Origin of the sequence: Paraburkholderia ultramafica (genome assembly GCF_902859915.1) — a bacterium.
GTDB classification, from domain to species: Bacteria; Pseudomonadota; Gammaproteobacteria; order Burkholderiales; family Burkholderiaceae; genus Paraburkholderia; species Paraburkholderia ultramafica.
This window is the reverse complement of sequence record NZ_CADIKK010000001.1, coordinates 227,833-341,266: the sequence shown is the minus strand read 5'-3', so window position 1 is coordinate 341,266 and position 113,434 is coordinate 227,833. Positions and strand designations below refer to the sequence as shown.

Genomic DNA, 113,434 nt, shown 5'->3' with positions numbered 1-113,434 from the left:
TCTTCAACGCGGGCGCGTTAGGCGCGGTGGATCATCGGCTGGCAACCGCCGACGCCAGCTTTGCGGGGGCCGCGTGCCTACGCGCGCAGTGGACCAGCGGCGCGCTGAACGGCAGCGTCGACGCGATCCGTGTGAATGCGAACCTGCATGGCAAGCCCACGATCATCGTGCAGGGCCGGGCCGATGCGCTGGTGCCGATCAACCACGCGTCGCGGCCGTATCTCGGGATGAATCAGCTGGCCGAGGGCAGCGCGAGCAAGCTGTCGTTTTACGAAGTGACGAATGCTCAGCACTTCGACGCGTTTCTCGGCGTGGCCGGTTTCGATACGCGCTTCGTGCCGCTGCACTACTACAACCTGCAGGCGCTCAATCTGATGTGGAGTCATCTTAAGAGCGGCACGCCGCTGCCGCCGTCGCAGGTGATTCGCACGATACCGCGCGGCGGCTTGCCTGGCTCCGCGCCGGTCCTGACCACGGCCAATTTGCCGGCGATCGCGGCGAGCCCGGGCGTCAACGCGATTACGGCGGCCAATGGTGCGGTGAACGTGCCGAATTGAATCGACACATGGAGGACAGACCGTGGCGAGGCTTCGGATTGCGACGTTCAACATCAACGGCATCCGCTCGCGACTGCCGGCACTGCTGCAATGGCTGGAGCGCGAAGCGCCGGACATCGTGTGTTTGCAGGAACTCAAGGCGGTGGATAGCGCCTTTCCCGTCGAGCCATTGCGCGACGCGGGTTACGCCGCTGTCTGGCAAGGCCAGAGCGCATGGAACGGCGTGGCGATTCTATCGAAGGCTGACGCACCGATAGAAACCCGCCGCGGCCTGCCCGGCTTCGAGGACGACACGCACAGCCGTTATCTGGAGGCCGCAGTCGGCGGCGTGCTGGTAGCGTGTCTCTATCTGCCCAACGGCAATCCGCAGCCGGGTCCGAAATTCGACTACAAGCTAGCGTGGTTCGATCATCTGATCGCGCACGCGGCGAGGCTCTTCAAGAGCGGCCATCCCGTGGTGCTGGCGGGCGACTTCAACGTCGTTCCCACCGACGAAGATATCTATAACCCTCGTTCGTGGCTAAAGGACGCACTGTTGCAACCCGCGAGCCGCGAGCGCTATCAGCGCCTGCTGGCACAAGGCTGGACGGACGCGCTGCGAACGCATTTCGGCGACGAACGGGTCTATACCTTCTGGGACTATTTCCGTCGTCATTGGGACACGAATTCGGGCTTGCGGATCGACCACTTGCTGTTGAGTGCCGACCTGGCACCGCGTTTGCGCGATGCGGGCGTCGACCGCTGGGTGCGTGGCGAACCGCATGCGAGCGATCACGCGCCGGCATGGGTGGAACTGGATATGGGCGCGGGACGCCGAAAGAAAAGCGGCACGTAGCGAGGAGGCTGAACGGCGACCCGCTGCAGCCTCGCTCGTCATGCAAATGTCGTCGAGCCATGCGTGCGAAGAAACCGACACGGCCTGATGCCAACCGGGCGATCGTCGGTCAGCCAATCGCCCGTTACTCAGGCCCGCTACTCAGGCCGGTTACTCAGCCATACCAAAGCAGGGCGCATGTGCACGATTCTATACACACGCCCTGCGCTTTGCAGCGCTGTGGAGAAGCAGGCTCGCCGTAATGCCATCCAACCCGGCGCCGACGAACCAATGCTACGGCGTGCCATGCGACCCGCTCACCGGCTGTAACCGACGCCTGCGCGTGATGCGTGGCCAGTTCCTCATCCATCAGGTCCTGTACTTCGAGCACGTTCACGTTGCCGATGAAAAACAGGACATTCACCAACTGGTTTACCGAGCGCCTGTCGCGACCCGTTATGATCGCGATTCGGAGGTGATTGTCGGCGCTGGGCTATCGTTCGATGAACGCTCGCGCGCCAGATGTTCCGCTTTGTCGTGCCAGTAGAAGCAGTCTCTGGAGCCGCCAGTCAAGACTCGCCAAAAACGGAGAAGCGCATGAAAGCCAGCACCATCGCCGAACGGGAGGCCCGTGGCCGTGCCGCCCGTGAGCATTCGAAACGTTCGAGCCATCGCGCGGTGGGCGAATTGCAGCGCAATCCGGTCGAACTTCTGAAGCAAAGCAGCGAAGGCCGGGTCGAGAATCTGGTGCCGTTGCGCTATGGACGCATGGCTGCATCGCCCTTCACATTTTTTCGCGGTACCGCGATCCTGCAAGCTCACGATCTCAGCAAGGTTCACGACAGCGGCTTGACGATGCCAATCTGTGGCGACGGCCATCTGATGAATTTCGGCGGTTTCGCCACACCCGAGCGGCAACTCGTCTTCGACCTGAGCGACTTCGACGAAGTGTCGGTCGGTCCATTCGAATGGGATCTGAAACGCCTGACCGCGAGCCTCGTGGTTGCCGCCCGCCATATGCGCCTGAGCCGTGGCACAGCCGAGAGCCTGGTGATGACCGCCGTCGGCTCATACCGTGACCGGATGGCCCAGTACGCGCAATGCGGCGCGCTCGAACTCTGGTACGACCGCATCACGTTCGACCGGATGGCCGAAACCGCGTTGACGCCCGAGCGCCGGCGCACCGTGCGGCGCGCGATGGAAAAGGCGGCGAGCCGGACTCAAGAAAGCCTGCTCGAAAAAATGGCCACGCACGACGGCGACCACTGGACGATTCGCGACGCGCGGCCGGCGCTCTTTCACGTGCTCGGCGCGAACACGCTGTTCACGCCGGAAGAAACCGAAATGTTCAGAGGCGCCAACTGGCGCAAGATGCTCGAACGCATGTGGGGCGAGTACCTGAAGACAATGTCGCACGACCGGCGCGAACTGCTCGATCATTTCACCGTGCAGGACATCGTGTTCAAGGTGGTGGGCGTCGGCAGCGTCGGCACGCGCTGCATGGTCCTGCTGCTGGTCGATCACATGGGCAAGCCGCTGTTCCTGCAGTTCAAGGAGGCTCGGCCGTCGGTGATTGCACAGTTCCACAAGTCGCCGGCCATCCAGCACGAGGGCGAACGCGTCGTGCAAGGACAGCGCATGTTGCAGGCCGCGAGCGATATGTTTCTCGGCTGGGCGACGGGCCCGTTTGGGCGGCATTTCTACTTGCGCCAACTGCGCGACATGAAGCTGTCGGCGAACCTCGAACTGTTCGACAACGATCTGCTGGACGGCTACGCGCGGCTATGCGGCTGGATCATGGCGCGTGCGCATGCGAAGGCGAGCGGCCAGGCGATCGAAGTCAGCGCGTATATCGGCCGTGGCGAGCAGTTCGCGGAAGCGCTGACCGCTTATGCGACGACCTACGCGGACCAGGTGGAGCGCGACTACGACGTGTTCCTGAAGGCATGCCGCAGCGGCGAGCTGGAAGCGCGCACGGACGAAGACATGGCGGCGGATTTTCGGGTGTAGAAGCAGCGGCGGTGGAGCGAACGCGGCTCGCGATTCACGATTCACGGCTCCCGACCCGCGGATCAGATCAATGGCTGAACCGTATTTACCGCGCGCTTGCCTCACGCATCAACACGCGCCTCACGCAGCGTAACGAAGCGCAACTGCTGCTTGCGGGCCGCGTCGATCACGCACGGCAGCACCGCGAGGATCAGCGGCTTGCCGTCGACCGTGAGCGCGGCATTGCCGTCGTGCAGGAGCAGAATGTCGCGCGCCGCGAGGCCGTCGAGCAGCCTTCGCGTCACCACCTGAGGATCGCGCTCGCGAGTGTCGTAGCCGCGCCGCGTCCACGCCGCGAGCCGCAAGTCGAGCTTGCGCAGCACAGGTTCGAGAAAGATATTGCGCAAGCCCGCAGGCGCACGGAAGAACATCGGCCGCTCGCCGCTCACTTGCTCGAGCGTGCGTTGCGCGGTGTCGATCTCACGTGTGAGCGCGGCCGGAAACGTCACGGAAAACGTGTGGACGTGAACCTGCGAATGATTTTCGAGCGCATGGCCTCGCGCGATGATCTCGCGTGCGAGCGCCGGATAGCGCTGCACGTTCGCGCCAATGCAGAAGAAGGTGGCGCGCACGTCGAAGGCGTCGAGCAGATCGAGCACTTGCGGCGTGACAACGGGATCGGGTCCATCGTCGATGGTCAGCGCGATGGCGTCCGCGTTGCGCGTGCCGGCGGGCAGACGCGTCCAGTTCGGACCGAGCAGCGACGTGCGCGGCAACAGGCCGGTCACCGTGAAAATGGCGTGGTTCACGAAGATCGCGGCCAGCCACCAGGGCCACGCGGCGGGCGCCAGCAGCCAGCCGGCCAGCACGAACACGTGCCATGCGGCGGTGGCGGTGAGCATCGCGGGGTAGCCGGTTTGCGGCCAGCGGCGCGGCGGCGCGGACCGGGCGCCATGCGGCGTCGTGGAGAATTCGTTCATCAAGCGTGCTTCCTGTCTGCCTTCTTCCGTCCGGGAAGGCCATGAATCGTGCGCGTGACGCGCAGCCGCGAAAGATACCATTGATGCGCGGCTCGACGCGGGCGCAGTCAGGAATGGTTGCAAATGAAAGGGCGTTGAAAGATGGGTGGGGTTGCTGCCCGCGTCGTGGTAATGCGCGTTGGCGTTTGTGATCGGCAAACCACTGTTGTATGGTGCTAGGGCTGAAGAGGCGGGGGCGCGAGGTTAGCCGGTCAGGCCGGCATGATTGCGCGCAGCCATGATGGATGGGAAAGGAGAGAGCAGTGACAGGAACAGGAATCAAGAAGGTCGCGCTGGTAACAGGCGCAGGCAGCGGGATCGGCCGCGCATGCGCGCTCAAGATGCTGGAGCATGGCTATAGCGTCGTACTGGCCGGGCGTCGTCAGGCGCCGCTCGACGCGGTGGTGCATGAAGCGCAGCACCTGGGCGGCGACGCGCTCGCCGTCGCGTGCGACGTGACGGACGCCGCCAGCGTCGCGGCGCTGTTCGACACGATCCGCGAGCGGCGCGGCCGCCTCGACGTGCTGTTCAACAACGCGGGCCGTAACGGTTCGCCCGTCGATATCGACGAACTCGATATCGACGAATGGCGCTCGGTGGTCGACACCAATCTCACCGGCGTGTTCCTGTGCACGCGGGCGGCCTTCGGCCTGATGAAAACGCAGAGCCCGCGCGGCGGCCGCATCATTAACAACGGCTCGATCTCGGCGCATGCGCCGCGGCCGAACAGCATCGCCTACACGGCGACCAAGCACGCGATCACCGGTCTCACGAAAGCCGTGTCGCTCGACGGCCGCAAATACGACATCGTGTGCGGGCAGATCGACATCGGCAATGCGGAAACGGAAATGGCCGCGCGAATGGCGCGCGGCGTGCGGCAAGCCAACGGCGAAATCGCAATCGAGCCGCTGATGGACGTGCAGCACGTCGCCGACGCGGTGCTGCAGATGGCCGAACTGCCGCTGTCGGCGAACGTGCAGTTCATGACCATCATGGCGAGCAAGATGCCGTTCGTCGGCCGGGGTTGAGCGGCGGCGCGCCCGGGAGCGCGCCACGTGGGATCAATTTATACTGGGCGCTTCCCGCCTTTACGGAACGCGATTCGCCGTGCCCCGAGCCACACCCAGCGACGACCCGCAGCCGCAGCCGCCCGTGCAGCCCGATCTCGACGACTGTTGTCATAGCGGCTGCACTCCCTGTGTTTTCGATCTCTACGACGAAGCGCTCGAACGCTACCGGATCGCGCTCGCCGAGTGGCAAACGCGGCAGGCGCGGCACGCGGCGCACACGCGGCAAAGCAAGCCGCGCACGCGTCGTTGAACGGCGTTCGAGGTTTTACGTCCACGCCGCAGTCCTTCACCGTGCTCCGTCATGACCGACCTTCAGTCCGCGCCTGTCGAACCCCCGCTTGAGTCGCACACGCTGGACGACCTGCATCGCTTCGTGCAGCGCTATCCGCGTCTGTTCGTGCTGACCGGCGCGGGCATCAGCACCGACTCCGGCATCCCCGGCTATCGCGACGACAACGGCACATGGAAGCGCTCGCCGCCGATCACGCTGCAGGAGTTTCTCGGCACGCTCGCGATGCGCCAGCGTTATTGGGCGCGCAGCATGGTCGGCTGGCCGGTGGTCGCGCACGCGCAGCCGAACGCCGCGCATACCGCGCTGGCCCGGCTCGAAGCGGCCGGCCATGTGCCGACGCTGGTGACGCAGAACGTCGACGGTTTGCATCAGCGGGCCGGCAGCCGCGAGGTGATCGAGTTGCACGGGGGCATCGACGGGGTGACGTGTCTCGATTGCGGGATGCAGCATGCGCGTGCGTCGATCCAGCACACGCTGGAGGCGGACAATCCCGCGCTGCTGAACGTGACCGCCGAAACCGCCGCCGACGGCGACGCGCATCTCGAGTGGCACGATCTCGGCGGCTTCCGCATTCCGGCGTGTTCGAACTGCGGTGGACTGCTGAAGCCCGCTGTGGTGTTCTTCGGCGAAAGTGTGCCGAAGGAGCGCGTCGAAGCGGCGTCGGATGCGCTCGACGCGGCGGACGCGGTGCTGGTGGTCGGCTCGTCGCTGATGGTCTATTCCGGCTATCGTTTCTGCGTGTGGGCGCAAAAACAAGGCAAGCCGATTGTCGCGATCAATCTGGGGCGCACGCGCGCCGATCCACTGCTGTCGCTGAAGATTGCCGCGCCGTGCGCCCGCACGCTGAGCGCGCTGGCCGGCCGCCTGGCGCTCGATTGACGCCGGCCTTCACGTAGCGGCAGCCCGCGTCGTGATGCGCCGATAAGCCGGGTTCGCTTGCAGCGCGCCGTTCGAACAATACGCACCTCTAAGAAAGGAAGACCGATGTTGACGACGATCGAACAGCTCGAAGCCCTCTACAGTCAGCCGAACGAACGTGCGCTGCGCAAAGAGATTCCGTACGTCAACCAGGACTATCGCGCGTTCATCGAAGTCGCGCCGTTCGTCGTGCTGGCCACCGCCGGTTGCGTTCGAAACTGTGGGACCCGGCGCATCACGTCGAACGATCGCGGCTGCCGAGCACGGGCGCGATGCTACGGCGCGTCAGTGGCGCGGATTTCAACGCCGCCGCCTACGACCGTGAACTCCCCGAACGCGTGCGCGCGACCCTGTACTGACACACAAGCTGACCATGACTGATTCCCACCCGGCGTTGCGGCAACATTCGCCTTCCGCGGAACGCAACCGCGAACCGATTCTCGCCGTGCTGCGCGACACGCTGCCGGCCACCGGCCGCGTGCTCGAAATCGCGAGCGGCACCGGCCAGCACGCAATGTGCTTCGCCGGCGCGCTGCCCGGACTCGACTGGCAACCGAGCGATGCCGACGCCGACGCGCGTGCATCGATTGCCGCGTGGATCGTCCACGAAGGCCTGCCGAACGTGCGCGCTCCGCTTGCCGTCGACGTGCATCAGCCGGATTGGGGCGTCGACTCGCTCGACGCGGTGGTCTGTATCAACATGATTCACATCTCGCCGTGGAGCGCGGCCCAGGCGCTGTTCGCCGGTGCGAGCCGCCGTCTCGTCGATGGCGGTGTACTGTATCTGTACGGCCCGTACAAACGCGGCGGCGCGCATACGGCGCCGAGCAACGACGCGTTCGATCAGCAGTTGCGCAGCCGCGACCCCGAATGGGGCGTGCGTGACATGGAAGCCGTGATCGCGCTGGGCGCCTCGGCAGGACTCGTGTGCGACGAGCCGATCGCGATGCCGGCCAACAATTTCAGCCTCGTGTTCAGGAAACGCCCGGGCGCGGCGCAGGTTTGACAGACGCGGATCCGGCCAACGATTTTCCGCGGGCGAAAGCCGGCATCCTTGATGAACTACCGCCGCGTGCTCGCGGTGTGCCGCGCGTCATCGAGCAGCGCCGGCCCCGCCGCACGCAGTGGAACGCGCCGCCCGTTGCCCGTCAACGAGCGGCAAGCGTGCATTTCTTTTATCCTTTCACCCTCGACGTCCCGCCGACGTTCCTTCTGGCGCGACGTCACGACATTTTTTGGACTCTGGAGAATCCACATGGGCAAACAGGCAATCGGCGTGGTGGGGCTGGCGGTCATGGGCCGCAATCTGGCGCTCAACATCGAGAGCCGCGGCCACGCGGTCTCGGTGTACAACCGCAGCCGCACGAAAACTGACGAACTCATCGCCGAATATCCGGACAAGAAGCTGGTGCCGGCTTTCACGCTGGAAGAATTCGTGGAGTCGCTGGAAAAGCCGCGCCGCATTCTGCTGATGGTCAAGGCCGGCGAGCCGACCGATGCCACCATCGCTTCGCTCAAGCCGCTGCTGGACAAGGGCGACATTCTGATCGACGGCGGCAACACGCATTTCACCGACACGATCCGCCGCAATCAGGAACTGGCGAAGGCCGGCCTGCATTTCATCGGCACGGGCGTGTCCGGCGGCGAAGAGGGCGCGCTGAAAGGCCCGTCGATCATGCCTGGCGGCCAGCGCGACGCGTACGACCTCGTCGCCCCGATTCTCACCGAAATCGCCGCGAAGGCGCCGGATGGCGAGCCGTGCGTCGCGTACATGGGACCGGACGGCGCGGGCCACTTCGTGAAGATGGTGCACAACGGCATCGAATACGGCGACATGCAGCTGATCGCGGAAAGCTACGCGGTGCTCAAGCAGGTCGTCGGGCTGTCGAACGAAGAGCTGGGCAAGGTCTACACCGAGTGGAATCAGGGCGAGCTCGACAGCTATCTGATCGAAATCACGTCGAAGATTTTCAGCAAGAAAGACGAGGAAACCGGCAAGGATCTGGTCGACGTGATTCTCGACCGCGCCGCGCAGAAGGGCACCGGCAAGTGGACCAGCCAGAATGCGCTCGACCTCGGCGCGCCGCTGCCGCTGATTACGGAAGCCGTGTTCGCGCGCGTGCTGTCGTCGCTGAAGGATCAGCGCGTGGCCGCGAGCAAGGTGCTGGAAGGGCCGCAGGCCAGGCCGCTCGGCGTCGAGCGCGCCGCGTTCATCGAAGCGGTGCGCCGCGCGCTGTACTTCAGCAAGGTGATTTCGTACGCGCAAGGCTTCGCGCAACTGCGTGCCGCGTCGGAAGAATACAAGTGGGACCTGGATTACGGCACGATCGCGAAGATTTTCCGCGCCGGCTGTATCATCCGCGCGCGCTTCCTGCAGAAGATCACGGACGCCTATACGAAGGACAAGGCGATCGCGAACCTGCTGCTCGATCCGTACTTCCGCGACATTGCGAAGAATTATCAGTCGGCGTTGCGTGAGGTCGTGGTCGCCGCGATCAATGCGGGTGTTCCGGTGCCGGCTTTTGCGTCGGCGGTGGCATATTTCGACGCTTATCGCTCGGAACGCCTGCCGGCGAACCTGGTGCAGGCACAGCGCGACTTCTTCGGCGCGCATACGTTCGAACGCACCGACAAGCCGGGCAGCTTCCACGCAAACTGGAGTTGAGCGTTTGAACTGCGACCCGCCGCGCCCCTGGTATAAGGCGCGGCGGGCTGCATTACCGCTTGAAATCCGCGACGGGGAAATTGTTGCCGAAATTGGCGAACTGTTTTATATGACGGTGAGTCTTTTCGCAACTATTACAAAAATAGCAATAGAGTTTCGTCGTTTTAGGTGTTTACCCTCGGTCATGACACCCCTAAACTTGTATTCAAGCGCTGACGGAGAACAAGCCCAAAGCGCACTGCACAACAAGTTAAGGAGGTTTACATCATGAAGACCCTGATCTCTGCAGTTGTCGTCGCCGCCGCTCTGGTTGTTCCTGTCGCTTCGTTTGCCCAATCGAATCAGCCGGTTACGCGCGCTCAAGTTCGCGCTGAACTGGTCCAGCTCGAAAAGGCCGGCTACAACCCGGCAGGCGATCACGCTACGTATCCGGCGAACATCCAGGCAGCGCAAGCGCGCGTCGATGCTCAAGACGGCACCGCTCAAGCTGCGAACAGCGGCTACGGCGCACCGATCGCCGGCAGCTCGCAAGCTGGCCGTCCGATGAGCGGCAACGACCGTCACTCGATCTACTTCGGCAACTAAGCTGCGCCGAAGCTGACGAAGGCGCCGCCTGACTGACAAGGCGGCGAGCAATAAAAAAACGCCATCCGGTTTGCCGGATGGCGTTTTGTTGTGTGCGGCGCGGTTCAGTGGTGGGTTCGAGCGCGGCCGCTAATGCAGCGTGCGATGCCGGCGGCCTATTTCATCGAATAGCGCGCGGCTCGGTTCGAGGGCGAGCAGCCAGGATTCGTCGTATTCGCTCAGATTGTCCAGTGCTTCGCGCAGCCGCTCGATCGCGAGAGCGGGAATCTCGACGCTAGCCTCAACGCCGCTCGACAGCCCCGCGATGCTGGCCAGTTGCACCAGGGCGTCGGCGGCTTCGGCCACGTCGGCGGCGAAAACGAGGTGCGTGTTCAGCAACTCGACCAAACCGGGCGACGCCGCAACGTCGTCGACATTGAGTTGCACGGCCAGAAAGGTGGCTTTGTTCATCCCAATTCCTCGCAGGATCCGGACGTTCTCGTACGGTGTGTTCCGCGCAGCTTGACTGAGTATAGGCGAGGCCGCAGTGGTTTCAATAATCATACGAATCGGCCGTGCGGCCTTATTACGAAAGACGCGCGGACCGTCAGACCTATAATGGGGCCAGCCGGAGCGCCGGCCGCGACGGCCTGTGCGGTCCGGGTAGGTCCAGCGGAAAATGGCTCGGCGGCTCAGTCTTTTTAACTGCCCTTTGACCATGAAGATCATTCGCAGCAAGAGCTTTACCGCGACGCGCGCATGGGGCGCGCTCGATATCGCCAACATGAGCGGGATCACGACGCGTCTGCATTGGACCGATCAGCCGTACAAGTGGCACGTCAACGACGGCGAGGAGGTGTTCGCCGTGCTCGACGGCCGCGTCGAGATGCGCTATCGCGAAGACGGCGTCGAGCAGTCGGTGGTTCTTGAAACGGGCGATGTGTTCTACGCTTCGGTGGGCACCGAGCACGTGGCTCACCCGATCGGCGCGGCGCGCATTCTGGTGGTCGAAGCGCAGGGCAGCGTCTGAACCAGGACGTCAGGTTTGAGGCCATGCCCACACCGGCGCCCGCGCGCATGGCGGCATAATAGAGAGCCATTGCCGCGCCCGCGGGACGGGCGGCACGGCAAATGCTTGGGCATCGATTGAATCCGATTGAAACAAGTGTCGAGGAAAATCACATGACAAGACGATGGCAATTGGCGGGGACGCGCTGGTTGACAGCGGCCGCGCTCGGCGTGATGTTCAGTGGCTGTACGACGATGCCGTGGCAGAGCACGCCGTTCTACAGCAGTGCGCCGTCCGGCCCAACCACCCTCGGCACGGTCCCGGTTCCCGCCGGTTTCTACCGGGTCAATCCGGGCGATACGCTCGGCGGCATCGCGTCGGCGTATGGCCGCAGGCCGCAGGAAATCGCCGCGTGGAACGGTCTCGCGGTCAACTCGCCGGTCAGTCCCGGCCAGGTGTTGCGCGTGTCTCCGCCGATGGCCTCCGGCAGCGTGGTGACGCCGCCGGTCAACGTCGCCCCGAACGCGCCGGGTGCGGTGCCGGGTGCGCCGATGGCGGCCGCCGGCGCGCAGCAAGGGGTGCTGCAATGGCCGTTGCGCGGACCGGTGCTGAAAACCTTCGCGCCGGGCAAGTCGAACGGAATCGTGATCGGCGGGCGTCCCGGCGATCCGGTCAAGGCCGCCGCGACCGGCCGCGTGGTTTATGCGGGCACCGGTATCGAGGCGTATGGTCCGCTCATCATCATCAAGCACGACGACACGCTGATCACCGCGTACGGTCAGAACAGCACGCTGCTCGTCAAGGAAGGCGATGCGGTCGCGCAAGGGCAAACCATCGGCGAGGTCGGCGTGGATAGCCGCGGCGTCGCGTCGATCCAGTTCGAAGTCCGCCACAACGGTCAGCCGGTCGACCCGCTCGCATGGCTGCCGAAGACGGGTGGATGAGTCGTCCGCAGGCCTTCTCGCGGGTGCCGATTTTCGGCACGGCGTTAGTGAATGCACTGAATGCACTCAAGCGAAAAAGACGTCAGCTTGAAAGACTGAAGCTACCGGAGCCAGTAGCGAACCTCGACGCGACGCCGTCGTTCAAGCGGCAATCCATCGCGATTCGCACGAGTTAGCGCCGCGAATGGAAACAGGGCTCTCCCTGGTGACATCTAAGTCCATATCCACGATCGCATCGGATCTGGACTGCGTTGGCCAGCCAGCCGCGCGACGATAATCCGGGAGACAACTCATGAAGTGGCTCAACGTTACCCTGTTCGGGGCTCTCACTCTCGCCAGCTTCGCTGGCTACTCGCAGAGCGCCGGTCCCACCGATCCTCAAATCGCGGCGATCGTGGTGACCGCCAATCAGGTCGATATCGACGCTGGCAAGTTCGCGGACTCGAAGTCTCACTCGAAGGACGTCAAAGCGTTTGCGCAGCGAATGATCGCCGACCATAGCGGCGTCAACAAGGCGGCCGGCGACCTCGTGCACAAGCTGGGCGTGACACCCGAGGACAACCCGACGAGTCAGAGCCTCAAGCAAGGCGGCGATGCGAACCTCGCCAACCTGAAGACGCTCAGCGGCATGGCTTTCGATCGTGCGTATATCGATCATGAAGTGGTGTATCACGAGAGCGTTCTGGATGCGCTCGACAAGACCCTGATCCCGAGTGCCAAAAACGAAGAGCTGAAAGCGCTGCTCGTCAAGGTGCGGCCGGCCTTCGTCGCGCATCTCGACCATGCGAAGCATCTGCAGGCGGAACTGGGCAAGAGCGGTGGCTGAGATCGGGATCGGCGCTGCCGGAACGCAGCGGCGCAGGGCGCGAGCGGGCCGTTTCATGTTGACCGTCGCGCTGGGAGCGGCCTGCGGGTTGGCGCTGCCGGCCAGTGACGCTGCTGCGCCTGTCACGCACTACGTCGTCATCGAGCAGATGCGCTTCAATCCGCCGACGCTGACGGTGCAGCGCGGAGATCGCGTCGAGTGGGTGAACAAGGACCTGTTCGCTCATACGGCGAGTTCAACCGCGAAGGTGTTCGATTCGGGCGGCATCGCGCCGAACGCTTCATGGAGCTATGTCGCTGGCAAACCGGGAAGCTATCCTTATCTGTGTAACTTCCACCCGACGATGCGTGGCACACTGAATGTCCGGTGACACAAATGACGAGCGCTCTATGACGGACAGCGCGGTAACACGTTCGGCACCTCCAGAGGTCGATGACCTGTCGATCGTGCGCCGCGTCGTCGCCGGCGACCGGTCCGCGTTCGAACTACTGATGCGACGGCACAACCGGCGTCTGTATCGTCTGGCGCGCGCCACGCTCCATAACGACGCCGAGGCGGAGGATGCGCTGCAGGAAGCGTATCTGTCGGCCTACCGATCGATCGGCCAGTTTCGCGGCGACTCCGCGCTGCTCACGTGGCTGTCGCGGCTGGTGCTCAATGAATGCTTCGCCCGTTTGCGCCGCGAGACACGGCGTCAGAACGTGATTCCGATGGTGGACCCGGGTACTCATGCCGATCTCGACGTCATGAACGCAGACGATTCGAATTCTCCGGACAAGGCGGCCGCGCGCGCGGAACTGCGTGCGTTGCTCGAGCGTAAGCTGGACGAACTGCCCGATGTCTTTCGGGTCGTCTTCGTGCTGCGCTCGGTCGAGGAAATGAGCATCGAGGAGACCGCGCAGTGTCTCGCGATTCCAGAGGCCACCGTGCGCAGCCGCCATTTCCGCGCGAAGAATCTGCTGCGCGAATCGTTGACTCAGGAAGTGGATCTCGTCGAGCGGAACCTGTTCGAGTTCGGCGGAGCGCACTGCGACCGCGTGGTCGCCAACGTGCTGGCGCGGATAGCCGGCGAGCAGGGCGGCGGCGGCCGCGATTAGCCGGTCGATTCGCTGCGTGAATTGAAGGGAGGCACAGTGACTGGAGTGCCTGAGTGTCGGAATGAGAAGCCGGCTCGGCGCAGCGCAAGCATGCGCTGTGTAGCCGCCATGCTGGCCGTCTTCGTTCTGGCCGCAAGCTCGAAAGCGGAAGTCCGAACGATACAGATCGTCTCGGGCACCTATGGCCAGAACTGTGGAGCGCCACACGGCAACGTGACCCATGACGTGGCGCATCAATGCGACGGCCGGATGACCTGTGAGTACGCGCCGCGCGGAACGCACAAACGCCGGTTGGCGATGGCGTGCAGCAGCGACTTTGTTGCCGAATGGCGTTGCGACAGCGCTGACTTCCACACCGCCGCACTCAGCCCGGAAGCAAGGTCGGGTGACACACTCGTGCTGAGTTGCGTCATGGAGCGCGGCGCGGGCAAGTAGCCCCAACTGCGCAAACAGAAAGGTTGAGGCCGCATTCGGGCTCAACCTCGACCCGCCTTGCTGTTGTCAGCCGGTTTTGCGAACCGGCGCAAATCGCCGCTTGCCGAGCGACGGCGTCAAACGCCGGAAACGCTCCCGCTTGTGTTCTTCTTCGAAGTGGCTGAGCGACGGTTTGACCAGATCGCTGCGCGACACGATGCCAACGAGGCGCATGCTGTTGCGCTCGGCAACCACGGGCAATCGTTCGAGATTGTGCACGGCCAGTCTCGTCGCGACGAGTCGGCAGGTTTCGGATGGTAAAGCAAACGCCGCAGCCGTCTGGCCGAACACGTCGGCGAGATTCATCGCGTGTTTGGCTTCTGCGGCTTCTGTGTCGTCGCCGCCAAACCGTTCGAGCAAGGCCCGGTCGGCCACGCCGATCACCGCGCCGTCGCGGACGACGGGATAGGCGCGGCGCACCTGGTTGGCGCCGAAGAACCTTTGCAGCGTTTCGCCGACCGTCATGCCGGCATCGATCGATTCGACCGGCGCCGTCATCACCTCGTCGACATAGTGACGCTCGAGCGGGTCGACGCCGTACTCGCGATAGATGTGATAGCCACGGCGCGCGATCTTCTCGGTCATGATCGACCGGCGCATCACCACCGTCGAAAAGCCGTGCGCGATCAGCGTCGCCGTCAGAAGCGGCAGCAACGCGTTGCTGTCATGAGTCAGACCGAAAGCGAACACGATCGCCGTCAACGGTGCGCCGAGCGTCGCGCCGAGGGTGGCGGCCATGCAGACGAGCGGCCACAAGGCCGGCTGGTTGCCCGGCAGCCAGTGCGAGAGCACCGCGCCCAGCCCGGCGCCGGCCACCAGCAGCGTCTTGCGTTCCGCCGACGTGACCTTCACGCATTGCGCGATCAGCGAGCCGAGTGCGCCGCCGGTCATGATGATCGGGCCTTCCGCGCCGAACGGGCCGCCGCTGCCGATCACGATGCCGGACGACAGCGGCTTGAGCACCGCCACCTTCGGCGACATCTTGCTCTTGCCGAACAGGATCGCTTCGATCGCCTCGGGAATGCCGTGTCCGCGGATTTTTTCGGAACCGTACCGCGCCATCAGGCCGACGATCAGGCCGCCCAGCACCGGCACGCCGATCACCCAAAGACCGAGCGTGTGATTGGCGGGCGAACGTTCGGCAAACGACAGCGTGCCGAAGAAAAACAGATTGGTGAACAGATGAATCAGATTCAGCAAGACGAAGGCGGCAAGCGTGCTGACCACCCCGATGCACGCGGCCAACGCAAAAATACCGGGCAACCGGGCGTTGGCCGAAAAGTCACGCTTATGGGAATCCATGCTCATGATTAGTCGAAGTCGATCTGTGGAATCTGGAAAGCGCCCTCGAGCGATTTCAATTCGGCGCGGTGCAGTTCCGCCAGTCTCGCCAGCACGCGCTCGCCTGCTTTTTCAAGGTGGACTTCCACCTGACGGCGATCGGCTTCGCTGACCTGGCGGCGCACCAGACTGAGCGCTTCGCAGCGCGACACCAGCGCCACGACACCGTGATGCTGGGACTGAAGCCGCTCCGCCAGTTCGCCGACGGTCGCCCAGTCACGCTCCGGATAGCCCTTGATGTGCAGCAGCAACAAATACTGCAACGGTGTAATGCCTTCGCTCTGGGCCGCCTGTTCCGAGAACCGCTCGAAACGCCGCATCTGGTAGCGAAACTCCGACAGTTGCTCGAAGTCGGCTTTGGTCAGTCCGCGAGTCCGTACTTTCATGGGGTGCCCGTCAATGCAAATAATCGACAAATATATCACATAATGATGTATTTATCCGTGTCGCCGTGCGCCGGGCGGACGATTGCTGTGCCGCTATGCCACCTGTTGGGCTTTGAGCACGGTTTGCCGGTAGAGGCCCGAGATCAGGTCCACCTGCGTGATCATTCCGATCAGATGCCCGCCGGCGTCGAGCACCGGAATATGGTGGTGGCCGTGGTTGGCGAACATCGGCACGAGGTCGGTGATCGGCGCTGTTGCCTTGATGGTGCAGACCTCGGTACTCATCACGCTGCCGACGCTCGGCGTGCGGAGCGCGTCGCCACGAAGCCAGCCGTCGAAGCGGGCGGTGAGCGGCGAGAATTTGCTGAAAATCCGCTTATCGACGAGGTTGGCGCGCGTCACGATGCCGACCAGATTCTGGTCGGCATCGGTGACGGGCAGCGCCTTAACCTTGTTGCGCTTGAGCAGGGCCCATGCGGTCGTCGCACGCGTGGCCGCGGATACCGACACCACGTGGTGGGACATGATGTCTTCGCAAGTCAGTTCGTTGAAGCCGCGCGCGAAGGCCTGCAGCTGCGTTTCGCGCAGCAGCGACTCGAGGTCGTCAGGATCGATGTCCAGCATTTCACCGCGACGCTTCAGAACGGCTTCGAAATCCGCCCGTGTGAAGCCTCCGCGCGACGCGTCGTCGGCCGGGCTGCCGGCCGGGCCGCGAGCCTGGCGCCCCGCATGCGGGTAGCGGTGGCCGGTGGCGGCGTGATAGGCGATCGCCGCGGCGAGCAGCGCGACCGACTGGATCGCAATCGGCTCCAGCACGAACCGGTAGCCCAGCGCATGGATCGCAGGCCCGCCCAGCACCGCGGTCAATGCAACCGCGCCCGACGGCGGGTGCACGCAGCGAAGCGCGAACATCCCGCAGATCGACAGCGCAACCGCCAGCGCGGCCGCGAGGGTCGGATCGGCGATTGCGTGGGCGCAGGTCACGCCGATCGTCGCGGAGACGAGATTCCCGCCGATGATCGACCACGGTTGCGCGAGCGGGCTGGCGGGCACCGCAAACAGCAGGACCGCGGATGCGCCCATCGGCGCAACCAGCAGCGGAACGTTCGCCGCCGGCCCCAGCAGCAAATACATGGAGCCGCCAGTGAACGCGATGCCCAGCAGCGCGCCAAGACACGAGCGCGCGCGTTCCTGCCATTTCACGGAGACCGGTGCGGGGATGAAGCTGGCAAGCCAGCGAAGGGCAGTGGAACGGAACAAGATAGGGGGCAGGGAAGTAGTCGATTATCCGGGGACCGACATTACCGGGGAAACCCTGGTAACGCGAATACACTGTGGTCGTGATTATATTTCAACATGATATAAACCGCGGATTTGGCCTGTTGCGGTGCAGAACGGGCGGTGCGTCATTGCTTCCTGAAGAACGAGTCCGGCGACGCGCGGATCAGGCGCGGCTCAAGCGTGCGGACGTATGCGCCGTTTCATTCAATCACGGTGTGATATAAAATAATCATAGACGGACTGAAGCAGGTACGACGAAGCGTGAACCGTTTCGCTGGGCAATCCGCATAGGAATCCGATCGATGAAACGGTTGCCGCGTGCTCTTCAAAAGGGGGTCATCATGCTGATTACTTTTCAATCGACCGCATCACCGGATGTCGTCATGCTCCGGGATCTCGCTCAGTATCTGCTGGGTTTGATTGGCAAGCGTCTCGATGACCGCGGCGTCATCACGCACGCTGAACTACCCGGTGCAATTGGCCGGCTCGAAGCGGCAATCTCGGACGATGCAAAGACGGAAGCGACCGTCGAACCATTGCATTGTTCAGCCAGCAATCACAGCGAATCGCGTAACCGACTCTCGCAACGGGCATGGCCGTTTCTGGACATGATGCGCGAAGCGCGCAAGAGCGAAGCGGACATCATCTGGGGCCTCTAGCCATCCGGTTTGCCCGTTGAGATTTCGCGGCTCCCGGTTCGGTCAAGGATTGAACGATGAAACGACATCTGTTGCGGCGGCGCTGAAATTCATCGACGCCAGAATGCCGAATCCACTCGACCAGCAAGTCGTATCCAGTATCGAGAGCAGATGCGTTTCGACCTGCAACTGCCGCGCAAGCATCGCGCCGCAGCGTAGCGCCCGTTGTCCCTCAGGCGTGCCGTCGCGTCGTAGCACAGGAGAATGCGTGAAAACGGCGCCAGCATCGGTTCCTGCGTGATTGCGAAGCGATTTGCGCCAGCCGTTCCCGCGTGCTCAGGTGAACAGCGGTACGGCTTCGATCAAGGCGAAACCCGGAAGCGCGCCAGGCGTTGCCCCCACCAATCGCGGATGCAGATTTTTGAGGTGCAGCGAATCGAGCAGACCACCGATCAGAATGATGCCGAGCAGCGCAAAGGCAACCAGCAGATAGCTAATTTCGAAATCGTTATAGATGACCATTTGATCCTCCGATGCCGAAGCGCGATCGCGTCCGTCCGTCTGTTTGCTTCGTCGACCGCTTAACGATCAATATATATCACACTATGATCTAAAAGAGCGACACGAATCCACCGGCGCGTGGTGGTGTCTTGAAGCCGGGCTCGCTGGGGCGTTTTTTTGTTTGCCGCGCATTACATCACAGAATGATGCAATATGAAGAGGCGAAGAGAGGGCTGCGGCTGGCAGGCGGATCACGGCCATTGCCGCGGTTGTGGGCATTCTGAGTACGCTCGCGGCCGATTTTCTGCTCCATCTGATCCGCTTCTTCACAAAAGCATTCTTCTTTCAGACGATATCGGCCGGCGGACCGCTCGCCCGCCGGCCATACGCTCGGGCTGGCGGTTGTCGTGGTGCCCGTGATCGGCGGTTTGATCGTCGGCTTGATTGCGCGCTTCGGTTCGGAGCAGATTCGCGGGCACGGCATTCCCGAAGCAATCGAGGCGATTCTGTTCGGCAAGAGCAAGATGTCGCCCACTCTTCCTTATGGCGAACAGCGCCTTGCGCGGGTGGCCGAACGCCATCGCGGGCAACTCAAGCCATTCGGCGACGCGTGGCGCTTGCAGTTCGACGGGGCAGACCCTGACGCGCAACACAGCGCGGCCGCCCGAGCGCCGGCTGTCCATCGCGCGTTCCGTGTTCGTCAGCCGATTTGTAAAAAACTCGCCGGGCCGCGGAGTTGAGCGCTTTGTGCAGCGGCCGCTTGGGCCTTCGTGCGCCGAGCGATTTATATATCACAAGGTGATATACAATGAATGGGTGATGTGCCGGCTCGGCGGCAATCCAAAGCTGTCCCCGAGCGTGACGCATCTGCCCTTTTCCAGGTGGATTGTTGCGTTGCCGCGAAAGCAGAACACAAGGGGAAATGACATGCCGACCTTTAACCGCATTCTTCTCTGTTACGACGGAACTCGCGAAGGACAGCACGCGTTGAAGGACGGCGCTTCGCTGGCGCAGGAACTCAAGGCGGAAGTGCACGTGCTCTCCGTCCTTAATACTTCCGTGTGGGTGCAAGGGGCCGACATTACCTCCGCGATGCCGGTCGATCTCATTACCGAATCGGCCAAGAGTGTGCTCGAAGAAGGGTTGAAGAAGCTCACCGCGCGCGGAATCTGGGCGACCGGGCACTTCGTCGTCGGTGACCCATTGGATCAGATTGCGTCCTTTGCGAACGACCTGAAGGTCGATTTGATTGTCGTCGGACATCGTCATACCAGCCGTCTGGCGCGCTGGTGGGGTGGCAGAAATGATGGTCTGTTGCTGGACCGGGTCAGTTGCAGCGTGCTCGTGACCATGGGGCCGCAAACCAGTGCGGACGCAGTAGTCGCCGGGACGTCGGAGGTCGGCGAAAAGGCGCGCCCGGCCGAACATTTTTAGCCAGCGCCGATTGTCCCCGCCTGTCGGGCGATTCTTGAGATATGGCAGCGGTCCGACTTCAAGAGGTCTTGAATCAGGCGTTCTGAACGAACAAAAAACTACGTCTGCGCGCCGCTGCGTATGAATAAGTCATAGACATCATGGCGAGGCGCCCGTCGCCGGATTGCCTGCATCGGTGCAGTCGCGTCTCGCATGAGACGACGACATGCTCGTGTGGAGAAGGCCATCGAAGTCAACTAACTCGACGAGCGTCCCTTGTCCGGTGTTTCGGCGGTTGAACTCTGCGCATACATATATGCGCGATTGAACGGATATTCACATTGCCCGACGCCGAGGCGAGCAGTGGAATGATCGCGCGGTTCGGTCACGTCAGCGGGGCGCGACGCCAGAATCTGGAACAGCGACGTCCAGCCTCGCTCGAATCCCATAGCCGACCCCGCCAGGTAGAGGCGGTACGCGCGGATGACCTTTTCCGCATCGCGGCCGAGAATCCGGCGCGCCTCGTCGAGATGGGCCTCCAGGGCATCGGCCCAATGCCATAGCGTGCGCGCGTAATGCGGCCGAAGGCACTCGGCGTCCACCGGTTCCAGCTTGCCCCGGGTCATCGCATCCATCATGACGCTCACGTGCACCAACTGACCGCCGGGGAAGATGTATTTGTCGATGAAATCACCCATGCCGCCGTCGAGTTGCACCGTATCGGGATGGCCAGCAGTAATGCAGTGATTCATCAACATCCCGCCTGGCCGAAGCAGACGGTGCATCTTCGCGAAGTACAAGGGCAAGTTTGGGCGGCCGACGTGTTCGCACATGCCCACTGAAGCTATTTTGTCGAAGGGTCTGGACTCGTCGACGTCGCGGTAGTCCTGCAGCAGCATCCGGATGCGGCCCTGCAGCCCCTTCTGGTCGATAAGCCGGTTGACATAGGCGTGCTGGTTCTTCGACAGCGTGATGCCTGTCGCGGCGACGCCGTAGTGCTCGGCGGCCCACAACAGCAGCGCGCCCCAACCGGCGCCCACGTCGAGAAAGCGTTCGCCGGAACGCAGCATCAGCTTTTTGCAGATGTGATCGACCTTGGCTTGCTGGGCCTCTGCCAGCGACATGCCCGGCGCTGAAAAGTACGCGCACGAGTACACGAGCAACGGATCGAGCCAGAGGGCGTAGAAGTCATCGGAAACGTCGTAGTGATGCTGGATCTGCGCGGCGTCCACGGCCCGGCTATGGTGGCTGCGCTCCCAAACGGCGCGGCGGGCGCGATTGACGCGGCTCTGCAGCCATCCGTGCGCGTCCTGGGTCGGGTCATGACGGAGCAACGCGGGCGCGGTCGCCATCAGATCGTGCAGATCGCCTTCGATCTCGAGTCGGCCTTCCACATAGTCTTCCGCTAGTCGCCCGATCTCGCCCTGCGTCAGATGCAGGAGCGCCCGCATGTCGCGGATAACGAACGACACTCTTGGCTGCGCCGCTCCAATGCGCTCGCCATCCGGAAGCCTCAAGGAGCAGGGCAGCGGCAGGTTGGCGATCTGTTGTTCGGCCGGTTGCCGAAAAAGGCTGGATAGCGTCATGGCCGTTGTCTCCTTCAGGCAATGTCACAGTCCTTGGGTGTGGGCGACGACCGCGTTCGGGGCAGATTGTCTTTGCAAACTGCGCCTTTTTCCTTCACGCCGTTCGCGCGTTCGAACACACCTACCCATCACGATGATGCCACGACACTGTCACCGCCGCATCGTCCGTGACGGGTGCCAGTCGGTGGCAATCGCATTGCAGTCGTTTCCATTATGTATATCATGAAGTGATATATATTGATCTTATCCGCTTCGAATGTGAAGCAATGGAATAGCGCATGTCTTCGGAAGCAATAGGCGAAACGACGACGTTGCCGCTCAACGCTGGCCTCCATAGATCGCGCACGACATTTTTGATCAATTCCACGGCTGGAGATCAATATGGACGCCAATTTGTACCTGTTGCTTTTCTTCGTCGCAATGATCGTTCTCTCTCTGGTTGGACTGGGGCTGTCGTTCCTTATTCCAGGAGATGACGTTGCGGATCGACCATCCGTTGTCCGTCGCTCCGAGCCTGCTGCGACGGTCGTGGTCAGGGCGCCGTCCTGCCGATATCGCGTGCATGCCGGCCGGCGCGAGCATTTCCCCGATGCCGCGGGAGGTCAGAGGAGCAGGATGAACAAATCCTGAAAAAACAGAGCCTGTGAAACACAGCGACAACCAAAAAAGCAAAATGCCGCCACGTCATGACGGCCAGAACACGATTGACTCCACGATTGGCAACACGCCATTGGTTGAACTGGTTCGCCTGCCAGATGAGACAATTCGCGCGCAACAATGTCATCGTTGGCAAGCTTGAGGGCTCCAACCCCCGCGCGGTCCGTCAAGGATCGGGCCGCGCTGTCAATGATCAGGGGTGCAGAGCGTCGAGCTCAGATCAAGCCTGGTGACGTGTTGATCGTGGAGAATGCCACGATCGTATTCGTCATATGCGATCGCGGCGACCGTTACCTGTCAACCGGTGCGTTTCCCGTCTGACTTCAGCCGGCGGCGCGGGGCAGTGCGACCGCGACACGAGGTTGTTTGTTGATCGGCCTTCCCGAACGGAAGCGCGCCGCTCCACGCCGATATCATTCGCACCGGCAGCCGCCGACACCAGCACTGAAGCAGTAGCCAACCCGCTCGCGATGCTGCGCCGCAGCAATGACAAAACAAAAAGCAAAAAGCAAAATGCGTGGCTACACTACCGGCGCGGCATCCGTCCGTCGATGCACGGAGGGCGCGCCGACCGGCTGTCATAGGCTGTCATTCACAGACGCACAGGGACACACCATGATCGATTTGCGCAGCGATACCGTAACCCGTCCGACCCCGCCGATGCTCGCGGCGATGTCGGCCGCCGAAGTGGGCGACGACGTCTGGGGCGACGACCCCACCGTGCTGCGTCTGCAAGCCACGCTCGCCGAACGCGCCGGCAAGGAAGCCGGCCTGTTCTTCCCGAGCGGCACGCAAAGCAATCTGGCGGCACTGATGGCGCACTGCGCGCGCGGCGACGAATACATCGTCGGCCAGCTCGCGCACACGTACAAATACGAAGGCGGCGGCGCAGCGGTGCTCGGCAGCATCCAGCCACAGCCGCTCGAGAATGCCGCCGACGGCTCGATCCCGCTCGACAAGATCGCCGCCGCGATCAAGCCGATCGATAACCACTTCGCCCGCACACGGCTGCTGGCGCTGGAAAACACCATCGGCGGCAAGGTGCTGCCGGCGGGTTATGTCGCCGAGGCGGTGCAACTCGCGCGGCAGCGCGGCCTGTCGACCCACCTCGACGGCGCGCGCGTCTACAACGCGGCAGTCGCGTCGGGCAAGCCGGTCGCGGCTTTGTGCGAGCCGTTCGATTCCATTTCGATCTGTTTTTCGAAGGGGCTGGGCGCGCCGGTCGGCTCGGTGCTGGTCGGCAGCCAGGCGCTGATCGACGTGGCGCACCGCTGGCGCAAGGTGCTGGGCGGCGGCATGCGCCAGGCCGGCGTGCTGGCGGCGGCTTGCCTGTACGCGCTGGATCACAACGTCGAGCGCCTTGCCGATGACCACGCGAACGCAGCGCATCTGGCGGCGGGTCTGGAAGCCATCGAACAGGTGACAGTGCAGTCGATCGCCACCAACATGGTGTTCGCGCAGTTTCCGCAGCAGCATTGCGCGCCGCTCGAAGCATGGCTCAGGGAGCGCGGCATTCTCACGCAGATGCTGTACGCGTCGCGCTTCGTCACGCATAAAGACGTGTCGCGTGACGATATCGACACGTTTGTCGTCGCCGTGAAGGGGTATTTCGCGGCGCATTGAGCGGTGGTCGATTGACGAAGCGGGCGCGCTGTCATGACAGCGCGCCCGTTTTTATTTCATTTCGCCGACGCTTTCACATGCTCACCCGCGCGATGCGACGGCGCCAGCAGCCGCAGTCCGCTCGCGAGGCTCGCCGCGCCGGCGAAGAACGCGCCGGTGCTGAGCGCGAGCGTCGGACCATGCCGGCCGGCAATCCCGAAGCTCAACGCAACCAGCGCCGCGCCCGTGGTCTGCCCCAGCAGCCGCGAGGTCGCGACGATGCCGCTCGCGCCGCCGCTGCGCTCCGGCGGCGCGCTCGCCATCAGCGCCTTCAGGTTCGGCGACTGGAAGAAGCCGAAACCCGCCCCGCAAATCGCCATCCGGATGCCGATGTCGAGCACGTGCGGATGCACCGGCAACAGCGCCAGCGACGCCATCCCCGCCGACATCACCGCCAGACCGATCGCGCCCAGCAGGCCAGGCGGATAACGGTCCGACAGGCTGCCCGCCAGCGGCGCGGCCAATGCGACCACCACGGGCCAGGGCGTCATCAGAAAGCCGGTTTCGACCTGACTGCGATGCAGCACGTCCTCGAAGTAAAACGGCAACGATACGAACGCGAGACCCTGCGCGGCGAACGAGCACACGGCCGTCACCGCCGACAACGCGAACACCGGCCGCTTGAACAGGTCGACAGGCAGCATCGGCGCCGGGTGGCCCGCTTCACGGCGAATCAGCAGCAGCCCGAAGACCACCGCAATCGCCGCCGCGCTCAGCACCAGTTGCGCCGAGGCCCGCTGCGCCGCCTCGCCGAGCGCGAAGATCAACGCGGCGAAGGTGATCACATTGAGCAGCGCCGCAACCGGATCGAAATTGTGCTTGCCGCGCTCGGTGTGCGGTAATGCCGGCCATGCAAAACCCAATGCGAGCAGGCCGAGCGGCACGTTGACCGCGAACAGCCACGGCCACGCGGCAACGGACAGAATCAGCGACGCCACCGTCGGCCCGACCGCGAACGACACGCCGACGATCAGCGCGTTGGTGCCGAGGCCGCGTCCGAGCCGATGCGGCGGATACAGATAGCGGATCAGCGCGGTATTCACGCTCATGATCGCGCTCGCGCCGAGGCCTTGCAGCACGCGCGCTGCGGCCAGCAGTGGCAGCGTCGACGCCATCGAGCACGCGAGCGACGCCAGCGTGAACAGCGCAATGCCGCTGATATAAATCCGCCGATGCCCGACGATATCGCCGAGCGCGGCAAGCGGCAGCAGGGTCGCGACCATCGCGAGCTGATACGCGTTGATGATCCACACCGATGCGGCGGGCGCCGCGTGCAGATCCGCGGCGATCGCGGGCAGAGCGGTGTTGGCGATCGCGGTGTCGAGCGTGGCGAGGGCAACGGCGAGCATGATCGCGGCCATCGCGCGGCGGTTGGCGGCGGACATCGGGCCGTCCGCCGGGAAGGTCTGCGCGACGGTGGCGCTGAGTTTGTCGGACAAGGCGTGGCTCGTCGGGTTATGCGTGCCGATGCGGCGAGCGGTCGAAAAAACTCGGCGCGCGAGCGGCAGGGTTGTGTGGAGTGAGGCGCGCGTCGCCCGGTCCAGCGGTCGAGGCGGTGCGCGCGGTGAAATGTAGCGATTGTTGCAGAGACGTGGAAATTCTGCTGGGACGCGGGCAAGGCGGGACTTCCGTTTGGTTCGGCATAATGCAACTAACGGTCAAGCCCAACTGACCACTTTGAACTGGGCGGCGCGGCAGTCTGTCACACGCTATTCGGCACACTGTTCAGTAGACAAGGCGCCCGATTTGACCACGTACCGAAGCGATCGACCGATTCATCGGCACGTCACGCGGCAAAAAAATAATGATGCTGTGCGTCGAGCCAGATGCTTCTGGCCGTTCGCAACCGCTCGCCAGTTTTGTGCCGGCCGATGCACGCGCTCAGTGCCGCGCACACGCAACCTGCACCGCGTACGTGCGAAATGCCGCCACGCTGACGTGTACAAGCCTGTGCCAGCCCGCGCCGCCGGGCATGGCATGTGCGTGAGCCCCCGCTTATGCGCGCCGATGTGCGGTAGTCGTAGAATGTCCTACTCTGTTTGTTAACCCGCTTGACCGGCACGCGCCTCCCGTCCGTCATCTGTGCGGTTCGCGCATGCCGCGTCGCTTTTTCCCCGGAGGCTTCGATGACAGCCGTCGATCTGGAATTCGACCAGCTCAACAGTACCGTCGACGCGCTGCGGCGCTCAATTTCCAACCGCATGATGTACGGCGTCGGCAAGGACGCCGTCACCGCGCATCCGCATGACTGGCTGCATGCGGCGGCGCTGGCCGTGCGCGACCGGCTGGTCGCGCGCTGGATGAAAACCACCCGCCTGCAATACGAACAGGACGTGAAGCGCGTCTACTACCTGTCGATGGAATTCCTGATCGGCCGGACCTTTACGAACGCGTTACTCGCGCTCGGCATCCACGATCAGATGAAGGAAGCGCTCGCGAGCCTCGGCGTCGATATGGAGTCGCTGATCAACATCGAGCCCGACGCCGCGCTCGGCAACGGCGGCCTCGGGCGGCTCGCCGCCTGCTTTCTCGATTCGATGGCGACGCTCGGCATTCCGGGCTTCGGCTACGGCATCCGTTATGAATACGGCATGTTCCGTCAGGAGATCGTCGACGGCGAGCAGGTCGAAGCACCGGACTACTGGTTGCGCGCGGGCAATCCGTGGGAGTTTCCGCGACCCGAAATCAAGTATATGGTCCACTTCGGCGGCCGCACGGTCCAGCGCGGCGAACAGGTCGAATGGATCGACACCGAGCATGTGAACGCCACCGCCTACGACACCGTGATTCCAGGCTATGCGACCGACGCGACCAACACGCTGCGGCTGTGGTCGGCGCGCGCCACCGATGAACTCGATCTCGGCGCGTTCAATCGCGGCGACTACCGCAACGCGGTCGACGCGAAGAACATGTCGGAGAACGTCTCGCGTCTGCTGTATCCGGACGACTCGACGCTGGCCGGCCGCGAACTGCGGCTGCGCCAGGAATACTTTTTCGTGTCGGCGACCATGCAGGATCTGATTCGCCGCTATCAGCGCACGCACAGCACGTTCGGACGCTTCTCCGAAAAGGTCACGGTGCATCTGAACGATACGCACCCGGTACTGGCGATTCCCGAGTTGATGCGTTTGCTGGTGGACGTCCATCACCTCCCGTGGGACAAGGCATGGAAACACGTCACGCAGATCTTCTCGTACACGAACCACACGCTGATGCCCGAAGCGCTCGAAACGTGGGACGTCGAGATGCTCTCGCGCCTGTTGCCGCGGCATCTCGAGATCATCTTCGAGATCAACGCGCAGTTTCTCAAGCACGTCAGCGAGCACTCGGGCCATGACGTCGAGATGATCCGCCGCATTTCGCTGGTCGATGAATATGGGCAGCGGCGCGTGCGGATGGCGTATCTGGCGATCGTCGCGAGCCACAAGGTGAACGGCGTGTCGAAGCTGCATTCGCAACTGATGACCCGCGACATCTTCGCCGACTTCGCGCGTATCTATCCGGACCGCTTCACCAACGTGACCAACGGCATCACGCCGCGCCGCTGGCTCGCGCAGGCGAGTCCGTCGCTGTCGTCGCTGATCGATCAGCAGATCGGCCAGCACTGGCGCAGCAATCTGTTCGAACTGGAGCAGTTGCGCAACCTGCGCACCGACAGCGGCTTCATGGACGCCTTCCGCGAGGCGAAGCGGCAGAACAAATTGCGACTCGTGCAGCGGCTTGCGCAGCACACGAAACTGCACTTCAATCCGGACGCGCTGTTCGATCTGCAGGTCAAGCGCATCCACGAATACAAGCGGCAACTGCTGAACGTGCTGCACGTGATCGTGCGCTACAACCAGATTCGCGCGAACCCTGAACGCGAGTGGGTGCCGCGCGTCGTGATGTTCGCCGGCAAGGCCGCGTCCGCGTACCGGATGGCGAAGACGATCATCAAGCTGATCGGCGATGTCGGCGAGAAGGTCAATCACGATCCGCTGATCGGCGACCGCCTGAAGGTGGTGTTCGTGCCGAACTACGGCGTCAGCGTGGCCGAGCTGATCATTCCGGCGGCCGATCTGTCGGAGCAGATTTCGATGGCCGGCACCGAGGCGTCGGGCACCGGCAACATGAAGCTCGCGCTCAACGGCGCACTGACGATCGGCACGATGGACGGCGCGAACATCGAGATCTGCGATGCCGTGGGGCGCGAGAACATCTTCATCTTCGGCCATACCGCCGACGAAGTGGACGATCTGCGCGCGAGCGGCTACCGGCCGCGGCATGTCTACGAGGAGAATGCGGAACTGCGCAGGGCGCTCGACCAGATTCGCACCGGTTTCTTTTCGCCGGACGATCCGTTGCGCTTCTCGGACATCTTCCACACGCTGGTCGACTGGGGCGATCACTACATGGTGCTGGCCGACTTCGCCGCGTTCGTGAAAGCGCAGGAGGAGGTGGATGCGCGCTTCGTCGACAGGCGCGCATGGACCGAAAGCGCGATCGAGAATGTTGCGGGGATGGGGCAGTTTTCGTCGGACCGTACGATCGGCGAGTATGCGCGCAATATCTGGCGGGTGAATCCGCTCGATCTCGGGTGACGGCGGCGCGCTTTTCTGTTTCTGTTTCGCTTGATGGCTCGACACGTGACCAAGCCGTGCGGTTCATTGTTTGAACCGCACGGCCTTGTTTATTTTGAGCGGAACATCACGGCGCGAAGCTTTCGCTCGCCTTCGCCGCATACAGACCCAACTGGCCGCGCGGGAAATCGAACAGCACGTCGATGTTCTGCATCGCCATCAAACCGACCACGATGCGGTTCGTGTCCGGCTGCGCCTTGACGATCGTGACCTGCGCGCTCTCGTAGCGGTGCGCCCATGATCCCACGCCGATCGCCGCCTCATAGTTGCCTTGGTTGAGCACCTTGCCGACCTCGTCGTCGCCGGTCCAGTTCGGCGCCTTGTCCGTTTCGATGCGGATCATTCCTGAGCTGCCGGTGGCGAACACCAGCGGCGCGCAGAAGGTCATCTTGTCGGCGACGCGCACGCAGCCTTTCGGCCATTGTGTCGCGCCGTCTTTCGATGCGGCCATCGGCAGCATCGTGTAGTCCTTCGTGAGCGCGCTCGACGGACTCAGCACGAGGTAGGGCTTGGCGAAGTTCGAGTGCACCAGATACCGTTGACCGATGTTGCCCGGCAACGCGCGCAGCGGCTGCGTGCAGCAGCCATCGCTCCGCAGGTCCGCGCCGACGCCGGCAATCCCGGAGAACGCCCAGCCGAATTCGCCGGTGTAGCCGTCGATTGCGACGCAACGCTTCGCACTCGGCAGGCAGCGCACGACGTCGACCGCTTGCGCGGCGATCGGCACCGGCTTCGTGCCGGCCACGCTGAACGGCAACGTGACGGCTGCGCCCACCACTTGCGCGCCGTTCGCGAACGACAACGACGTCACGTCGCCGGCGCGCGTGTAGTTCGAACCCGGCAGCGTCGACTTCAGGATCCGCACGCCTTGCGTGCCCGTGTCCAACGCGACGTACAGCGGCTTGCCGTCGAGCTGGACCGGCAGGCCGAGACGCGCGTGATCCTCGTCGGCGCGCTCAACATGCAGTGGAATCAGCAGGCCGTCGTTGCCGCCGTTGATCAACGCGGCACTGGCGGCGGGCGGCGTGGGAATCGGGAAGGTGGCGGAGCAGCCGTTCAGCGCGACGAGCACGCCGCCTGCCAGCAGCGCCACGGCGGCGAGGTCACGCAGATGACGCCAATGAGCATGCAAACGGCCACGCCACTGCGGACGAACGTGCCGGCGCGCGGCATTGGGAGACGACAGGGACATAGATTACGCTTCGCAAAAAGGCGCGGTCCCTTGACGAGGCGCTGCATCGTGAGCTGCTGACGGACAGCGTTGGCGGCAATCTCACTGGAACGCTGCGGTGTGTGAGCGGGGAAGCCGGATGCTCGCGCAGGCCTGTGCGAGGGAACACGCGATAACAGAAGCGGCGACTCTACACGGTCACTCGAGTGCAATTGCAAAGATGTGTAAAGGAGTTGGTGCGTGGTGGGCGGCCTGCCTGTGCAAACGCTGATCGGCGTCAGTAGTTGCGTCAGTAGTCGCGTGGACGCCGGATCACGGTCGCCTGCGCGTGGCCCAGCGTGGCGCGATCGAGGGTGGTGGTCAGCAGGCTGATCACGTCGTCGAGGGTGCGCGAAGTCACTTCGACGCGGAAGGTCACGCGCTCGTGCTGGCGGTCGATGGTAACGATGTACAGACGCAGATCGTCCCCGAACGCGGCGTGCAACGCGCGCCGTCCGTCGGCCGACGAGGTGCCGGGCACGGTAACGTCGATGATGACGAGCGGCACGGCGAGATGCTTGGGACGGGCTAGGCGCGATGCGCGTGGGACGGAGGTTGCGGACGTTGCGACGGACGTGAGCATCATGGTTGCGCCGATCCGGCGAGGCGGCGCGCGTTGTTGATACCTGTCTACTCTAGCGAGGCGAGCCTCAAGGGCGTGCAAAAGCTGCTGTGTCGCGGATCAAATTTGTGTTAACGCGGGGCAGGCGCTGTGGGCGGCTGTGTCGCGGATGCGTGTTCGCGGGTGGCTGTGTCGGCGCGCGATGATATGCGTATGTCGCGCGCCGATGTGCAATTTGACGACCAGTAACTTCAGGCCTTTTGGACCGCCGCTGCTTTCGCTTCATGCACGGCCGCGCTCACACGCTCGACGAATTCGCGATCGATGCTCATGAGCGCCTCACGTTCACCATTGGTCGTCTGCACCATCAGACGATGCGTAATGTCCTGGGTCGCCCACGTGAGCCAGCCGACCACGACCAGCATGACGCCACACACGATGCCCGCCGGCGAGCCGAAGATTGCGCCGAGAATCAGGCCGATGAGACCGAGCAGCGAAATCGTCAGGGGTAGGGCTTTATTTTTCTGTACGGTGACGACCTGCACGCTGACGATGTCGCGCAATGGGAAGACCTGGCCGGCGGACGACAGTGCGTTGCGCGTGACCGATACGCCACGATCATTGAAAGGGGTTTCCATCGAGTTGAATGCAAAGGGGTGGTGAAGGGGGGAGGGTAGCAGATATTTTGGAGGGCGAAGTTGCGAAGGGGGGAACTGCGCCTCGCCATACCCGGTCTGCCGCAACACGTCGACGACTTACGGCCACGGGTGCGCACGGACGTCAATTACGTCGGGTTCGTCGTAGTCGCCGATCCACGTTACGACTTGCCCCCCGCCTGGCGAGACGATGTCGAGTGGTTGCCTGGTAAAGTCGGCCAGCATTTGCCCGTAAAGTTCGTGGTCCCACTCGCCAAAGATCCCGCCCGACATTCCGCCAAACGGTATTTGAGTAACGCTGGTGCGGCCGGGGCTGATGGCGGTGACGTACTTCGGAACCAGTTGCTGGGTTCGCGCCTTCATAAACACCTTGGCGCAAATTTCCTCAAACTGCAACGGATGGAGGTTGTGGCTAAAGAGCTTGGGAAAGATTTCCTCAGCAAGCCGTTCCTGGGCGCCACCGTCCGCAACACAAATAAGACCTACCGTATCGAGTCGGACGGCGATACACCCGTGCACAACGTCATCGCGATACATGAATCGATGTGCGGCAGAAGGATGCTGCTGAACAGGAAACACCAGAACGGATGCGTGGAATTTGGTCTCAAAGCTGTGAAATTCTATGGAGGTCCTCGCTGCCTGCATCGTGAAATGCAGGTGCCGGAAATTTTCGAGGACAATGCTCGGAAGGATTGGCCCTGCATGATGATTGGACTGGTCAGACGGCAAGAGAGCCTCAACGTACAAGGCGCCGAACATCAGCTTCGAAAGCCAAACGTACAAAACTTCGTGACCCAGAGCACGAACCGCCTCGGCACCCGACGGAAGCGCACTCGCGACTTTGTCTTTGATACGGGACAGCGATATTCCATTGCATTCAACGCATGCCGGCGCCGTGAAGCTTCGGTACTTTATCCTTGTCCCGTTTACCAGAGTCAGTTGGCGATTCCAAATATCAAACTTTCTCTGGAGCCACCGTGGGAATACGTGCTCCCGTGTAATTTGATCGATAGGAAACTTTTCCCCGCAGAGAAAGCAACGATCTTGGGCTGCGCCTTTTAACGCATGGTTTGATAGGTCAATCATTGGCAATTGCACTTTCGCGAGAATACGACCCTCGCATAATAGCTTCGTTGACTCTCGGATAGCCGACACCAAATGGGGCGAATGGTCGAAACGCGTCGAGTTTCAGCCCTATGTCACCGTCGAGCGACCGTCGCTTCATGGCCGTGGGCGCCGGTTGGACAGTGTTACACAAAGCGGTCGTTGGAGTGCGATTCGCCAGCCAGCGCAAACGGCGGCAATGGCCGATGATCTAACCTGGCTTCCGCAACCCTCAACGCCCACCTCGGATGCTGATCCCCATCTGCCCGTGCAAAAACCCATCCACAAAACCCCCGCCCAAATCCCGCCCCATCTCTCGATACCAAAATTGATATCAATAACACCCAAAATATAATTGGAAAGATATCAACCCGCTCCGTACACTTCAGCAGTCGCATAAATTGAGCAACAGCTTTCCGTGATCCGCATTTCAAAGCTTGGCGATGCCAGCGACAGTGCGAAACACGCTGTCGCCATCCGCTTAATCGTCGTATCGCCGGTCGCGTCGCGCCGGTTCGGTCAAACTGGCCGGTGCTGTGTCCCGGCACGTGCATCAAGGAAATAGGCATGTCGGAAAATAAGCGGAAATTGCGTTCGGCTGAATGGTTCGGCACAGCCGACAAGAACGGCTTCATGTATAGAAGCTGGATGAAAAACCAGGGCATCCCCGATCACGAGTTCGACGGTCGCCCCATCATCGGAATCTGCAACACCTGGTCGGAACTCACGCCGTGCAACGCGCACTTTCGCAAGCTCGCCGAGCATGTGAAACGCGGCGTCTACGAAGCCGGCGGTTTCCCGGTCGAGTTTCCCGTATTTTCGAACGGCGAATCGAATCTGCGTCCGACCGCGATGCTCACGCGCAATCTCGCGGCGATGGATGTCGAAGAGGCGATCCGCGGCAATCCGATCGACGCGGTCGTGCTCCTCACCGGTTGCGACAAGACGACCCCCGCGTTGCTGATGGGCGCGGCGAGCTGCGATGTGCCGGCGATCGTCGTCACCGGCGGCCCGATGCTGAACGGCAAACTGGACGGCAAGAACATCGGCTCGGGCACCGCGGTGTGGCAACTGCACGAATCGTTGAAGGCGGGCGAGATCAACCTGCATCAGTTCCTGTCGGCCGAGGCGGGCATGTCGCGCTCGGCGGGCACCTGCAACACGATGGGTACCGCATCGACGATGGCGTGCATGGCCGAAGCGCTCGGTACGTCGTTGCCGCACAACGCGGCGATCCCGGCGGTCGATTCGCGCCGCTATGTACTCGCGCATATGTCAGGAATCCGTATCGTCGAGATGGCCCACGAAGACCTCAAGCTGTCGAAGATCCTGACGCGCGAGGCTTTCATGAACGCCATTCGCGTCAACGCCGCGATCGGCGGCTCGACCAACGCGGTGATCCATCTGAAGGCGATCGCCGGCCGCATCGGCGTCGAGCTCGAGCTTGACGACTGGGTGCGCATCGGACGAGACACGCCGACGATCGTCGACCTGATGCCGTCGGGCCGCTTCCTGATGGAAGAGTTCTATTACGCGGGCGGTTTGCCGGCGGTGCTGCGCCGGCTCGGTGAAGCCGACCTGCTGCCGCATCCGGGCGCGTTGACCGTCAACGGCAAGTCGCTGCGGGACAACGTGAAGGAGGCGCCCGACACCAACGACGAAGTCATCCGGCAGCTCGACAATCCGCTCGTCGCCGATGGCGGCATCCGCGTGCTGCGCGGCAATCTCGCGCCGCGCGGCGCGGTGCTCAAGCCGTCAGCGGCCACGCCCGAACTGCTGAAGCATCGCGGACGCGCGGTGGTGTTCGAAAACCTCGAGCACTACAAGGCGCGCATCGTCGACGAGGCGCTCGACGTCGACGCCGACTCCGTACTGGTGATGAAGAACTGCGGCCCGAAGGGTTATCCGGGCATGGCTGAAGTCGGCAACATGGGACTGCCGCCCAAGCTGCTGCGTCAGGGCGTGAAGGACATGGTGCGGATTTCGGACGCGCGGATGAGCGGCACCGCCTACGGCACCGTGGTGCTGCACGTGACGCCGGAAGCCGCGGCAGGCGGCCCGCTGGCTGCCGTGCAGGACGGCGACTGGATCGAACTCGATTGCGACGCCGGCACGCTGCATCTGGACATCACCGACGCCGAACTGGAACGCCGGATGGCGCAACACGTGCCGCCGCAGCCACCGGATGGCGGCGGCTACCAGCGCCTGTACGTCGATCACGTGCTTCAGGCCGATCAAGGCTGCGACCTCGACTTCCTCGTCGGTTGCCGCGGCGCCGCTGTGCCGCGCCATTCTCACTGACTTGCTGACGCTGTCGATATGAGTTGGGCGAGTAACCGCCAGGCGGCGGTTACTCGCGGATCGATCAGGATCACTGAGTTTCACAAGCACCGAACGCACCACGCACAGAACGCGCACCGACAGAACGATCGCGATGCGCTCGCTCTTTCGCGCGCGATGCTGTCCGGCGCAAACGGACACGCAAGCCGACGGTAGAGGGCACGCCGCCGCGCCTCGCGCGTCGTAACGAATCGAAAGACAAAAAGCCCGCCTCTCAGTCGCTTATTCAAGCGAGCGGGCTCGAAAATTCTTAACGGATTTTTCCAATTCATTTAGCCAATACCGGCGCGCGATTTAAACGTGAATACGGCGTCGCCGGCTTAATCCAATACGCATACGCCGATACCGGAATCCGAATACTTCAATATCGAAACAGGGATTGGACGGCTCGAACGAAGCGACATTATTATTTTTTTATATTTTCATAATATCAAAGCAGACAGAGACAGCAGTTCCGGGACATAAGCCGAGGAGGCGCGGTGACGGGCATTCAGCTCAAGGGCGTGACAAAGCGGTATGGCGAGACGGAAGTGATCACGGGTCTCGATCTGCATATCCACGAAGGTGAATTCCTCGTCTTTTTAGGGCCGTCCGGTTGTGGTAAGTCGACGCTGCTGCGGATGATTGCCGGACTCGAAGGCGTCGGTGAAGGGCAGATCAGCATCGGCGGCCGCGAGGTCACCCATCTGCCGCCAGCGCGGCGCGACGTCGCGATGGTGTTCCAGCACTACGCGCTCTATCGCACATGACGGTCTACGACAACATGGCGTTCGGATTGCGCAACACGGGTGTCGTCGCGAGCGAGATCGAACGGCGCATCACCGATGCCGCCCGCATGCTCGAACTCGATGCGCTGCTCAAGCGTCGCCCCGCGCAACTGTCGGGTGGTCAGCGCCAGCGGGTTGCCATTGGCCGCGCGGTGGTCAAGGAGTCGCTAGACCCTCACACGCTAGCGCTAGCCTTTGCTCACGGACTCAGCGCATTACCCGATACAGGTCGCGTCGACCGCGTTGAGAACCAGCCCAAAGAACTCGTCGGCGGCGACCGGATTCAACCAGCGAACGATCACCGTCATCCGGCGCTCGGGCTCGATCCACGTAAACGAGCTGCCCGCGCCGACGCCGAAATAACTCGACGCCGGCACACTCGGGAAAATCTTGCGGTCGGTATTGAGCCACACCAGATAGCCGTAGAACGGCGCGATCGCGCACGGCGTACGCATCCGCGCGATCCACTCGCGGGACAGAATCCGCCGTCCGTTCACCACGCCGTCGTTCAGCAGCATCTGTGCGACCTTGAGCTGATCGTTCGCGCTGACCGACATCCCGCCGCCCCAGTGCGTGCCACCCGGAACGGACTGCATGCGCCGCCCGTCGATCTCGACCCACGCATGATCGTAGCCGACCCATTGCCAGTTTTCGCTCGCACCGGCCGGGCGCATGATCGCCTCGCGGAACACCTCGGGCAACGGCTGCCGGAACAGATAAAGCAGCGCCAGAGAAAGCTGGTTGATCCGCACGTCGTTGTATTCCCAGTACGTGCCGGGACGTTGCAGCGGACGCCGGTCGCCCTTCTTGCCGTCCGGCGGCGCGGCGAAGTTGACGGCCCGATAATGATCCGCCTGCTCGGACAAGCCGAAGCACGTGCCTTGCCATTCGCTTGTCTGTTGCAGCAGTTGCGCCCAGGTCACGGCGGCATTGTGTTCGTCGTCGAAGCCGATGCCGGGCACCCGCACGCGCACCGGCTCGTCGACGTCCGGCAACAATCCGCGATCGTGCGCGACGCCGGCGAGCAACGCGAGGTACATCTTCGCGACGCTGAAGGTCAGATCGGCGCGATCGGGTTCGCCCCAGGCGGTCAGCACGCGGCCGTCGAGCGCGATCGTGCCGGACACCGGGCCGCGATCATGGACCGGGCCGAGCAGCCGGTTCCACGGCGGCGGGTCGTTCACATGCACGCCCCACGCGCCATCGACATGGCGGTCCCAAAGCGATTCATGATCCACGGCAAACTGCACTGCCTGTTGCAAATCGTCTTGCATAGATAAAGTCCTGTCGGTTTAACAAAGCCAGTTGCTCTAGCGCGCATTCAGGCGCACACGGGCCCATATGATAGTGAAAAGGCTGATGACGGCCGCAAGCATCAGGTAGAGGCCGGGCGCGAGATTGTTGCCGGTTGCCGCGATCAGCGCAGCCACGGCGAGCGGCGTGAAGCCGCCGAAAACGGTGGTGCCGATGTTATAGCCGAACGCCATGCCGGTCGTGCGCGTGCGGGTCGGAAAGAGTTCGGACATCAACGCGGGAATCGGCGCGAAGTAGGTGGCCTTCAATACAGCGATCCATACGACCGCGGCCAGCAGCGTCGCCAGCGACGGGTGCGCGTTCATGAACATGAACGCCGGATAGACCGTCACAAAGAACAGCACGCCGGCGCCCAGCATGATGCGGACGCGGCCCACCTTGTCGGACCAGTGGCCGACGATCGGCGTCAGCACCATCATGACGAAACCGGCCAGCAGCGTCGCGATGAAGCCGGACGACGGCGCCAGACCGAGTTGCCGCGCCGCGTACGTCGGCATGTACAGCAGCATGTAGTTGGCCGTGGTCGTGAGCACGAGCGAGCCGATCGACACGAGCACGCGCTCCTTCTGCGTGGCCAGCAACTCCCGCACCGGTGATGCGGATTTCTCCGCGCGCTCGAACTCCGGCGTTTCGTCGATACGGCGGCGAATGTAGAGGCCGACCGGGCCGATCAGCATGCCGAACAGAAAAGGAATGCGCCAGCCCCAGCCGTCGAGTTGCGACTGGGTCAGCAGGCCGGTCAGCACCGCGCCGAACGCGGACGCGATCAACGTGCTCGCACCCTGGCTCGAGAACTGCCAGCTTGCCATGAAGCCTTTGCGGGCCGGCGCGTGCTCGATCAGAAACGCCGTCGAGCTGCCGAATTCGCCGCCGGCCGAAAAGCCCTGCAACAGCCGCGAAGCGAAGATGCCGATCGGCGCGAGGAGGCCGATCGTGGCATACGACGGCATCAGCGCGACCATGCCGGTGCCGAGCGTCATCAACGCAATGGAGAGCGTGAGCGACGCCTTGCGGCCCTTGCGGTCGCTGAACGAGCCGAGCACCAGCGCGCCGATCGGCCGCGCCAGATACGACAGCGCGAACGTGCCGAGCGTGAGCAGCAGCGACATGGTTTTGTCGTGGACCGGAAAGAAGGTCCGCGACAACGTGGTGGCGAAGTAGCCGTACACGATCAGGTCGTAGAACTCGAGCGCATTGCCGATCGACGTCGCGAGAATCAGACGCGATACGCCCGACTGCGACGCGGGTTTGGCGATCGTGCCGACCGCGGTGGCGGAATCAATGCTCATGACGGGATCCTTGGACGGCGTTGCGTGGGAAGGGCTGCTGCGCTATTGGGGGCGTCGGCATCCTGCACGCCGAGGTCCCAGAAGAGGCCTGACATGATGCGCAGTCCCTCGCGCACCACCGGACCGAGCAGATGCTCGTCCGGCGCGTGCTGCGAGCAACCGGGGTACGAGTGCGGCACCCACAGCGTCGGCATGCCGAGCACGTCGGCGAACACGTCGTTGGGCAAGGTGCCGCCCAGGTTCGGCAGCAGCACGGGCTGAACGCCGGTGGTCTGCCGCAGCGAGCGCAACGCCCACTGCACCCACGGATCGTCGGGATCGACGCGGGTCGCGGGCACACCGCGTTCGACGTCGATCCCGACCATGCCGAAACCATGTTCGTCGAGATGGCGGCGCACGATCTGTTCGAGGTTGAGCCAGTCGGTGCCGACCACGAAGCGGATCTGCATGTGCGCGAAGGCGTGCGGTGGAATCGCGTTGACCGGCTTCTCCGGATTGCCGGTGCGAAACGCGAGCACTTCGAGACTGTTCCAGCCGAACACGCGCTCGGCCGGCGTGAGGCCGGGTTCGCCGTAGTCCGCATTCACTTCCGGCTCGCCCGGATTGCCGCCGACCGCGAGACCGGCCAGCGCCCGGCGCACCGCATCGGGCATGGCGGGCGGGCGCAAGCCTTCGATCATCACGCGGCCATTGGCGTCGACCATCGACGCGATGGCGTTGGCGAGCACCACGCCCGGGTTGCGCAGCAAGCCACCCCAATTGCCGGAATGATGACCGCCGTCGCGCGGCTTCAGGTCCAGCCGGAAATTCACCAGGCCGCGCGAGCCGAGAAACACGGTGGGATGTTGCGCGCCCAGACGCGGGCCGTCGGAGGCGATCAGCACATCGGCGGCGAGTTCGTCGCGCAATTGCGCGCACAGCTCATGCAGTCCGGGCGAGCCCACTTCCTCGCCGGTTTCGAACAGCAGCTTCAGGTTGAAGCCGAGCCGGCCACCGCGCGCGTCGAGCACCGCTTTCAGCGCGGCCAGGTTGATGCTGTGCTGGCCTTTGTTGTCCGCCGTGCCGCGGCCGTACCAGCGCTCGCCATCGACGGTGACGCGCCACGGCGCGAGGCCCTCGCGCCACTGCGCGTCGTAGCCGCGCACCACGTCGCCGTGGCCGTACGAGAGCACGGTCGGCAGCGCGTCGTCCTCATGCCGGTGGGCGATCAGGAACGGCCCCGCACCCGCCACGGGATTCTCGACGATACGGCAGGTGAAGCCCCAGGCCGTCAGCGTCGGCGTGATTTCTTCGTCCAGATAGGCGCGCAGCCGCGCGCCGCTGTCGGCTTCCTGGCTCTCCGTGCGGAAAGCGACGCGGCGCTGGAGGTCTTCGAGAAATCGGCCGGAATCGTACTGATCGGTCGCATGTTGAATAGCCGAGTCACGAGTCAAGGTGGTTCTCCGGTGGGGCGCGCTGCGGACGCGAGCGCTGGATTCGAAACGATGTCGCGATCCTGCCGTGGACGATATTTGTGGACAATTACAATATTTGGCAGACATCGTTGCCGAAACGGCAAAGCGGAATAGCCATGAACCAGATGGACAACACCGCGCTGCGCTACTTTCTCGAAGTGGCGCGCAGCGGTTCGCTGAGCAAGGCGTCGGGGCGGCTGTACGTCGCCGTGTCGGCGCTGAGCAGGCAGATTGCAAAGCTGGAGGAGGAGGTTGGCGCGGCGCTTTTCGAGCGGCGGCCGCGCGGGATGGTGTTGAGCGATGCCGGGCGTTTGCTCGCCGAGCATGCGCGGCGCTGCCTGCTGGACGCGGAGCGCGTCACCGAGGAAATTCGCGGGCTTAGCAACGGCGGCCGCGCGACGATTCGCGTGGCGAGTTCGGAAGGCGTGGCGCCGCATTTTCTACCGCAGGTTTTTGCGCGCTTTCTGAAGACACACCCGGCTACGCATTTTCAGCTCGACGTGTCGGCGCCGTCGGTGGCGACGCAGCGCGTGCGCGACGGCACCGCCGATATCGCGGTGTGTTTCAGCCTTGCGCCGGAGCCGGACATCAATGTGGTGCACTCGCAGCGTGCGCCGATCTTCGCGCTTGTCCGGCGCGCTCATCCGCTTGCGGCGCGCGAGTCCGTCTCGCTCGCGGACCTGCTGCCGTGGCCGCTCGCGATCGACAACCAGGGCGTGACGATCCGCCAACTATTCGACATCTCGTGCAGCCTCGAAGGACTGGTATTCGATCCGGTGTTCGTCAGCAACTATCACGCGGCGCTGCAAAGCTTCGTGCTGCACACCGATGCCGTCACGGTGACGGGATTCCTGACCGTGCGTAGCCGGCTTGAAGTGGATGGGCTCGTCGTGGTGCCGATCAGTCATCCTGAACTACACCAGCGCACGCTGCAGATTCAGACGATGGCAGGCCGCACGCTGCCGCGTGCAGTGCAGGCGTTGATTGAATTGCTGACGGGGGCGATCGACAATCCAGCGCTTCTGGATTGAGTGCGGTGTGAATGGCGCTCACGCGAGACCACTCGGAGCATCTCACCTTATTCACGGGCACGTGTTGAGTTGCGGTGTTGGCCAACCCGCTCTGTTCATGATCACGTGCGCCAAAAGAAAAACGCCCCGCAGGGCGTTTTCCAGAACCTCGGAACGGCAAGAAGCGCGCGCTTCTCGCCGTCAAAGACCCGCTTAGAACTTGTGACGCATACCGACGCGGAATGCCAGTTGGTTGTCCGCGCCCACGCCCGACGTGTTGAAGTAGCTCGTGCTCGAACCGATCTGCGCTTGCAGATCCTGCGTGCCGTTGCGGCCCGACGCGATCTGGTAGATACCCAGTGCGTACACGTCCGTGCGCTTGCTGAGCGCGTAGTCGGCGCTCAGGTTCACCTGGTTCCAGTGACCCGTGTTCGCGTTGCTCAGGTGCATGTACGTGTAGCCCAGGCCTGCCGTAATTGCCGGCGTGAACGCGTACTTCGCGCCTGCTTCGTACGCGGCGAACGTCGTCGTCGAGCTGCCCGTGATCGATTGGAAGCGCGTGTTCGTGTACAACGCCCACAGCGTCGCTGCGGCGATCGAGTAACGGCCGCCGACGCCGAAGGTGCGCAGATCGCGCACGTTCGCCGCCGTGCCGCCCGGCTGCACGTTGGCCAAGGCCGTCGAGAATGCCGGCGTTGCCAGGCTCGGGTAGTGGATGTCCGTGTACGCCGCGCCGATGCCGAACGGACCGTTCGCGTAGTTCAGGCCGAAGCTGTAAGCGCGCGACGAACCCGTGGTCGTGCCGACGGTCGGTGCGCCGGCGAATGCGCCAGCCTGGTTCGAGAAGCCGTACATCGCGCCGAACGTCAGGCCCGAGAAGTTCGCGCTGCTGAACTTGACCGAGTTGTTGATACGGCTCGACGTCAACTGGTCGACGTCGTTGATGTGATAAGCGTAGTTACCCGCGACGGTCAGGCCGCCGGTCGAGTAGTTGCTGCCCAGGTAGTCGGTCGAAAACGAATACTGGCGACCGAACGTCAGCGAGCCAACGTTGTTCTGCGACAGACCGACGAATGCCTGACGGCCGAACATCGCGCCGCCCTGGCCGAGCGTGCCGTTGCCGCTGTTAAAGCCGTTTTCCAACACGAACAGCGCCTTCAGGCCGCCACCCAGGTCTTCCGTGCCGCGCAGGCCCCAACGGCTGCCTTGCGCCACGCCGTCGTCGTACTTGAAGAGGTGGTCGTGTCCGGTGGACGTCTTCGAGTTGTTCACGTAGCTGATACCGGCATCGATCAGGCCGTACAGCGTGACGCTGCTTTGAGCGTGTGCGGCGGTGGCGAAGACGGCGAGAGTAGCGGCGGTCAATACTTTCTTGTTCAAGACTTTCTCCGATTAAAAAAATAAGCGATCGCGACGCCGGGCTCTTTGGTCCGGTCGCGCGATGGGCCGAAATTTAAGGGAATGCAGAGTAAGGTATGTGACAGCAAACTTATTTTTTTAAATCTGTCGTGTTGGCGCGACAGCCGGGTGGCTTCGCAAGTTGAAATCGCACAAGGCGGTGCATGTATAAGCTTTGCCGCGAAGCGCGGAGATAAGCGTGTGAAAAACGATTGGTTTTAGGCGTCGCGACGGCGTGCGACGATGCCCGTTCGTCCAGCCTTTATCAATTCAATTCAATCGCTTACGGGGAACCGCATGCAGCGCCGGACACTCATTCAGAATCTATTCCGGCGTTTCGAGTGGGGGTTGATGAACGGGCTTGAGCATGCGGGCCATGCGGCCCTGAGTTGTCCAGTTACGGCAGCCGACGCGTAAACGCAGATCGCCCGCTATTTCAGCGGGCGATCTGTTTTGCTGCTCAAGGCTTCAGAGGCTGTTGCGGGCAGCCGCGCGTCAATTGCTCAACAACGAACCGCTCCGGAACGCCTTTGCGCCGGCAATCCGCGCGAACTCCAGCCCGGCCGTCGCAAAGCGCGTCGAATGCCGCGCGTACAGCACGCCGGCCACGCTGCTCTTCAGCGTGACGACGCGGTCCGTCAACGGGTCGACGATATCCGCGATCTCCCGGCCGACCTCCACCCACGCGCCGACCTCGCATCGATACACCAGCACGCCGCTGATCGGCGCGACGAGCGGCTCCGCGCCGGCGAGCGGCGTGGCGGCGAATTCGAGCGGTGGCAGCGGGGCGGCCGTGCCGTCGATCACGCCGCGCGTGGTCAGGTATTCGATGATCGCCTGTGCGTCGCGCTCGGCGTACTCGTACGACACTTCGCGCTGGCCGCGCAGTTCGACCGTGACCGAGATCGAGCCGTTCGGAATCGGGAAGCGCTCGCCGAAACGGCCGCGCAGATCCGACCAGCAGAAGCTGTGGATCTCGTCGAACGGGTTGCCCACCGAGTTGAGCGCGAGCAGCGATGCCTTGGCGTCGAGATAGCGCGCGAGCGGCTCGACTTCCGGCCACAGGTCCGGGTTCGTGTACAGGTGCATCGCGGCTTCCCAGTCGCAATGCAGATCGAGCACGACGTCGGCGTCGTACGAGAGCTTTTGCAGCGCCAGACGTTGCGAGTCGAGTTCGGTTGCCGGCTGTTGCGCGTCGAGCGCCTCACGCATCGCCGCGCGGATCGCCGTGCGGTTCGCGTCGATGTCGCCGGTCAGGCGCGCCTCGATGAGCGGCTGCACCAGCGCCGACAGGTCATGGAAATTGCGGTTGAAGTTCTGCGCGGTGTTGGCTTCGAAGCGTCCCGTCAGATGGCCGAGAAAGTGCTGGTTCAGGCCGATAGGATTGGCCACCGGCACGATCACGACTTCGCCGCGCAGCTTGCCGGCGTCTTCCAGCGCGGCCAGCTTGCGGCGCAGTTCCCACGACACCAGCATGCCGGGCAACTCGTCGGCGTGCAGCGACGACTGGATATAAATCTTCTGCCCGCCGCCAGGACCGTAGTGGAAACTCGTCAGGTTGCGGGCGGTGCCGAGCGCCGGGGCGATCAGTGGATGGGTTTGGGTTTGCATGGTTTTCGGATCCGCGGCCCAGGCGGGCGTGCCGCGCTATGTCGTTGATTACAGTAGGAAAGCGTGCTTCTCTGGGGGTGCTTCGAGTGCTGCGTGGTCAGGCTGGGGCGGGGCGGTTCGCCGCGCCGCGATCGCACGATCTTAGCCGATATGACGCGCGATGTGGTTTTATGCGGCGTCGCAAACGAAACGGGCCCCGCTATGCGGAGCCCGTTCCTGCAAGCCGGCAAGCGCGTCGTCAAACGCGCGTGGCGGGCTTAGCCGCCGTACACGTCGAAGTCGAAGTACTTCTTCTCGAGCTTCTTGTACGTACCGTCCTTGATGATGTCGGCGATCGCCTTGTCGACCTTCACCTTCAGATCGGCGTCTTCCTTGCGCATGCCGATGCCCGCGCCGTTGCCGAGGATCTTCGGATCGACGAGGTCCTTGCCGACGAACTCGAAGCCCGCGCCGCGCGGCGTTTTCAGGAAGCCGATCTCAGCTTGCACCGCGTCTTGCAGTGCTGCGTCCAAACGGCCCGACAACAGGTCGGCATAGACCTGGTCCTGGTTCTGATACGGCACGACCTTCGCGCCCTTCGGTTCCCAGTACGTCTTCGCGTAGGTTTCCTGGATCGTGCCCTGTTCGACGCCAATCGACTTGCCCTTCAGCGAATCGGCGGTCGGCAGGATGCCCGAACCCTTCTTCGCCACCAGACGCGTCGGCGTGTTGAACAGCTTCGACGAGAACGCGACCTGTTCGGCGCGTTGCGGCGTCATCGACATCGACGACAGCACGCCGTCGAACTTCTTCGCCTTCAGGGCCGGAATCATGCCGTCGAAGTCGTTCTCGACCCACACGCACTTGGCATCCAGGCGCTTGCAGATTTCATTGCCGAGGTCGATGTCGAAGCCAACGAGCTTGCCGTCCGAGCCCTTCGACTCAAACGGGGGGTAGCTGGCATCAACGCCAAAACGGATCGTCGACCAATCTTTAGCGTGTGCGCCAATCGAGACGGTGGCAAGCAGAGCAACCGTCAAAGCCGCTAGCAGTTTTTTCACTGTTTAACTCCTCGGTGTGGTTCAAATACTCCCGCGTGCGGTTGTGCCGCCGCGAGACACCCGGCGCGACTCGCGACCGGGCTTCGGTTCAAGCTGCGGGCCGGGGCGGCCAGCAGCGCGCGCCAAGCTTATCAGTTCAAAAAGATTGGGTAGCTAGTGAAACACCGGATGGCGCGAGAAGATAGCTTCTAATGCGCGAATGTCGTGGGGATCAGGCGCGGCGGCGATGGGTATTGCGGCGCCGCCTGGCGCGCCGCGTGCAGCGATTTGCGACAATTTACTACGGCTTGCTGCGTAATCATGCAGTAATAAAGTTGGCTAATTGCCTCGCACAGCCGTCACAGCGCGCTCCGGCGTCAACCACCGGCGGCGGGTTGGGCAAGTCATCGTTATCGGCATCGGCGGCGCCTGGTTGGCTGAGCTGTATTATCCGTTGCGATGCCAGTGTGAATTTCGAGCCGCGCTATTTAGCGCGCTTCATTACCAGGTCTTACCGCTATCGCTCGTTTAAATCGATACGCGGCCAGTTAAAGATTACGCATAAACTGCCGTTAAATGTGGGTGGAGCGGATTGGCTGGATTAGCTCTGACCAACTGTTTTTTTGATACCGGTCAGTTCAGGGGACAAAAAAATATTAGTTTAGCGCTATCATCGGTGCTCCTCGCGTTCGCGATTGATAGCGGCGTGAAGGGCGTATCTGTCTGGAGAAAGTCACCGAGCAGCACGTTCGCGGATAAAATGCCGCGCGTTTGCGCTCGTCCAACGGCCTTCTGCAAAACGGTGTTGTATATGCACATGATGTTAATGGCGGATGAAATGCGCTGTTCTAAACAGTCCTTTCAGCGGCGAATGGCAGCCGTTTCTGCCTCGGCACGCGCGCACTTACTGCACCACAGCGTTTTCCGCGGGGTTTTGACGCTTCTGCTCGGCGTGGTTTTCGGTTTTGGGTTCTGGTCGGCGGCGCCGGTCGAGGCCGGTGAGAAAATCCTGCGCGTGCTCGCCTGGCCCGGTTATGCGGATGCCGACGTCGTGAAGGCGTTCGAACAGCGCTATCAGGTGAAGGTGGAAGTCACGCTGGTCGATTCCGACGAGGCGCTCTGGGCCCAGATGCACGCGAAAGACGCCCAGTCTTTCGACGTGCTCGCCGCCAACACCGCTGAAATCCGCCGCTATACGCAGGCGAATCTGCTGGCTCCGCTCGATCTGGCCAGCCTGCCGAACACGAAAAAGCAGTTGCCGCGTTTTCAGGCACTGGACGCCATCGAAGGGTTGACCTCGGCGGGCAAGGTGTACGCGATTCCGTTCACGTATTCGTCGATGGGGCTCATCTACGATCGCAAGCAGATTCCGGTCGCGCCGCGCTCGATGCGCGAGTTGTGGAACCCCCAGTACCGCGGCAAGGTGCTCGACTTCAATAGCGCGCAGCACAACTTTTCGTTCACGGCGCTGGCGCTCGGCTATCCCCATCCGTTTGACCTCGACGCCGCGCAAATGCGCGCGATCGCCCACAAGCTCGTCGAGCTGCGCCGCAACCTGCTGACCTATTACACGTTGCCCGAGGAGGCGACCGCGTTCTTCATCCAGCACAAGGTGGCGTTGATGTTCGGCAACTACGGCACCCAGCAGGTCGAATTGCTGCGCCGCGCGGGCGCGGACGTCGGCTACGTGATCCCCGACGAAGGCGTGCTCGCGTGGCTCGATTGCTGGTCGATGACGCGTGCGGCGACCGACCGGCCGCTCGCGCTCGCGTGGATCAACTACATGCTCGAGCCGGGCGTGAGCGCATTGCTGACGCAACGCCAGGGGCTCGCCAACACGTTGACGGCGCCGGTGGAAAACCGCGGCGGCGCGCACATCGTCTGGATCGGCCCGGTGGAAGACACTCAACGGCGCGAGGAGTTGTGGGCCCGAATCGTGTCCGGAGACCGGTCGGAGCGGTTTTGATGATACGGCCCGGCTTGACCTTCAAGTTATCGGTGCTGCTTGCGTGCATCGGCGTGCTCGCGTCCGGCGCGACCGGCTATTACGCATATCGCGCCAACCGCACGATGCTGGTCAACCAAGCCGGGCACAGCCTGCTGACGTCGACGGAATTGCTGGGACAGCGCTTTGCCGCTTCGATCGACGATGTCGGCGCCGATGCGCTGGTGCTCGCGACCATGCCATTTTCGGCAAGCGTCGCGCAGACCGACGACGGTCATGGCGCGAACCCGGCGCGCGAATGGCTGGCGCAGGTGTATTCGAGCTTCATGGTGCATCACCCCGAATACCTCCAGATCCGGTTGATCACCCGTCAGCACTATGGGCTCGAACTGATCCGTTTCGATCGTGACGTGGACGGCCTCGTGCGCGTCGAAGGGCAAAAGCTGCAGGAAAAAGGCCAGTTCGCCTATGTGTTCGAGACGCTGGCGTTTGCGCCCGGCCGCATTTACACGTCGCCGATACTGGTCAATCACGAGTACGGCACCCATGGCGCCGAAGGCAAGCCGACGCTGCGGCTCGGCACGCCGGTGGGCGATGCCAATGGAACGGTGGTGGGCGTCGTCGTGATCGACATCGATCTGGCCGGGATGCTCAAGCGTTTGCAGAGCGATTTGCCGAGCGACTATCAGGTCTATCTCGCCAACGAATGGGGCGACTTCCTGGTCCATCCCGACGTGTCGAAGACGTTCGGCTTCGACAGGGGCCGGCGTGTGCTGATGCAGGACAGCTTCTCCGTGACGAAGCCGCTGTTCGAGCAGACCCAAAGCGAAGTGCTGGTGAACGGCCTCGCCGATCCGCGACAGGCGGCCGGCCAGGTGCTCGCTTTCGTGCGCAGACCGTTCGGCGGGTCCGAGGGCAATCGCTATATGGTGCTGGGTCTCGCCAAGCCGCTCGACGATGTGCTGTCGGGGGCGAATCTGCTCGGCAACCGGATCATCCGCATGGTGCTGGTCTTCAGCGGCCTCGCGGTGCTGCTGGCGATTTTGTTCGCGCGCGCGTTGACCAAGCCGCTGCACCTTCTCGCGTACGCGGCAACCCATCTGTTCGCCGAACACGCGATGAATACGCTGCCGCTCAAACGCACCGACGAGATCGGCGTCCTGGCGCGCTGCTTCGATCGTCTGCGCCGCGAGATCAAGGCGCAAATGGATGCGCTGCATGCCAAGCAGCGCGAGCTCGTGCATCTCGCCACCCACGACGTGCTGACCGGCTTGCCCAACCGCATGCTATTCATGCAGAAGCTCGAAAGCGCGATCGAGGAAGCGGCGCGGCGTGACGAACGGCTTGCCGTGCTGTTCGTCGACCTCGACCGCTTCAAGCAGATCAACGATCAGTTCGGCCACGCGGTCGGCGACAAGGTGCTGGTCGCGGTGGCGCGCCGCTTGAAGCAGGTGCTGTGTGCCGCGGATGTGGTGGCGCGCCTGGGCGGCGACGAGTTCATCGTGTTGATCGCGGGGGCGCGGGTCTCGGAGGCCGCGCCCGGCATCGCGTCGCGCATCATGGATGTGTTGAACGAAACGCTGCTGATGGACGGGCATAGCATGACGGTGGGCGCGAGCATCGGCATCAGCCAGTTCCCGGACGATAGCGGCACGGCCGAGGAACTGCTGCACAATGCCGACGCGGCGATGTACGCGGCGAAATCCGGCGGCCGTTGCGCATATCTGAGCTATCAGGAGGTGCTCGAAGCGCGTCGCCGCGAACAGGCCGAGGAGCTCGAGCGCGCCGCGTTCGCGGGAGCGCGGGCTGGCGAAGGCGCGACCGAAGGGCGTGAGGCCGAGCCGACGGCCTGATGCGCCGAGGCCGCTGCGCTCACCGCGATTCGACCGGTGCCACGCGAGTCCGGCGAGCAACGAAACCCCATCAAACGATCCGAGTCCCGTTGCGATACGTCGCACGCGGCACCGGCAGCGTGTCGAGCATCGTCACGCGCACGAAGTCCGCGCGCAGACCCGTTTCGATCGCGCCGCGGTCGTGCAGACCGGCGGTGCGCGCCGGTTCGGCGGAGACCGTCGCCATCGCGCGCGGCAACGTCCAGCCGGCTTTGTCGACCAGTTCGAACACGGCGGTCAGCAGGCTCGACGGCACGTAATCCGACGAGAGAATATCGAGCAGATCGGCTCGCGCCAGTTCGAGCGCCGCCACGTTGCCCGAATGCGAGCCGCCGCGCACGATATTCGGCGCGCCCATGATGGTCGAAATGCCGTGCTCGCGCGCGGTTTCGGCGGCAATGCGGGTGGTCGGGAATTCGGCGAGCACGATGCCTTCGGCCTTCGCCTGTTCGACGTGCTCGATCAGCGTGTCGTCGTGGCTCGCCACCGGAATGCCGAGCCGGTTGCAGCGCGCGACGATCTCGCGGCGGTGCGTATCGGCGTAACGTTCCTGTTCGACCGACAGTTCGGCCAGCGCGGTCGCCACGTGTTCGTCGCTCAGCTTGCCGTTGCGCTCCTGGAAGCGGCGCCATTGCTCGCGGTCGTGCCACTGACGCTGACCGGGCGTATGGTCCATCACCGACGCGAGCCGCAACAGCGGATGCGTGCACAGCGAGTCGAACACGTCGACCACGTCGGCGGTGGCGATCTCGCAGCGCAGATGCAGAAAGTGTTCGGCGCGCAGCAGCTTGCGCGCGGAAAAGCGCATCAGGGATTCGGCGCATTGCGTTTGCAGATCGCGGCCACGCAGTCCGACGTTCGAGCGTGAGCCGATCGCGAGCGCGTCGAACACGGTGGTGATGCCCGCGGCCGCCACCTGGGCGTCGTGGATCACGAACGCGGCATCGGTATTCCATTGCACGCCCGGACGCGGCGCGAGGTGCTTCTCGAGATTGTCCGTGTGCAGTTCGATCAGACCGGGCAGCAGATAGTCGCCGTCCCAATCCTGCGCTTCGCGCGCCGTGGTCGTGCCGCGCGCGACGTCGCGAATCACGCCGTCTTCGGCGCGTACCACGCCGGTGAATACTTCGTCTCGCGTCACGATGCGAGCGTTCCTGATCAACATCGACGTGCTCCGTTTCTGTCAGGCTTGGGTGTTGTTGCCATGTGTGGTTTAGTCTGGTGCCAGCGCTTCGCTGGTTCATTCTAGTGACGTTTCATGTCAATCGATCAGTGACGCCGCGGCGGCTGCAATTCCAGACGGCGCGTCGCGACCTTGTTGCGCGTCTCTTCGTCGTGAAAGATGCCGACGATCGCCGCGCCGCGCTCGCGCGCTTCGACGATCAGATCGGCGACCACGTCGCGATTCTCCGCGTCGAGCGAGGCCGTGGGTTCGTCGAGCAGCAGCAGCGGATGCCCGGCGATCAAGCCGCGCGCGATGTTCACGCGCTGCTGCTCGCCGCCCGAGAAGGTGGCGGGCGCCAGCGTCCACAGCCGCTCCGGCACGTTCAATCTTGCGAGCAGCGCGGCGGCGCGTGTGCGGGCTTCGTCTTCGGCCACCCCGCGCGACAGCAGCGGTTCGGCGACGAGTGTGAGCGTCGGCACGCGCGGAATCACGTGCAGAAACTGGCTCACGTAGCCGACCACGCCGCGGCGCAGACGCAACACGTCATGCGGTTCGGCGCCGGTGATCGACACCGGCTGGCCGTGATCCGCGGTATCGCGCATCTCGATCGAGCCAGTGCTCGCGAGATAGTTGCCGTACAGACACCGCAGCAGCGTGCTCTTGCCCGCGCCCGACGGCCCGACCAGCACCACGCACTCGCCGCGCTCGACTTCGAGCGACACGCCCGCGAGCGCTTCGATCCGCACGCCTCCCTGGCCATGCAGCGTGAAGGTCTTGCCGATGCCGACCGCGCGCAGCATCAGCGCCGCGTTGTCGGAGAATGCGCGCCCGCTGGCGCGCGCTTCCGTGACTGTTTCAATGGATTGCATTGTGAGCCTCAAACCGGCAGAACCGAGGAAACCAGCGTTTGCGTATAAGGGTGCTGCGGATCGTCGAGCACCTGATCGGTCAGACCCGCCTCGACGACCGCGCCGGCCTGCATGACCATCAGCCGGTGCGCGAGCAGGCGCGCCACGCCGATATCGTGCGTGACGATCAGCACCGACAGATGCAGCGTGGACGTCAGCGTGCGCAGCAGATCGAGCAGACGCGCCTGCACCGACACGTCGAGACCGGCGGTGGGTTCGTCCATGAACACGAGCCGCGGACTGGTCACGAGATTGCGCGCGATCTGCAAGCGCTGCTGCATGCCGCCGGAAAACGCGCTGGGAAATTCGTCGATGCGCGACGCGTCGAGTTCGACACGCTCCATCCATTGCGTGGCCGCGTGGCGGATCTCGCCGTAGTGGCGCGCGCCGACAGCCATCAACGGCTCGCCGATATTCGCGCCGGCCGAGACGCCGCTGCGCAGACCGTCGCGCGGATTCTGCTGGACGAAGCCCCACTCGGTGCGCATCAGCAAACGCCGGCGCGGTTCGGACAACGCGAGCAGATCGAGCCGGTCGCCATGCGTGGCGGTGTAGTGGAGCGAGCCGCCATCGGCTGCGGTTTTCAACGCGAGCGCATTCAGCAGCGTGGTCTTGCCCGAGCCCGATTCACCGACAATGCACAGCACTTCGCCCGGATACAGATCGAAGCTGACGTTCCTGCAGCCGTTGCGGCCGCCGTATTGTTTGGTGAGCGCGCGGGCGCTCAACAGCGGCGTCATGCGGGTTCTCCTTTGTGTGGGTTGGGCGTGAGCGGATCGAACTCGTGGTCGCCGCGGCGCTCGTGGCAGTAGTCGCTGTCCGAGCAGACGAACATCCGCTTGCCGGCATCGTCGACGATCATTTCGTCCAGGAAGCTCTGCGTCGATCCACACAGCGCGCATGCGTGCTGCCACTTCTGCACTTCGAACGGATGGTCGTCGAAGTCGAGACTGCGCACCGGCGTGTACGGCGGAATCGCATGAATGCGGCGTTCGCGGCCGGCGCCGAACAATTGCAGCGCGGGGTTCATGTGCATCTTCGGGTTGTCGAACTTCGGGATCGGCGACGGCGAACTCAGATAGCGGTTGTTGACGATCACCGGATAGTCGTACGTGGTCGCGATGCTGCCGTGATGGACGATGTCCTCATAGAGCTTCACGCTGATCAGGCCGTAGTCGGCGAGCGCGTGCAGCTTTTTGCATTCGGCGACGCGCGGTTCGAGCCGGTACAACGGTTCGGGCATCGGCACCTGATACACCAGAATCTGCTTGTCGGTGAGCGGCGTTTCGGGAATCCGGTGACGCGTCTGGATGATCGTCGCTTCGAGCGTGCGGCGCGTGGTCGTCACGCCGGTGGTACGCGCGAAGAAACGGCGAATGTTGACCGCGTTGGTGGTTTCGTCGGAGCCCTGATCGATGACCTTCAGCGTGTCCTTCCTGCCGATGATCGCCGCGGTAACCTGAATGCCGCCGGTGCCCCAGCCGAACGGCAACGGCATTTCACGCGATGCGAACGGCACCTGATAGCCCGGCACGGCCACTGCCTTGAGCAATGCGCGGCGCAGCATGCGCTTGGTCTGCTCGTCGAGATAGGCGAAGTTGTAGCCGTGCGCGGCGCTGTCGTACGAGGCGGTGGTTTGAAAAGTGTCGGGCGCGTTCATGCTGCCTGCTCCTCGTGATCGCTGTCTTTGTCCGCGCTTTGATCCGCGCGGTGATCCTGCTCTTGCGCGCCGTGCTGCGCCCGCAGACGCCGCACGAGTTCCAGCTCCGACTGAAAGTCGACGTAGTGGGGCAGCTTCAGATGCTGAACGAAGCCCGACGCCTCCACGTTATCGCTGTGCGAGAGCATGAATTCGATGTCCTGCGTCGGCGACGCGAGCGTTTCGCCGAGTTCCTCGGCGCGCAACGCGCGATCCACCAGCGCCATCGCCATCGCCTTTCGCTCGGAGTGGCCGAACGCGAGACCGTAGCCCTGCGTGAAGGCGGGCGGCACCGCGCCGCTGCCGGCGAACTGGTTGATCATCTGGCATTCGGTGATGTCGATGTCGCCGATATCGACCGCTTCGCCCAGTTCGTCCAGTTCCATTTCGACGGCGATCGTGCCGAAGCGGATCTCGCCGGCGAACGGATGCGAGTGCGCGTAGCCGCGTTGCGTCGCATAACCCATCGCGAGCAGAAAGCCTTCGTCGCCGCGTGCGAGATTCTGCAGGCGCGTCGCTCGGCTTGCTGGAAAGGCGAGCGGTTCACGCGAAAGATCGCCGGGCTCCTGCGCGTTCGGCGTGGGCCGTTCCTGTTCGATCAGCCCTTCCTTGTCGAGCAGCGTGACGACGCGTGGCACCGCTTGCGCTGCGGCCAGCGTGCCCCGACCCGGCACTGCGTCTGCCGCCGCTTCGGCTTCGTCGTGACCCTCGGCGAGCAACGCGAAATCCAGCAGACGCTGCGTGTAATCGTAAGTCGCACCGAGCAGTTGTCCGCCGGGAATGTCTTTGAAGGTCGCCGAAATGCGGCGTTCGACCTGCATCGCTTCGGTATCGATCGGCTGCGTGTAGCCGAAACGCGGCAACGTGGTGCGATACGCGCGCAGCAGGAAGATCGCTTCGACCAGATCGCCGGCGGCCTGCTTGATGGCGAGCGCGGCGAGTTCTTCGTCGCAGACCGAGCCTTCGGTCATCACCCGCGCAACCGCGAGGCGCAATTGCTCACGAATTTGCGCGACGCTCAGTTCGGCGCACCGCGTGTCGCCGCGGCGCGCCTTGTCGAGCAGACGCCATGACGCTTCGATCGCACGTTCTCCACCCTTGACGGCAACGTACATCAGTTCACCTTCGCTTGAGTTGTGCGCGGCAGGCCGATCAGGCGTGCGCCGCGGACGAGATAACAGTCGATACCGCACGGAAACAACGGCGCGAGCGCGGCGCGTTCGCGCCAGAAATGCCCGGGCAGACCGATCGGCGAAATCGTTTCGGTATCCAGAATGCCGGGGCCGCTGAGTACGACCGGCGCTCCACCGGTCAGCGCGTCGACGCGGATCAGCAGCGTGACCGATTGCTCGGGCGATTCCGCGGCGCCGAGCGCGAAGCTTTCCAGCGACGGCAGTGCGCTCGCATCATGGATATACGCGAAGGCGGCTTCGCCGGGTTCGTCAACGAGCGGCGCGCCGGCATGAAAGCGCAACGCCGAGCCGAGCGCGCTATCCGGTTGCGCGAGCCACACCGGCGTCGCGTAGTCGCACAGGGCCAGCAGCGCGGCGAACGCGGCGAGTTCGGCGCGCGTGGCCCGCACTTCGGGCAGTACGTTCTCGACGACGCCGATCGTGCCCGGTCGCGACAGCGCGTCGAGCAAGGTGCGGAAGACCGCCTGGGTATCGTGGACGGGGTCGGCGAAACCCGGCGTCAACGTGGACAAAACAATCTGCGAGTTTTCCATTATTCGCCCCGGACCATCGTGAAGAATTCGACGCGCGTGGCCGCGGCGTCCTGTTGCCGTTCGGCGCGCCGCGCAGCCTGTTGCGCGGCAAAAGGCTCGATCAGTTGCCGATGCAAGGCCGCGTGATGTTCGGGCAATTGCAGCAGCGCATCCGCCAGCGCGGCGAGTTCGGCGCGGCGGCGGTCGCGGCCCAGATGACACGCGACGCCGACAGCCGCATCCGCATCCGCATCCCCCGGCACGCGCAGCCGCAAGGTCGCGCGCGTGACCGTGGCCTCGCCGAGATTGAACGGGTCGCCACTGCCGCCGACGCGCCCGCGCACCATGACAAGGCCGATTTCGGGCGGCCGGAGCCAGTCGTAAGCCGGGGTGGGGAGGCCGTGCAGTGCGCGCTCCAGTGCGGCTTCGAGATCGGCGCGCGGCGTGCGGGCCAGCACGGCCATCCATGCGCGCCGGACCGACGGGGGCGGCGCGGAGCAAAGCGAAGCGGAAGTGACGCTCATCGGAATTCCTGTTGATCCAGCGAGTAGACATTTAACCATCTAATCATCTAAACGTCTAGACGTTTAAAGATATGCTTGTTGCACATCGTCACGTGTAACCGCCGTTTCACATTTCCATCACGGCTTGCGCACTACAATGCACGTCATGGCGATTATTTGAACCTGGGGGAATGACAGCACCATGACATCGAACGACAACGCGACGCCGGGCACGCTGCTCGAACGCGGCGCGGGCGTTGCCGTGTGGCGGCAGATCGAGCAGATTCTGGCGGCCGAGATCGCCGCCAGCGGTTTCGGCGAAGAAGGGCGCCTGCCGAGCGAGGGCGAACTGGCCAAGCGCTTCGACGTGAACCGGCACACCGTGCGCCGCGCAATGCTGGGCCTTGCCGCGTTGGGCCTCGTCAGCGTCGAGCAGGGGCGGGGCACTTTCGTGCAACCCGGTGCGATCGACTATACGATCGGCCGCCGCACGCGGTTTACCGAGAACTTACGGCAGCAGCATCACGCGGCGGCGGGCACGATGTTGTCGGCCGCGCGCGTGAAGGCCGAGCCGAGCGTCGCGAAGGCGCTGAGCCTGCGGGCCGGCGCGGCGGTCTACCGGATCGAATCGCTGCACGAGTCCGACGGCGTGCCGCTCACGTTCGCGCGCAACTGGTATCCCGCGGCGCGCTTCGCGGGGCTGCCCGAGGTGCTGGAGCGCACCGGCAGCATTACGAAGTCGATGGCCGAATTCGGCGTGAACGACTATCTGCGCAAGTGGAGCCGTATCGGCAGCGTGCTGCCCGAGCCGGAAGTGGCGCGGCGTTTGAACATCAACCGTCAGCAGCCGGTGCTGTGGGTCGAAAACGTCGACGTCGATCTGCAAGGCACGCCGGTCAAATACGGCTTCACGCATTTCGCAGCGGATCGCGTGCAGTTGCTGGTGGAGCATGAACTGTGAGCGGCGCCGCATGGGGCGCCGACGGCCGTTTCGCCGTGTATTACGCGCCGTCGCGTGAATCGGCATGGTGGCGGGCCGGCTCGGCGTGGCTCGGCCGCGATGCGCAAAGCGGCGAGCGCTGCGTGCCGCCGCAACCGCCAGGCTTGACGCGTGAGTTGGCGGAACTGACCGAAGCGCCGCGCCGCTATGGTTGGCACGGCACGCTGGTCGCGCCGTTCCGTCTCGCTGACGGCGTGACGCAAGACGACCTGCTGGCCGCGACGCGCGAATGGGCTCTGACGCAAAGCGCGTTTGCGTTGCCGGTGCAAGCCGCGACGCTCGGCGATTTCGTCGCGCTGCGTCCCGCGGATCAGCCAGGCGAAGCCGGCATTCGCGCGGTGGCGAGCAGCGCGTTGCAGACGCTCGACGCGTTGCGCGCACGGCCGTCGGCCGCCGATCTGGCGCGGCGGCTCGCCGCGCCGCTGAGTGAACGGCAACGCGCGCTGCTGGTCGAATGGGGTTATCCGTATGTGTTCGACGAATTCCGTTTCCACATGACGCTGTCCAGTTCGCTCGACGACGCCGATGAGCGCGCGACGCTAGTCGCCTGGTGGCGGCGGCAAACGCACGCACTCGGGCCGCTGAGCGTCGATCACGCCGCGCTGTTCGTCGAACCGGCGCCCGGCGAGCCGTTCGTGCTGTGGCAGCGTGTGCCGTTCCAGACTCGCGAGGTGAAGTGACAATGGCAGGTCGTTTGATTTATGTAATGGGGCCGTCCGGCGCGGGCAAGGACTCGTTGCTGGAGTTCGCGCGCAAGCGCCTGATGGGCGAGCCGATTCTGTTCGCGCATCGCTACATCACGCGGCCGAGCGGCCACGGCGAAGTGCATGTCGCGCTGAGCGTCGAAGAATTCGCCGCGCGTTCGGTGCTCGGCCTGTTCGCGCTCGAGTGGTCGAGTCACTCGCTGCGCTATGGCATCGGCGTTGAACTCGACGCATGGCTCGCGCGCGGTTGCACGGTGGTCGTCAACGGTTCGCGTCAGCATGTGCAGCACACGCTGGCGCTTTATCCGCACACGGAAATCGTGCACGTGGACGCCGCACCGCATGTTCGCGAAGCGCGTCTCGGCGCGCGGGCGCGCGAATCGGCGGAGCAGGTCGCGGCGCGGCTCGCACGGCGCGCGCCGTTCTCATTGCCGGAGAGCGTTCGCTGTACGACGATCGACAATTCCGGCCGCCTCGAAGACGCGGGGCACGCATTGGTCGAGATTCTCAAGGTGCGAGCCGACGTTCTCTGAGGTTCGCACAAACGTTCTATTCGATGGCCGCCATCCGTTCCCGGGTCGCCTGCTGCAAACACGACACGAACTGCTGCACGGCCGGCGTGGGCAACAGATCGCGCCGCGAAATGATGCTGAGGTCGTAGTTCGGCAGCGCCTCTTCGATCTGCGCGACGCGGATGCCGAGCGGCGCGACCATCTGCGCGAGCGGCCTCGTAAAGCAGCCGATCACATCGGTTTGCGACACCAGTCCGAGCGTCACCGCGAACGACGACGGCGCGCGCACCAGCCGCTTCGGCACCGGCAAGCCGTGCGCGTTGAACATCGCCATCATCACGCTGTGCGGAAAGTGATCGGCGCCGACGGTCACGATCCACTCCGCGTCGAGCAACTCGTGCAGCCGCGTGACGTTCGCGAGCGGATGCCCGGCGCGCATCGCGACGACAAACTGCGTCGAGTAGAGCGGCACTTGCACCAGATCGCTGTCGAGCGCCTGCACGTGATGGATCGCCGCGATATCGAGCGCGCCGTTGCGCAAACGCGCGACCGCGTCCGGAATCGTCACTTCTTCCAGATGCAGATTCACCAGCGGCATCTTGCGGCGAAAGCTGGCCACCGCATGCGGTAGCGCCGTGAGCGCGATCGACGGCATGGTCCCCACGCTGACCTTGCCGGCCAGTTCCCCCTTCACCTGCTCGACGGCCTCGACCGTGCGCCGCATATCGCCCAGCAACTGCTCGGCGCGCGGCAGCAGCGCGAGCCCGCACGCGGTCAACTCGATGCCGCGCACGCTGCGCACCATCAGTTCCGCCTTCAGCGCGCTCTCCAGCTCGCGAATCGTATGCGTGACGGCCGGTTGCGTCACGCCGAGTTCACGCGCGGCGGCCCGCAAACTGCGGTGGTGCGCGGCCGCGACGAAAGCCTGCAACTGCTGCGGTTTCATGAGGGTAATCCCGTATATAAGACTTGTTAATTGGGGTGAAAAAAATAGCATCTTATTCGAACAAAACGGCGTGGCTATAGTGCTGGGCTGTTTGCCGCGTGCCGCGCGGTGTCAACCCATGGAGCAATCGAGATGAACGAAGCCGCGCGCTTTACTGAAGTGTCCGACCTGGAACCCGCGGCGCAGAGCCTGCGCGAGATTCGCCATCACATTCATCACCATCCGGAACTGGCCTACGAGGAGTTGCGCACCGGCGCGCTGGTCGCGGAGAAGCTCGAACAATGGGGCTGGCAGGTCACGCGCGGGGTCGGTCAAACGGGCGTGGTGGGCACGCTGAAGGTGGGCGACGGCAAGCGCAACATCGGGATTCGCGCGGACATGGATGCGCTGCCGATTATCGAGCAAACCGGCCTGCCGTATGCGAGCGGCACGCACGGCAAGATGCACGCATGCGGCCATGACGGCCACACGACGATGCTGCTCGGCGCCGCGCAACATCTCGCGGCCACGCGCAATTTCTCGGGCACGGTGCATCTGTACTTCCAGCCGGCGGAAGAGAGCGGCATCGACAGCGGCGCGCTGAAAATGATCAACGACGGCCTGTTCGAGCGCTTTCCGTGCGACGCCGTGTTCGGCATGCACAACCATCCTGGCGAAGAACCGGGTGTGCTGCTGTTCCGCAAAGGGCCATTCATGTCGGCGGGCGACAAGGCGATCATCACGATCGAAGGCGTCGGCGGCCATGCGGCGCGCCCGCACCTGACGGTCGATCCGGTCGTGGTGGCGGCGAGCATCGTGATGGCGCTGCAGACGATCGTCGCGCGCAACGTCGATCCGTCGCAGCCGGCGGTGGTGACGGTCGGCTCGATGCACGCGGGCACTGCGAACAATGTGATTTCGGGCAGCGCGAAGCTGGAACTGAGCGTGCGTTCGTTCAGCCCCGAAGTGCGCGCACTGCTGAAGAAGCGCATTACCGAACTCGCCGAAACCCAGGCCGCGAGCTATGGCGGCAAGGCGGTGGTCGAGTACATCGAAGGCTATCCGGTCGTGGTTAATTCCGATGCCGAAACGGATTTCGCGGTGCAGGTGGCGCGCGAACTGGTCGGCGACGACAAGGTGGTCGCGCAGACCGGCATCCTGATGGGCAGCGAAGATTTCGCCTTCATGCTGCAAAAGCGGCCGGGCACCTTCCTGCGGATCGGCAACGGCGCGGGCGAGGACGGCTGCATGGTGCACAACCCGCACTACGATTTCAACGACCGCAATCTGCCGGTCGGCGCGGCGTTCTGGACGCGGCTGGTGGAGCGGTATCTGGGGCAATGAGCCGACGCTGAACGCGCGCCGCAGCCAGCGACCTGACGAAGCGGTCTCGATGCTCAGGGAGACCGCGAATAAACCGGATTGATTGAAGGAGCGATTGACCGCTCGATCGAGCCACCTTCACCCGCGCCGCGCGACCATCTCCGACACAGTCTGCGCGGCGTGCTGCAACGGCTCCAGAAACGCCTTCACCATCTGCTTCGCCGAATTGCGCTGCGCATTGCCGCTGATGTTCATCGCCGCGATCACGCGCCCCTGGCGATTGCGGATCGGCGCGGACAGCGAGATCAGCCCGCCTTCCAGTTCCTGATCGACGATCGCCCACCCCTGGCGGCGCACCTGGGCGATCAGCTTCTTCAACTCTTCCTTGTCGGTCACGGTGCGCGGCGTATGCGCGTAGAGCGGCGCCGAACTGAGCGTCGCGTCGAGCGTTTCGTCGTCGAGCGCGGCCAGCAGCACGCGGCCCATCGACGTGCAATACGCGGGCAGGCGGCTGCCGATCGACAGATTGATGGTCATGATCTTGTGGGTCGGCACGCGTAGCACGTAGACGATCTCGGTGCGGTCGAGCACGGCCGCCGAGCAGCTCTCGTGGACCTGCGCCGACAGTTCTTCCATCACCGGTTCGGCGAGATTCCAGAACGGCATCGACGTCAGGTACGCGAAACCGAGGTCGAGAATCTTCGGCGTGAGGCGGAACAGGCGGCCCTCGGCTTCCACATAGCCGAGCGTCTGCAGGGTCAGCAGGATGCGGCGCGCGCCGGCGCGCGTGAGGCCGGTCGCGGTGGCGACGTCGGTGAGCGTCTGTTCGGGGCGCGTCGCGTCGAACGCGCGGATGACCGCGAGGCCCCGCGCGAACGACTGCACATACGAGTCACCCGGTTTGTCCGGGGCCGGTTCGGCGCTGACGGGAACGGCGGCAGACGGCGGCAGGGCTTTGCTCATGGGCCTTCAAAGATGGGTTCGGGAAAGTGCGCACGACGGCCGCGCCGGTTCTCGTGGCGCGCTGCTGCGCAAAGGCGTGACGATAGCTTAAGCCTTCTGTTTCGCCAACTTAACGCGGATTTGGCCAAAAAATCCCAGGGTTTGCGCGGTTGCCGACCGCATCTAAAATTTGTATGATGACCAGATAACATGATCAATCGAGGCATCGATGTTCGATAAGATTCCTGCCCGGGCGCTGAGCGACACCGTCGCGCAGCAGCTTCTCAAGCAGATCGACAAAGGCACCTTCGAGCGCGGCGGCAAGCTGCCGACCGAGGCCGTGCTGGCGCAGCAGTTCGGCGTGAGCCGCACGGTGATCCGCGAGGCGATCTCGCGGCTGAAGAACGAGGGTGTGGTCGAGCCGCGCCAGGGCAGCGGCGTGTTCATCGCGGCGCACGGCGCGATCCGGCCGCTGCGGATCGACTACGCCGAAGCAGTCGAGCCCGGTTCGGTGGTGCAGATCCTCGCGCTGCGTCGGGCGATCGAGGCGGAAGTCGCGTCGGAAGCCGCGATGCGCCGCACCGATGCCGACATGGCGTCGATCGACGCGGCGCTCGCCAGGATCGAGCAGGCGGTGGCCGAAGGCGAAGACGGCGTCGCTGAAGACGTCGCGTTTCATCGCGCGATCGCGGCGGCCACCGGCAATCCGTATTTCCTCAAAACGCTCACGTTCCTGAATCAGTATCTGGAAGCCGGCACGGTCGTCACGCGCCGCAATGAAGCGCTGCGCGAGGACTTTTCACGTCAGGTGCGCGAAGAGCACGCGGCCATCGCCGCCGCGATTCGCGCGGGCGATCCGATGGCGGCGCGCAACGCGGCGCGAACCCATATGTACAACGCCGCGCGGCGGCTGGCGGAAGCAGGTATTTGCTGAGGTTCACTGCATAGCGCGGGGTCGGGCTCCGGCGAACGCACAGGCCCATCGGGCGCAGCAACGCATAACGAATTCTTGGAGGTCAAGCATGTCCAGAAATGTCGGTGTCATCGGTCTTGGTGCAATGGGCCTGGGTGTCGCGCGCTCGTTGATGCGCGGGGGTTTTCGGGTCCACGCCTGCGATCTGCGCAGCGAGGTGCTGCAGGCGTTCGTCGCCGAAGGCGGCGTGGGTTGCGCAACGCCAGCCGAACTCGGCGCGCAGTGCGAAGTGGTCGTCACGCTGGTCGTGAATGCCGCGCAGACCGAAGCCGTGCTGTTCGGCGAGCAGGGCGCGGTGGCAGCCATGAAGCAGGGCGGCGTGGTGATCGCGAGTGCGACGGTCGCGCCGGACTTCGCGATCGAACTCGGCAAGCGGGTCGAGGCGGCCGGGTTGCAGATGCTCGACGCGCCGGTTTCAGGCGGCGCGGCGCGCGCCGCTTCCGGCGAGATGACGATGATGACGTCCGGTACGGCCGCGGCCTACGCCGCGTGCGAGGACGTGCTGGCCGCGATGGCGGGCAAGGTGTATCGCCTCGGTTCGGCGCATGGCGCGGGGTCGAAAGTGAAAATCATCAATCAGTTGCTGGCCGGGGTGCATATTGCGGTGGCCGCCGAGGCGATGGCGCTCGGTTTGCGCGAAGGCGTCGATCCCGACGCGCTGTACGACGTGATCACGCACAGCGCGGGCAATTCGTGGATGTTCGAGAACCGCGTGCCGCACATTCTCGCGGGCGACTACACGCCGCTGTCGGCGGTCGATATCTTCGTCAAGGATCTGGGGCTCGTGCTCGATACCGCGCGTCGTTCGAAATTCCCGCTGCCGCTGTCGGCGGCAGCGCATCAGATGTTCATGATGGCGTCGACGGCCGGCCACGGCGGTGAAGACGACTCCGCGGTCATCAAGATTTTCCCCGGCATTGATGTGCCGGCGGCGAAGTAAGCAGGAGAGCTTGCTATGACGGCTACTACGAAACGCGCGCTGTTGGGCTGTATCGCGGATGACTTCACCGGCGCCACCGATCTCGCCAATATGCTGGTGCGTGGCGGCATGCGCACGGTGCAAACCATCGGCGTGCCCGCGTCGAACGAAACGATCGAGGCCGACGCGCTGGTGGTCGCGCTGAAGTCGCGCAACATTCCGGCCGCCGACGCGGTCGCGCAATCGCTCGCCGCACTCGACTGGCTGCGCGCGCAAGGCTGCCGCCAGTTCTTCTTCAAGTACTGCTCGACTTTCGATTCGACCGATGCGGGCAACATCGGCCAGGTGACAGATGCGTTGCTCGATGCGCTGAGCGCCGATGGCAACGCCGGCACCAGCGCTTTTACGATTGCCTGCCCGGCCTTTCCCGAGAACGGCCGCACGATCTTTCGCGGCCATCTGTTCGTCGGCGACGTGCTGCTCAACGAGTCGGGGATGGAAAACCATCCGCTCACGCCGATGCGCGATGCGAACCTCGTGCGCGTGCTGCAACGACAGACCCAGGCGAAAGTCGGCCTCGTGCGTTATGACGCGGTGGCCAAGGGCGTGTCAGGCGTGCGCGCAGCGTTCGACGCGTTGCGCACCGACGGCGTACGCATGGCGATCGCCGACGCGGTGTCCGACGCCGATCTCCACGTGCTCGGCGAAGCCTGTGCGGACCTCACGCTGATCACGGGCGGCTCCGGCGTCGCGTTGGGCCTGCCGGCCAACTTTCGCCGTGCGGGCTTGCTCGCCGAGCAGGCCGACGCCGCGCAGTTGCCGCGCGTCGAAGGCTTGTCGGTGGTGCTGGCCGGCAGCGCGTCGAAAGCGACCAATGCGCAGGTAGCGGCATGGCGCGCCACCCGGCCGGCGTTCCGCATCGATCCGCTGGCGGCGGCGCGCGGCGAACCCGTCGTCGAGCAGGCGCTGGCCTTCGCGCAGACCTGTCTCGAGCGCGCCGAGCCCGTGCTGATCTACGCGACCGCCACGCCCGACGAAGTGAAAGCGGTGCAGCGCGAACTCGGCGTCAACGAAGCGGGGCATCTGGTCGAATCCACGTTGGCGTCGATCGCGCGCGGCTTGCACGGACGCGGCGTACGCAAATTCGTGGTGGCCGGTGGCGAGACGTCGGGCGCGGTCGTGCAGGCGCTCGACGTGCGCACGCTGCGCATCGGCGCGCAGATCGATCCCGGCGTGCCGGCGACGGCGACCACCGGCGCCGCGCCGCTCGCGCTCGCGCTGAAGTCGGGCAACTTCGGCACGACCGATTTCTTCGACAAGGCGCTGCGTCATCTCAACGGAGCCGCGCAATGACCGGCACGCCCGCACTCCATACGAGCAACGAAGCGCGCGTGCGCGAGGAAATCTGCGTGAGCGGCGCGAGTCTTTATCAGCGCGGCTATACGGTGGGCACCGCCGGCAACATCAGCGCGCGGCTCGACGACGGCTGGCTGATCACGCCGACCGACGCGTGCCTGGGCCGGCTCGATCCCGCCGAGATCGCCAAGGTCGATTTCGACGGCCACGCTGTTTCGGGCGGCAAGCCATCGAAGACGCTGGCGCTGCATCGCGGCATCTATGCGCGCAACGGTGAAGCTCGCGGCATCGTCCATACGCATTCGACGCATCTGGTCGCGTTGACGCTCGCGGGCGTTTGGAACGAGACGGATGTGTTGCCGCCGCTCACGCCGTACTACGTGATGAAAGTGGGCCACGTCCCGCTGATTCGCTACAAACGCCCCGGCGATCCGCAAGTGGCTGCGCAGATCGCCGCGCTCGCCGACACCGTTCGCGCGGTGTTGCTCGAGCGTCTCGGCCCGGTGGTATGGGAGCGCTCCGTCGCGCAGGCCTCATATGCACTCGAAGAACTCGAGGAGACCGCGCGCCTGTGGCTGATGACGAATCCGCGGCCCGCACCGCTCGACGAAGCCGCACTCGAAGAACTGCGCGCCGTGTTCGGCGCGCGCTGGTAGAAACCCGACACAACAAAGCCACGCCGCCCACGGCGAAGTATCAGGCTATTTCATGAAGGAGACATTGCATGAGCTCGTATCAGGCCGCAGCCAGCCGTCCCGTTGCCGCACGCGCGGCACAACCCGGCGCTGCCGAAGTTGAACGCACCTACAAGAAGGTGTTCTGGCGCATCGTGCCGTTTCTGATGCTGTGCTACGTGGTCGCCTATCTGGACCGCGTGAACGTCGGCTTCGCGAAGCTGCAGATGTCGCAGGATCTCGCGTTCAGCGAAACGGTGTTCGGGCTGGGCGCCGGTGTGTTCTTCATCGGCTACTTCCTGTTCGAGTTGCCGAGCAACATCCTGATGCACAAGCTCGGCGCGCGGATCTGGATCGCGCGGATCATGATCACGTGGGGTTTGCTGTCCGCGGTGTTCGTGTTCGTGAAAACGCCGATGCAGTTCTATCTGCTGCGCTTCCTGCTGGGTCTCGCCGAGGCCGGTTTCTATCCGGGCGTGATCCTGTATCTGACCTACTGGTTTCCGTCGCATCGGCGCGCGAAGATCATCGCGGTGTTCATGTCGGCGATTCCGGTGTCGGGGATCTTCGGCAACCCGCTGTCCGGCTGGATCATGCAGACGTTCCATAACAGCTCGGGCTTCGCGGGCTGGCAATGGATGTTCCTGATCGAAGCGATCCCCGCGATCGCGATCGGTATCGCGACGATCCTGTATCTCGACAACGGCATTGCCAGTGCGAAGTGGCTGAACGAATCCGAGAAGCGCCTGCTCGCCGATGAAATCGCCGCCGCGCAACCGCAGGAAAAGACCCACAAGCACTCGCTCGGCGCGGTGTTCCGCGATCCGCGCACGTGGTGGATGTCGCTGATCTATTTCGCGTTCGTCACCGGGCAATACGGCCTGACGTTCTGGATGCCGACGCTCGTCAAATCGACGGGTGTGAGCGGCGCGTTCAACATCGGTCTGCTGAGCGCGATTCCGTTCCTGTGCGCGATCGTCGTGATGAACGTGATGGGGCATAGCGCCGACAAGCGCCGCGAGCGTCGCTGGCATCTGATCGTGCCGGCGCTGTTCGGCGCGGTCGGCTTCACGGTGGCCGCTTCGTTCGCGGACAACACGACGGTGTCGATCGCGTTTCTGTCGTTGGCCGCCGCCGGCGTGCTGACCTGCGCGCCGCTCTTCTGGTCGCTGCCGACCGCGTTCATGTCGGGCGCGAGTGCCGCGGCCGGCATCGCGATCATCAACTCGATCGGCAATCTCGCGGGCTTCGCGAGCCCGTACATGATCGGCTATCTGAAAGACCTCACGCACAGCACGCAGACCGGCATGTATGTGCTGGCCGGCATGCTGGTGATCGGCGCGATTGCCACGTGGCTCACGCCGGCGAAGCTGGTCAATCGATAAATCGACGTTGGCGCGCGGCGCACGCTTCCATTGCTTATGCCGCGCGCTGGATCACACCGTTTGCAAGGAGTTGTCGCCATGCCTCGTTTCGCCGCCAACCTGACGATGATGTACAACGAGCACGCTTTCATCGACCGTTTCGCCGCTGCCGCCAAAGACGGCTTTGAAGCGGTCGAGTATCTGTTTCCGTACGATTTCCGCGCCGACGAGATCAAGGCGCGGCTCGACGCGAACGGTCTGACGCAAGCGCTCTTCAATGCGCCGCCCGGCGACTGGGCCGCTGGCGAACGCGGCATCGCTTCGCTGCCGGGCCGCGAGGACGAGTTTCGTCGCAGCGTCGAGACCGCGCTCGAATACGCGCGCGTGCTCGGCAATCGCAAGCTGCATGTGATGGCCGGGCTGATCGGCGCGGATCAGTCGCGCGTGAAGCATCGCGATGTGTATCTGAAGAATCTCGCCTATGCCGCGCAGGCCGCGCAACCCGACAACATCATGGTCGTGATCGAGCCGATCAACACGCGCGACATGCCGGGCTTTTTCCTGAACCGTCAGGACGATGCCCAGGCGATTTGCGCGGAAGTCGGCGCGCCGAATCTGAAGGTGCAGTTCGACTGCTATCACTGCCAGATCGTCGAAGGCGATCTCGCGATGAAACTCAAACGCGACATGGCCGGCATCGGCCACATCCAGATCGCGGGCGTGCCGGAGCGCCACGAGCCCGACATCGGCGAATTGAACTACCCGTATCTGCTGGAGCTGATCGACTCGCTCGGCTACGACGGCTACATCGGTTGCGAATACCGGCCGCGCGCGGGCACCTCGGCCGGCCTCGGCTGGCTCAAGCCGTATCTGAACGGCAAGCGCTAACCACGGACAACAACGGACACTCATCATGAAAGTACTGATTACCGGCGGCGCGGGTTTTCTTGGCCAGCGTCTCGCACGTGAACTTCTGTCGCGCGGCTTCCTGAAAGACCCGCAAGGCGCACCGCAAGCGATTACCGAACTGGTGCTACTCGACGTCGTGCGTGCGGGCGATTTGGGCGACAGCCGCGTGCGTACCGAAGTGGGCGACATCGCCGAGCGCAGGGTGCTGGAGCGCGTGATCGACGACAAGACTTCTGCGATCTTCCATCTGGCCGCGATCGTCAGCGGCCAGGCCGAAGCGGATTTCGATCTCGGCATGCGCATCAATCTGGATGCGTCGCGCCTGCTGCTGGAAACCTGCCGGCAGCGCGGGCATCGGCCGCGCGTGGTGTTCACGAGTTCGGTCGCGGTCTATGGCGGCGACCTGCCCGACGTCGTGCAGAACGACACCGCGTTGAATCCGCAATCGTCGTACGGCGCGCAGAAGGCGATCGCGGAGTTGCTGCTCAACGACTACGCGCGGCGTGGTTTCGTCGACGGCCGCGTGTTGCGGCTGCCCACCATCAGCGTGCGGCCGGGGCGGCCGAACGCGGCGGCATCGTCGTTCGCGAGCGGCATCATCCGCGAGCCGCTGAACGGTGAAGCGGCGGTGTGCCCGGTCGCGGGCTCGACGCGTTTGTGGCTGCTGTCGCCGCGCAAGGCGATCGAGAGCCTGATCGCCGGACTCGAACTCGACGCGGCCGCGCTCGGCAACCAGCGCGTGCTGAACCTGCCGGGGATTTCGGTGAGCGTCGACGAGATGATCGCCGCGCTGCGCGAGGTCGCCGGCGACGAGGTCGCGAACCGGATCGTGCGTGAGCCGGATGCGCGGGTGGAGAAGATCGTCGGCAGCTGGCCGGGGCGGTGGGATACGTCGCGCGCCGAACGGCTGGGCCTGAGCGGCGAGCGCAGCTTCGCGGACGTGATCCGCAGCTACATCGCGGACGAGCAGATCCAGCTCCGCTGAAACCCTCCAGAAGCCCGTGCCGGCGCCGCCACAGCGCGCTTGCCGGCACGGGCTTGCGATTCGTCCGACGCTTTGCGGTACTCCCGCGGCCTGCACGTATTCCCTGGTGCGGGCCTGGCCGCGCTTGACACGGTTTCGCGCACGCGCCTATTATCGAGCCTGGTTGTTCGATATATGACCGAGTGTTCGTATAAAGAACAAATGGCGATTTCGAAACCGTCGTTCACTATCCTGCGCTAAGCTGCCTTGACGTGACGGCTGCCGTGCCGCCGCTTCCCGTTACGCTCGCCGGGCCGATGCTTTCGCGCATCCCGTCCGCGCCAGCGCGGCTTGCCGGCCATGGCGCAGCGCACGCAGCACATCAACTGGAGACATCACATGACCGAAGCATTCCTGTGCGACGCGATTCGCACCCCCATTGGCCGCTATGCAGGTTCGCTGTCGTCGGTGCGCGCCGACGATCTGGGCGCGGTGCCGCTCAAGGCGCTGATGGAGCGCAACAAGGAGGTCGACTGGAACGCGATCGACGACGTGATCTACGGCTGCGCGAACCAGGCCGGTGAGGACAACCGCAACGTCGCGCGCATGTCGCTGCTGCTGGCCGGCTTGCCGCAAGGCGTGCCGGGTTCGACGGTGAACCGTCTGTGCGGCTCGGGCATGGACGCGGTCGGCATCGCGGCGCGCGCGATCAAGTCGGGCGAGGCCGCGTTGATGGTGGCCGGCGGTGTCGAAAGCATGAGCCGCGCACCGTTCGTGATGGGCAAGGCGAGCAGCGCGTTTTCGCGCCAGGCCGACATCTACGACACAACGATCGGCTGGCGTTTCGTCAACCCGCTGATGAAGCAGATGTACGGCGTCGACTCGATGCCGGAGACCGGCGAGAACGTCGCGACCGACTACCACATCAGCCGTGCCGATCAGGACGCGTTCGCGCTGCGCAGCCAGCAGAAAGCCGCTCGCGCGCAACGTGACGGCACGCTGGCGCAGGAAATCGTCAGCGTGACGATCGCGCAGAAGAAGGGCGATCCGATCACGGTGTCGCAAGACGAGCATCCGCGCGAGACCAGCCTCGAAACGCTGGCCAAACTGAAGGGCGTGGTGCGTCCGGACGGCACGGTCACGGCCGGCAACGCATCGGGCGTGAACGATGGCGCGGCGGCTCTGCTGCTCGCCAACGAAGCCACCGCGAAGCGCTTCGGCCTCACGCCGCGTGCTCGCGTGCTGGGTATCGCCACGGCCGGCGTCGCGCCGCGCGTGATGGGCATCGGCCCGGCACCCGCCACGCAAAAGCTGCTGGCGCGTCTGAACATGACCATCGATCAGTTCGACGTGATCGAGCTGAACGAGGCGTTCGCTTCGCAAGGGATTGCGGTGCTGCGCGCGCTCGGCGTCGCTGACGACGACGCTCGCGTGAATCCGAACGGCGGCGCGATTGCGCTCGGCCACCCGCTCGGCATGAGCGGCGCGCGTCTGGTGACGACCGCGATGTATCAGTTGCAGCGCACGCAAGGCCGTTTTGCACTTTGCACGATGTGTATCGGCGTTGGCCAGGGCATCGCGATCGCTATAGAGCGCGTGTGATGGTTTAGCGTGGGGCGCTGTTTGCGGCGCTCCGGCTTTGTAAAGCATCATGAACAGCCCCATCGCGTGAGCGATGGGGCTGTTCCATTTTGTGCCGCGTGTGCGAGGCCGTCGCGCCACCGCTTGCTCTACTAACGTGGCGTAGGCGCCCCGATGTTCAACCATGCGAGCCATCCCAGCCAGCGTCCGAGCATCCCGCGTCTCACTGAGAGCGCACTGCTCAACGACACGCGCGCGGCATGTTCGCCGTCCGTGCTGAGCCACACGCGTTCGCCGCGTTGCAGTCGGAACTCGACGCCCGGCGCGAGCCAGTGATCGTAAGGTGAACTGACGCGTGTGAGCCAGACGCGCGCGCCCTGTACCGTGAGCGTGCTGTCGGCTTCGACGTGCCAGCTCAGCGTCGCGCCTGGCATCACGGAAAAATGCAGCACCACTTTCGGCAGACGCTCGGCCTGCTGATACGCATCCCGACTTGAGTCGTCATCCATGCACTGCGGGCTTGCCTGATCCATCTTGCTCTCCGTCATCGAGCCGGCGGACGGAGGCGCCCTCAAAACAAAAGGCCCCTTCCGTTACCGGCGGGGCCTTGGGGGTCTTGTTTTGCAGATTCAGACTGCTAACGCGCACGTGCTCCCAATAGCCAGCCGATGATGGCTCGCTTTGGGTGATTAATCGCTACGGCGATGGAGGTGTGCGTCAACATGAAACCGAGTGTGCCGTTTTGCCGCGTGGCTTGTCAATAAAAAAATGGCAACCGTTGCATGCGATTATGCGAGCAGGGTGTTTCGCAATGCGTAACGCTAATTGACAACCGCGAGCGCATGCAGATTCATTTCCATCCGCGGTCAACCCAATCTATGTCGAAATATGTCACGGCCCCTCGCAAAGCGCCCGCAAACCTTTGTCCAGCATGCCTCCGCCAGGGTGAAACAAGGTGACATATCTTCGTTGCTGATTTGCCCGGCACGTCCTTCTATAGTCCGTTTGTCGCCACGCAGCAGTGACACACGTGGCCCGAATCCAGCAAGGACCTACCGTGAAAAATCGTTCGTTCGCCGTCCCGGCCACCGCCGCTTGTGTTGCGTCATCGACCGCCCCTTCATCCGCGCGCGGCACGCTGCGCAAGCTCGTACTCAGCGCAACCGTCGCCGTGCTCGCGCTCGGCAGCGCATCGGCGTTCGCCTGGTCGCAGCACGGCACCGCCTACACATCGCACGGCACTTACAACGGCGCGCGTTTCGGCTCGTGCGGCGGCGGCAGCTGTTCGCATGCGGGCGGCGTCGCCGGTCCTTATGGCGGCTTTGCAAGCAACACCGGCACCGTGACGCGCAACGCGCCGGGCCAGTTTTCGAATTCGGGCACGGCGACCGGACGCTACGGCAACTCCGTCCAGCGCGCAGGCGACACCAACTGCGCGGGCGGCAGCTGCTCGCACACCGGCACGCTGACCGGGCCCGACGGCAAAACGGCCACCACCTCCGGCGAGGTGACGAGGACCGCGCCGGGCCAGTATTCGTCGTCGGGGTCGATCACGGGCTCGAACGGCAACACGGTCGATCATTCGGCATCGACCAGTTGCGCCGGCTCGACCTGCTCACGCTCGAGCACGCTGACCGGCCCGGACGGCGGCACCGTCAATCACTCCGGCACGGCGACGCGTGTCGCGCCGGGCGTCGTGACGACCTCGACGAGCGTGACCGGCACGCACAGCAACACGGTGACGACGAGCGGGACGGTGGTCACGACCGGCGTCGTTACCACGGGCGGTACGACGGTCGTCGTGGCGCCGAAGCCGGTGGTCGTGCCGCCGCCGGTCGTCTATGTTCCGCCGCCGGTGGTCTATGCACCGCCGCCCCCGCCGCCGGCCGTGTATGTGGCACCGCGCGCCGTGTATGTCGCGCCGGCGCCGCGTCCGGTCGTGTGGGTGCCGGGCCACTGGGTCGGGCGCGTGTGGGTGCCGGCGCATTGGGCATGATCGGCGCGGCCATGCGGCTCAAAGCCTGCCTCACGTTGAGGCGCTTGCATCGTGAGGCGATAGATGAACTGGGCAGGGACGTGGCGCGCCGCTCGCGTTTCGACGCGTCATCGGAACGGGCGGTTTGCAGAGCGGGTGTGCTGGCGGCGCTCGTCGTCGCGGCGGGTTTGACGGCTGCTGCGCTGAGCGGGTTCATCACACCCGCGCACGGCCCTCTTGCGAATCGCGCAGTCGAAGCATCGCAAGACTGTTCCGCCCGCTACGCTGCATTGCTCGATCTCGCCGAACTGGCGAGGCGTGACGGCAAGTCATCCGAGGTCGTCGTGCGCGGGCTGAGCGACCGGGGCGGCGCGATGAGCGAATGCCTGCCGATGAGCCGCAGCGCACCGGCGCCGCCGTGAGTGCGCCGAGCGTTCAACACGCAGCGCCGCGTGCATGGTCAGCAGCGTGTCGGGACGGATGCGGCGATATCCCGACTCCCTGGCGAACGCGCGGTGGAACATCACCGCCGCTTGAACCTCATTGCGCTTCTTCGAGCACCAGCGGAAAGCGGATTTCGAACGTGGTACCCACCCCCTCGCGGGACACAAAATCGATCTGCCCATTCAACACGCGGCACAGCTCCTTGACGATCGCGAGACCCAGCCCCGTGCCGGGAATATCCTCACCCGCGGCGCGCTCGAATTCGTCGAACACGCGCTCCGCGTCCGAAGGCGCGATGCCCACACCGGTATCCGATACGCGAATCGTCCAGTGCTCCGCGCCGGCCATCGTGAACTGAAATTCGACTTGCCCCGACTTCGTGTACTTGGTCGCGTTGGACAGCAGATTGACCGCGATCTGTTTCAGCTTGAGGCGATTGGACGTGACCGCCTTCAGCGCCGGATCGCACGACGCGCGCAACGTCAGCCCTTTGGCCTCGATAAACGGGCGCGAGGACGCGACGAGCTCGTCGTAAAGCTCGCGCGGGTCCACCTGTTCGAGTATGAGCGGCGCGCCGTCGCCGAGCACGACGGAGTATTCGACCATCTGGTCGACGAGCTGCTTCATGTCGGCGGCTTGCCGGTTCGCCAGCGTCAACGCGGTATCGGCTTTTGACGGCGCCCGTCCGATCAGTTGCAGCGCGATCGAAAACGCGTTCAGGAAATTGCGCAGGTCGTGCACCACGCTGCGCGTGATCTGCATCCGCGACTCGTAGAGATCGCTCACCAGCCGCTGCTTCAAGGTCAGTTCATGGTTCGCGCGTTCGAGCCGGCCGGTGTACTCGTCGATCTTGCGGTCCCGTTCACTAACCACTTCCTTGATCGACGCGTACGACACCATGCTGACCGCTTCGGCGATCAGCCGCCGCGCGCGGCTTTCATGACGGCGCGTGAAGGTGCTGTCGCTCAGGGCGAACTTTTCGAGCGCCTCGTCGAGCACCTGATGAAAGAGATCGAGTTCGCGCACGAGTTCCTCGATCCGGTAGCCCTGGCGCCAACGCACCTTGCCGTGCTTTTTCGCGTTGCGTTCGATCGACGTTTCGACGCGCTCGAGATCTTCGATATCGAGCGCCGCGCAGAGTCCTTCCAGTATTTCCGGCAGATGATCGGCGAGTTGCTGGTAAGTGAGCTTGTCGGCTTCGACGAGATCGGCGTCGCTGGCAACGGCATTCATCCATTGCCCGGTGAGCTGGATTCGCTCCGCCCGAACGAACTCGGCAAAATTGCGCAGCGGGCTCACGCGTGTGTCGGTCATGATGGGGCGTAGGGATGAAGTTTCTACAACATACATGTGCTCGAACCATGCCAGACCCGTAGGGCCGAAGACCAGCGCCTGCGTCTTTGGACACACATACTTTGCGCTGGAATGAATGAGAGGCCTGGCCAGCGGGCGCCTCGTGCGCGTGCGCTCGAAAAGCGCGCCGCTTCAGCCGACGATCCGCCTCATTATCACCGCATTTGCCGGTAGTGGAACACTTGTTGCGCCGCCCTCGTTAGAGGACAAAGACGTTTAACCCGGCGATCCCTGATGCACTCAATCCTGCTGGTGGACGACGAGCCGGAAATCCTGGCCGCGTGGCGCCTGATTCTCGAAGGCGCAGGTTACGAGGTGGGTTGCGCGAGCAACGGCGCCGAGGCGGTCGCGCGCATCGCGTCTCGCGTTCCCGACCTGATTGTTACCGACTGGATGATGCCGATCATGGACGGCGCTGAATTGTGCTGCCGTTTGAGAGCGATGCCGCAACTCGCCGATGTGCCGATACTTGTCCATACCGCCGTGCCGCCGCCAGACAGCGAGGCGAACAACTGGAACGCCTGCCTGCGCAAGCCGGTTGGCGCGGAGCTTTTCCTGACGACGGTCGCGCAGCTGTGCAAGCGCACGCATTGAGGCGCTGAGCGCCGGCCGGTCATGCGCGGCGATGCGGCTGCATCATCTCTGCGCATTGCCGACATTGCCCGCATGGCCCGCCTTCAGAAAATCGACGAACGCGCGCAACGGCGCCGGCAAGTGGCGGCGTCCGGGATAGTAAAGAAAGGGCCCCGAAAAGCGCTGCCACCACGGCTCAAGAATGGGCTCCAACGCGCCGCTGTCGAGATGCGGGCGCAGCATGTCTTCGAACAGATGAATGACACCGACGCCTGCCGCCGCGCAACTGATAGCAAGGTCGATCGCGGCCCCTGGCCGTACGAGCAGCGGCCCGGATGGATTCAACTGCAACACTTCGCCATCGCGCTCGAAGTACCAGGTCGGGGTCGCGCCGCCGGCGAATTGCCCGCGCAAGCACGCGTGAGAGAGCAGCTCGCGCGGATCTTCGGGGCGTCCGTGCTCGTCGAGATAAGCAGGCGCCGCGGCCGTCGCGAAGCGCTGCACGCGTGGCCCGATCGGCAGCGCGATCATGTCCTGCTCGAGGCGCTCGTCATAGCGAATGCCCGCATCACAGCCAATCGACAGCACGTCGACGAAACCGTCCTCGACCACCACTTCGACGCGGATGTCCGGATACATCTTGAGGAATGGCGCAATGACGTTCGGCAAAACAATGCGTGCGGCGCTCGACGGTACGTTCAGTTTGAGCGTGCCGGTCGGCGTGTCCCTGAAGACGTTGAGAACGTCGAGCGCCGCTTCCATCTCGCCGAATAGCGGCGTCAGTTTCTCGATGAGCCGCGACCCGGCCTCGGTCGGGGCGACACTGCGCGTGGTGCGGTTCAGGAGACGCAGACCGAGCTTCGCCTCCAGCCGGCGCACGGCGATGCTGAGACTGGACGCGGACACGCCGCTGATGCGCGCCGCGTCGCGAAAGCCGCCCGCCCGGGCGACTGAAACGAAAGCGGCCAGGTCGTTCAATTCCATCGCGATTGTTCACATTTTTAAACAACCCGTACACGTTAGACCGGTTTATTCAACAACGCAATCCCGGCGATACTGCTGCTCACCCACTCATCAAGGAGCGCGTCATGTCGAATTTCACCCTCACGGATAGCTTTCCGCTTGCCGGGCGCGCAGTGCGGCGCATGGGTTACGGCGCGATGCAGCTGGCCGGACCCGGCGTGTTCGGGCCGCCGAAAGACCGCGCCGCGGCGCTCGAGGTGTTGCGCGAAGCGGTGGCGTCGGGCGTCAACCACATCGATACGAGCGACTTTTACGGGCCGCATATCACCAACCAGTTGATCCGCGAAGCGCTGCATCCGTACCCGGACGATCTCGTGATCGTCACCAAGGTCGGCGCGACCCGGGGCGGCGATGGCGCGTGGCTGCCGGCGCTCGAACCGGAAGACATCGAGCGCGGCGTGCATGACAACCTGCGCAATCTCGGCCTCGACACGCTGGAGGTCGTGAACATGCGCATCATGGGCAGCGTGCATGCGCCCGCTGAAGGTTCGATCGAAAGGCAGGTGACGGCGCTTGCCGAACTTCAACAGCGTGGGCTCGTGCGTCATATCGGTTTGAGCAACGTGACGGCCGCGCAGATTGCCGAGGCGCGGCGCATCGCGGAGGTCGTCTGCGTGCAGAACCACTACAACCTGGTTCATCGCGACGACGACGCGCTGATCGACGACCTTGCGGACGAGGGGATCGCCTGCGTGCCGTTCTTCCCGCTCGGCGGATTCACGCCGATCCAGTCGTCGGCGCTGTCAGGCGTCGCGCAGACGATCGGCGCGACGCCGATGCAGGTGGCGCTCGCCTGGCTGTTGCATCGGTCACCTAACATTCTGCTGATCCCCGGTACTTCATCGGTTGGGCATCTGCATGAAAACCTGCAGGCGGCACGCTTGAGTTTGTCCGGTGAGGTGCTCGATGAACTGAACGCAATCGGCAACGCTCACGGCGCAGCATGATTGCGCGCCGGCGGCCATCGCCGTTCGCCGCACTGCGGATGTGACCGCGTTGCCGGTTCGATTGTGGGATCGTCGCATCGCCGGCTCGCCCGCTCGCGCCAATTGCCTGGATGTTCCCGCCATTGCAGCAAGAGCGACCTGACGGGAGATTCGCTCGACCGATTGTGAATGGTAAATTCAGCCACGCACAATCGGGAGGCGACCTCCATGGCGGCGGATTCAAACGAGTCGGGCGGTGCGTTTCCTGCGTTGACCAGTATCCGGTTCGTTGCCGCGTTCGCGGTCGTGATCTCCCATTATTCGGAAAACAACCTGCTGCCGTTGCCGTCGGCGATTTTTAATCTCGTCGACGGCGGACGTTCCGCCGTGTCGTTGTTCTTCGTGCTGTCCGGCTTCATTCTTACGTTTACCTATCGCGACAAACTGATCCACGGCGGGACGCGTTCTTTCTACGAGGCACGCATCGCGCGGATTTACCCGATGGTCCTGTTCGGTCTGCTGCTGTGCGTTCCGGTGGTGACCTATCTTCTCTATACCGGCGACGCGTCGCTGATGCTGAAGTGGTATGCGCTCAAGGACACGATCTACCCGGCGCAAATATGCGCAAGGCAACGCGGCCAATCGTTTCCCCGTCATCTACGTGCTGCATGGCTCGGGTGGCAACTACACTGACTGCACCGCGAATTCGCATATCGGCAAACTGGCCGACCGTTATCACGTGATCCTCGTGATGCCCGACGGCGGTCACGAGAGCTGGTACATCGACAGTCCAGTCAATCCGCGCAGCCGCTATGAGACCTGTGTGGGTACGGAAGTGGTGGCCTACATCGATGGCCACTTCCGCACGATTGCGACGAAGCAGGCGCGCGCCATTACCGGCTTGTGCGGTGCAGTATCAGGTGCTGTTCTTCGCCGCGGCGTTCAGGCACGCGAGTAGCGCGGCAAGCGCCGCGACCTGAGGTTCGCGGCGCGCTATCCGGCGATCGGCCATCAGTCGATGCCGTGAAACACCGCGTCGTCCGGGCCGAGATAGACGGGCGGGCGCCACGCGGCATCACGCATTGAATGCTGGACCAGTTTTTCGACGCCCAGCAGCACCGCGAAAATCGCCATCCGCACCGGAATGCCGTTGTCGGTCTGCCGGAAAATCGCCAGCCGCGGATCGTGATTCAGATCCACGCTCAGATCGTTCGCGCCCGGCCGGCTGTCGCGCGGCAGCGGGTGCATGATCAGCGTGTCCGCGCCGCACACACTGTCCATCAGCGCCTGATTGATCTGGAAGTCCGGCGTGTAGCCCTCGAACGATTCGTCGGTGAAGCGCTCTTTCTGGATGCGGGTCGCGTACACCACGTCGACGCCGCGCAGCCCGCTCGGCAGATCGTGGGTCTGCTCGATCACGTGATCGTTGCGCGAAATCTGCTCGATGATGTAGCCCGGCATTTCGAGCATCGGCGGCGAGATCAGCGTGAATTTGATGCCGCGGTACAGCGCCAGCAGCTTCACCAGCGAGTGCACGGTGCGCCCGTATTTCAGGTCGCCGACCAGCGCGATATGCGCACCGTCGACGATCTTGCCGAGCCGCGAAAACTCGCGCTGGATCGTGTAGAGATCGAGCAGTGCCTGGCTCGGATGCTCGCCCGGGCCGTCGCCGCCGTTGATCACCGGCACGTTGGTCGCGCGCGCGAATTCGGCCACCGAGCCTTGCTCCGGATGGCGGATCACCAGCGCGTCCACGTAGCCGCTCATCACGCGGCTGGTGTCGTAGATCGACTCGCCCTTGGCCATCGACGAAAACGTGAAGCCGGTGGTGTCGCACACCGAGCCGCCCAGCCGGCAGAACGCCGCGCCGAAGCTCACGCGGGTTCGCGTGCTGGCCTCGAAGAACAGGTTGCCGAGCACCGCGCCTTCGAGCACGCGGGAGATTTTGCGGCGCCGGGCGATCGGCTGCATGATGTCGGCCACCCGGAACAGCGCCTCCACGGAGTCGCGCGAGAACTGATCGACCGACAGCAACTGCGGCTTGCCCTCGAACAGCATCTGGCTGGCGAGCGACTGCGAATCTACGCTTTGCGTATATTTTTCGCCCGGATCGCCGTGCACGACGATCTCCGACACGAAACGCTCGACGATCTCCGGCATGGCCCGCGATTCCTGCGAGTCATCCGGCAGAAGCCACGTGTCGAGCGCCCGGCGCGATACGCCGATACGGTTCGCGAACGTGTCGCGCGTCATGTTCAAGCGACGCATCGCATCGCGGAGGAAGGCTTGTTGCGGGACGCTCATGAAGGCACCTGTCGGGAAGGGAGTGGGCGGCTGATGTACGCGGTGCGTATATTAGTTTCCCTGCGGCAGAAGTCAAGCGCTTTTCGCGAAGCGCTTTGCCAGCCGGCGCCGGACCCGGTTACCCTGCGGTTCATGTACTCCGGCCTAACGTTCCGACCCCGTCCGTCGACCCTCGCACGCCTCGCTTTCGCGAGCGTTGCGGTTGCGCGCGCGGACGAGTCGCGCGTTCGCATCAGCGCGAACCGCCGCTCGAACCGTCCGAACGGGCTGATCCGCGACGAACTGCGCATGCCGATGACGCGCGCCAGCGATGCGCTGGCCGAGCGGCTCAAAGCGCTGCATTGGCACGACGAAATCGTACAGGATGCCGAACGATCGGCTTGAGCGGGACGTCGTGCAGCGCGGACGGAGCGGAGCACGGCGGCGCATCCGGATACGGCACGCGGGGCGTGCCTGGCAGGTCTAACCACTGCCCCGTATTTGAGATGAAGCCTGGCGCAGCCAGGCGATAATCGACGCCCTTGGTCCCTTATCGCCGCCGGTCTATATCCGGCCGACGCCGCATGCAGTCAGTCCTGTTCGCCGATCTCCTGTCCCGCTTCTCCACGCGTCGCATGCCGGGCACGTTCAACGCGCCGGCGTCCCCGCGCGCGTGCCGCGCCGCGCGCGCACGCTCTCGTGCAGCGGGCGGATCGCACATGAGGAGCCGCTGATGGCTTTCGTGTTTCGCGCCGGCGGTCAGCTTTCCAGCGGTTCGGTCCGCTTCGTCACACGCCGCACCGCGCTGTCGATCGCGGTGGGCACGGCTTGCGGCGCGGCGGTGCTGGCGCTTGCCGCGGGTGTCGCGATCGGCCGGTATTGGCCCACGCATGTCGCGTCCGGCGCTCAGACCGCGAACCGCGTCGAGCACGATTACGCAATCGATCAACTCGGCAAACTGAGCGCGTCGGTCGCGCAGATCGAGCCGCGCATTGCGCGGCTGACCGCGCAGGTCGGCGCGTTGCGCGATTTCGAAGCACGCCTGAATACGCCACGGCCGGCGCCCCGTGCGCCGGCTGCGTCCGCTACGCCGACGCCGGCGTCCGGGTCCGACCTGTCCGCCACCGATAGCGAAGGCGGCCCCGCGTTGCCGCCACGCCGTTGCAGCGAGTTCGTGCCGCCAGCGCGTGGGCAGGCCGATGCCGAACACGCGCGCGAGCAACTCGATTGCATTGCTGCCACGCTGTCGGCGCTCGAACAGCAGACCGCCGATCACACGCTCGCGTACGCCGCCTTTCCCGGCCGCATGCCCGCCGACGGCGCGCGCTTCGGCTCGCCATTCGGCAACCGCGCCGATCCGTTCACGCATCGTTTGAGCTTTCATCCGGGCGTCGATCTGGTTGCCAAAACCGGCACGCCGATTCTGGCGGCGGCGGGCGGCCGGGTGGTGTTCGCCGGCGATAAAGCGGGCTACGGCAACGCGGTCGAAATCGATCACGGCAACGGGCTCATGACCCGTTACGGGCACGCGTCGCGGATCGTCGCGCATCTCGGCGATCTGGTGCTGCCGCGCCAATATATCGCCGAGGTCGGCTCGACCGGCCGCTCCACCGGCCCGCATCTGCATTTCGAAGTGCTGGTCAACGGCGAACCGGTCAATCCGGCCGCGTACCTCGCGCTGTTCGCGCCGACGCCGCATGGTTGAGCGATGGGTTGGCCGACGTGTCGCCCGGGTCGCGGCCGCTTTGAGCCAGCGCGTCTACACGCTTCAACCCGCGCGGCCGCTGGCTTTGCGCGTGGCCGTGTGGGCGGTGGCGTGCGTGCTCAGCGCCGTGCTTGGCGCGGCCGCGCTGATCGTCTGGCACGCGCAGCGGGCCGGGATGGTGCAGAGCCAATGCAACGCGGAACCCGTCGATGAAGGCAAGCAGCAGACCGAACTGGCCCGCGCGCGGCTCGCGCTGGCGGAGGAGTCGGCGGCGCGCGCCGCGGTGCAGAAGACGGCCAATAGCGCGGCCGCCGATGTCGCCCGGCTCACCGCCGAATTGCAGTTTCTGCGCGGCCAGAGCAAGACGCGACCGGCGGCGCCGCGCCGATGAGCGTGCGCGACACGGAGGCGACCACGCAGCGCAACCACGCCGAACGCTGCCGGGCGCATCGCCCGGACAGCATCACGCGACGAACATTTTCATTTCCAGGAAACCGTTATGTTCAGCAAGAAAAAAACCGCGGGCATCGAACAGACCAAGCTCGCCACCCTGATCGCCCACGACGTGCGGATCACGGGCGACCTTCAGTTCAGCGAGGGCTTGCGCATGGACGGCCACGTGAAGGGCAATGTCAGCGGTGCGCCGGGCAGCCAGACGCTGCTGGTGTTGAGCGACCGCGGTTCGATCGAGGGCAACGTGCATGGCTACGACGTGGTGGTCAACGGCAGGATCGTCGGCGATCTGATTGCCGATCACTTCGTCGAGTTGCAGGGCAACGCGCATGTGACCGGCAACATCCACTACCAGCAACTGAGGATGGACTGCGGCGCGTCGGTCGACGGCAAGCTCACCAAGCGTGAAGCGGCGCAGGCCGTGCAGGCCACGCCGCCGCTTCTGGTCGCGGTGGACGAGTCCGTGCGCGACGAGCGCAAGGAACCGAAGGAACCGAAGGAACGCAAGGCCGGCTAGGCGGCCTTGCGGCGCGTCAGAGCGTGCCTCGCAGTGTGGCGGCATGCGTCGCGGCTGAGCATGTTATCGACAGTCGCGGTATTTATTTAATTGATTCCCGTCGCACTCGGCTATTCGTCGATGTCGACCGTTGCGTGCACGGCCGCCGGCCGGGCCAGCGCGAGCCCTTCGTCGAGCCAGCCCGTGATGCCGCCGGCCATCAGCTTGACGGGGCGCCCCAGTTGGGCGAGACGCAGCGCGCCGCGTGCCGCGCCGTTGCAGTGCGGGCCCGCGCAGTAGGTGACGAAGAGTGTGTCCGGCGGATAATCGGCGAGCTTCGACGCGACGATCTTGCCGTGCGGCAGGTTGAGCGCGCCCGGTACGTGGCCTTGCGCGAACAGTGCCGGGCTGCGCACGTCGAGCAGCACGAAGCCGGGCGAGCCGCTGGCGAGCGCGGCGTTGACGTCGGAGCAATCGGTTTCGAATCGCAGCGACGCTTCGAAGTGGGCGAGCGCGGAGGCGCTGTCGGCGGCGGGGATGGCGGTGACGGCGTTGGGTGTCGGCATGATGGGTGAGGTAGCGGTGGTGAGAGGGGGGCCGGATATAGCGTATCATGATAGAAACTGCATCTATCAGCGCAGGAGCAAACCATGCCCCCCGATCCGTCCGCTGAGCCGACCGACAAGCCTCTCGACCCCGCGCAACCCCCGTCCGCCACGACCCGCAAGACCGGCCCACAGAAACCGGCAAAACCGGCGACCGACGACCTTCCTAACGCCGACGCCGCAGAGCCTGTTCCTCACGAGCATCTGCCACCCCGAAGCGACGATAACTGATTCAACGCCGCCGGTGTCGACGTCGTCCGCCTTGATCCACGCGGCGCATCCGCAAGTCGATCACGCATGCTTGCCCGCCGACACCGCGAAGTCGAGGAACGGTCGCGGTTCAATCAAAGCATGTGCCGGTTCGAACCGGCCAGGAGCTGATCATGCAGAACGTGCTGGTAGGTTATGACGGGTCGCCGTCCGCGCGACATGCCGTCACTTTCGCGGTCGATCTTGCGAAGCGTTTTGACGCGCGCCTGCATGTGCTCGTCGTGGCGCGCGCGCCGGACTGGGGTGCGATAGAACTGGAAAGAAAGGAGCTGATCGATTTTGAGTTGCGCCATGCCAACGAGATTCTCGACGACATCAAGGCGAAGCTCGCCTCTTCTGGTGAGCGTCCCGACTTCGATCTCGTGATAGGGCAGCCCGCGAAGGAGATCGTGCTCTACGCGGAGCAGCATGATATCGATCATCTTATCGTCGGGCATCGCGGTCACACACTGTTCGATCGCTGGCTGATCGGCTCAGTCGCCCGCCAGGTTCTCGCCTATGCACCGTGCGCCGTCACGATCGTGCGCGATCCGGCGGCGATGAAAAAAGCGCCACAAGAAAGCTGAGGTCCGCAAACGCCCGGATATCCAATGCGTCTGGCGCGTGACGCTGCGGGCAATCAAAAGGCGCTCTTGCCGGTTGCGCGTCGTGGCATTGACGGAACCTATAGATAGGCTAACTGTCGATATAGAATATCGCCCTTTTTTATGGGGGATGCCAAATGGCTGCCACGCAATCAGGGGCAACGCCCCTCTCAGATGCGGACGCACGGCGCCAGTTGCGCCGCGCTGTGATCGCCAGCACGATTGGTACGACGATCGAATGGTATGACTTCTTCCTGTACAGCACCGTGACCGGTCTGGTCTTTGCCAAGCTGTACTTTCCTGAATCGGACCCGCTCGTCGGCACATTGCAGGCTTTCCTGATCTATGCCGTCGGCTTTATAGCGCGGCCGGTTGGCGCGGCCATTTTCGGCCACTACGGCGACCGTATCGGCCGCAAGGCCACGTTGATCGTCACGCTGTTGCTGATGGGATTCGCCACGTTTGCCGTGGCCTTTGTCCCGACCTATGCGTCGATCGGTATCTGGGGCGCCGTCGTGCTCACGGTGCTGCGCTTCATCCAGGGTGTGGGCGTCGGAGGCGAGTGGGGCGGCTCGGTCCTGATGTCGATGGAATGGGCACGCACCAACGCGCATCGCGGCTTCGTCGCGTCCTGGCCGCAGTTCGGGGTGCCGGCGGGTCTGTTTCTTGCGAACCTGGCGGTGCTGGCCATGAGCGAGTTCTTCGGCGGCGCATTTCTCACGTGGGGCTGGCGGGTACCTTTCTTCCTCAGTATCGTACTGGTCGCGATCGGCCTTTATATCCGCCTGAATATTCTCGAGACGCCGATCTTCGCGAAGCTGCTGGCTGAGCACAGGATCGAGAAGGCGCCAATGCTCGAGGTATTGCGCCGCCAGCCGAAAGACATCCTCCTCTCGGCCTTTGCGCGCATGGCAGAACAGGCGCCTTTCTATATTTTCACGGCCTTCGTATTCACCTATGGCGTCATGACACTGGGCGTCACGCGCGACCTGTTGCTAACGGCGGTGCTGGTAGCTTCAGTGCTGGAATTCGGCACGATCCCGCTCTTTGGTCACGTGTCCGATCTGATCGGGCGGCGACGCATGTACATGATCGGTGCCGCTGCTGTCGGCGTATTCGGCTTCGTCTATTTTGCAATGGTCGACACCAGGAATCCAATGTGGATCTTCGCGGCCATTGTGCTCTCGCTGGTGCCGCATGCGATGATGTATGGTCCGCAAGCCGCCTTGATCGCTGAGTCGTTCACAGGGCGGCTGCGTTACAGCGGCGCATCGCTCGGCTACCAGTTGGCTTCCATCATTGCCGGCGGTCCCGCACCGCTGATAGCCACCGCGCTTTTCGCTTACTTCCATTCGGGCTTCGCAATCGCGTGCTACATCCTCTTGTGCGCGGTGCTCAGCCTGTTCGCCGCTTCGCAACTGGGCGATTACACGAACAAGGACATTTCGCGGGAATACGACGATCCGCGAGCGACGGGCGACAGCGGACATGCTCACCCGGCTGCGTGATCGATCAGTGTGGCGCCAGTCGTCGACCTGAAGCCATACTGTCTTAAGCCAACCACTAGCATTTGTCCGCTGTGCCTGCTTGTCTGTACGCCTGTTTCCATCTTTCGTTCGAGGAATCCGCCTGGCTTGCCGTATCGACGTACTGCTCCCCCTTGCTGAACACGCTCAAGCCACGGGACCTCGATTTCGCTGCGAGAACGAGCAGAGCGCCGGAGACACTGCAGTCGACGTGGTACATCGGGTCGGTCAAATAGAACATGAATAGCGCGATGAGCGGGTGATACATCGGACGACTTATCAGGCGTTTCATCGGCATCTCACGCTATTTCGTTTGCCCGAACCGGTAAGTCGCTGTGCGTGAACCGATCTGCGCAGGTTGGGTGGCGCGCCGGGCTTCCGGAGTCCGTGGAAGATCTGGCCGCGAAGTACGGATGACGCTGATCCTTCACGTCCCGTCCTGTGACCAACTTTGCCGCTTGCAACCGGTTGCCGTCCTGCCCGTGCGTCGACGTTTCTTGCCCGACGCGCATGCAGATCGATACCCTGTTTGGCCAACTGTGCATCTCGTCGCGCGGCGATTACATCCGGTGTAATTGGCGTACAGAGCTACGGCCTCTACTCTTTGGCTGTCGTGCCACCAATCCGGTGGCGCTCACCGTCAAGGAGATATCATGTCCAGCTATCCCGTTCATACGATTGAATCCGCACCCGCACAATCGAAGCCCGTGCTCCGGCAACTGCAGCAGGCTTTCGGTCTGATCCCGAACGTCGCGGCTACGATGGCCGCCTCACCGGTACTGATCAACGGGTTCATCGGCCTGTTCGAGCGCGTGCACGCCAGCAGTTTGACGGAGCCGCAGATCCAGACGGTGCTGCTGACCAACGCGGTCACGAACGCCAGTGAGTGGCCGGTCGCGTTTCACACCGCACTCGCGTTGAAGCAAGGCGTACATCCCGCCGATGTCGATGCGATCCGGCACGGCGCCCTGCCGGACGACGCCGGACTGGCCGCGCTGTCAACGCTCGCGCGCACGCTGATCGAAAAGCGCGGCCGCCTTGCTGAAGCGGACCAGCGACGTTTCCTCGAAGCCGGGTTCAGCTCCGGGCAGATACTCGAGGTGATTGCGGTGGTTGCCGCATCGACTATCACGAACTACACCGGTAGTGTGACCCGGCCGGCGCTCGAGGCACAGTTCGAGGAGTTCGTCTGGCACGCGCCGATGGCGTGAGTCCGTTATAGTCATCCGCGTTGATCAGGGAAATCCCATGAACGTCAGCAGTGGTCAGAAAGCGCCGCCGGGTGAACTTGGTCGTTTGTTGCGCTATTGGCGCGACGTGCGCGGCGTGAGTCAGCTCGATCTGTCGCTTGAGGCGGGTGTCTCGCAGCGCCAGATCAGCTTTATCGAAAGCGGCCGCAGCGTGCCCGGCCGGGACACACTGCTGAGCCTCGCTCACACGCTCGACGTTCCGCTGCGCGAGCGCAATGTACTGCTGCTCGCCGCTGGATACGCACCCGTGTATTCGGAAGCGCCGTGGAACGCACAGGAGATGCATAGCGTCACCCGCGCGCTTGAGCGGATCATTCGCCAGCACGAACCGTTTCCGGCGATCGTGATGGACCGGCATTGGAACGTGCTGATGACCAATCAAGCAGCGCCGCGTTTTTTCAACTGCTTCATTGACATGGCTGCGCGCGAAGGACCGCGCAACATGCTGCATCTGATGTTCGATCCGCAGGGTATGCGTCCGTTCGTGGCGGATTGGGACAACGTCTCGCGAAGCTTGCTGCAACGGGTGTACCGTGAATCGGTCGGGCACGTGATCGACGACAACACAAGGCGTCTGCTCGACGAACTGCTTGCCTATCCCGACGTGCCGCGCGACTGGAAGGCGCATCATGCGCCTTCCGCCACGCCCACGATGCCGGTCATTCCGCTCGGCTTCGTCAGCGAGGGCGTAGTGCTTCGTTATTTTTCGATGGTGACGAGCGTTGGCACACCGCAAACTGTTGCCGCGCAGGAGCTACGTCTGGAATGCATGTTCCCCGCCGATGATGCAACCGAAGCACGCCATCAGCAACTGCTCGCAGCGCATGCAAAGGAACGCTGAGCGGTTTGTTGATGCGCCGATGTTGCAGGAGCGCGAAGGCCGCCGATGCGCTATTGTTAAAAGCACAACTCCCGATGCCACTTCGGGCAGCAGGTATTTGCCGCGGCGGCCGGCGGACGAGGCGGGAAACAGGTGCGAGAATCGGGGTTCAAGGGTGGATTGCCACGCCGGCATCAACGGAATACCAAATGGACGATCTCTATGACCTTCAGCGCTTTGTCGACGCCCAAGACCCGGTGTACTCACAGGTATGCGATGAATTGACGGATGGACGTAAGCAAAGCCACTGGATGTGGTTCGTGTTTCCGCAAATCCAGGGCCTCGGAGCAAGCGCGATGGCGCAGCGGTTCGCGATCTCGTCTTTGGCCGAGGCCGAAGCCTATTTGCGCCACCCGTTGCTCGGTCCACGGCTGCGCGAATCAACGCGACTGGTCAACCTCGTCAAAGAGCGTTCCATAGAGGAAATTTTCAGATATCCGGATTACCTGAAGTTTCGATCGTCGATTACCCTGTTCGCGCGCGCCACGAGCGACAACGACGTATTTGTGGAAGCTCTGCGCAAGTATTTCCACGGTGAAGCCGATCCGCAAACTCTGCAGCTGCTCTAGGCCGTTTTTGCCCGGGGCCTGCGCACGTGGCGCAGCGGACCTCGGAATTTCTGTGTCGGCACAGCGTGTCGTCATTTCCCGCCGGCATCGGCTTTGTGAGACCGATAGAGCTGCAGATGATCGGTGCCGGATTCGGACAGCCAGACTTCGCCCGGACGGCCCATCATCTCGCGTACAGTCTTCTGAAAACCTATACTCCTCGTTACCGAACGCGATAAACGGCGATTCCGCCAATACATTCGGTCGCGCTGAGTGCGCCATCTCTTCGGAGCGGATAAGGAGACAGGTCATGCAGTTCGATGAACAGAAGTTACAGGACTTCATGGGTCGAATGCTCGGCGAATTCGGCGCGGTCGCTTCCGCTCCGCTCATCGCGTTGGGCGATCGTCTGGGTCTTTACAAGGCCATGGCCGAACAGGGTTTGATGACCTCGGCCGAAGTTGCCGGGCGGGCGGGACTCGCCGAGCGCTACGTGCGCGAATGGCTGGCGGCTCAAGCGGCCTCGGGGTTCATCCGTTATGACGCGGCTACCGGCAAATATGAGCTGGAAAATGAAATGGCGCAGTGCTTCGCCGACGAGACGAGCCCGACATTCATCGCAGGCTTCTGCGATTGCGCCGAGGCCATGTTCCGGGCGCTTCCGAAACTCGAAGGGGCATTCCGAACGGGACTCGGGGTCGGCTGGCACCAGCATCACCCATCGCTTTTCAAGGGTACTGAGCGGTTCTTCAGGCCGGGTTATACCGCCCACCTCGTGAGTGAGTGGATCCCCGCGCTCGCGGGCGTCGAGGAAAAGCTGAACGCAGGCGGCGCACGAGTGGCCGACGTGGGATGCGGTCACGGCGTATCGACGATCTTGATGGCCCAGGCCTATCCCGGCGCGGCATTCGTTGGCTTCGATTACCACGAGCCGTCCATCCGGCGCGCGCGTGAATCAGCCGTCGAGGCCGGCGTCTCGGATCGCGTGAAGTTCGAAATCGCAGCGGCGCAAGACTACCCCGGCACCGACTACGATCTGGTCGCGTTCTTCGATTGTCTGCACGATATGGGCGATCCGGTCGCCGCAGCAGCCCACGTGGTCAGATCGTTGAAACCCGACGGCACATGGATGATCGTCGAACCATTTGCGAACGACAGATTGGAGGACAACCTCAACGCTGTCGGGCGAGTTTACTATTCGGCGTCGACGATGATCTGTACGGCCGCTTCGCTTTCTCAGGAAGGCCGGATGGCACTGGGCGCGCAGGCAGGTGAGGCACGTTTGCGCGAGGTCGTGACGAAAGGCGGCTTTACGCGCTTTCGGCGCGCGCATGAAACGCCGTTCAATCTGGTGCTTGAGGCTCTCCCGTGAGCCAGCAAACTGTCGATTGGAAGCGCCGCGTCAGGATGTTCATCCAGCGCTTCTGGCAGCCGACCAGCGCATGCATGACCTGCATGCCGGGGAGCTGGGGCAATTTGATGAGCCTTGGCCACTGGGCGATTGCATTGCAGACAGGTCTGGTCACCGGAATCCTGGCCGTCTTGTTGACTTTCACGCCGGCAACGAAGCTCTACGCGAACCGATACGGCAATGCGCTGGTGGTGGGTTTCCTGACGATGTTCGGTGACGCCTACTCGCACGCAAATCACTATGGCTTTCCCTTCGCCGAGGCCATCGTGACCGGTGTGATTTCAGGTTCGCTGACGCTGGCCGGCACCTATCTTTTTGAAGACCGCGCGCGCCGGCTTCGGGCGACATGGGCGCGGATTGTCGGATCGCCGACCCGTTGACTGTGCGGAGCATCCTGGTCGGCCGGCATGGAGACCATCCGGGCGCCACGTTCTCCACTCCCATCTTCCTGATCCGATTCTCCGGCACATGTTCGTCAGTGACGGGCAGCCAGTGCTCGCTACATTGCTGACTTCGAGCGTGACTGAACCAGTCCTGACGATGTTGGCATCTAGCTGAATCGCGTTGTCCTTATCCAGCGTGGCCTTTAGGGTCTCCTCGGCAAAACAGAACTGCATGCAGCATCAGGCAGGACTACCCTCTTGCGTCTCTTCGTTTCACATCATCCCGCCTACACCGCCAATGCTCCCCATGCCCCCAGTGCCCCCAATGCTCCCAATGCCGGTCCCTCCGGTGCCGGTGGCTGGCGGCGTAGCAATCGGATGTGCGGCTCCCGCCGTTGCGATCGGGGCGACCGCGGCGGCGGCCGGCTCGCCGTTGGCGTCGATCGCGCCGTGTGCGAGGAGTGCCTGGAGATCGCTATCCTGGCCAGCCGTGCCGACAGTGAAGGGGGTGGTTAGAAAATTGGGTGTGGACAGCGTGACACCGAATGTTTGTTGAAGATTCTGTGCGACGGCCGTCTCCGCGCCCAGCACGTCGACTTGATTGGCTAGCACCTGCTGAAACTGCGAGTTCCCCGGGAAGCTCGCGATCAGTCCGCTTTCGTTCGTGCCGAGTTGCGCGGCCAGATACGACAGCAGCAGATCCGTTTCCGGCGTGATGTTGTACGTTCCGCCGGCGAACGCGGTCGAATGCAGCGTGGTCCCCGCCGAGCTTGCAGTGATCAGGCATGGCATCGCTGCGCCGAACGTCGCGTGGTAGTTTCCGTTTGCATTCGCCGTCACCGACGTCGAGCCCTGCGCGCAGTTGATCGTGACCGTCGCGTTGGCGAGTGCCCTGCCGGTGGCCGCGGTACCGGTGAGCGCGACCATCGACAAGCTGCTTGTGCCTCCGCCTCCGCCGCTGCCTCCGCCGCCCCCGCCGCAACCTGCGAACAACGCGACGCATGCCAGGCACAGCAATTCGCCTGAAACGCGAGCGAGGTGCCGGTGTTGTCGAATGTCCATCACAGTCTGCCTGTGGTACGGATATGTGGTCTAAACGATTTCCTGCGGCGGTCTATTCCATCCGTTACGTGGACGAGACTCCTGCGCGCCCTCCGCGGAATCATCCTCCGGGCGGATGGGGACCGGTGCGTCGGAAAGGTATTTGTCAGGGTTCATCCTGATGCGTGCATGGTCATGTGCTGCATTAATCTTCAGCGGCTGAGCGCGCCACTGAGGCGCGCGTTCATCCCACCGGCCGCAAGACGCGCGCAACCCGGCGACGGCCACACGACGAGGTGAAGAATGGAGAAGGACGCGCAGGTGCTGCGCTACGCGATGCCAATAAAGCAACCGGCTAAAGAACAGGTCGTCACGTATTCGTTCGGCGGCAAGGCGACGTGGCGCTTTCTCGTGCCCACCGCCGGCCAGACGCCGCGCTCCACCTACGTGTCGTGCAACGGGTTTTCGTCAGCGAAGGCGATCAAGGATTTGCAGCACGAAGCGCAGAACGTCTGGTCCGATCTGATCACGAATCACGACGGCGCACTGCTCAACGCGCATGAACTCGACGGGGACGAACATCCGGCATGGGTTGATTCCACACTCTTTCAGCAGGGCATCCCGCTGCGATTTCATGCGATGGTGATGGGCGGCGATCAGATCTACATGGATTCGATCTGGCTCGCGATCGAACTCGACGAGCCGGCCCAAAACCTTTGGGCGACCTGGCGGCTCGAACAGGACAAAGGGTTTTCGAGCCACATGCTGGCGGTCCATCCCGCACGCGCCGCGGCGGCCGATGACGGCGTGCGCTGACGCGGCCGGTTTATGACACGGCTCGTTTTACTTGAACCGGTCTTATGATTCGCAAGCGTCGCGTCCGATAGTTCAACGTCAGTCGTTGGCTTCACGGATTAGCTTGCCCGACATTGCGGCAGGACAACCAACGGCGCGACGCCTTCGGCGCATCGGCGACCTCGACGACATTGCGCCACCATCGCTCGCCGCGATGCGGCGCGGCGAGATCCAGCCGCTCGCCGATGCGTGGCGTCGAAAGGGCAACGCCACGCGCGGCGGCAAGCCCGATCACGCGCTCGAACGGTTCATGCCACCGATGCATGGCCAGATCGAACGTGCCGTTGTGAATCGGTATCAGCCAACGGCCGCGTAGATCGACATGCGCTTGCACCGTGTCTTCAGGCTGCATGTGGACGTACGGCCATTGCGCGTCGTAGGCGCCCGTTTCCATTAGCGTCACGTCGAACGGACCGAGACGCTCGCCGATCGTTCTGAAACCGTCGAAGTAGCCGGTGTCGCCGCTGAAAAAAACCCGCAGATCGTCATCGACGATGACCCACGAGGCCCACAACGTACTGTTGCCGTCGAACAGGCTGCGTCCGGAGAAATGCTGTCCGGGCGTCGCCGTGAACTCCAGCTCATCGATCTGCATGCCCTGCCACCAATCGAACTGGCGCACCTTGCTCGCGTCGATACCCCATTCGATCAACCGGTCGCCCACCCCCAGCGGCGTCAGAAACACGCTTGTCGTGGCGGCAAGCGCGAGCACCGTGTCGCGATCCAGGTGGTCGTAGTGGTCGTGAGAGAGAATCACGCCGCGCAGCGGTGGCAAATCGGCCAGCGCGATGGGCGGCGCATGGAAACGCTTGGGACCGAAACGCCGGAACGGCGACGCGCGCTCGGCGAACACCGGATCGGTCAGCCAGAACTGTCCGCGCAGCTTGAGCAACAGGGTCGAATGCCCGAGTCGATACAGACTGCGATCGGGCGCGGCATCGAGCTGCTCGCGGGTCAATGCATCGACGGGCAGCGCGCCCGTCGGCACCGTGCCGGCGGGCTTGTTGAGCAGCACGTTCCACGCGATGCGCAAAGTCTTGCCCAAGCCTTCCACGGGACGCGGCTTCGGGTTGCGAAAGCGCTCGCCGTCATGCTGCGCCGACGCATGGAACAACTCGCGCCCGCGCTTCGCTGCTGTGAGACCCAAAGCACGGCGGATGGAACCGGTGAGCGATGTCATGGAAGACGCCTCGATGCAAAAAGTAGACTCAGTAGTGTAGTTTATTATCGGGAAAAGTAAACTGCTCGGTGTAAAATTTCTGAATGGATCCGAATGTCACTCACCAACGTCTGACCGATCGCAAGCGCGTCGCCGTCATCGGTGCGGCCATCGAGGAATTTCTCGCGGCCGGCTTCGACGCGACCAGCATGGACCGCATCGCCGCTCGCGCGGGCGTCTCCAAGCGCACGGTCTACAACCATTTCCCCAGCAAGGAAACGCTGTTTGCGGAGATCCTCCAGCAGTTGTGGGATGCCAGTCATATGGGAGAGGCGCCGGCATATCGCGCCGACCGGCCGTTGCGCGAGCAGTTGCTCGGCCTGCTGTTGCGAAAGCTGATGCTGATGAATGACGATGCATTCCTGTCGCTCGCACGCGTCGCCATCGCGGCGGGCATTCATTCGCCGGAGCGCGCGAGGGACATGGTGGCGCGGCTGGGCGAACGCGAGGAAGATCTGACCGTATGGGTCCGCGCGGCCGCCGCCGATGGACGTCTCAGCACAGCGGATCCGGTGTTCGCTGCGCAGCAGTTGCAAGGTCTCGTGAAGGCGTTCGCTTTCTGGCCGCAAGTGACAATGGGGCAGCCCGCTCTCAGCCAGGACGAACAGCAGAAGCTTGCGGATTCGACGGCCGATATGTTTCTGGCGCGCTATGCGCTCCCGGCGTCCGGTTGAAGGCATTCATCTCGCGTCGAGCCGAATGGATCGCTGCGGTTGGCATGCAGAAGTCCCGACCTTCCAAACCTGCATGTGAGACGCCCCGAAATAAATGGCGGACGGTGTCGATTCCGCCCACTGTCGTTCGTCGTGTGTATAGAGCGTCAGTGCAGCAGGCGCGGTGCCGGGTGGAAGGACGCCGTTTTGCGCCGCGTATTCCTTTCATGCTCGATGGGAGATCTTTGATGACATACGTAGACGGGTTTGTTGTGGCCGTGCCCACGGCCAATCGTGAAACGTACCGGAAACATGCGGAATCTGCCGCGGCCGTTTTCAAGGAGCATGGCGCGTTGAAGGTGGTCGAATGCTGGGGAGACGACGTCCCGGAGGGGAAGCTGACCTCTTTCCCGATGGCGGTCAAACGCCAGGATGACGAGACGGTGGTATTTTCCTGGGTGGTGTGGCCATCGCGTCAAGTGCGTGATGTGGGTATGAAAGCGGTAATGGCCGACCCGCGGGTGCAGCCTGACATCAACCCCATGCCTTTTGACGGCAAACGGCTAATCTACGGTGGTTTTGATGTGATCGTAGATGTGTGAGGCCGGCGAAACGGTCATCCGCTTATCGCTACGTTTGCTGTGCATGCATTGCGTAACGGAATAACCGCGGCTATCACGGTATTCGTCCTGTAGAAGCACGTTAGTACCGCGAGACTGCCCGCACCCATGTGCCGTCAGGGAGTTCCACGCGATTGATCAACCGGTTTGCCTGAGAGAAGAGATCAAGCAAACCGGCTTGAGTCCGTGAATATCTACCTGAATACCCAGTGACGTCGACTCGCAAGGGAGTCGTCCAGTCAGAAGCGATGGCGTGGTTCTGTCCCCGGCGTGAACGAAACACCACGCAATACCTCCGCGAAGCCCGCGCTGCGCAACGTCGCGAATTTCTCGCGGGCGGCGCCTGATGCAGTCGTATTCGCGAGCATGTCGCGCACCACGACCAGCTTATTCGGATCCGCACCAACATCGCCGTTGCCGCTGATGGTTGAGGTAATCGCCCAGATGCTGACTGTGCCGTCATCTTCGACGCGGCCGGTCAGGTTACGAAGTCCATTTGCGGATTCGAGCCGTTACCCGCATTCCCGGCCGTGTAGAAGATATCCTGATCATTGCGATTGTTCAGAATCGCAGAGCGTCCATTGTTGCCGCTATACGCATTGGTTTCGGTAAAGCGGAAGTGGCCATCGCGATCGACGCGAGCCACCGCGCGATAAAAACTTTGTCCCACCGGATTCGTCGGGTCGATTGCGCCAGGCGTATTCGAGTTGGAGACATCCACGGTATTGACCGGCGCGACGTAGCCCATGAAGGTCAGGTATCGGCCGTCGGTTGAAAGGTGTAGAGCGAGTTCCGATTTTGAGCTGAAGCTGGTGACGAGTTCGTCACTTCCAGACTGACTTTGCAAGCTGTTGGGCACTTCAAGCGAACTCACGGGCTCGCCCGACGGCGTTAGCTGGTCCAGAAAAATCCGCGACGTGATACCGAAGCTGGCGTCATAACCATCGTTGTTCCACACGTAAGGATAGGTGCCGTCGCTAGGTGCGCCGCTACCCGAGCTGCATCCCGCCTTCGTGCCTGCGCAATTCGGCGGCAAGACAGCACCAGCCTGAACGTTGCTCGACAGATTGTCGTACATGAAATTCGGACTGCTCGGCATGCGCGCTGAAACTGGCGGCGCAGAGTGTTGGTGCGACTGTCGTAGCACCAGGGATAAAAGCAGGGCGGGGAATTAGCTTGTGAGCGGAAGTCTTTTTCATCGTTGTCTCCGGACCGATGGGGGATTGCTTCGCAGACGCAATAGCAGGTAAAACCGTCACACCGTACCAACGCTTCATGAAGGATTGATTGCGGCGAGTTCGGTGCAAACCCCAATGGCCGATCTGTTCGTTCATAGCCTTTCGTCGCGCGTAGCGTCCAATGCTTAAGAAAACCTTAGGGATTCCGCATGGTCACGTCGAATTTATGTTCAATTAATCAATCGACTTTGCGTTAGTGAATCGAAAGTAACGATTCATCCGGACGACTTAATTCCGCTGCACATTCATATTGTTTCCGAATGTTTCCAGACCAAACCAAAAGGACAGGACATGAAGAAGATCAGGAGATGGATGCAGGTACAGAGAGTTGTCGGCGCGGGTGTGGTCATGCTCGCCGGACTGCACGCGCAGGGTGCTGCTGCGCGCGATGGGCACGACCACGATCATGACCATGACGCAGTGAAGCACGTGTTGCTGATAAGCTTCGACGGCCTGCATCAGCAGGACGTTGCACGCTGTATCAGTTCGAACTCGTGTCCCAATCTCGCGTTACTCGCCAAATCGGGAACGACTTACAGCGACGCACACACGCCGGGCCTGTCGGATTCGTTCCCGGGTCTGGCGGCATTGGTGACGGGCGGGTCGCCCAAATCGGCGGGTCTGTTCTACGACGTGTCGTATGACCGCACGCTCTACGCACCGTCCGATAGCAACTGCACGGGCAAGCAGGGCTGGAATGTCGTATTCGACGAGACCACTGGCATCGACGGACAGAACGGTGGCGCGCTGACGCATCTCGACGGTGGCGGCGCATTCAATCCGCAGGCCATACCGCATGCGTTGGTCAACGGAGTCTGCCAGCCGGTCTATCCTCACAACTACGTGAAGACCAACACGATCTTCGAAGTGGTCAAACAGAACGTGAAGGGCGCACGCACCGCCTGGGCGGACAAGCATGCGTGGGGCTACGACTGGCTGAACGGACCATCGGGCACCGGCGTCGACGACCTCTCGCGTACGGAAATCAACTCGATCGATCCGGTGACTCACAAGGCCTACACCGACGTCTACACGCACACCGAGCAATTCGACAATCTGCATGTGCAGTCGCTGATTGACGAGATCGACGGGAAGGACTCGACAGGCCATTCCGCTGCGGACGTACCCACCGTTTTCGGCACGAACTTCCAGACGCTGAGCGTGGCGCAAAAGGCGACTGTGGCGAACGGTGGCGGCTATCTGGATGCGAGCTTTACGCCGGGCCCGCAAGTAACGGCGGCGATTGCCTACCTGGACAACGCGTTGGGCCGCATTGTGTCCGAACTGAAGCAACGCAATCTTTATTCGTCGACCGCGGTGATCGTGACGGCGAAGCACGGGCAGTCGCCGACGGATCATTCGAAACTGGTGAAGAACGGCGACACGCTCTCGAAACTGCTTGAAGCGAACAATTATCTGGATCCCAACGGCAACTTCGGGCAGGCCAATACGAACAGCGGCAACCCTAACGACGGCTCGGGCCTCGTCAATACCGGCTTCGTGCAAACCGACGACGTCGGCTTGATCTGGCTGCGCGACCAGAGTCAGCTATCGGCAGTCGTGAAAACGCTGAAAGACAACCTGAGCTGCAACGCGCCTGGCATTTGCGCGGATGGCCCGCAGGCGTACATCCTCTATGGACCGCGGTTGGCTGGCCGGTTCGGCGATCCAGCTCGCGGCCGCGCGCCGGACATCGTCGTGCAGCCGAACCCGGGGGTCATCTATACGTCGAGTCAGTCCAAGGACGAAGAGCATGGCGGCAATGCACCGGACGACAGCCATCTCGGTCTGGTGGTCTACATGCCTCGTTCGCATCACGCAGGCCAGACCATCGACGAACCCGTATTGACCACCCAGGTCGCGCCGACGATCCTGCGCATGCTTGACGTGGATCCCGACCTGTTGCACTCGGTGGCGACTGAAGGAACGCGCACGTTGCCAGGCTTCGATCGCGAGCAGTTCTAGGTCGGCGCAGTTGCCAGTAGCCGCAGTGAGCGGGCAACTACTGGCAAGGCGGTGCTGGCAGCACCGCCTTGCCAGGAACAAAAGGGGCTGCATGCGTTGGTCCGGGGCAACGACTATTTCACATGGATGATGACTGCCCCTCGATGACCCTCGGCGCGGCCGCACCGGTGTTTGCCCCGTTCTCTTTCGGCGCGACCGACGCACCAACGATCCCATGGCGCGCCAGCGATTCGGCCACGAATCCGCAAGACTTCATTTCTTCGACGAACGCCAGTTCGGCGCGCTCGCGCGTAGCGATGGCGCTGGTCCATCAGGGCGACGTGCAACTGAAGCTGGGTGCGCTGTCCGACGCGCGCGCCTACTACCGAAGCGCGGTGAGCCGTGGCGACGACTACCCGGACGACGTGATGCCCGGCCGCGCGGTGGCCGCCGCGTGAGCGTCTGGACGTGCGCACGCATGGCTCGATGACGGCGTGCGGTTTCGGCTTCAACGTAAGTGCCGACGGACGTTACTATCTGATGGCGGGGAGCGGGCGGTAGGGTGGCGGCATGAGCGCCGCGCGTCTATCCACACCGGGTCCGCGGCGCTTATCATGCAACGGTTGTGCACGCGTCGTCGTAATCAGAAAGCGGTTCCCGCCCATCGCTCCGAGAAAAACGCCCGCCATGCCAAACATCCTCAACTATCCGCCGCTTGTATTCATCGTGTCCTTTGTCACCATGTGGCTGTCGGCGCGCATCGGCGCGGCGCTGTTGCGGCGCCTCAGAAAAATCGAGGACGAGGCCCGCGACGACTTCAGCGTGATCCAGGCCGCGACGTTGACGCTGCTCGCGCTGATCATCGGCTTCACTTTTTCGATGGCGGTCGGCCGCTACGATCAACGAAAGAACTTCGAGGAAGAGGAGGCGAACGCGATCGGCACCGCCTACGTGCGCGCCGATCTGCTGCCCGCCGCCGAAGCGGCGGCGATCCGCACCTTGCTGCGAAGCTATCTCGACGAGCGCGTGCTGTTCTACACGACACGCAACCAGCAGGAGCTCGCGAAGGTCAATGCCGAGACCGCACGTCTGCAGCAGGAGCTGTGGTCCACCGTGAAGAACGCTGCCGTCGCGCAGCCGACGCCGGTCGTCGCGCTCGCCGTCGCCGCGATGAACGACGTGCTCAACACGCAGGGCTACACCCAGGCCGCGTGGTGGAACCGCATCCCTGACGCGGCGTGGATACTGATGACGCTGATTGCGATGTGTGCGAATCTGCTGGTCGGCTACGGCGCGCGCGCGTTGAAAGCGGGCGCGGGGCTGCTGCTGGTCGTGCCGCTGGTGGTGTCGCTGGCGTTCACGCTGATCGCCGATATCGACAGTCCGCGTGGCGGCGTGATCCGCGTGAAGCCATTCAACCTTCACGCGCTCGCGGATTCGCTGCGCCAGCACTGAGCGTCTGCCGAAGCTGAGGGTTCGTGCTGGCGGTTCGCTGCGTCGGGTGTAACGCCGGGCGTCCCGCCAACACCGTCCCAAATGCACCGCGCACCACACCGCCGCGCCTGCCAGTACCGCTCCAGACAAACCCTGATTGCTGCGATGAATCCGCCGCTGCTATCGTTCGCTGGTTCGTATGGAAGCGCTTCCACTCAAGTGTTTAACTCAGGTCGCGCAGCGTCTTCCACCCCACCCGGTTCAACGATCTCAGCGTAGGAGAAGCCGTGGCAAACGACACATCCGCAGTAGTCGACGCAATCTCCCCCCATTCGCTCGCCGATCCCTTCACGCCGCCGGCGGACTCGTCGCTGTGGCGCAAGAACTTCCTGCTCGGCGCCGCCACGGCTTCATATCAGATCGAAGGCGCGGTGCATGAAGACGGCCGCCTGCCGTCCATCTGGGACACCTTCTCGGCGACGCCCGGCAAGGTGCTGGCCGGCGACACCGGCGCGGTGGCCTGCGATCACTACCATCGCTGGGAAGCGGACGTCGACATGCTGGTGGGGCTCGGCCTCGAAGGCTATCGGCTGTCGATCGCCTGGCCGCGTGTGATGGACGCAGCGGGCGCGCCGAACCGCAAGGGCATCGACTTCTACAAGCGACTGCTTACGCGTCTGAAAGAGAAGGGCGTCACGACCTTCGCCACGCTGTATCACTGGGACTTGCCGCAGCATCTGGAAGATCGCGGCGGCTGGCTCAACCGCGACACCGCTTACCGTTTCGCCGACTACGCGGACCTGATGAGCCGCGAGCTGACCGGCCTGGTCGACGCGTGGGCGACGCTCAACGAGCCGTGGTGCTCGGCGTATCTCGGCTACGGCAACGGCCACCACGCGCCGGGCCTCGCGAACGGCCGCTTCGCGACGCAAGCGATGCACCATCTGCTGCTCGCGCACGGTCTCGCGCTGCCGGTGCTGCGCGCGAACGACCCGCGTTCGCAAAAGGGCATCGTCGCCAACGTCGGCCGCGGCACGGCCAACAGCGACAGCGCCGCCGATCAGCGCGCGGCCGAGTTGTTCGAGGTTCAGCACAACGCATGGATTCTCGATCCGCTGCTCAAGGGCGAGTATCCGCAGGCGCTGTTCGAATTGTGGCCGGGCACCGAGCCGCTGGTGCTTGAAGGCGACATGAAGATCATTTCGGCGCCGCTGGACTTCCTCGGCATCAACTATTATTTCCGCACGAACGTCGCGAGCGACGGTGCGCACGGTTTGAAGGAAGTGCCGCTCGCAGGCGTCGAGCGCACGCAGATGGGCTGGGAAGTGCACCCCGACGGCTTGCGCGACCTGCTGACCGGTTTCAAGGATACCTATGCGAACCTGCCGCCGATCTACATCACCGAAAACGGCATGGCCTCGAACGACCAGGTGACCGACGGCCGCGTGGACGACAGCCAGCGCATCTCGTTCATCAAGCGCCATCTCGCCGCGGTCGACCAGGCGATCAAGGCAGGCGTGGAGATTCGCGGCTATTTCCTGTGGTCGCTGATGGACAACTTCGAGTGGGCGTTCGGTTACGAGCGGCGCTTCGGCATCTTCCACGTCGACTACACGACGCAGAAACGCACGCTCAAACGCAGTGGCGAACTGCTGGCCAAATTCCTGAAAGAGCGCAAAGCGCAGCAGTAGTAATAGCGATGCAATAAGGCTGCAAAAAACGGGTGGAGCTGATTTGTATGTCGACTTGCAACACGGGCACAAAGCCTGGAGGAGACGGAACGAACAGCAGAAAAATGGTCTTGCGAGGCGTGGTTGCGGCACTGGCGTTGTATGGCGTTGTCGCGCATGCGGAGCCCCTGAAGGCCAACGTGATTCACTGGTGGACATCGGGCGGCGAATCGGCCGCGATTCGCCAGTTTGCCGACGCGTATAACAAGGCCGGCGGCCAGTGGGTCGACAACGCGGTAGCGGGCGCCGATCAGGCCCGTTCCACGGCGATCAACCGGATCGTCGGCGGCGATCCACCCACGGCCGCGCAATTCAATACGTCCAGACAGTTTCACGACCTGATCGATCAGGGCCTGCTGAACAATGTCGACGATGTCGCCGCGAAGGAGAACTGGAGCGGCGTGTTCCCGCAATCGATTCTCGACAGCATCAAGGTGAAGGGGCATTACTATGCCGCGCCGGTCGACATCCATATGCCGGCCTGGTTCTTCTACTCGAAGCCGGTATTCCAGAAGGCCGGCATTACCGCCGAGCCGAACAGCTATGACGAGTTTATTGCCGATCTCGGCAAGCTGAAAGCCGCGGGCGTGATTCCGCTCGCGCTCGGCGGCCAGCCGTGGCAGGAGAAGATCACGTTCGACGCGGTGCTGGCCGACGTGGGCGGACCTGATTTGTATATGAAGGTGTACCGCGATCACGACATGAAGGCGGTGAATTCGGATGCGTTCAAGAAAGTCCTGGCGTCGTTCAAGCGTCTGCACGATTTCGTCGATCCGGGCTCGCCGGGCCGCAACTGGAACGACGCCACCGCGCTCGTGATTTCCGGCAAGGCGGGCGTGCAGATCATGGGCGACTGGGCCAAGGGTGAATTCTCGGCGGCCAACCAGAGCGCGGGCAAGGACTTCGGCTGCTTCCCCGGCTTCGGTCCGCGTTCGCCGTATCTGGTCGCGGGCGACGTGTTCGTGTTCCCGAAGACCGACAACGCCAGCGCGGTCAAGGCGCAGAATCTGCTTGCCACGGTGATGACCTCGCCGTCCGCGCAGGTCGCATTCAGCGCGAAGAAAGGCTCGATTCCGATTCGTCCCGACGTGGACGCCGGCGTTCTCGATGTTTGCGCGAAGGAGGGCATCGCGATCATGAAGGACAAGTCGCGTCAGTTGCCGAATCCGGAAATGCTGCTCTCGCCTGACACGCAGGGCGCGCTGACCGACGTGGTGACGAACTTCTGGAACAAGAACCAGTCGGTCGACGATGCGCAGAAGGCGTTTGCCAGCGCATTGAAGAGCTAGGCGCCGGCGATGCACGCGCTCAAGCTGCCTGCCACCAGTTCCAGGCCGGGTCAGAAGTCCAGCAACAGGCCTGGCAACAAGCCGCTCAGGAAACGCGTTTCCATCGCGGTGTGGCTGGCGCTGCTACCGATGGTCCTGACCGTCGTGTTCGCGTATCTCGGCACGATGGTCTGGACCGCGCGTGTATCGCTGAGCAATTCGCGCACGTTTCCTTCCGGCGACTTCGCGGGCTTCACGCAATATGTGAAGCTCTTTCATAACGACCGCTGGTTGCTGTCGCTGCAAAACATCGTGATCTGCGGCGCGTGCTTCATCGTCGCGTGCATGGTGATCGGGTTGCTGCTGGCGATTTTCGTCGATCAGCGCGTGGTCGCGGAAGGCGCGTTGCGCACCGTGTTTCTCTATCCGTACGCAATGTCGTTCGTCGCGACGGGGCTCGTCTGGCAATGGATTCTGAACCCGGAGCTCGGCGCGCAGGCCGTGCTGCACAAGCTCGGCTTCGTGCCCGCGCGCTTCGACTGGATCGTCGATCAGGACTGGGTGATCTACACCATCGTCATCGCGACGGTATGGCAGGCCTCGGGTCTGGTGATGGCATTGCTGCTCGCGGGCTTGCGCGGCATCGACGACGAACTGTGGAAAGCCGCGCGCATCGACGGCATTCCGCGCTGGCGCGTGTATGCGAGCATCGTCGTGCCGATGCTCGGGCCGTCGATCTCCACCGCGTTCGTGCTGCTGTTCGTGATGGTCGTGAAGCTCTACGACGCCGTGGTCGCGATGACCCAGGGCGGTCCCGGCACCGCCAGCGAAGTGCCGGCCAAATTCATCATGGACTATCTGTTTGGGCGCGCGAATATCGGCCTCGCGTCGGCAGCGTCGATCGTGCTGCTGGCGACGGTGCTGGCGATTCTCGCGCCGTTCTTCTACGCCCGTAGCCACGCGGCCTTGCGAAAGGAGGTGTGGTGAACACGCTCAGTTCGCCGCTGAAAAGCGGCACGCCGAGCCGCGCGCACCGGCGGCGGCGCCGCACGGGGTTCACGCCGGCGCGCCTGGGCGTCTACGCGTTCCTGCTGACGGCGGCGCTGTTCTTCCTGCTGCCGTTGTATGTGATGCTCGTCACGTCGGTCAAGCCGATGGACGAGATCCGGCTCGGCAATCTGCTGGCGTTCCCCACCCATTTCACACTCGACGCATGGAGCGCCGCGTGGCAATCCGCGTGCACCGGGCTCGATTGCAATGGCATTCAGGTGGGCTTCTGGAACTCGGTGCGCATCGTCGTGCCGAGCACGATCCTGTCGATCGCGATCGGCGCGGTCAACGGCTACGCGCTGTCGTTCTGGCGGCCGCGCGGCGCCGGCCTGCTGTTCGGCGTGCTGCTGATGGGCGCGTTCATTCCGGTGCAGGTGATGGTCTATCCGCTCGTGCGGGTGCTGGCGAGCGTGCATCTGTTCAGTTCGCTGCCGGGCATCGTGGTGATTCACACGATCTTCGGCATGCCGGTGATGACGCTGCTGTTTCGCAACTACTACGTGTCGATTCCGCAGGACCTGTTCAAGGCGGCGCGCATCGACGGCGGCGGCTTCTGGCGTATCTTTCTACAACTGATGCTGCCGATGTCCACGCCGATCATCGTGGTCGCGGTCATCATGCAGGTGACGGGCATCTGGAACGACTTCATTCTCGGCCTCGTGTTCGCCGGCACCAAGAACCTGCCGATGACGGTGCAGTTGAACAACATCATCAATACGACGACCGGCGAGCGTCTCTATAACGTCAACATGGCGGCGACCATTCTGACTTCGATGGTGCCGCTCGCGGTCTACTTCATTTCGGGGCGCTGGTTTGTGCGGGGCATTGCGTCGGGCGCAGTCAAGGGGTAGGGCATTGGGCATGACAAACGCGGCTAATGTGGCAAATGCGCTGGCAAATGCGGCCGATGCGGCGGGCGTGTCCGAGATCGCGGACGCGGCGGGTCTCACGAATCCGGCCAACGTGGCCGTGCGCAATCTGACCATCCGCCTCGGCGCGAACACGGTGATCGAGAACCTCGATCTCGACGTGCGGGCCGGCGAGTTCGTCGTGCTGCTCGGAGCTTCGGGCTGCGGCAAATCCACGTTGCTGCACAGTATCGCCGGACTGATCGACGTCAGCGACGGCAGCATCGAGATCGCCGGCGAAGACATGACCTGGGCCGATCCGAAAGACCGCCGCATTGCGCTGGTGTTTCAGTCGTATGCGCTGTATCCGACCATGAGCGTCGAACGCAATCTGTCGTTCGCGTTGCGCATCAACGGCACGCCGAAGGCGGAGATCGCGCGGCGGGTGGCGCGGGCGTCCGAAATGCTGCAACTCGGACCGCTGCTCAAGCGCAAACCGGCGCAACTGTCGGGCGGGCAACGGCAGCGCGTGGCGATCGGCCGCGCGATCGTGCGTGAAGCCGACGTGTTCCTGTTCGACGAACCGCTGTCGAATCTCGACGCCAAGTTGCGCATCGAATTGCGCCGCGAACTCAAGCAACTGCATCAGCGTCTCGGCGCGACGATGATCTACGTGACGCACGATCAGGTCGAGGCGATGACACTCGCCACCCGCATGGCGGTGATGCGCGGCGGCGTGATCCAGCAGTTCGGCACGCCGGCCGAAGTCTATGCGCGGCCCGACAATCTGTTCGTCGCGACCTTCCTCGGCTCGCCCGCGATGAATCTGCTCAAGGGCACGCTCGAACAGCGCAACGGGGCGCTGCACTTTTGCACCGGGCACTGGCAGCTCGACGTGTCGGCCTACGCGTTCAAAAACGCGCCGGCGCAAGGGCAGCCGAGCGTGCTCGGCGTGCGGGCCGAAGACGTGCGGATCGGCGAGGGGCTCGCCGGGCATGCAAAAGTTTCGCTGGTGGAGCCGATGGGCAACCACCGCGTCATCTGGCTCGACTATCATGGCGGACAGGTCGCATCGATCGACCAGAGCAAGACGCCGGTAGCGCCAGGCGATACCGTGGCGTTCTCGTTCGACGCCGCGCATGTCTCGCTGTTCGACGAGGCGGGCGGCGCGCGCCTGTAGCGCCGCGCACGGCGTCGTTGGAATCAACATGGCTAGACGGAGAACCGCGTGGCTACACTCAAGGATGTCGCGGCACTGGCCGGCGTCGGCATGTCGACCGCATCGCGGGCCATTTCCGGTAAAGGACCGGTCTCAGCCGATGCCGCCGCCCGCGTGAAGGCGGCGATCGAGGCGCTGAACTTTCGCCCGTCGTCGATCGGCCGGGCCATGGCGACGCAGTCGCTCGGCATGGTCGGCATTTTCGTGCCGACGTTCTTCGGTTCCTACTACGGCACGATTCTCAAGCAGACCGATGCCGAACTGCGCGCGGTCCACCGTCACGTGGTGGTGGCGACCGGCTGCGGGGAAGTCTCGCCGCGCGAGCAGGCCATCGAGGCGGTGAACTTTCTGATCGGCCGCGATTGCGACGGCGTGGTGGTGATCAGCCACGATCTGCACGACGAAGACCTGATCATGCTGCATCGCATGCATCCGAAGATGGTGTTCCTCAACCGGGCGTTCGAGCAATTGCCGGAGGCGTCGTTTTGCGCCGATCATCGGCGCGGCGGCGAACTGGCGGCGCGCACGCTGCTCGATCATGGGCACCGGGACATCGCGGTGATTTCCGGGCCGTTCACCGCGTCGGACAACCAGATCCGGCTCGAAGGCTTCTTTGCCGAACTGGCGCGCGAAGGGATTGCGCGCGACGACGTCACGCTGATCGAATCGGACTTCTCGCCGGAGGGCGGTTACACCGCCGCGCAGAAGCTGCTCGATTCGAAGCGGCGCGTGACGGGCCTCTTTTGCGCGAACGACACGATGGCGGTGAGCGCGCTCGCGCGGCTGCACCAGGCGGGCATTGCGGTGCCGGACGAAATGTCGGTGATCGGTTACGACGACGACTACTCGGCCGCATACACGGCGCCGGGGCTGACTTCGGTGCATATCCCCACTGCGGAGCTGACGCAGAACGCGGTGCGTTGGCTTGTCAACCAGTGCTACCGGACCACGTGGGAGATCTTCCGCGAATTTCCGGTGAGCGTGACGATGCGGGAGTCGGTGGGGCCGGCGCCGGGGGCGGTGGCGGCTTCGGTGACGGCGGCCCGATTGGAGAGCGCTTCGTAGCCCCTTTTCTTTGCCTCGTCAGGGCCGCCCGTGCGCCGCTCACGTGCGGCCCAGATGCGCTCTGATGTGCGGCCTTTTGTGCAGCCCTTTGTGCGGCTCACGTGCCGCTGCGCAGCGACAGTTCGTAGCGCAGCCGCGCCTCTTCATCGAGCCGCGTATCTTCGAGTTCCTGTAGCACGGCTTCCAGATCGATCGGCGTGGTGTCCTGTTCGACATGGCCGGTCAATTTCGCATCGACATGCAATGCGCCCGCTTCGTACAGCGCCCAGATTTCCTTGCCGTAACTGGCGTTGAGCAACTGCGGCGCGAAGCGGCCGAAATACGCGGCGAGGTTGTCGACGTCGCGCTCGAGCATCGCGGGCGCTTCGAGATTGCCGGCGGCATCCACCGCTTGCGGCAGATCGATGATTACCGGGCCGTCGGCGGCGAGCAGGATGTTGTACTCGGACAGGTCACCGTGAATCATGCCGGCGCACAGCATCCGCACCACCTCGTTGAGCAGCAGCGCGTGCAATTCGAGCGCGCGTTCTTCGGTCAGGTGCACGTCGTTCAGACGCGGCGCGACGTTGCCATCGGCGTCCGTCACCAGCTCCATCAGCAACACGCCGTCGGTGCAGATGAAGGGCTGCGGCACGCGCACGCCCGCGTTCGCGAGTTGGAACAGCGCGTCGACTTCGGCGTTCTGCCAGGCCTGTTCCTGCACTTCGCGGCCGTAGCGGCTGCCTTTTTCCATCGCGCGCTGTTGACGGCTGTTCTTGACCTTGCGGCCTTCCCGATACGACGCCGCCTGGCGGAAACTGCGCTGCTTTGCATCCTTGTAGACCTTCGCGCAACGCGTGGAGTCGCCGCTGCGCACCACGTAGACGGTGGCTTCCTTGCCGCTCATCAACTGCGCGATGACCTCGTCGATCAGGCCTTCCTCGACCAGCGGGAGCAGACGTTTCGGTGTTTTCATGCGACCGCCGGCGAGAGGAGGGCGGTGCGGCGGCTATCGGCAGCCGCTTGCGAGGGCGTGGGGAGCGGGATTCGGATCATGCCGGATTATAAGGGAGACTGACGATGAGGCCAGGCGATGGCGTGTGTGTTCTCGCGCACTCGGCTTCGCCCATTTGCAAGAAATTGTTGTAATTCCTGGCAACAGAGCTTTGCGGTTTTCTCCCATTCAATTCACATACAAATCGCTTAAACTTAGTGGTAGCAATATGTTACGGGGTGTGTGATGTTGGCCGTCTTCCTGGTCGCCTGTCCAATTTGCATCGTCGCGCTGTTCGGTTTCGCGCGGCATGTGGATCCGCAAACGGGTCACTTCAAGCGTTAGTTGGATTCCCACGTCGGTGAAGGCGGCAGCCTTGGCCTCACAGGCCGTACTGCCGGGATGATTTCCGCTTCCGGCTGTCTGTTTCCAGCTGTTTTTCCAGCCGATCGTTCACCAAGTCTTGCCTTTGCGTGCCGGGTCGCGGCACGATGCGCGATTACCTGAGTTTGGGGCAGCACCGCGTATGCGAGATTTTCTGGCGGATATCACGGCACGCATCGGCGTGCTGAAGGGTGTTCTTCCTTTGAGCCGTGCCGCGGCGGCGCGCGATGCGCTGGCCGGCGTGCAGCTTGCGTCGATGGATATTCCGCAGGTGCTCGGCTACGCGCGCATTGCCGGCATGCCCGCCGTTACCGGGCTTTACACCGTCTTTCTGCCGCTTGTCGCGTTTGCGTTTTTCGGCGCCTCGCGGCACCTGGTCGTCGCCGCCGATTCCGCCACGGCGACGATCTTCGCGAGCCGGCTCTCGACGATGGCGCCGGCGTCGAGCGCCGAATATGCGTCGCTCGCCGCGATGGTCGCGTTGTTCACTGCCGCGTTGCTGTTCATTGCGCGGATTTTCAAACTGGGCTTTCTTGCCGACTTCCTGTCGCGCACCGTGCTGGTCGGCTTTCTCGCCGGCGTCGGCGTGCAGGTCGGCATCGCGATGCTGGGCGATATGTTCGGGGTGCCCGGACACGCCGCGCGCAGCATCGATCAACTGATGCTCGTGGTGCACGAGTCGGCGCGGATCAATCCGCCGACGCTCGCCATTTCGCTGTTGGTGGTCGTCGCGATTCTGGCGTGCAAGCGCTTCTTGCCGCGCGTGCCGATGCCGCTGATCGCCGTCGTGGCGGTCGTGGTGCTGCTGTTTTTCAGCCGCTATCTGCAGTATCTGCCGCACTGCGTTCTTGCCGGCATCGTGTTTACGATCGCGATCGGCCTGATCAATCTGAAGGCGCTGTTTGCGATTCGCCGCGAAAGTCCCGGCGAATTCGCGCTGGCCGTGTTCACTGCGGCAGCGGTGGTGCTGATCGGCGTCGAGCACGGCATTCTGGTGGCGGTGGCGTTATCGCTGCTGCGTCACGTGCGGCACAGTTACCGGCCGCACACGATGATTCTCGTCCCCGGCGACGACGGCGTGTGGGTGCCGGTGCCCGCCGTGCCCGGTATACAGACTGCGCCGGGGCTGATCGTCTATCGCTTCGGCGCCGATCTGTTCTACGCGAACGACCACTTTTTCGTCGACGATAGCCGCCGCCTGATCGACCAGGCGCCGAGCGGACACAATCATGTGTTCATTGGGCGATGCAGGTGGCGATTCGAGCGGAAGTTCGCCCAGCCACTCGCGCGCGGCAACTCAACCGGCAACTCGCCCAGCGACTCACGCTTCTACTCCCCGGCCACTCGCGCCCCCGCTGCCGCACCGACACAATCGGCCAGCACGTCCGCCACCGCTTGCCGGCTATGCCGTGGACGCTGCACCAGACCGATCTCGCGCTGAAACGTCGCGTCGCCGAGTTCGAGCGCGGCGACACTGGCGGGCCACTTGCCGAGCCCCGCGGTGTTCGGAATCAGCGCCACGCCGATGCCGCGCGCGACCAGCTGCACGATCGCCTGCAATTCATCCAGCTCGATCACGTCGTGCACGTTCAGGCGCGAGCGCCGCAGAAAACGGTCGACCAGCCGGCCGCCGAACGACGTGCGGTCGTAGCGGATGAACGGCTCGCTCCTGAGCAGTTCGCGCCACGAGTGCTGGCCGCGCGCGAGCTTCTTCGGCACGAGCAGCACGAACGGCTCAGTGACGAGCGTGCGCCACTCGAGTTCGGACGGCAGCGCGAACGGCGGCTTGATGATGACGGCCAGATCGAGCTCGCCGGAATCCACTTGCCCCAGCAGACCCAACGACACACCGGGCACCACGCGAATCCGCCAGCCGGGCCGGTCGTCGCGAAAGCGGGCGAGCGCGTCGGCGAGAAACGACACTTGCGCGGACGCAATCGCGCCCACCCGCAGCATGCCGCTCTCCGCCGCGCCCGCGCCGCGTTCGGAGAGCCGCGCGTAGAGCGTCATCATTTCCTCGGCGAGCGCGAGGGTCTCGCGGCCCGCGTCGTTGAGCGTCGCGGAGCGGCCGGTGCGGTCGAACAGCGCGAAGCCGAGCTCCTCTTCGAGCCGCTGCATCTGCGCGCTCACCGCGGATTGAGTCAGGCCGATGCGCGCGCCCGCGCCGGAAAACGTGCCGTACTGGCTGACGGCGATAAAGGTCTTGAGCTCGCTGAGCATTCTCGATTGATCGAAATTGGTGATGGTGAGGTCAAATATATATCGTTTTTCACCATTTTTAGTCATGGTTAAACTTGGCCTCACGCGTGCGGCCTGTGCGCCGCGACGCCGATCGCATCAACCCCACTTCCAGTCAGCGAGTCTCCCCATCATGAGCGTTGCCGAAAACGTTTTGCCGCCGTTCCATCTGGCGTTTCCTGTTCATAGCCTCGCCGCCGCCCGCGAGTTTTACGGCGAACTGCTGGGCTGCCCCGAAGGTCGCAGCTCGGACGCGTGGGTCGATTTCAACTTCTACGGCCATCAGATCGTCGCGCACCTCGCGCCGGACGAGATCGGCCACCGGCAGACCAGCAAGGTCGACGGCGATGCGGTGCCGGTTCGTCACTTCGGCGCGGTGCTGTCGATGGAGCAATGGCAGGCCGCCGCCGACAAGCTGAGCCAGGCCGGCATCGAATTCATCATCGAGCCGCATGTGCGTTTCAAGGGCGAAGTCGGCGAGCAGGCGACGATGTTCTTCCTCGATCCGTCGGGCAATGCCCTGGAGTTCAAGGCGTTTGCCGATATGTCGTCGTTGTTCGCCAAGTAGGCTTCAGAACGCAAACGGTGTTTCGTAAAGCAAAGACCGGTCGACCCTCGAGGTCGACCGGTCTTTTTCATGTAATGCGTCGCGTGAAGTATTTGCTTTGCGCAAATCAATCTGAAAGCATGCTTCACAATATTTCTGGCCGCCACCGCAAGCCAAGCCACGCAAGTCTACGTGCTTTAAACAGCACCTATCTTTGTTCAGCAAACGTTTGCTTATCCCCAAGTCTTCACGCGCATGAAACAGCCCCGCTGCTTTCAATAACCTTCCTGACAATTCCGCCATTTTCGCGCCATGCAGGCGTTGGTGCCACCGATCTAGCATAAACGCTGATTCACCCATCTCCCTTACCTGCATTCTCTCGGGCGCGTTTCAATGTGGATCGTCAACGTAGCGCTTAAACGGCCATACACGTTCATCGTGATGGCCATTCTGATCTTGCTGGCGACGCCATTCGTGCTGTTCACCACGCCGGTCGACGTGCTGCCGGAAATCAATATTCCCGTGGTCAGCATTATCTGGACGTACACGGGTTTGTCGGCCGAAGACATGGCCAATCGCATCACGTCGGTCAATGAGCGCAGTCTGACCACCACGGTCAACGACATTGAGCACATCGAATCGCAATCGCTCGCGGGCATCACGATCCTGAAGGTGTTCCTGCAACCGAATGCGAACATCCAGACGGCGATCGCGCAGACCGTGGCAGTCGAACAGGCGCAGCTCAAGCAGATGCCGCCGGGCGCCACGCCGCCGCTGGTGATCAGCTACTCGGCGTCCAGCATTCCGGTGATCCAGCTCGGCCTGTCGAGCCCGACGCTTTCCGAGCAAGCGCTCAACGACACCGCGCTGAATTTCCTGCGTCCGCAGCTCGTGACGATTCCGGGCGCGGCCGTGCCATATCCGTATGGCGGCAAATCACGTCTGATCTCGGTCGACCTCGACACGCGCGCATTGCTCGCAAAAGGCTTGACGCCGTCCGACGTGGTCAGCGCGTTCAACGCGCAAAACCTGATTTTGCCGACGGGCACGGCGAAGATCGGGCCGAAGGAATACACGATCAACATGAACGGCTCGCCTGCCACGGTGGAAGGGCTCAACGATATTCCGGTGCGCACGCTCAACGGCGCGACGACCTATCTGCGCGAAGTCGCGCACGTGCGCGACGGCTTCTCGCCGCAGACCAACATCGTGCGGCAGAACGGCCACCGCGGCGTGCTGATGTCGGTGCTGAAGAACGGCAGCGCGTCGACGCTGTCGATCGTCGATACCTTGAAAGGGCTGTTGCCGGGCGCGCGCGCCGCGTTGCCGCCGGACCTGAAAATCACGGCGCTGTTCGATCAGTCGGTGTTCGTGAAAGCGGCCGTGCAGGGCGTGGTGCGCGAGGCGCTGATCGCCGCCGCGCTGACCGCCGCGATGATCCTGCTGTTTCTCGGCAACTGGCGCAGCACCTGCATCATCGCGATTTCGATTCCGCTATCGATCCTGTCTTCGCTGATCGTGCTGCACGCGCTCGGGCAGACCATCAACATCATGACGCTCGGCGGGCTCGCGCTGGCGGTCGGGATTCTGGTCGACGACGCGACGGTGACGATCGAGAACATCGAACGGCATCTGCATATGGGCACGAATCTGCACGATGCGATTCTCGACGGCGCGGGCGAGATCGCGATTCCGGCGCTCGTGTCGACGCTGTGCATCTGTATCGTGTTCGTGCCGATGTTCTTCCTGACCGGCGTCGCGCGCTATCTGTTCGTGCCGCTCGCCGAAGCGGTGGTGTTCGCGATGCTCGCGTCGTACATCCTGTCGCGCACGCTGGTGCCGACTCTGGCGATGCTGCTGATGGGCCACGCGCACAAGCCGAAGGAGGGCGCACAGCCGAATCTGTTCATGCGCGTCTACCGGCGCTTCGATAGCGGCTTCGAGCGCATGCGGGCCGCGTACATCATCATTCTGAGCAGCCTGCTGGTGCGCCGGCGCCTGTTCGGCAGCCTGTTTCTCGGCTTCTGCATCGTGTCGATGGGGCTGGTCTTCGTGCTCGGCGAAGACTTCTTCCCAAGCGTCGACGCGGGCGACATCCGCCTGCACATGCGTGCGCCGACCGGCACGCGCATTGAGGAAACGGCGCGTCTCGCCGACGAAGTCGAGAAGGTGATCCGCGAGGTCGTGCCGGCGAAGGAACTGGGCACGATCCTCGACAACCTCGGCTTGCCGTATAGCGGCATCAACCTCTCGTACAGCAATTCCGGCACGATCGGCACGCTCGACGGCGAGATTCAGGTGGCGCTCAATGAAGACCACAAGCCGACGCAGATGTATATGGACAAGTTGCGCGCGATCCTGCCGCAACGTTTTCCGGGCGTCGAGTTCTTCTTTCAGCCGGCCGACATCGTCACGCAGATTCTCAACTTCGGTTTGCCGGCCGCGGTGGACGTGCAGATTTCCGGCGCGAATCAGCAGGGCAACTTCGACGTCGCGCGCAAGCTGCTCAAGCAGGTGCGGCTGATTCCCGGCACCGTCGACACGCACATCCAGCAGAAGCTCGACGAGCCCGCGATCAACCTTCAGATGGACCGCACCCGCTTGCAGCAACTCAATCTGAGCGCGAGCAACGTCGCGCAGAACGTGCTGATTTCGCTGTCGGGCGGCTCGCAAACGTCGCCGGGATTCTGGTTCAACAACAGGAACGGCGTCGAATACAACGTCGCGGTGCAGACGCCGCAGTATCAGGTCTCGTCGATCGATGAATTGTTGCGCACGCCGGTATCGGGTTCGGCCACCGGGCCCACGCAACTGCTCGGCAACCTGGTGCGGGTCTCGCCGCAGACGCAGTTCGCGGAAGTCACGCACTACAACATCAGGCCGGTGATCGATCTGTATGTGAGCGTCGAGAAGCGCGATCTTGGCAGCGTGGCGAATCAGGTCGACAAGCTCGCGAACAACGTGCGGGCGTCGCTGCCGCGCGGCAGTCAGATCACCGTGCGCGGCCAGGTGCAGACCATGCGCAGTTCGTTCTTCGGCCTTGGCCTCGGCGTGGCGATGGCGATCGTGCTGGTCTATCTGTTGATCGTGGTGAATTTCCAGTCGTGGGTCGATCCGCTGATCATCGTCAGCGCATTGCCGGCGGCGCTCGCGGGCATCGTGTGGATGCTGTTTCTGACCGGCACGCATCTGAGCGTGCCGGCCCTGACCGGCGCAATCATGACGATGGGCGTCGCGACGGCCAACAGCATTCTGATGGTGGCGTTCGCGCGCCAGCGGCTCGCCACCGGCGTGCCGCCGCTCACCGCCGCGCTCGAAGCCGGCGCGAGCCGGATCAGGCCGGTGCTGATGACCGCGTTCGCGATGATCATCGGCATGATTCCGATGGCGCTCGGGCTCGGCGAAGGCGCCGAGCAGAATGCGCCGCTCGGCCGCGCGGTGATCGGCGGCTTGCTGTTCGCCACGGTGTCCACGCTGTTCTTCGTGCCGATCGTGTTCGCAGGCATTCATAGCCGCCTCGCGCGTCGCCACCGCAGCGACGACGACAAAGGCGGCAATGGCAACGGCGGCGATGGCGGCAATAGCGGCAACGACGGCCCCGCGCCGGACCACGGCGGCGCTGCCCGGCCCGCGTAAAGATAAATGACGGCTGACTGAGATGGCTGACTGAGATGACCGAAAAAACTCACGCATCGCTAGCGATCCCCTCGCGAGAAACTGAAGAGGGGCACGCATTGCCGCCGCGCCACCGCGAATGGAAGCGCGCGAAGATCGCGGTCTGGATCGTGCTCGCGCTGCTCGCGCTGGGCGCGTTGCGCACCGTGATCGCGAACGTGCTGCAAAACCGTTCGGTCGAGGCGACCACCGAGCAGAACGCCACCCAATACGTGAACGTGGTGAGCCCGACGCAAACCGAAGGCGGCGGCAACACGCTGTTGCCGGGCACCTTGCGCGGCTACGTCGAATCGCCGATCTACGCGCGCTCGACCGGCTATCTGCTGCACTGGTACGCCGATATCGGCGCGCGCGTGAAGCAGGGCCAACTGCTCGCCGAACTCGACACGCCCGAAATCGATCAGGAACTCGCGCAGGCATTGGCGCAGCGTCAGCAAACCAGTTCGAGCCTCGGTCTGGCGAAAAGCTCGCTGGAGCGCTGGCAGCAATTGCGTCAACGCGATGCGGTCTCGCAGCAGGAACTCGACGAACGGCAAAGCACCTACACGCAGGACGTCGCCAACCTCGCCGCCGCCGATGCAAACGTCAAGCGCCTGCAGCAACTCGAATCGTTCAAGCGGATCGTCGCGCCGTTCGCGGGCGTGGTCACGCAGCGCAACGTCGACGTCGGCGATCTGATCGACGCGGGCAGCGGCACGAGCCGCGCGCTGTTCGCACTCGCGCAGTCGGACCCGCTGCGCGTCTATGTGCAATTGCCGCAGGCGTATGCGCAAAACGTGTCGGTCGGACAGAAGGTGGTGGTCACGCAGGCAGAATTGCCGGGCCAGCAATTCCACGGCACGGTCACGCACATTTCCGGCGCGATCGACGTGCCCACCCGTTCGCTGCAGATCGAAGTGACGCTGCCGAATCCCGACGGCAAGCTGCGGCCCGGCGCTTATGTTCAGGTCGCCGTGCCTGCGGCGGCTCATGCGCAACTGATGGTGCCGGGCAATGCGCTGCTGTTTCGCGCCGAAGGTCCGCGCCTTGCGGTGGTCGATGCGAAGGGCAACGTGCAGTTGCGCAAGATCGTGATCGCGCAGGATCTCGGGCAGTCGCTCGAAATCGAAAGCGGGATCGAAGCAAACGACAGGATCATCATCAACCCGAGCGATTCGATCGCGGACGGCGATCATGTGCAGGTCACGCAGCCGCAGAAGAACGGCAAGGGGGCGTCGTGAAGCTCGCGGGTCCATGCCGGGCGATGACGACGCTGGCGGGCGCGGCGAGTGTGGCTTCGAGCGTGGCCTTATTGGCCGCGTGCACGGTCGGCCCGGACTATCAGCGGCCGCAGGCCGAGGTGCCGCCCAGCTGGCAGACCGATTCGTACTGGCGCGTCGCCGCGCCGTCGCATGCGCCGATCTCGCCGGACTGGTGGAGCGGCTTCGGCGATCCGACGCTCGCCACGCTGGAGACCCAGGCGCTCGCGCAGAATCAGACGCTGGTCGCGGCAAGCGCGCACTACGAGCAGGCCAGGGCGACGCTCGCGAACACCAGCGCGCAACGCGTGCCGGAAGTCGATGTGGGCGCGACGGGTTCGCGCTTCAGGATTTCGCAGAACCGGCCGTTGACCAACTACGGGACGCCGACCGAGTCGACGGTGCAGAACAGTCTGCAAGTCGGTGCGACGATCAACTACGACACCGATCTATTCGGCCGGATACGTCGAGAGGTGGAAGGCGCGGCGGCCTCCGCGCAGCAATCGGCGGACGATCTCGCGAACGCGCGGCTCGTTCTCACCACCGACCTCGCCACCGACTATTTCTCGCTGCGTGAATTCGACGCCGAGATCGACGTGCTGAATCAGTCGGTGAAACTGCAGCAGAAGGCGCTCGACTACGTCACCTCCGAGCACGATCTCGGCTCGGTGTCGGGGCTCGAAGTGTTGCAGCAGAAGTCGCTGCTCGACTCGACGCGCGTGCAGGCGCAACTGCTGCTGAATCAGCGCGCGCAGTTCGAACATGCGATCGCCGCGCTGGTCGGCGTGCCGGCCCCGCAGTTCGCGATCGAGCCGAAGGTGCTCGATGCAAAGGCGCCGGCGATCCCGCTCGGCGTGCCCAGCGACGTGCTGCAACGGCGGCCCGACATCGCGTCGGCGGAGCGCGCGATGGCGGCGGCCAACGCGCAGATCGGCGTCGCCAAGGCGGCGTTCTTTCCGAGCCTGACGCTGACGCCGGGCATCGGCTGGGAGAGCACGCAGTTCGCCAGTCTGCTGAGCGCGCCCACGCTGATGTGGACGCTCGGCGCGGCGGTCGGCCAGGTGCTGTTCGACGGCGGCCGCCGCGCGGCCAACGTCAAATTCGCGAGCGAAGGCTACAAGGCCACCGAGGCGACCTATCGGCAGACCGTGCTTACAGCATTCCAGCAGGTGCAGGACGGCATCAGCGGCCTGTCGGTGCTGGACGGCGCGGCGAAGCAGTCGCACGAGGCGGTGATGGATGCGCAGCGTCTGCTGTCGCTCGCCAGCGACCGCTATTCGGGCGGCCTCGTCGCGTATCTCGACGTGATCACCGCGCAGCAGTCGCTGCTCAACAGCGAGCGTCAGGATGTGCAGATTCACGGCCAGCAGATGACCTTGTCGGTTGCGCTGGTGAAGGCGCTCGGCGGCGGCTGGGATGCCGGTGCGGACCTCGCGAACACGCCGAAGGACGCGCGGCCCGGCGACACGAAGGAGGCGATGGCTCCCG

General features: G+C 63.6%; 109 protein-coding genes and 6 pseudogenes (2 of these 115 running past the window's edge). 76 read left to right on the top strand and 39 right to left on the bottom strand.

Annotated features, from left to right (window positions below; translation table 11 throughout):
- The 4 genes from HV744_RS01645 to HV744_RS01630 all read left to right on the top strand — a co-directional run.
- A protein-coding gene (locus HV744_RS01645; protein WP_246278908.1) for a D-(-)-3-hydroxybutyrate oligomer hydrolase crosses the window boundary here: on the top strand, positions 1–557 show its 3' end. It extends 1,486 nt beyond the left edge of the window; 557 of the gene's 2,043 nt are visible here — the last part of the coding sequence; its start codon lies off the left edge, out of view; its stop codon occupies positions 555–557.
- A gap of 22 nt (positions 558–579) precedes the next feature.
- Positions 580–1,392: an exodeoxyribonuclease III gene (locus HV744_RS01640; protein WP_175147812.1), complete on the top strand. Its 813-nt coding sequence runs from the start codon at positions 580–582 to the stop codon at positions 1,390–1,392.
- A gap of 241 nt (positions 1,393–1,633) precedes the next feature.
- A complete protein-coding gene (locus HV744_RS01635; RefSeq protein WP_175147811.1) occupies positions 1,634–1,918 on the top strand; it encodes a hypothetical protein in 285 nt (94 codons plus the stop codon).
- Positions 1,919–1,968: 50 nt separating this feature from the next.
- On the top strand, positions 1,969–3,381 hold the full coding sequence (locus HV744_RS01630; RefSeq protein WP_175147810.1) for a DUF2252 domain-containing protein: 1,413 nt from the start codon (positions 1,969–1,971) through the stop codon (positions 3,379–3,381).
- Positions 3,382–3,482: 101 nt separating this feature from the next.
- Here HV744_RS01630 and HV744_RS01625 read toward each other — a convergent pair whose 3' ends face one another.
- Positions 3,483–4,340: a polysaccharide deacetylase family protein gene (locus tag HV744_RS01625; RefSeq protein WP_175147809.1), complete on the bottom strand. Its 858-nt coding sequence runs from the start codon at positions 4,338–4,340 to the stop codon at positions 3,483–3,485.
- A gap of 302 nt (positions 4,341–4,642) precedes the next feature.
- Between HV744_RS01625 and HV744_RS01620 the strand changes: the two genes are divergently transcribed.
- From HV744_RS01620 to HV744_RS01590, 7 genes and pseudogenes are all read left to right on the top strand, one after another.
- The gene (locus tag HV744_RS01620) at positions 4,643–5,407 is read left to right on the top strand and encodes an SDR family oxidoreductase (protein WP_175147808.1); all 765 of its coding nucleotides are present in this window, start codon (positions 4,643–4,645) and stop codon (positions 5,405–5,407) included.
- 79 nt (positions 5,408–5,486) lie between these two features.
- The gene (locus tag HV744_RS01615; RefSeq protein WP_175147807.1) at positions 5,487–5,699 is read left to right on the top strand and encodes an oxidoreductase-like domain-containing protein; all 213 of its coding nucleotides are present in this window, start codon (positions 5,487–5,489) and stop codon (positions 5,697–5,699) included.
- A 51-nt stretch (positions 5,700–5,750) separates the two neighbouring features.
- On the top strand, positions 5,751–6,620 hold the full coding sequence (locus tag HV744_RS01610; RefSeq protein WP_175147806.1) for an NAD-dependent protein deacetylase: 870 nt from the start codon (positions 5,751–5,753) through the stop codon (positions 6,618–6,620).
- Between the two features lie 105 nt (positions 6,621–6,725).
- Positions 6,726–7,018 (top strand): annotated as a pseudogene (locus HV744_RS01605) (hypothetical protein).
- A 14-nt stretch (positions 7,019–7,032) separates the two neighbouring features.
- Positions 7,033–7,665: a DUF938 domain-containing protein gene (locus HV744_RS01600; RefSeq protein ID WP_175147805.1), complete on the top strand. Its 633-nt coding sequence runs from the start codon at positions 7,033–7,035 to the stop codon at positions 7,663–7,665.
- 249 nt (positions 7,666–7,914) lie between these two features.
- Complete coding sequence (gndA, locus tag HV744_RS01595) at positions 7,915–9,324, top strand: NADP-dependent phosphogluconate dehydrogenase (protein WP_175147804.1); 1,410 nt, start codon at positions 7,915–7,917, stop codon at positions 9,322–9,324.
- Between the two features lie 267 nt (positions 9,325–9,591).
- On the top strand, positions 9,592–9,909 hold the full coding sequence (locus HV744_RS01590; protein ID WP_175147803.1) for a DUF4148 domain-containing protein: 318 nt from the start codon (positions 9,592–9,594) through the stop codon (positions 9,907–9,909).
- Between the two features lie 129 nt (positions 9,910–10,038).
- Here HV744_RS01590 and HV744_RS01585 read toward each other — a convergent pair whose 3' ends face one another.
- Positions 10,039–10,359 (bottom strand): hypothetical protein, encoded by a 321-nt coding sequence (locus HV744_RS01585; RefSeq protein ID WP_175147802.1) that lies wholly within the window; start codon positions 10,357–10,359, stop codon positions 10,039–10,041.
- A 247-nt stretch (positions 10,360–10,606) separates the two neighbouring features.
- Here HV744_RS01585 and HV744_RS01580 point away from each other — a divergent pair, with 247 nt between their 5' ends.
- The 7 genes from HV744_RS01580 to HV744_RS01550 all read left to right on the top strand — a co-directional run bounded on the left by HV744_RS01580 (position 10,607) and on the right by HV744_RS01550 (position 14,199).
- Positions 10,607–10,918 (top strand): cupin domain-containing protein, encoded by a 312-nt coding sequence (locus tag HV744_RS01580; protein ID WP_175147801.1) that lies wholly within the window; start codon positions 10,607–10,609, stop codon positions 10,916–10,918.
- 152 nt (positions 10,919–11,070) lie between these two features.
- Positions 11,071–11,841: a peptidoglycan DD-metalloendopeptidase family protein gene (locus tag HV744_RS01575; RefSeq protein ID WP_175147800.1), complete on the top strand. Its 771-nt coding sequence runs from the start codon at positions 11,071–11,073 to the stop codon at positions 11,839–11,841.
- On the top strand, positions 11,817–12,017 hold the full coding sequence (locus tag HV744_RS01570; protein WP_175147799.1) for a hypothetical protein: 201 nt from the start codon (positions 11,817–11,819) through the stop codon (positions 12,015–12,017). Before HV744_RS01575 ends, HV744_RS01570 begins: the two co-directional genes overlap by 25 nt.
- Positions 12,018–12,133: 116 nt before the next feature.
- Positions 12,134–12,667, top strand: a complete 534-nt coding sequence (locus HV744_RS01565) for a DUF4142 domain-containing protein (protein WP_175147798.1) — start codon at positions 12,134–12,136, stop codon at positions 12,665–12,667.
- A 55-nt stretch (positions 12,668–12,722) separates the two neighbouring features.
- Entirely contained in the window at positions 12,723–13,037 is a 315-nt protein-coding gene (locus tag HV744_RS01560; RefSeq protein WP_175147797.1) for a cupredoxin domain-containing protein, read from the top strand.
- A gap of 19 nt (positions 13,038–13,056) precedes the next feature.
- A complete protein-coding gene (locus HV744_RS01555) occupies positions 13,057–13,764 on the top strand; it encodes an RNA polymerase sigma factor (RefSeq protein WP_175147796.1) in 708 nt (235 codons plus the stop codon).
- Positions 13,765–13,872: 108 nt separating this feature from the next.
- The gene (locus HV744_RS01550) at positions 13,873–14,199 is read left to right on the top strand and encodes a hypothetical protein (RefSeq protein ID WP_175147795.1); all 327 of its coding nucleotides are present in this window, start codon (positions 13,873–13,875) and stop codon (positions 14,197–14,199) included.
- Positions 14,200–14,265: 66 nt separating this feature from the next.
- Here HV744_RS01550 and HV744_RS01545 read toward each other — a convergent pair whose 3' ends face one another.
- The 3 genes from HV744_RS01545 to HV744_RS01535 form a co-directional block, all read right to left on the bottom strand.
- Entirely contained in the window at positions 14,266–15,546 is a 1,281-nt protein-coding gene (locus HV744_RS01545) for a chloride channel protein (protein ID WP_175147794.1), read from the bottom strand.
- Between the two features lie 2 nt (positions 15,547–15,548).
- Complete coding sequence (locus HV744_RS01540; protein WP_175147793.1) at positions 15,549–15,965, bottom strand: MarR family winged helix-turn-helix transcriptional regulator; 417 nt, start codon at positions 15,963–15,965, stop codon at positions 15,549–15,551.
- A gap of 93 nt (positions 15,966–16,058) precedes the next feature.
- Positions 16,059–17,225, bottom strand: a complete 1,167-nt coding sequence (locus HV744_RS01535) for an HPP family protein (RefSeq protein WP_175147792.1) — start codon at positions 17,223–17,225, stop codon at positions 16,059–16,061.
- 362 nt (positions 17,226–17,587) lie between these two features.
- On the opposite strand from HV744_RS01535, the gene HV744_RS01530 reads away from it, so the two are divergent.
- On the top strand, positions 17,588–17,905 hold the full coding sequence (locus HV744_RS01530; RefSeq protein ID WP_175147791.1) for a DUF1840 domain-containing protein: 318 nt from the start codon (positions 17,588–17,590) through the stop codon (positions 17,903–17,905).
- Between the two features lie 315 nt (positions 17,906–18,220).
- Here the strand turns inward: HV744_RS01530 and HV744_RS01525 are convergent, their stop codons facing one another.
- Complete coding sequence (locus tag HV744_RS01525; protein WP_175147790.1) at positions 18,221–18,406, bottom strand: hypothetical protein; 186 nt, start codon at positions 18,404–18,406, stop codon at positions 18,221–18,223.
- 238 nt (positions 18,407–18,644) lie between these two features.
- Between HV744_RS01525 and HV744_RS01520 the strand changes: the two are divergent.
- Positions 18,645–18,918, top strand: a pseudogene (locus tag HV744_RS01520) (chloride channel protein); the annotation flags it as partial.
- Between the two features lie 394 nt (positions 18,919–19,312).
- Positions 19,313–19,819: a universal stress protein gene (locus HV744_RS01515; protein ID WP_175147789.1), complete on the top strand. Its 507-nt coding sequence runs from the start codon at positions 19,313–19,315 to the stop codon at positions 19,817–19,819.
- 236 nt (positions 19,820–20,055) lie between these two features.
- Here the strand turns inward: HV744_RS01515 and HV744_RS01510 are convergent, their stop codons facing one another.
- Entirely contained in the window at positions 20,056–21,384 is a 1,329-nt protein-coding gene (locus HV744_RS01510) for a class I SAM-dependent methyltransferase (RefSeq protein ID WP_175147788.1), read from the bottom strand.
- Positions 21,385–21,765: 381 nt separating this feature from the next.
- Here HV744_RS01510 and HV744_RS01505 point away from each other — a divergent pair, with 381 nt between their 5' ends.
- From HV744_RS01505 to ltaE, 3 genes and pseudogenes are all read left to right on the top strand, one after another.
- Complete coding sequence (locus tag HV744_RS01505; RefSeq protein ID WP_175147787.1) at positions 21,766–22,014, top strand: hypothetical protein; 249 nt, start codon at positions 21,766–21,768, stop codon at positions 22,012–22,014.
- Between the two features lie 43 nt (positions 22,015–22,057).
- Positions 22,058–22,284, top strand: a pseudogene (locus HV744_RS01500) (hypothetical protein); the annotation flags it as partial.
- Between the two features lie 372 nt (positions 22,285–22,656).
- Complete coding sequence (gene ltaE / locus HV744_RS01495) at positions 22,657–23,664, top strand: low-specificity L-threonine aldolase (protein ID WP_175147786.1); 1,008 nt, start codon at positions 22,657–22,659, stop codon at positions 23,662–23,664.
- A gap of 56 nt (positions 23,665–23,720) precedes the next feature.
- Here ltaE and HV744_RS01490 read toward each other — a convergent pair whose 3' ends face one another.
- Entirely contained in the window at positions 23,721–25,088 is a 1,368-nt protein-coding gene (locus HV744_RS01490; RefSeq protein WP_175147895.1) for an MFS transporter, read from the bottom strand.
- Positions 25,089–25,829: 741 nt separating this feature from the next.
- On the opposite strand from HV744_RS01490, the gene HV744_RS01485 reads away from it, so the two are divergent.
- On the top strand, positions 25,830–28,283 hold the full coding sequence (locus HV744_RS01485; RefSeq protein WP_175147785.1) for a glycogen/starch/alpha-glucan phosphorylase: 2,454 nt from the start codon (positions 25,830–25,832) through the stop codon (positions 28,281–28,283).
- A 106-nt stretch (positions 28,284–28,389) separates the two neighbouring features.
- Here the strand turns inward: HV744_RS01485 and HV744_RS01480 are convergent, their stop codons facing one another.
- The 4 genes from HV744_RS01480 to HV744_RS01465 form a co-directional block, all read right to left on the bottom strand.
- Positions 28,390–29,514, bottom strand: a complete 1,125-nt coding sequence (locus HV744_RS01480; protein ID WP_175147784.1) for a hypothetical protein — start codon at positions 29,512–29,514, stop codon at positions 28,390–28,392.
- 268 nt (positions 29,515–29,782) lie between these two features.
- Positions 29,783–30,040, bottom strand: a complete 258-nt coding sequence (locus HV744_RS01475) for a hypothetical protein (RefSeq protein ID WP_246278895.1) — start codon at positions 30,038–30,040, stop codon at positions 29,783–29,785.
- Positions 30,041–30,345: 305 nt separating this feature from the next.
- The gene (locus HV744_RS01470; RefSeq protein WP_175147894.1) at positions 30,346–30,732 is read right to left on the bottom strand and encodes a DUF6232 family protein; all 387 of its coding nucleotides are present in this window, start codon (positions 30,730–30,732) and stop codon (positions 30,346–30,348) included.
- 117 nt (positions 30,733–30,849) lie between these two features.
- Positions 30,850–31,836: a hypothetical protein gene (locus HV744_RS01465; RefSeq protein WP_175147782.1), complete on the bottom strand. Its 987-nt coding sequence runs from the start codon at positions 31,834–31,836 to the stop codon at positions 30,850–30,852.
- A gap of 585 nt (positions 31,837–32,421) precedes the next feature.
- On the opposite strand from HV744_RS01465, the gene HV744_RS01460 reads away from it, so the two are divergent.
- A complete protein-coding gene (locus HV744_RS01460; protein ID WP_175147781.1) occupies positions 32,422–34,155 on the top strand; it encodes an IlvD/Edd family dehydratase in 1,734 nt (577 codons plus the stop codon).
- 518 nt (positions 34,156–34,673) lie between these two features.
- Positions 34,674–35,125: pseudogene (locus HV744_RS01455) on the top strand (ABC transporter ATP-binding protein); the annotation flags it as partial.
- A gap of 51 nt (positions 35,126–35,176) precedes the next feature.
- On the opposite strand, the gene HV744_RS01450 reads toward HV744_RS01455, so the two are convergent.
- From HV744_RS01450 to HV744_RS01440, 3 genes are read right to left on the bottom strand one after another with little or no spacing between them, the layout of a single operon-like run.
- Positions 35,177–36,235 (bottom strand): serine hydrolase domain-containing protein, encoded by a 1,059-nt coding sequence (locus HV744_RS01450; RefSeq protein WP_175147780.1) that lies wholly within the window; start codon positions 36,233–36,235, stop codon positions 35,177–35,179.
- A 36-nt stretch (positions 36,236–36,271) separates the two neighbouring features.
- Complete coding sequence (locus tag HV744_RS01445; RefSeq protein ID WP_175147779.1) at positions 36,272–37,564, bottom strand: MFS transporter; 1,293 nt, start codon at positions 37,562–37,564, stop codon at positions 36,272–36,274.
- The gene (locus HV744_RS01440; RefSeq protein WP_175147778.1) at positions 37,561–38,997 is read right to left on the bottom strand and encodes a M20 family metallopeptidase; all 1,437 of its coding nucleotides are present in this window, start codon (positions 38,995–38,997) and stop codon (positions 37,561–37,563) included. Before HV744_RS01440 ends, HV744_RS01445 begins: the two co-directional genes overlap by 4 nt.
- Before the next feature lie 146 nt (positions 38,998–39,143).
- Between HV744_RS01440 and HV744_RS01435 the strand changes: the two genes are divergently transcribed.
- A complete protein-coding gene (locus HV744_RS01435; RefSeq protein WP_175147893.1) occupies positions 39,144–40,049 on the top strand; it encodes a LysR family transcriptional regulator in 906 nt (301 codons plus the stop codon).
- Between the two features lie 192 nt (positions 40,050–40,241).
- Here HV744_RS01435 and HV744_RS01430 read toward each other — a convergent pair whose 3' ends face one another.
- From HV744_RS01430 to HV744_RS01420, 3 genes are all read right to left on the bottom strand, one after another.
- The gene (locus HV744_RS01430; protein ID WP_175147777.1) at positions 40,242–41,408 is read right to left on the bottom strand and encodes a porin; all 1,167 of its coding nucleotides are present in this window, start codon (positions 41,406–41,408) and stop codon (positions 40,242–40,244) included.
- Between the two features lie 513 nt (positions 41,409–41,921).
- A complete protein-coding gene (locus HV744_RS01425) occupies positions 41,922–43,037 on the bottom strand; it encodes a succinylglutamate desuccinylase/aspartoacylase family protein (RefSeq protein ID WP_175147776.1) in 1,116 nt (371 codons plus the stop codon).
- A gap of 257 nt (positions 43,038–43,294) precedes the next feature.
- Positions 43,295–44,077 carry an ABC transporter substrate-binding protein gene (locus HV744_RS01420; RefSeq protein ID WP_175147775.1) on the bottom strand — a complete coding sequence of 261 codons (783 nt, stop codon included), beginning with the start codon at positions 44,075–44,077 and terminating at the stop codon, positions 43,295–43,297.
- Between the two features lie 817 nt (positions 44,078–44,894).
- On the opposite strand from HV744_RS01420, the gene HV744_RS01415 reads away from it, so the two are divergent.
- Both HV744_RS01415 and HV744_RS01410 read left to right on the top strand, forming a co-directional pair.
- On the top strand, positions 44,895–46,022 hold the full coding sequence (locus tag HV744_RS01415) for an extracellular solute-binding protein (RefSeq protein WP_425497659.1): 1,128 nt from the start codon (positions 44,895–44,897) through the stop codon (positions 46,020–46,022).
- The gene (locus tag HV744_RS01410) at positions 46,022–47,854 is read left to right on the top strand and encodes a diguanylate cyclase domain-containing protein (RefSeq protein WP_175147892.1); all 1,833 of its coding nucleotides are present in this window, start codon (positions 46,022–46,024) and stop codon (positions 47,852–47,854) included. The genes HV744_RS01415 and HV744_RS01410 overlap by 1 nt, the downstream gene beginning before the upstream one ends.
- Before the next feature lie 70 nt (positions 47,855–47,924).
- Here HV744_RS01410 and HV744_RS01405 read toward each other — a convergent pair whose 3' ends face one another.
- The 7 genes from HV744_RS01405 to phnG all read right to left on the bottom strand — a co-directional run bounded on the left by HV744_RS01405 (position 47,925) and on the right by phnG (position 53,894).
- Positions 47,925–49,058: an alpha-D-ribose 1-methylphosphonate 5-triphosphate diphosphatase gene (locus HV744_RS01405; RefSeq protein ID WP_175147773.1), complete on the bottom strand. Its 1,134-nt coding sequence runs from the start codon at positions 49,056–49,058 to the stop codon at positions 47,925–47,927.
- 104 nt (positions 49,059–49,162) lie between these two features.
- Positions 49,163–49,927 carry a phosphonate C-P lyase system protein PhnL gene (phnL, locus tag HV744_RS01400; RefSeq protein WP_175147772.1) on the bottom strand — a complete coding sequence of 255 codons (765 nt, stop codon included), beginning with the start codon at positions 49,925–49,927 and terminating at the stop codon, positions 49,163–49,165.
- 8 nt (positions 49,928–49,935) lie between these two features.
- On the bottom strand, positions 49,936–50,706 hold the full coding sequence (phnK, locus tag HV744_RS01395; RefSeq protein ID WP_175147771.1) for a phosphonate C-P lyase system protein PhnK: 771 nt from the start codon (positions 50,704–50,706) through the stop codon (positions 49,936–49,938).
- Entirely contained in the window at positions 50,703–51,626 is a 924-nt protein-coding gene (locus HV744_RS01390) for an alpha-D-ribose 1-methylphosphonate 5-phosphate C-P-lyase PhnJ (RefSeq protein ID WP_175147770.1), read from the bottom strand. The genes phnK and HV744_RS01390 overlap by 4 nt, the downstream gene beginning before the upstream one ends.
- On the bottom strand, positions 51,623–52,780 hold the full coding sequence (locus tag HV744_RS01385; protein ID WP_175147769.1) for a carbon-phosphorus lyase complex subunit: 1,158 nt from the start codon (positions 52,778–52,780) through the stop codon (positions 51,623–51,625). The genes HV744_RS01390 and HV744_RS01385 overlap by 4 nt, the downstream gene beginning before the upstream one ends.
- Complete coding sequence (gene phnH, locus HV744_RS01380) at positions 52,780–53,391, bottom strand: phosphonate C-P lyase system protein PhnH (RefSeq protein ID WP_175147768.1); 612 nt, start codon at positions 53,389–53,391, stop codon at positions 52,780–52,782. The genes HV744_RS01385 and phnH overlap by 1 nt, the downstream gene beginning before the upstream one ends.
- A complete protein-coding gene (phnG, locus tag HV744_RS01375; protein WP_175147767.1) occupies positions 53,391–53,894 on the bottom strand; it encodes a phosphonate C-P lyase system protein PhnG in 504 nt (167 codons plus the stop codon). Before phnG ends, phnH begins: the two co-directional genes overlap by 1 nt.
- A 181-nt stretch (positions 53,895–54,075) precedes the next feature.
- Between phnG and phnF the strand changes: the two genes are divergently transcribed.
- The 3 genes from phnF to phnN are packed head-to-tail and all read left to right on the top strand — an operon-like array spanning position 54,076 to position 56,110.
- Complete coding sequence (phnF, locus tag HV744_RS01370; protein ID WP_175147766.1) at positions 54,076–54,834, top strand: phosphonate metabolism transcriptional regulator PhnF; 759 nt, start codon at positions 54,076–54,078, stop codon at positions 54,832–54,834.
- Positions 54,831–55,553 carry a DUF1045 domain-containing protein gene (locus HV744_RS01365; RefSeq protein WP_175147765.1) on the top strand — a complete coding sequence of 241 codons (723 nt, stop codon included), beginning with the start codon at positions 54,831–54,833 and terminating at the stop codon, positions 55,551–55,553. Before phnF ends, HV744_RS01365 begins: the two co-directional genes overlap by 4 nt.
- Positions 55,554–55,555: 2 nt before the next feature.
- A complete protein-coding gene (gene phnN / locus HV744_RS01360; protein ID WP_175147764.1) occupies positions 55,556–56,110 on the top strand; it encodes a phosphonate metabolism protein/1,5-bisphosphokinase (PRPP-forming) PhnN in 555 nt (184 codons plus the stop codon).
- Positions 56,111–56,126: 16 nt separating this feature from the next.
- On the opposite strand, the gene HV744_RS01355 is transcribed toward phnN, so the two are convergent.
- Positions 56,127–57,035, bottom strand: a complete 909-nt coding sequence (locus HV744_RS01355) for a LysR family transcriptional regulator (protein ID WP_175147763.1) — start codon at positions 57,033–57,035, stop codon at positions 56,127–56,129.
- Between the two features lie 132 nt (positions 57,036–57,167).
- Between HV744_RS01355 and HV744_RS01350 the strand changes: the two genes are divergently transcribed.
- Positions 57,168–58,358 (top strand): M20 aminoacylase family protein, encoded by a 1,191-nt coding sequence (locus HV744_RS01350; RefSeq protein WP_175147762.1) that lies wholly within the window; start codon positions 57,168–57,170, stop codon positions 58,356–58,358.
- A gap of 117 nt (positions 58,359–58,475) precedes the next feature.
- On the opposite strand, the gene HV744_RS01345 is transcribed toward HV744_RS01350, so the two are convergent.
- Positions 58,476–59,300: an IclR family transcriptional regulator gene (locus HV744_RS01345; RefSeq protein WP_175147761.1), complete on the bottom strand. Its 825-nt coding sequence runs from the start codon at positions 59,298–59,300 to the stop codon at positions 58,476–58,478.
- Between the two features lie 208 nt (positions 59,301–59,508).
- Here HV744_RS01345 and HV744_RS01340 point away from each other — a divergent pair, with 208 nt between their 5' ends.
- From HV744_RS01340 to pcaF, 8 genes are all read left to right on the top strand, one after another.
- Positions 59,509–60,213: a FadR/GntR family transcriptional regulator gene (locus HV744_RS01340; RefSeq protein WP_175147760.1), complete on the top strand. Its 705-nt coding sequence runs from the start codon at positions 59,509–59,511 to the stop codon at positions 60,211–60,213.
- Entirely contained in the window at positions 60,134–61,192 is a 1,059-nt protein-coding gene (ltnD, locus tag HV744_RS01335) for an L-threonate dehydrogenase (protein ID WP_281363621.1), read from the top strand. Before HV744_RS01340 ends, ltnD begins: the two co-directional genes overlap by 80 nt.
- Positions 61,193–61,207: 15 nt before the next feature.
- The gene (gene otnK, locus HV744_RS01330) at positions 61,208–62,524 is read left to right on the top strand and encodes a 3-oxo-tetronate kinase (protein ID WP_175147758.1); all 1,317 of its coding nucleotides are present in this window, start codon (positions 61,208–61,210) and stop codon (positions 62,522–62,524) included.
- Positions 62,521–63,183 carry a 3-oxo-tetronate 4-phosphate decarboxylase gene (gene otnC, locus HV744_RS01325; protein WP_175147757.1) on the top strand — a complete coding sequence of 221 codons (663 nt, stop codon included), beginning with the start codon at positions 62,521–62,523 and terminating at the stop codon, positions 63,181–63,183. The genes otnK and otnC overlap by 4 nt, the downstream gene beginning before the upstream one ends.
- Positions 63,184–63,251: 68 nt before the next feature.
- Positions 63,252–64,586: an MFS transporter gene (locus HV744_RS01320; protein WP_175147756.1), complete on the top strand. Its 1,335-nt coding sequence runs from the start codon at positions 63,252–63,254 to the stop codon at positions 64,584–64,586.
- Between the two features lie 78 nt (positions 64,587–64,664).
- The gene (gene otnI / locus HV744_RS01315) at positions 64,665–65,453 is read left to right on the top strand and encodes a 2-oxo-tetronate isomerase (protein ID WP_175147755.1); all 789 of its coding nucleotides are present in this window, start codon (positions 64,665–64,667) and stop codon (positions 65,451–65,453) included.
- 25 nt (positions 65,454–65,478) lie between these two features.
- Complete coding sequence (gene denD / locus HV744_RS01310; protein ID WP_175147754.1) at positions 65,479–66,459, top strand: D-erythronate dehydrogenase; 981 nt, start codon at positions 65,479–65,481, stop codon at positions 66,457–66,459.
- 378 nt (positions 66,460–66,837) lie between these two features.
- Positions 66,838–68,040, top strand: coding sequence for a 3-oxoadipyl-CoA thiolase (gene pcaF / locus HV744_RS01305; RefSeq protein WP_175147753.1), 1,203 nt, complete (start codon positions 66,838–66,840; stop codon positions 68,038–68,040).
- A gap of 131 nt (positions 68,041–68,171) precedes the next feature.
- Here the strand turns inward: pcaF and HV744_RS01300 are convergent, their stop codons facing one another.
- Positions 68,172–68,552 (bottom strand): DUF2917 domain-containing protein, encoded by a 381-nt coding sequence (locus HV744_RS01300; protein ID WP_175147752.1) that lies wholly within the window; start codon positions 68,550–68,552, stop codon positions 68,172–68,174.
- Positions 68,553–69,076: 524 nt separating this feature from the next.
- Between HV744_RS01300 and HV744_RS01295 the strand changes: the two genes are divergently transcribed.
- On the top strand, positions 69,077–70,015 hold the full coding sequence (locus tag HV744_RS01295; protein WP_175147751.1) for a hypothetical protein: 939 nt from the start codon (positions 69,077–69,079) through the stop codon (positions 70,013–70,015).
- Positions 70,012–70,416 carry a hypothetical protein gene (locus HV744_RS01290; protein WP_246278893.1) on the top strand — a complete coding sequence of 135 codons (405 nt, stop codon included), beginning with the start codon at positions 70,012–70,014 and terminating at the stop codon, positions 70,414–70,416. The genes HV744_RS01295 and HV744_RS01290 overlap by 4 nt, the downstream gene beginning before the upstream one ends.
- Positions 70,417–70,534: 118 nt before the next feature.
- On the opposite strand, the gene HV744_RS01285 is transcribed toward HV744_RS01290, so the two are convergent.
- Positions 70,535–71,752 (bottom strand): sensor histidine kinase, encoded by a 1,218-nt coding sequence (locus tag HV744_RS01285; protein ID WP_175147750.1) that lies wholly within the window; start codon positions 71,750–71,752, stop codon positions 70,535–70,537.
- A 273-nt stretch (positions 71,753–72,025) separates the two neighbouring features.
- Between HV744_RS01285 and HV744_RS01280 the strand changes: the two genes are divergently transcribed.
- Positions 72,026–72,385 (top strand): response regulator, encoded by a 360-nt coding sequence (locus HV744_RS01280; protein WP_246278892.1) that lies wholly within the window; start codon positions 72,026–72,028, stop codon positions 72,383–72,385.
- Positions 72,386–72,427: 42 nt separating this feature from the next.
- Here HV744_RS01280 and HV744_RS01275 read toward each other — a convergent pair whose 3' ends face one another.
- Positions 72,428–73,348, bottom strand: coding sequence for a LysR family transcriptional regulator (locus HV744_RS01275; protein WP_175147749.1), 921 nt, complete (start codon positions 73,346–73,348; stop codon positions 72,428–72,430).
- A gap of 104 nt (positions 73,349–73,452) precedes the next feature.
- Between HV744_RS01275 and HV744_RS01270 the strand changes: the two genes are divergently transcribed.
- The 3 genes and pseudogenes from HV744_RS01270 to HV744_RS01260 form a co-directional block, all read left to right on the top strand.
- Positions 73,453–74,334, top strand: coding sequence for an aldo/keto reductase family oxidoreductase (locus tag HV744_RS01270; RefSeq protein WP_175147748.1), 882 nt, complete (start codon positions 73,453–73,455; stop codon positions 74,332–74,334).
- Positions 74,335–74,502: 168 nt separating this feature from the next.
- Entirely contained in the window at positions 74,503–75,006 is a 504-nt protein-coding gene (locus tag HV744_RS01265) for an acyltransferase family protein (RefSeq protein WP_343056362.1), read from the top strand.
- Positions 74,930–75,241, top strand: a pseudogene (locus tag HV744_RS01260) (alpha/beta hydrolase-fold protein); the annotation flags it as partial. The gene HV744_RS01265 and the pseudogene HV744_RS01260, both read left to right, overlap by 77 nt.
- An 83-nt stretch (positions 75,242–75,324) precedes the next feature.
- Here the strand turns inward: HV744_RS01260 and HV744_RS01255 are convergent.
- Complete coding sequence (locus HV744_RS01255) at positions 75,325–76,617, bottom strand: aspartate carbamoyltransferase (RefSeq protein ID WP_175147746.1); 1,293 nt, start codon at positions 76,615–76,617, stop codon at positions 75,325–75,327.
- Between the two features lie 132 nt (positions 76,618–76,749).
- Here HV744_RS01255 and HV744_RS01250 point away from each other — a divergent pair, with 132 nt between their 5' ends.
- The 4 genes from HV744_RS01250 to HV744_RS01235 all read left to right on the top strand — a co-directional run bounded on the left by HV744_RS01250 (position 76,750) and on the right by HV744_RS01235 (position 79,271).
- Positions 76,750–77,001, top strand: a complete 252-nt coding sequence (locus tag HV744_RS01250) for a hypothetical protein (RefSeq protein ID WP_175147537.1) — start codon at positions 76,750–76,752, stop codon at positions 76,999–77,001.
- Between the two features lie 328 nt (positions 77,002–77,329).
- A complete protein-coding gene (locus HV744_RS01245) occupies positions 77,330–78,301 on the top strand; it encodes a M23 family metallopeptidase (RefSeq protein ID WP_175147745.1) in 972 nt (323 codons plus the stop codon).
- Positions 78,294–78,692: a hypothetical protein gene (locus HV744_RS01240; RefSeq protein WP_175147744.1), complete on the top strand. Its 399-nt coding sequence runs from the start codon at positions 78,294–78,296 to the stop codon at positions 78,690–78,692. Before HV744_RS01245 ends, HV744_RS01240 begins: the two co-directional genes overlap by 8 nt.
- Positions 78,693–78,800: 108 nt before the next feature.
- Positions 78,801–79,271, top strand: coding sequence for a bactofilin family protein (locus tag HV744_RS01235; RefSeq protein WP_175147743.1), 471 nt, complete (start codon positions 78,801–78,803; stop codon positions 79,269–79,271).
- A 110-nt stretch (positions 79,272–79,381) separates the two neighbouring features.
- Here HV744_RS01235 and HV744_RS01230 read toward each other — a convergent pair whose 3' ends face one another.
- Positions 79,382–79,816: a rhodanese-like domain-containing protein gene (locus HV744_RS01230; protein ID WP_175147742.1), complete on the bottom strand. Its 435-nt coding sequence runs from the start codon at positions 79,814–79,816 to the stop codon at positions 79,382–79,384.
- Positions 79,817–80,238: 422 nt separating this feature from the next.
- On the opposite strand from HV744_RS01230, the gene HV744_RS01225 reads away from it, so the two are divergent.
- The 5 genes from HV744_RS01225 (at position 80,239) to HV744_RS01205 (ending at position 84,934) form a co-directional block, all read left to right on the top strand.
- Positions 80,239–80,691 (top strand): universal stress protein, encoded by a 453-nt coding sequence (locus HV744_RS01225; RefSeq protein ID WP_175147741.1) that lies wholly within the window; start codon positions 80,239–80,241, stop codon positions 80,689–80,691.
- A gap of 155 nt (positions 80,692–80,846) precedes the next feature.
- Positions 80,847–82,217, top strand: coding sequence for an MFS transporter (locus HV744_RS01220; RefSeq protein ID WP_175147740.1), 1,371 nt, complete (start codon positions 80,847–80,849; stop codon positions 82,215–82,217).
- Positions 82,218–82,888: 671 nt separating this feature from the next.
- A complete protein-coding gene (locus HV744_RS01215; RefSeq protein ID WP_175147739.1) occupies positions 82,889–83,446 on the top strand; it encodes a carboxymuconolactone decarboxylase family protein in 558 nt (185 codons plus the stop codon).
- 37 nt (positions 83,447–83,483) lie between these two features.
- On the top strand, positions 83,484–84,326 hold the full coding sequence (locus HV744_RS01210) for a helix-turn-helix domain-containing protein (RefSeq protein WP_175147738.1): 843 nt from the start codon (positions 83,484–83,486) through the stop codon (positions 84,324–84,326).
- A gap of 188 nt (positions 84,327–84,514) precedes the next feature.
- On the top strand, positions 84,515–84,934 hold the full coding sequence (locus HV744_RS01205; RefSeq protein ID WP_175147737.1) for a DUF1810 domain-containing protein: 420 nt from the start codon (positions 84,515–84,517) through the stop codon (positions 84,932–84,934).
- Positions 84,935–85,005: 71 nt separating this feature from the next.
- On the opposite strand, the pseudogene HV744_RS37035 reads toward HV744_RS01205, so the two are convergent.
- A pseudogene (locus tag HV744_RS37035) lies at positions 85,006–85,110 on the bottom strand (lyase); the annotation flags it as partial.
- Positions 85,111–85,223: 113 nt separating this feature from the next.
- Between HV744_RS37035 and HV744_RS01200 the strand changes: the two are divergent.
- Both HV744_RS01200 and HV744_RS01195 read left to right on the top strand, forming a co-directional pair.
- Positions 85,224–86,285 (top strand): class I SAM-dependent methyltransferase, encoded by a 1,062-nt coding sequence (locus HV744_RS01200; protein WP_175147889.1) that lies wholly within the window; start codon positions 85,224–85,226, stop codon positions 86,283–86,285.
- A 35-nt stretch (positions 86,286–86,320) separates the two neighbouring features.
- Entirely contained in the window at positions 86,321–86,704 is a 384-nt protein-coding gene (locus tag HV744_RS01195; RefSeq protein WP_175147888.1) for a hypothetical protein, read from the top strand.
- Positions 86,705–86,980: 276 nt separating this feature from the next.
- Here the strand turns inward: HV744_RS01195 and HV744_RS01190 are convergent, their stop codons facing one another.
- Entirely contained in the window at positions 86,981–87,634 is a 654-nt protein-coding gene (locus tag HV744_RS01190) for a hypothetical protein (RefSeq protein WP_343056360.1), read from the bottom strand.
- A 417-nt stretch (positions 87,635–88,051) separates the two neighbouring features.
- Between HV744_RS01190 and HV744_RS01185 the strand changes: the two genes are divergently transcribed.
- A complete protein-coding gene (locus HV744_RS01185; RefSeq protein WP_175147735.1) occupies positions 88,052–88,564 on the top strand; it encodes a hypothetical protein in 513 nt (170 codons plus the stop codon).
- Between the two features lie 91 nt (positions 88,565–88,655).
- Here the strand turns inward: HV744_RS01185 and HV744_RS01180 are convergent, their stop codons facing one another.
- Complete coding sequence (locus tag HV744_RS01180) at positions 88,656–89,783, bottom strand: MBL fold metallo-hydrolase (RefSeq protein WP_175147734.1); 1,128 nt, start codon at positions 89,781–89,783, stop codon at positions 88,656–88,658.
- Positions 89,784–89,866: 83 nt separating this feature from the next.
- On the opposite strand from HV744_RS01180, the gene HV744_RS01175 reads away from it, so the two are divergent.
- Together HV744_RS01175 and HV744_RS01170 are read left to right on the top strand one after the other, a co-directional pair.
- The gene (locus tag HV744_RS01175) at positions 89,867–90,496 is read left to right on the top strand and encodes a TetR/AcrR family transcriptional regulator (RefSeq protein WP_175147733.1); all 630 of its coding nucleotides are present in this window, start codon (positions 89,867–89,869) and stop codon (positions 90,494–90,496) included.
- 227 nt (positions 90,497–90,723) lie between these two features.
- Positions 90,724–91,077: a DUF1428 domain-containing protein gene (locus tag HV744_RS01170; RefSeq protein WP_175147732.1), complete on the top strand. Its 354-nt coding sequence runs from the start codon at positions 90,724–90,726 to the stop codon at positions 91,075–91,077.
- A 496-nt stretch (positions 91,078–91,573) separates the two neighbouring features.
- Here HV744_RS01170 and HV744_RS01165 read toward each other — a convergent pair whose 3' ends face one another.
- Positions 91,574–92,194, bottom strand: coding sequence for a hypothetical protein (locus HV744_RS01165; RefSeq protein ID WP_175147731.1), 621 nt, complete (start codon positions 92,192–92,194; stop codon positions 91,574–91,576).
- A gap of 430 nt (positions 92,195–92,624) precedes the next feature.
- Between HV744_RS01165 and HV744_RS01160 the strand changes: the two genes are divergently transcribed.
- From HV744_RS01160 to HV744_RS01120, 9 genes are all read left to right on the top strand, one after another.
- Positions 92,625–94,298: an alkaline phosphatase family protein gene (locus HV744_RS01160; RefSeq protein ID WP_175147730.1), complete on the top strand. Its 1,674-nt coding sequence runs from the start codon at positions 92,625–92,627 to the stop codon at positions 94,296–94,298.
- 122 nt (positions 94,299–94,420) lie between these two features.
- A complete protein-coding gene (locus HV744_RS01155) occupies positions 94,421–94,735 on the top strand; it encodes a hypothetical protein (RefSeq protein ID WP_175147729.1) in 315 nt (104 codons plus the stop codon).
- 229 nt (positions 94,736–94,964) lie between these two features.
- Entirely contained in the window at positions 94,965–95,732 is a 768-nt protein-coding gene (locus HV744_RS01150; protein WP_175147728.1) for a bestrophin-like domain, read from the top strand.
- A 266-nt stretch (positions 95,733–95,998) separates the two neighbouring features.
- The gene (locus tag HV744_RS01145) at positions 95,999–97,402 is read left to right on the top strand and encodes a GH1 family beta-glucosidase (RefSeq protein WP_175147727.1); all 1,404 of its coding nucleotides are present in this window, start codon (positions 95,999–96,001) and stop codon (positions 97,400–97,402) included.
- 104 nt (positions 97,403–97,506) lie between these two features.
- Entirely contained in the window at positions 97,507–98,730 is a 1,224-nt protein-coding gene (locus tag HV744_RS01140) for an ABC transporter substrate-binding protein (RefSeq protein ID WP_175147726.1), read from the top strand.
- Positions 98,731–98,739: 9 nt separating this feature from the next.
- A complete protein-coding gene (locus tag HV744_RS01135) occupies positions 98,740–99,696 on the top strand; it encodes a carbohydrate ABC transporter permease (RefSeq protein WP_175147725.1) in 957 nt (318 codons plus the stop codon).
- Positions 99,693–100,610: a carbohydrate ABC transporter permease gene (locus tag HV744_RS01130; RefSeq protein ID WP_175147724.1), complete on the top strand. Its 918-nt coding sequence runs from the start codon at positions 99,693–99,695 to the stop codon at positions 100,608–100,610. Before HV744_RS01135 ends, HV744_RS01130 begins: the two co-directional genes overlap by 4 nt.
- 10 nt (positions 100,611–100,620) lie before the next feature.
- A complete protein-coding gene (locus tag HV744_RS01125) occupies positions 100,621–101,787 on the top strand; it encodes an ABC transporter ATP-binding protein (RefSeq protein ID WP_175147723.1) in 1,167 nt (388 codons plus the stop codon).
- Between the two features lie 48 nt (positions 101,788–101,835).
- Positions 101,836–102,891, top strand: a complete 1,056-nt coding sequence (locus tag HV744_RS01120; protein WP_175147722.1) for a LacI family DNA-binding transcriptional regulator — start codon at positions 101,836–101,838, stop codon at positions 102,889–102,891.
- A gap of 97 nt (positions 102,892–102,988) precedes the next feature.
- Here HV744_RS01120 and HV744_RS01115 read toward each other — a convergent pair whose 3' ends face one another.
- Positions 102,989–103,846, bottom strand: coding sequence for a PA4780 family RIO1-like protein kinase (locus HV744_RS01115; RefSeq protein WP_175147721.1), 858 nt, complete (start codon positions 103,844–103,846; stop codon positions 102,989–102,991).
- A gap of 544 nt (positions 103,847–104,390) precedes the next feature.
- Here HV744_RS01115 and HV744_RS01110 point away from each other — a divergent pair.
- The gene (locus HV744_RS01110) at positions 104,391–105,689 is read left to right on the top strand and encodes a SulP family inorganic anion transporter (protein ID WP_246278891.1); all 1,299 of its coding nucleotides are present in this window, start codon (positions 104,391–104,393) and stop codon (positions 105,687–105,689) included.
- On the opposite strand, the gene HV744_RS01105 is transcribed toward HV744_RS01110, so the two are convergent.
- Complete coding sequence (locus tag HV744_RS01105; RefSeq protein WP_175147720.1) at positions 105,578–106,468, bottom strand: LysR family transcriptional regulator; 891 nt, start codon at positions 106,466–106,468, stop codon at positions 105,578–105,580. The two genes, HV744_RS01110 and HV744_RS01105, sit on opposite strands and share 112 nt — an antisense overlap.
- Positions 106,469–106,619: 151 nt before the next feature.
- On the opposite strand from HV744_RS01105, the gene HV744_RS01100 reads away from it, so the two are divergent.
- Positions 106,620–107,054, top strand: coding sequence for a VOC family protein (locus tag HV744_RS01100; RefSeq protein WP_175147719.1), 435 nt, complete (start codon positions 106,620–106,622; stop codon positions 107,052–107,054).
- 3 nt (positions 107,055–107,057) lie between these two features.
- Here HV744_RS01100 and HV744_RS01095 read toward each other — a convergent pair whose 3' ends face one another.
- A complete protein-coding gene (locus HV744_RS01095; RefSeq protein WP_175147718.1) occupies positions 107,058–107,393 on the bottom strand; it encodes a hypothetical protein in 336 nt (111 codons plus the stop codon).
- 33 nt (positions 107,394–107,426) lie between these two features.
- Between HV744_RS01095 and HV744_RS01090 the strand changes: the two genes are divergently transcribed.
- The 3 genes in view from HV744_RS01090 to HV744_RS01080 are tightly spaced (at most 35 nt apart) and all read left to right on the top strand, a layout consistent with a single transcriptional unit that may run on beyond the window.
- The gene (locus HV744_RS01090) at positions 107,427–110,669 is read left to right on the top strand and encodes an efflux RND transporter permease subunit (protein ID WP_175147717.1); all 3,243 of its coding nucleotides are present in this window, start codon (positions 107,427–107,429) and stop codon (positions 110,667–110,669) included.
- A gap of 35 nt (positions 110,670–110,704) precedes the next feature.
- Complete coding sequence (locus HV744_RS01085; protein WP_175147716.1) at positions 110,705–111,928, top strand: efflux RND transporter periplasmic adaptor subunit; 1,224 nt, start codon at positions 110,705–110,707, stop codon at positions 111,926–111,928.
- Positions 111,929–111,951: 23 nt separating this feature from the next.
- On the top strand, positions 111,952–113,434 hold the 5' portion of the coding sequence (locus HV744_RS01080) for an efflux transporter outer membrane subunit (RefSeq protein WP_175147887.1). Its footprint extends 20 nt past the window's final position; the window shows 1,483 of its 1,503 coding nt (coding positions 1–1,483); the start codon lies at positions 111,952–111,954; its stop codon lies beyond the right edge, outside the window.

Coding starts and splice junctions, on each gene's coding strand:
- HV744_RS01490 (WP_175147895.1), bottom strand. CDS start 25,088: ATGTCCGCCGCCAACCGCCGCGCGATGGCCGCGATCATGCTCGCCGTT.
- HV744_RS01235 (WP_175147743.1), top strand. CDS start 78,801: ATGTTCAGCAAGAAAAAAACCGCGGGCATCGAACAGACCAAGCTCGCC.
- HV744_RS01225 (WP_175147741.1), top strand. CDS start 80,239: ATGCAGAACGTGCTGGTAGGTTATGACGGGTCGCCGTCCGCGCGACAT.
- HV744_RS01525 (WP_175147790.1), bottom strand. CDS start 18,406: ATGGTCATCTATAACGATTTCGAAATTAGCTATCTGCTGGTTGCCTTT.
- HV744_RS01175 (WP_175147733.1), top strand. CDS start 89,867: ATGGATCCGAATGTCACTCACCAACGTCTGACCGATCGCAAGCGCGTC.
- HV744_RS01100 (WP_175147719.1), top strand. CDS start 106,620: ATGAGCGTTGCCGAAAACGTTTTGCCGCCGTTCCATCTGGCGTTTCCT.
- HV744_RS01280 (WP_246278892.1), top strand. CDS start 72,026: ATGCACTCAATCCTGCTGGTGGACGACGAGCCGGAAATCCTGGCCGCG.
- HV744_RS01575 (WP_175147800.1), top strand. CDS start 11,071: ATGACAAGACGATGGCAATTGGCGGGGACGCGCTGGTTGACAGCGGCC.
- HV744_RS01515 (WP_175147789.1), top strand. CDS start 19,313: ATGCCGACCTTTAACCGCATTCTTCTCTGTTACGACGGAACTCGCGAA.
- HV744_RS01410 (WP_175147892.1), top strand. CDS start 46,022: ATGATACGGCCCGGCTTGACCTTCAAGTTATCGGTGCTGCTTGCGTGC.
- HV744_RS01170 (WP_175147732.1), top strand. CDS start 90,724: ATGACATACGTAGACGGGTTTGTTGTGGCCGTGCCCACGGCCAATCGT.
- HV744_RS01425 (WP_175147776.1), bottom strand. CDS start 43,037: ATGCAAACCCAAACCCATCCACTGATCGCCCCGGCGCTCGGCACCGCC.
- HV744_RS01340 (WP_175147760.1), top strand. CDS start 59,509: ATGTTCGATAAGATTCCTGCCCGGGCGCTGAGCGACACCGTCGCGCAG.
- HV744_RS01570 (WP_175147799.1), top strand. CDS start 11,817: ATGGCTGCCGAAGACGGGTGGATGAGTCGTCCGCAGGCCTTCTCGCGG.
- HV744_RS01600 (WP_175147805.1), top strand. CDS start 7,033: ATGACTGATTCCCACCCGGCGTTGCGGCAACATTCGCCTTCCGCGGAA.
- HV744_RS01265 (WP_343056362.1), top strand. CDS start 74,503: ATGGTAAATTCAGCCACGCACAATCGGGAGGCGACCTCCATGGCGGCG.
- HV744_RS01125 (WP_175147723.1), top strand. CDS start 100,621: ATGACAAACGCGGCTAATGTGGCAAATGCGCTGGCAAATGCGGCCGAT.
- HV744_RS01220 (WP_175147740.1), top strand. CDS start 80,847: ATGGCTGCCACGCAATCAGGGGCAACGCCCCTCTCAGATGCGGACGCA.
- HV744_RS01550 (WP_175147795.1), top strand. CDS start 13,873: ATGCTGGCCGTCTTCGTTCTGGCCGCAAGCTCGAAAGCGGAAGTCCGA.
- HV744_RS01505 (WP_175147787.1), top strand. CDS start 21,766: ATGGACGCCAATTTGTACCTGTTGCTTTTCTTCGTCGCAATGATCGTT.
- HV744_RS01435 (WP_175147893.1), top strand. CDS start 39,144: ATGGACAACACCGCGCTGCGCTACTTTCTCGAAGTGGCGCGCAGCGGT.
- HV744_RS01450 (WP_175147780.1), bottom strand. CDS start 36,235: ATGCAAGACGATTTGCAACAGGCAGTGCAGTTTGCCGTGGATCATGAA.
- HV744_RS01445 (WP_175147779.1), bottom strand. CDS start 37,564: ATGAGCATTGATTCCGCCACCGCGGTCGGCACGATCGCCAAACCCGCG.
- HV744_RS01165 (WP_175147731.1), bottom strand. CDS start 92,194: ATGCCGAGCAGTCCGAATTTCATGTACGACAATCTGTCGAGCAACGTT.
- HV744_RS01485 (WP_175147785.1), top strand. CDS start 25,830: ATGACAGCCGTCGATCTGGAATTCGACCAGCTCAACAGTACCGTCGAC.
- HV744_RS01270 (WP_175147748.1), top strand. CDS start 73,453: ATGTCGAATTTCACCCTCACGGATAGCTTTCCGCTTGCCGGGCGCGCA.
- HV744_RS01585 (WP_175147802.1), bottom strand. CDS start 10,359: ATGAACAAAGCCACCTTTCTGGCCGTGCAACTCAATGTCGACGACGTT.
- HV744_RS01385 (WP_175147769.1), bottom strand. CDS start 52,780: ATGTACGTTGCCGTCAAGGGTGGAGAACGTGCGATCGAAGCGTCATGG.
- HV744_RS01205 (WP_175147737.1), top strand. CDS start 84,515: ATGGACGATCTCTATGACCTTCAGCGCTTTGTCGACGCCCAAGACCCG.
- HV744_RS01630 (WP_175147810.1), top strand. CDS start 1,969: ATGAAAGCCAGCACCATCGCCGAACGGGAGGCCCGTGGCCGTGCCGCC.
- ltaE (WP_175147786.1), top strand. CDS start 22,657: ATGATCGATTTGCGCAGCGATACCGTAACCCGTCCGACCCCGCCGATG.
- HV744_RS01415 (WP_425497659.1), top strand. CDS start 44,895: ATGCGCTGTTCTAAACAGTCCTTTCAGCGGCGAATGGCAGCCGTTTCT.
- HV744_RS01465 (WP_175147782.1), bottom strand. CDS start 31,836: ATGATTGACCTATCAAACCATGCGTTAAAAGGCGCAGCCCAAGATCGT.
- HV744_RS01190 (WP_343056360.1), bottom strand. CDS start 87,634: ATGGTCGCGCTCACCGGTACCGCGGCCACCGGCAGGGCACTCGCCAAC.
- HV744_RS01180 (WP_175147734.1), bottom strand. CDS start 89,783: ATGACATCGCTCACCGGTTCCATCCGCCGTGCTTTGGGTCTCACAGCA.
- HV744_RS01230 (WP_175147742.1), bottom strand. CDS start 79,816: ATGCCGACACCCAACGCCGTCACCGCCATCCCCGCCGCCGACAGCGCC.
- otnC (WP_175147757.1), top strand. CDS start 62,521: ATGACCGGCACGCCCGCACTCCATACGAGCAACGAAGCGCGCGTGCGC.
- HV744_RS01590 (WP_175147803.1), top strand. CDS start 9,592: ATGAAGACCCTGATCTCTGCAGTTGTCGTCGCCGCCGCTCTGGTTGTT.
- HV744_RS01320 (WP_175147756.1), top strand. CDS start 63,252: ATGAGCTCGTATCAGGCCGCAGCCAGCCGTCCCGTTGCCGCACGCGCG.
- HV744_RS01625 (WP_175147809.1), bottom strand. CDS start 4,340: ATGAACGAATTCTCCACGACGCCGCATGGCGCCCGGTCCGCGCCGCCG.
- HV744_RS01185 (WP_175147735.1), top strand. CDS start 88,052: ATGGAGAAGGACGCGCAGGTGCTGCGCTACGCGATGCCAATAAAGCAA.
- HV744_RS01090 (WP_175147717.1), top strand. CDS start 107,427: ATGTGGATCGTCAACGTAGCGCTTAAACGGCCATACACGTTCATCGTG.
- HV744_RS01155 (WP_175147729.1), top strand. CDS start 94,421: ATGGATGATGACTGCCCCTCGATGACCCTCGGCGCGGCCGCACCGGTG.
- HV744_RS01115 (WP_175147721.1), bottom strand. CDS start 103,846: ATGAAAACACCGAAACGTCTGCTCCCGCTGGTCGAGGAAGGCCTGATC.
- HV744_RS01240 (WP_175147744.1), top strand. CDS start 78,294: ATGGTTGAGCGATGGGTTGGCCGACGTGTCGCCCGGGTCGCGGCCGCT.
- otnI (WP_175147755.1), top strand. CDS start 64,665: ATGCCTCGTTTCGCCGCCAACCTGACGATGATGTACAACGAGCACGCT.
- HV744_RS01635 (WP_175147811.1), top strand. CDS start 1,634: ATGCCATCCAACCCGGCGCCGACGAACCAATGCTACGGCGTGCCATGC.
- HV744_RS01200 (WP_175147889.1), top strand. CDS start 85,224: ATGCAGTTCGATGAACAGAAGTTACAGGACTTCATGGGTCGAATGCTC.
- phnF (WP_175147766.1), top strand. CDS start 54,076: ATGACATCGAACGACAACGCGACGCCGGGCACGCTGCTCGAACGCGGC.
- pcaF (WP_175147753.1), top strand. CDS start 66,838: ATGACCGAAGCATTCCTGTGCGACGCGATTCGCACCCCCATTGGCCGC.
- HV744_RS01610 (WP_175147806.1), top strand. CDS start 5,751: ATGACCGACCTTCAGTCCGCGCCTGTCGAACCCCCGCTTGAGTCGCAC.
- HV744_RS01460 (WP_175147781.1), top strand. CDS start 32,422: ATGTCGGAAAATAAGCGGAAATTGCGTTCGGCTGAATGGTTCGGCACA.
- HV744_RS01545 (WP_175147794.1), bottom strand. CDS start 15,546: ATGAGCATGGATTCCCATAAGCGTGACTTTTCGGCCAACGCCCGGTTG.
- HV744_RS01510 (WP_175147788.1), bottom strand. CDS start 21,384: ATGACGCTATCCAGCCTTTTTCGGCAACCGGCCGAACAACAGATCGCC.
- HV744_RS01530 (WP_175147791.1), top strand. CDS start 17,588: ATGCTGATTACTTTTCAATCGACCGCATCACCGGATGTCGTCATGCTC.
- HV744_RS01345 (WP_175147761.1), bottom strand. CDS start 59,300: ATGAGCAAAGCCCTGCCGCCGTCTGCCGCCGTTCCCGTCAGCGCCGAA.
- HV744_RS01580 (WP_175147801.1), top strand. CDS start 10,607: ATGAAGATCATTCGCAGCAAGAGCTTTACCGCGACGCGCGCATGGGGC.
- phnK (WP_175147771.1), bottom strand. CDS start 50,706: ATGACGCCGCTGTTGAGCGCCCGCGCGCTCACCAAACAATACGGCGGC.
- HV744_RS01355 (WP_175147763.1), bottom strand. CDS start 57,035: ATGAAACCGCAGCAGTTGCAGGCTTTCGTCGCGGCCGCGCACCACCGC.
- HV744_RS01555 (WP_175147796.1), top strand. CDS start 13,057: ATGACGGACAGCGCGGTAACACGTTCGGCACCTCCAGAGGTCGATGAC.
- HV744_RS01095 (WP_175147718.1), bottom strand. CDS start 107,393: ATGGGTGAATCAGCGTTTATGCTAGATCGGTGGCACCAACGCCTGCAT.
- HV744_RS01405 (WP_175147773.1), bottom strand. CDS start 49,058: ATGTTGATCAGGAACGCTCGCATCGTGACGCGAGACGAAGTATTCACC.
- HV744_RS01390 (WP_175147770.1), bottom strand. CDS start 51,626: ATGAACGCGCCCGACACTTTTCAAACCACCGCCTCGTACGACAGCGCC.
- HV744_RS01245 (WP_175147745.1), top strand. CDS start 77,330: ATGGCTTTCGTGTTTCGCGCCGGCGGTCAGCTTTCCAGCGGTTCGGTC.
- HV744_RS01470 (WP_175147894.1), bottom strand. CDS start 30,732: ATGGAAACCCCTTTCAATGATCGTGGCGTATCGGTCACGCGCAACGCA.
- HV744_RS01300 (WP_175147752.1), bottom strand. CDS start 68,552: ATGGATCAGGCAAGCCCGCAGTGCATGGATGACGACTCAAGTCGGGAT.
- HV744_RS01350 (WP_175147762.1), top strand. CDS start 57,168: ATGAACGAAGCCGCGCGCTTTACTGAAGTGTCCGACCTGGAACCCGCG.
- HV744_RS01290 (WP_246278893.1), top strand. CDS start 70,012: ATGATCGGCGCGGCCATGCGGCTCAAAGCCTGCCTCACGTTGAGGCGC.
- HV744_RS01285 (WP_175147750.1), bottom strand. CDS start 71,752: ATGACCGACACACGCGTGAGCCCGCTGCGCAATTTTGCCGAGTTCGTT.
- HV744_RS01140 (WP_175147726.1), top strand. CDS start 97,507: ATGGTCTTGCGAGGCGTGGTTGCGGCACTGGCGTTGTATGGCGTTGTC.
- HV744_RS01565 (WP_175147798.1), top strand. CDS start 12,134: ATGAAGTGGCTCAACGTTACCCTGTTCGGGGCTCTCACTCTCGCCAGC.
- HV744_RS01250 (WP_175147537.1), top strand. CDS start 76,750: ATGTACTCCGGCCTAACGTTCCGACCCCGTCCGTCGACCCTCGCACGC.
- HV744_RS01540 (WP_175147793.1), bottom strand. CDS start 15,965: ATGAAAGTACGGACTCGCGGACTGACCAAAGCCGACTTCGAGCAACTG.
- HV744_RS01195 (WP_175147888.1), top strand. CDS start 86,321: ATGTTCATCCAGCGCTTCTGGCAGCCGACCAGCGCATGCATGACCTGC.
- phnL (WP_175147772.1), bottom strand. CDS start 49,927: ATGCAATCCATTGAAACAGTCACGGAAGCGCGCGCCAGCGGGCGCGCA.
- HV744_RS01135 (WP_175147725.1), top strand. CDS start 98,740: ATGCACGCGCTCAAGCTGCCTGCCACCAGTTCCAGGCCGGGTCAGAAG.
- HV744_RS01150 (WP_175147728.1), top strand. CDS start 94,965: ATGCCAAACATCCTCAACTATCCGCCGCTTGTATTCATCGTGTCCTTT.
- HV744_RS01215 (WP_175147739.1), top strand. CDS start 82,889: ATGTCCAGCTATCCCGTTCATACGATTGAATCCGCACCCGCACAATCG.
- gndA (WP_175147804.1), top strand. CDS start 7,915: ATGGGCAAACAGGCAATCGGCGTGGTGGGGCTGGCGGTCATGGGCCGC.
- HV744_RS01110 (WP_246278891.1), top strand. CDS start 104,391: ATGCGAGATTTTCTGGCGGATATCACGGCACGCATCGGCGTGCTGAAG.
- denD (WP_175147754.1), top strand. CDS start 65,479: ATGAAAGTACTGATTACCGGCGGCGCGGGTTTTCTTGGCCAGCGTCTC.
- HV744_RS01105 (WP_175147720.1), bottom strand. CDS start 106,468: ATGCTCAGCGAGCTCAAGACCTTTATCGCCGTCAGCCAGTACGGCACG.
- HV744_RS01210 (WP_175147738.1), top strand. CDS start 83,484: ATGAACGTCAGCAGTGGTCAGAAAGCGCCGCCGGGTGAACTTGGTCGT.
- HV744_RS01160 (WP_175147730.1), top strand. CDS start 92,625: ATGAAGAAGATCAGGAGATGGATGCAGGTACAGAGAGTTGTCGGCGCG.
- HV744_RS01085 (WP_175147716.1), top strand. CDS start 110,705: ATGACCGAAAAAACTCACGCATCGCTAGCGATCCCCTCGCGAGAAACT.
- HV744_RS01480 (WP_175147784.1), bottom strand. CDS start 29,514: ATGTCCCTGTCGTCTCCCAATGCCGCGCGCCGGCACGTTCGTCCGCAG.
- phnN (WP_175147764.1), top strand. CDS start 55,556: ATGGCAGGTCGTTTGATTTATGTAATGGGGCCGTCCGGCGCGGGCAAG.
- HV744_RS01560 (WP_175147797.1), top strand. CDS start 12,723: ATGTTGACCGTCGCGCTGGGAGCGGCCTGCGGGTTGGCGCTGCCGGCC.
- phnH (WP_175147768.1), bottom strand. CDS start 53,391: ATGGAAAACTCGCAGATTGTTTTGTCCACGTTGACGCCGGGTTTCGCC.
- otnK (WP_175147758.1), top strand. CDS start 61,208: ATGACGGCTACTACGAAACGCGCGCTGTTGGGCTGTATCGCGGATGAC.
- HV744_RS01255 (WP_175147746.1), bottom strand. CDS start 76,617: ATGAGCGTCCCGCAACAAGCCTTCCTCCGCGATGCGATGCGTCGCTTG.
- HV744_RS01275 (WP_175147749.1), bottom strand. CDS start 73,348: ATGGAATTGAACGACCTGGCCGCTTTCGTTTCAGTCGCCCGGGCGGGC.
- phnG (WP_175147767.1), bottom strand. CDS start 53,894: ATGAGCGTCACTTCCGCTTCGCTTTGCTCCGCGCCGCCCCCGTCGGTC.